Source organism: Hoeflea sp. YIM 152468 (assembly GCF_029210485.1).
Lineage (GTDB): Bacteria > Pseudomonadota > Alphaproteobacteria > Rhizobiales > Rhizobiaceae > Hoeflea.
On record NZ_JARGET010000012.1, the window covers coordinates 1 to 114,539 of the forward strand.

Sequence of the window (114,539 nt, forward strand, 5' to 3'; positions counted from 1 at the left end):
TCTGCTGGCATCGAAGGCGGGGGCCTATATGACCGGCAGTTCGATTACCGTTGATGGCGGCCATTCCATCGGCCGCTGAAACGGTCGCGGCAGGCGGCGGATGCGACAGAAAATTGCGCGTCAGGCTGATTGCCAACCAGCTGATTGCGCAATGGATGCCCGGCTATGAAATCCATTGACCGCCGCACCGACTGGCTCGAATACTGGTGCAGGGCATGGGTGGAGAAAGCCTGTGATTGGTTGCGGTTCCGGTCTGAGCGGAATTGGCATGGTTTGAGGAGACCACAATGACTGCGCATGATGTTTCGCTCGACGACAAGTTCGATCTTTCCAAAGACCGGATTTTTGTGACCGGATCGCAGGCGGTGGTTCGTCTCCTGATGATGCAGCATGAGCGCGACCGCCTCTCGGGGCTTAACACTGCCGGTTTCGTTTCCGGCTATCGCGGGTCGCCGCTGGGTGGCCTGGACCAGCAGATCATGCATGCGCAAAGGTCTCTGTCCCAGCGCAACATCGTGTTCCAGCCTGGCCTGAACGAGGAACTGGCTGCGACGGCTTGCTGGGGATCACAACAGACTGAATTGGACGGATTCGGCAAGTATGATGGTGTGTTTGCGCTCTGGTATGGCAAGGGCCCCGGCGTGGACCGTTCCGGAGATGTGTTCCGTCACGCGAACCTGGCCGGATCATCCCGGTATGGGGGCGTGCTGGCCCTGATGGGGGATGATCACACTGCGGAAAGCTCGACCAACGCCCATCAGACCGAATTCAATTTCGTTGACACGATGATCCCCATCCTCAATCCGGCCGGTGTGCAGGAAATGATCGACTACGGCCTGCACGGGTTTGCGATGTCACGTTTCGCCGGAACCTGGGCGGCACTGAAGTGCGTCAAGGACAACGTAGAATCGACCGCATCGGTGGATGCAGGGCTTGACCGGCTGAAAATCATTCTGCCGGAAACAGCGTTGCCGCCGGGCGGGCTCAACATTCGTGCGCATGATCTCGATTTCCTTGGCCAGGAAATGCGCCTGCATGAGTACAAGCGTGACGCCGCGAGCGCCTATATCCGCGCCAACGGACTGAACCGGATGATCTATTCGGGTGGTTCCGATGCGAAGATCGGCATCTTGACGGTCGGCAAGAATTACCTGGATGTGCGTCAGGCGCTCGAGGATCTCGGGATAGACGAAGCCCGCGCCAACCGGATCGGCGTCCGGTTGTTCAAGGTTGCCTGCCCGTGGCCGTTCGACCTTGCTGACATGCGAGACTTCGTCGACGGGCTCGACATGGTCATTGTGGTCGAAGAAAAGCGCTCGCTTCTGGAAAGCCAATTGCGCGAAGCCCTGTACGGGACCGCGCTTCAGCCCACGGTGGTGGGCAAGCGTGACGAGCGCGGCGATTGGCTGTTTCCGGTCAAGGGCGCGCTTGATCCCAATGATATCGCGGTTGCGGTGGGGGAGCGCGTGCTCAAGGTCATCGGCCACTCCGAAGACATCGACGCCAAGGTCAAGCGCATTCGCCAGTTTCAAAGCATGCTGGCAAGCGTCACCGAGGTGGCTTCGCGCACACCGTATTTCTGTTCAGGCTGTCCGCACAACAGCTCAACCAAAGTTCCCGAGGGGTCGGTTGCCGCAGCCGGGATCGGTTGTCACTTCATGGCATTGTGGATGGATCGCGACACCACCGGTTTCACCCAGATGGGTGGCGAGGGAGCGCAATGGGTCGGGCAGGCGCCTTTCACCTCGCGTGAGCACATCTTTCAGAATCTTGGAGATGGTACCTACAATCACTCCGGTGTACTGGCCTTGCGGTTCGCCATCGCTTCGGATGCAAACATCACCTATAAAATTCTCTATAATGATGCTGTGGCGATGACCGGCGGACAGCCTCACGAGGGAAGCCTTAGCGTCGATGCGATCGCCCGCCAGGTCTGGGCCGAAGGCGTGCAACGGATCGCGTTGGTCAGTGATGAGCCGGACCGCTATGCGCCGGGCACTGCCTGGCCGCCGATGATGAGTTTTCACCACCGTTCCGAGATGGATGCCGTGCAACGTGAGCTGCGTGGTGTGCCCGGGGTAACCGTTCTGATCTACGACCAGACCTGTGCCGCCGAGAAGCGCCGCCGCAGGAAGCGTGGCACCTACCCCGATCCGGACAAGAGGGTGATCATCAACGAACTTGTGTGCGAAGGCTGTGGCGATTGCGGCGTTCAGTCAAACTGCGTGTCGATCCAGCCTGTGGAGACCGAGTTCGGGCGCAAGCGCCGGATCGATCAGTCCAGCTGCAACAAGGATTTTTCCTGTGTGGATGGCTTTTGCCCGTCCTTTGTCACCGTGCATGGAGCGCGCATCCGCAAGGTTGATACCAATGTGCTCGCATCAGCCCCGGACCCGTTGGCCGGGGTGCCGGAGCCGGCTCTTGCTCCCCTTGAGCAGGGGTGGGCATCCATTATCGATGGTGTCGGCGGCACCGGTGTGGTCACCATCGGGGCAATACTGGGAATGGCGGCACACCTTGAAGGCAAGGGATGCGGGATGATTGACATGGCGGGTCTGGCGCAGAAGGGCGGCGCGGTCTACTCGCATGTCCGCATTGCCCGCAGGCCCGAGGATATCCATGCGATCCGGATATCGGCTGGCAAGGCCGATCTCATTCTGGGCTGTGATCTGGTGGTTTCCGGGTCACGGAAAGTTCTGACTTCAGTCCGCGAAGGTGAAACAGCCTTTCTGGTCAATACTAACGAAGTCATGCCGGGCGATTTCACTCGCAACGCCGATTTTTCACTGCCGACCGAGCGGCTCAAGCGGGCCATCGTGAAGGCAGCCGGCGCTGATCGCACCAGCTTTTTCGACGCCACCTTTGCCGCCACGCGGCTTTTCGGAAATGCAATCGCCGCCAACATGTTCATGCTCGGCATGGCGTCGCAAAAGGGCGCCTTGCCGCTGTCACCGAAGTCTGTCGAGCAGGCCATCACACTCAACGGCCAGGCAATTGCCATGAACATAGCCGCTTTCCGGTGGGGCCGAAAAGCCGGGCACGATCCCCAGTCGGTGGAAGCGCTGGTCTCTGACCGGGCAGCCGGGGCTGAAACGGCGAGCGTGGAAACCGTGGCGGATCTTATCGATCGCCGTGCCGACTTCCTCCAAGCCTATCAAAACAAGGCCTGGGCTGCAAAGTACCGCAACCTCCTCACCCCGCTTGTCGAGGCTGAAACGCTTGCTTCGGGCCAGCCTGGCGCTGCGTCGGAGGCGGCTGCAAGATCACTGTTCAAACTGATGGCGATCAAGGATGAATACGAAGTGGCGCGGCTCTACAGCGATGGCAGCTTCAAGCGCCAACTCAGCAAGCAGTTCGAGAGCTACGGCAAACTCGAGTATCATATGGCGCCGCCGGTGCTGGGCAGAAAGGATGCAGACGGTCATCCCGTAAAGTCCGCCTTCGGGGCCGGCGTGAGCGTGCTGTTTCCGGTGCTTTCCGCATTGAAATTTCTGCGCGGCACGCCTCTGGATGTGTTTGGCTACAGCCGTGAACGACGGATGGAACGGCATATGCTGTCAGAGTTCATTGGCGAGCTGACGCAAATGACCAGTGTCCTTGATCGTCGAAACATCACGGATATAGCATGTTTCCTGAGTTACCCCCAGAGTATTAGGGGGTATGGCCATGTTAAGGAGCGTAACAAGGCTGATGCGTATGTTAAAAAGAACGAAATGAAGGGATCTATTCTTTCTGGGTCTTCTAAACTTAGCGCGCTTGCCGCAGAGTAACTGGTTTTTCAGCTGGATGGGGCGTTGTTGTTCTTGATTTTGTGATCAAGGATTTCAAACCTAATTGCTTGAGACTGTTTCAGATTTCGGGTTTCGGATAAATGTGTTCTTAAGACAACCCTGATAGATTGCCAGTACAAATCCAAGGGTTAGTGTTCATGCAAGCGGCAGACAACACATCATTTGCGGCCGATGTCCGGCTTTCCTTCGTGGTCTCGCTCTATCAGCAGCGCGGCACGTTGTTTGCCGGCATGATAGCCCATGTGGTGACAACAATGGCAGTCTATCTCCGCATTGACGATCCGTTCTATCTCTATGCAGCCTTGGCTCTTTTCGTTGTCTGGACCGTTCGCAACATCGACATGATGGTGTTCGACCGGTTGCAGAAGGCCAATTTCAAGATGGCCAATACGCTGCACTGGGAAAAGCGTTATGTAACCGGATCGTTTATCACGTGCTCCATCCTGGGCACGATATGCGGACATGCTCTGGTCGTCGCTCAGGATCCCTTTGCCGAGCTTGTGACGATTTCCGTGACCATGGCGAGCATGATCTCCGTCGTCGGGCGGAATTTCGGATCACGATTGAATGTCGACATGATCGTTCTGGCTGCCTGTCTGCCGATGATGGCCGGCTTGTTGCTGGCCCGCGATCCCTACATGATCCTGATGGCGCTTCTGCTGCTGCCGCTTTTCCTGACCACGCGTTCGATGGCAAATGGCGTTCGTGATTTCCTGTTCAATTCGGTAACGGCCGAACGGGAAACGGCGGAAATTGCCGAGCGGTTCGACACGGCGCTCAACAACATGTCGCATGGATTGTTCATGCTGGACGGTGACGGCCGAATTGAAGTGGCCAACCGCAAGGCGCGCGAGTTCTTCAACATCGACGAGACCACCAAGCTGACAGGCCGTGCCTTGAAAGCAACCCTGAGGCTGGGGGTCCGGAATGGTATTGTTGCGACGGAAAACTTCGCCCAGATCAATCAGCACCTCACAAACCTGATCAATGGCCGTGACGACCGTGCGCTGGTCCGCGTCAATAAAAACTCCTGGCTCGAGTTCAGCGCCCGTTACCGGGGTGAAAAGGGCGTGGTGCTGATCTTTGAGGATGTGTCGGACCGTATTCAGTCGGAAAAACGCATTCTTCACATGGCTCGCTTTGACAATCTGACCGGATTGCCAAACCGGTCATGGTTCAAAGAGGTCGTGGAACTGAAAATCGCCAAGGCGGAGCCAGGTCAAAATCTGGCGCTGGCTGTCCTCGATATTGACGATTTCAAGTATGTCAACGATTCCATGGGGCATGTCAGCGGCGACAAGCTGTTGATCGCCATCGCCAACAGACTTCGGTCGCTTTCCAGACAGAAGTTTGTGAACTCGCGTTTTGGCGGCGATGAATTCGTCCTGTTTATTCCCGATGTCAAGGATGCCGAAGACCTGGTGTCGACCATGAATCATGTCATTGACACGCTGCGCGGCACCTACATTATCGACGGGCATAAACTGTTCATCAGCCTGTCAGGCGGTGTGGTCATGGCTCCGGTCGACGGTGTGCAGATCGAAGAATTGCACATTCAGGCCGATCTCGCCCTGTATGAAGCCAAACGTCGGGACAAGGACCGCTGGACCTTGTTCGAGAAATCCATGGATCTGCGGTACTCGGACCGGCAGCGGATGAAGGCAGCCCTTCGTGAAGCGATCCGGACCCAGACGATGAATCTGTTCTATCAGCCGATGTTCAATGCGGCCGGCACCCGGATTGTTGGTGCTGAAGCATTGTCCCGGTGGACGCACCCGGAACTCGGATCGGTGTCACCGGCTGTGTATATTCCGCTTGCCGAGGAGATGGGGATTGTTAGCGAGCTGACCCGATGTGTGGTTGAACGTGCGGTGCAGGATGCAGCCAATTGGCCCCGAAATCTGTTTGTATCAGTCAACCTGTCAGCCCACGATCTGAATGACCGCGGGATCGTTTCGGTGATTGCCGACGCGCTTGATCGCGCAAACCTGCCGGCGGAGCGGCTGCAACTGGAGATTACCGAAAGCGGGATCATGAATGATCTCGACAACGCACGCGAGATCCTCACCGAACTTAGAGCGATGGGAATGTCCATTGCCATTGATGATTTCGGCACTGGTTACTCTAGCCTGAGTTACCTCGACATGTTGCCGCTCAACAAGGTCAAGATCGACCGGTCCTTTGTTCGAGATCTGACCAAGGATGCAAAAAAGATGAAACTGTTGAGAGGCGTGGTTCACCTGGCCCGGGAGCTTGGGCTGGAGGTTGTGGTCGAAGGCGTCGAGACGGAAGATCAGCTGGAAATGATCCGCGAGAACAAGTGCGCGGATATCATTCAAGGCTACATTTTTGGTGTGCCAATGCCCGCAACCGCGTTTGTCGAGCTGGTAGGGAAAATGTCCGGGCACCCCAAAAGACCGACTTTGGAGAGCCATGTGACGCAGGCAGATGGATCCTGTAACAGCTGACCAGAGGATCCGGAGCCGCGCTCTGCGCCGCATGACGCCGGATACACAACCTGAATTCATACAGGCTCTTTTTTACAGGCGTATTGTTTTGACTAAGTAATCTGACCCTTCGTTAACCTTAACAGGTAGTTAATAAGTCTTAGAGACTGTCCTGAGATTGATTAATACAAATTTAACGATAAGCTTTCCTCGTGCGAAACGACGGGGACTTGTCATCAATGGCTCATGCCGCTCAGGCCAAAATTTCAGGGTTCAGCGCAAACGTGATGCGCTTTCTCGAGAGTATCGAATATCGTCGAATTGAAAGCGCGGACGACCTCGAAGACATCGCCCGACTTCGCTACAAGGCCTTCACCACGGTGGGCCTGGCACGGGAAAATCGGGATTCCTTGCTGATCGACGAGTTGGACTTCAAGCCCAATGCCCATGTGATGGGAATATTCTTTGATGAGCAGCTCGTTTCCACCATCCGCGTGCATCACGTCACCGCAGCCCATCGTGACGGCGTCGCCGTGGCGCAATTTCCGGATGTCATGCACCCGCTGCTGGATGCGGGCAAGACCTTCATTGATCCGGTTCGGTTTGCTGCTGATCCGGAAATCATGCGTGAGTATCCGGCGTTGCCGTACCTCACCTTACGCGTTGCAACCATGGCGACGGTCTATTTCGATGTGGATTTCTGCCTTTCGGTCACCAAGCCTAATCACCGGGCATTCTACAAGCGCGTGTTTCAATCCATCGAACTGGCGGGCCCGCGCTATGTCGAGCAATACCAAAATCATCTCGAGCTGCAGGGTGCAAATGCACATGAGCTGAAGAGAACCCTGTTTGAACGCTATCCATTTTTCCAGTCACAGCCGCATGAGCGCAAACTGATGTTCGCTCCGCGCGAGGAACTGGGTCTTCCGCCGCTGACAATTCGCCCCACCGCAAAATATGCAGTCGAGCGCGCCCGCGGTGCAATGCGCCTGCCCGAATTGCTGTAAATGGCCAGCTGAGCGAAGGTTTTCCGCGAGTTCCGGTTGTTTTGCAACGGGACTGTGACCGGATGTCCATTGCACAATGGTTGGGGTTTGTGTAATCCCTCGTTGAAATGCCAATTGGGGAGTTACAGCATGGCTGAACAAATGAACGGTCCTGTCGAAACCGGCGCTGCTATGGATTATTCCGAGCACGAAAAAACCTACACCAGATTTCTTGTCGGGGCGAAATACGCCGTCATCTTCAATGTCGCGCTGCTGATTGGTATGGCAGTGTATTTTTTCACCGGAGCAGGCGCCATCACGGCATTCTTGCTGTTCCTGGTGCTCATCATTGGCGCCAGTATCCTTTCCCGCTGAAATATTCGCCGCGGGTTTGGTTGCGGATCCCTGGTGATCCGTCATGGCTCGTCTCATCCTGTTTGCTAGAGGAGGGGCTCTCGTGGGCGCCATAGTTTTTGTAGCCAAAGAGTCAGATCAGCTCGAGTCGCGTGTCGCAGCTTCGCCGGAGACGGTGAAGAAAATGACCGCGCTTGGCCTGGATGTCGTCGTCCAAAAAGGCGCTGGCGAAAAATCCCGGATTGCCGATGCGGATTTTGTTGCAGCCGGAGCCAGAACCGGTACCGCTGCTGATGCCAAGAAGGCCGATGTGGTGCTGCGCGTGCGCCGGCCCTCCAGCAGCGACATGAAATCGCTGAAATCCGGTGCAATCGTGCTTGCGCAGATGGACCCTTACGGCAATGAAGAGGCGCTTGCGGCATTGGCGAAAGCCGGTGTGACAAGTTTTGCCATGGAACTGATGCCGCGCATCACCCGCGCACAATCGATGGACGTTCTGTCGTCGCAGGCAAACCTGGCCGGGTATCAGGCCGTTATTGAAGCAGCCCATACATTTGACCGGGCGATGCCGATGATGATGACGGCAGCGGGGACGGTGCCCGCAGCAAAGGTCTTCGTCATGGGCGCCGGGGTCGCGGGCTTGCAGGCGATCGCCACAGCCCGCCGTCTTGGCGCAGCGGTTTCGGCCACCGACGTGCGTCCGGCTGCCAAGGAACAGGTTGCCTCGCTCGGGGCGAAGTTCATCGCGGTCGAAGACGATGAATTCAAGGCGGCCGAAACATCCGGCGGCTATGCCAAGGAAATGTCGAAGGATTATCAGGCCAAACAAGCCGCCCTGGTGGCCGATCACATCTCCAAGCAGGACATCGTCATCACGACAGCCCTTATTCCCGGCCGCCCCGCTCCGAAGCTGATCTCCCGCGACATGCTCAAGAGCATGCGTCTGGGTTCGGTCGCTGTCGATCTGGCGGTCGAACGCGGTGGCAACATCGAGGGCTCCAAGCCAGGTGACACGGTCACTGTCGAAGGTGTCACCGTGATCGGTATTCTCAATATGGCGGGTCAGATCGCGGCAAGCGCATCGCTGCTTTATGCCAAAAACCTTCTGACCTTCCTCGATACAATGATCGACAAGGACACCAAGACCGTGTCGGTTGATCTTGAGGACGAACTGGTCAAGGCCACTGCGCTGACCCATGGCGGCGCAGTCATTCATCCCGCGTTTGGCGGCGAAACAAGCAAGGGAGCTGCATGATGGCAGGGTCAGCACTCGATACCGCTCTTGAAACCCTCGAGCAGGCTGTGGGCGCGGTGCGCGCAGCCGCGGAGAATGCCGGGCCAGCAGGCGATGGCATCGCAGCAGCCGTGCATGCGGCCAGTGGCGGGGCAATTGACCCGTTCGTTTTCCAGGTGGCGATTTTCGTCCTGGCGATTTTCGTCGGATACTATGTTGTCTGGTCGGTGACGCCGGCTCTGCACACCCCTTTGATGGCCGTGACCAACGCAATCTCCTCGGTGATTGTGGTCGGTGCCCTGCTTGCGGTCGGAACATCGCTGTCGGGCTGGGCAACCGGTTTCGGATTTGTGGCGCTGGTGCTTGCATCGGTCAATATATTCGGCGGCTTCCTCGTCACCCAGCGGATGCTGGCCATGTACAAGAAAAAAGAGAAGTGAGGGCAGGCTGATGTCAGAGAATTTTGCCGCATTCGCCTACCTCGTTTCGGGTGTCCTGTTCATCATGGCGCTCCGAGGCCTTTCGCATCCCACCACAAGCCGCAAGGGAAACCTCTATGGCATGAGTGGCATGGCGCTTGCCGTTGTCACAACTTTGTTGCTGGCCGAGCCTTCAATCGGTGGCCTGGTGATGATTGTTGCCGGTCTCGCCATTGGTGGCGGCGTCGGTGCCGTTATTGCACGCAAGATACCGATGACCTCGATGCCGCAGCTTGTCGCGGGATTTCACAGTCTGGTTGGCCTCGCGGCAGTGCTGGTGGCTGCGGCCGCGCTTTATTCCCCGCATGCCTTCGGCATTGGCGAAATTGGCGAGATCCACGCGCAGGCGCTCATTGAAATGTCGCTGGGTGTGGCCATCGGCGCCATCACCTTCACCGGCTCGATCATCGCGTTTCTCAAACTTGACGGACGCATGTCGGGCAAGCCGATCATGCTGCCGATGCGTCACATCATCAATGCCGCGCTGGCAATTGGTATCGTGGTTCTGGTGGCGGTTCTGGTGGCAACCGAAAGCTACACGGTGTTCTGGCTGGTGGTGCTTCTGTCTCTGGCGCTCGGTGTGTTGATCATTGTGCCCATCGGCGGCGCCGACATGCCGGTCGTGGTGTCGATGCTCAACTCCTATTCGGGCTGGGCAGCGGCCGGTATCGGTTTCACACTTGGCAATCTGGCCTTGATCATCACCGGCGCACTGGTCGGGTCGTCCGGTGCGATCTTGTCCTATATCATGTGCAAGGGTATGAACCGGTCGTTCATCTCGGTCATTCTGGGCGGCTTTGGCGGCGAGACGGCAGCTGCGGGCGATGACGACATCGACCGCACCGTCAAGCTGGGTTCTGCCGACGACGCCGCCTTCCTGATGGCCAATGCATCCAAGGTCATCATCGTTCCCGGCTATGGCATGGCTGTCGCCCAGGCACAGCACGCCACACGCGAACTTGCCGACAAGCTCAAGGAACAGGGTGTCGAGGTCAAATACGCCATCCATCCCGTGGCGGGCCGCATGCCCGGTCACATGAACGTTCTGCTGGCTGAAGCCAATGTTCCCTATGACGAAGTGTTCGAACTCGAGGACATCAACTCGGAGTTTGCGCAGGCAGACGTAGCCTATGTGATCGGCGCCAACGACGTCACCAATCCGGCGGCGCGCGACGACAAGGCATCGCCGATCTATGGCATGCCGATCCTTGATGTGGACAAGGCCCGTACCTGCCTGTTCGTCAAGCGCTCGCTGGGGTCCGGCTATGCCGGAATCGACAACACGCTGTTCTACAAGGATGGAACGATGATGTTGCTGGGCGACGCCAAGAAGATGACGGACGACATCGTCAAGGCCATCGAGCACGGATGATCGTGCACGGATGAGCCAAATCAGGCCGTGTGTACACAAGAGGCCCGGCATTGCTGCCGGGCCTCTTGCTGTTTTTGCGGTTGATGATCAATTGGCGGCTGAGCGCAACTGAATCTCGGCAATGCCAACGGCGACATTCACGCCTTCCTGGGCCTGAACACTGACCGGCTGCAGGGTGAAAGTCTGCTCGGAGCCGCCGACAAGGATGTTGACCCCGGCGCCTGCCGCAGCGGATGCTTCGGCGGAAACACCGCGATAATCGCCTGCAAGCGAGCCCGGCTGGTACTGGTAGTCCGTTGTCTGAGCAAGAACGACCCATTCTATCAAGGTCGCGCCGGTCACGCCGATGTCGATGCCGAACTTGTTGACGACGCCAAAATAGGCTTCCTTGGCCTCGCTGTCGTTTGCAGGGGTGTACTCGCACGCCAGGTCCTTGGAGGAGCCGAAGACGAAGCCGGTGCCGCCTTCGACGGCACACTCGAGCAGGCCGAGCTCGACGCTGTCAGCCCGGGCCGGGATCGAGGTCGCGCCGAGGGTGACGACTGCAGCGAGAGCCGCAGCGGCCGTGATCTTGGTTCTTGAAATCATTGTGAACTCACTTTCCCGATTGTTGGTTCGAGCCTACAACGGGTGTGCACAGCAATGGTTCCACGAAACGGCGCGCAGTTCAGTCCGCGGGAGTTTCAATTCACTGCAAGGGGGGGGTGGTTCTGCCGCGCACCTTGATCGGGTGATGGTGGCCTGATCAACGTACCCGCGACAGACCGTCGATGGCCGGACGGTATTTCGGGTCGAGTTGGGCTGCCCGGGCATAGGACCGGGAGGCACGCTTCTTGTCGCCGCGGCGCTCGTAGATCAGGGCCTGATTGGACCAGGATTCAGCAATTCTCTGATTGAGCTCGACCGCCCGGTTGAAGTCGGCGAAGGCATTGTCATCATCATTGAGAGCGACATAGGAAATGCCGCGGCCATTGTAGGGCTCGGGGGAATTGGGTGCCAACGAAATCGCAGTCGAAAAATCCTCGATTGCCTGAGGATGCTGATTGCGCTGCTGCTTGATCAGACCCCGGTTGTGATAGGCTCGCGGATCTGTTGTCTGAAGATTGATGGCGCGGTCGAAATCGTTCATCGCCTCGTTGGTGCGGCCGGCCTGGCGGTAGAGATTGCCACGCCCGATATAGGCAACATCATAGCGCGGGTTGATCTGCAGCGCGCGATTGTAGTCATTGGCGGCGTCGGTCAGGTTGCCCATGGATCGGTGGATGAGCGCGCGATTGGCATAGGCCTGATAGAATGATGGGTTGAGCTGGATGGCGCGATTGAAATCGTCGATCGCATTGCGGAACTGCCCGGACCGCCCATAGGCTGCGCCGCGAACGTTGTATCCCTCCGGATCGCGCGGGTTGCGCTGAATGACTTCGGTGAGCGAGGAAATGTTTTCATCCGTGCCCTGAGCCCGGTCAATCGAGATGGCGTCAACAGGCGAGGTGGTGCTGCAGCCGGACATGGCGAGCGTGACAGCGGACACCGTTGCAAGCAACAAGCAGCGAGCAAGGTTGGAAGGCCGCTGTTTTGTCTTCGCCGCTGCAAAAAAACCCATCATCCATGTCCCATTTGTTCAACCGGGCACAACCCGGTTCGCCACACTGAAAAAGGCGGAGACGAATTTTCGTCCCCGCCTCACATTCATGCAACCCCAAAAGGGCTAAAACAACCTGTATTAACGAGTCGGCGCCGGACGGCCACCCCCGATAAGGCCTTCACGCTGAGCGCGCTTGCGCGCAAGCTTGCGGACACGGCGGACGGCTTCTGCCTTTTCACGCGCGCGCTTCTGCGACGGCTTCTCATAAAAATCACGCATTTTCATTTCGCGGAAAATGCCTTCACGCTGCATTTTCTTCTTCAGAGCGCGGAGCGCCTGATCGACATTGTTATCGCGGACAAGTACCTGCACGTTGATCCCGTTCCTTCGAGGTTTTGGTTGGCTTCAGCAACCCTGACAAACAAACAATTACTGCTCGCTCGGCCATGGGCGGTACGATTAACGCGGCAAGTACCAGTTCCAAAGGCCGGAGTCCAGTCCTTGTGACCTTGACAATGGCCTCGCCAGCGTATTTTTCATCCGATCATGGGTCAAGATGAACGTCGGTTTTGATCTGATGCAATCTGCGACACGGTGCGGTGCGACATTCATGCCCGTCCAGAAGTCGCAAAGGAGCCGATGCGAGACAGACGAATTTGCTCTTGCTGGGCGGACATCTATGTAACCGTTTGGAGCCAGAAAGCCATGCGCAAATACTCCGTTTTTGCCGTTGCCCGTGAGGCAATGCGTGGGCACAAGGGCTGGCCCGAGCAATGGTCATCACCGGAGCCGCGAAAAGAGTACGACGTCATCATTGTCGGTGCCGGAGGGCACGGTCTGGGTACGGCCTATTATCTGGCCAAGGAGCACGGCATCACAAATATTGCCGTGATCGAAAAAGGCTGGCTCGGCGGTGGCAATACCGGGCGCAACACCACAATCATCCGCTCCAACTACCTCTACGATGAAAGTGCGGGTCTTTACGATCATGCGCTCAAGCTTTGGGACGGCCTGTCCCAGGATCTCAATTACAATGTGATGTACTCGGCGCGCGGCGTAATGATGCTGGCGCACAATGTGCATGACAAGCAAGGGTTCAAGCGCCACATTCATGCCAACCGGCTCAACGGCGTCGACAATGAATGGCTGACACCGGAGCAGGCCAAGGAATTTTGCCCGCCTCTCAATATCGAGCGGTCGGCGCGCTACCCGGTGGTCGGCGCGGCCCTGCAACGCCGGGGCGGCACGGCGCGGCACGATGCCGTTGCCTGGGGCTATGCGCGGGCTGCAGCCAGCATGGGCGTGCATATCATTCAGAATTGCGAGGTGACCGGGGTTCGCCGCGCCGATGACGGCTCGGTCTCGGGCGTTGATACCAGCCGAGGCTTTATCGGCGCCAAAAAGGTCGGAGTCGTAGCCGCAGGTCATACTTCGGTGATCATGGAAATGGCCGGCGTGCGCATGCCGCTCGAAAGCTACCCGTTGCAGGCTCTGGTGTCCGAACCGGTCAAGCCGGTCTTTCCCTGCGTGGTGATGTCCAACACGGTGCATGCCTATATTTCGCAATCGGACAAGGGCGAACTGGTGATCGGCGCGGGCACCGACCAGTACACGTCTTACTCGCAAACCGGCGGTTTGCACATTCTCAGCCATACGCTGGACGCCATTTGCGAAATGTTTCCGATGTTCACCCGGATGAAGATGCTCCGGTCCTGGGGCGGTATTGTCGACGTGACGCCGGACCGGTCGCCGATCCTGTCGAAAACGCCGGTCAAGGGGCTCTACGTCAATTGCGGCTGGGGCACCGGCGGCTTCAAGGCAACGCCGGGGTCGGCCAATGTGTTTGCCCACACCATCGCCCGTGATGAGCCGCACAGGATTAACGCCCCCTTCAACCTGGAGCGCTTCCAGACCGGGCGCCTGATTGACGAGGCGGCCGCTGCGGCCGTGGCGCATTGAGCAAGCTCATCTTGCAACAGTCGAGCTTGCCGGCACCCCGAACCGCGGCCACCCCGAAACTGCCGTGATCAAGACCAAAAACCGACCAAGGACCAAGCGATGCTTCTGATCCATTGTCCCTATTGCCAGGAAGAGCGGCCCGAGCTCGAGTTCCGCAATGCCGGCGAGGCGCATATCGAGCGGCCGAAAGACATTGCCGGGATAAGCGACGAGGAATTCAAGACATTCTTCTTTCTTCGTACCAACCCCAAAGGCGTAGCCTATGAGCGCTGGCGGCATATTCACGGCTGCGCCCGGTTTTTCAACGCCGTGCGCGATACGGTCAGCGACCAGTTCGTCACCACCTACAGGGCGGGCGAGCCCCGGGTCGAGGTCGAGCGTGGCGAAGATGGCAAGTTGAAGCTCAAGGGAGCGGCACAATGAGCGGCGCGAACCGGATCAAGGGCAAGGGCCGGCTGACGCCCGCCAAGACCCTGCGTTTTACGTTTGACCGCAAGGTTCTGACGGCAGTCGAAGGCGATACGCTTGCGTCCGCATTGCTTGCCAACGGCATTCACCTGACCGGTCGTTCGTTCAAGTATCATCGCCCGCGCGGCATGTTGTCAGCCGGATCGGAAGAGCCCAATGCGTTGCTGGATGTCGGCCGCGACGCGGCGCGGCGGACACCCAATATCAGAGCGACGGTGCAAGAAGTCTATGACGGGCTGCAGGCCAAGTCCCAGAACCGCTGGCCGTCGCTTGCCTTCGATGTTGGCGGGATCAACAATTTGGCCTCGCCATTTTTTGCCGCCGGGTTCTACTACAAGACCTTTATGTGGCCGAAAGCGGCATGGAAAAAGCTCTATGAGCCGATCATTCGCGCGGCTGCAGGTCTGGGAGTGGCGCCGAGCGAGCGGGACCCCGATCACTATGCCAATCATTTCATCCATTGCGATGTTCTGGTGATCGGCGGTGGCGCGGCCGGTTTGACCGCGGCACTTGCGGCGGCGCATGCCGGTGCAGAGGTCATCGTCTGCGACGAGCAAGCCGAAACAGGCGGGGCTTTCCATCACGACACCGATGCGACAGTCGATGGCGTCTCGGGCTGGGACTGGGCGCAGGCAGCGACCGCCGAATTGCGCGCCATGGACAATGTGAAGGTGCTCACCCGCACGACGGCGTTCGGCTATCAGGCGCAGAACCATGTCGTCCTTGTCGAGCGGGTGACCGAACACCTGGCCAACCCGGATGCGTCCCTGCCACGCGAGCGGCTCTGGCAGGTCAGGGCCAGGCAGGTGATCATCGCGACCGGCGCCATCGAGCGGCACATGGTGTTCGCCAACAATGATCGTCCCGGCATCATGCTGGCCTCGGCGGCGCGGACCTATCTCAATCATTACGGTGTCGCGGTCGGCAGCAAAGTCGGCGTCTATACGGCCTGCGATTCGGCGTGGTCGGCGGCCTTTGATCTCAAGCAGGCCGGCGTCTCGGTGCCGGCGATTGTCGATGTGCGGACCGATCCCGATCCGGCCCTGGTGGCGCGGGCCAGCGAACTCGGCATCGAGGTGCTGAGTGGTCAGGCGGTGCTTGACACCTCCGGCAAGCTTCGGATCAAGTCGATGAAGGTGGGCAAGGCTTCGGCCGGCTCGACGCGTGATATTGCTGTCGACGCGCTGATCATGTCCTCGGGCTGGACGCCTTCGGTGCATATGTATTCGCAGTCGCGCGGTAAGGTGGTCTGGGACGAGGAAGGCCAACGCTTTCTGCCTGGACACCACGTTCAGGCTTGCGCCAGTGTCGGCGCCTGCAGCGGCGTCGATGATCTGGCCGATGCGATGGATGGTGCTGCCAAAGCCGGCCATGAAGCGGCGAAGGCGGCCGGGGTCGAGACCGGGCCTGTGTGGACCGCACCGGATGCGGACACAGCCACATTATGGACCGGCAGCATGATGGGATCGGCTGCCGGCGCCGGGCCCGAGACGACGGTGAAGGCCTTTGTCGATTTTCAGAACGACGTCACCGCCAAGGATATCCGGCTTGCCGTGCGCGAAGGCATGCACTCGATCGAGCATGTCAAACGCTTCACCACCAACGGCATGGCCACCGACCAGGGCAAGACGTCAAATATCCATGGTCTGGCGATCGCTGCCGAAATGCTCGGCAAGCCGTTGCCGCAGGTGGGGCTGACCACGTTCCGCTCGCCCTTCACGCCGGTGACATTCGGCGCGATCGTCACTCATTCCCGGGGTGACTTGTTCGAGCCAATCCGCAGGACACCCATGCATGACTGGGAAGAAGCCCACGGCGCGGTGTTCGAGGATGTCGGTCAGTGGAAACGTGCCTGGTACTATCCGCGCCCGGGCGAAGACATGCATCAGGCTGTCAATCGCGAATGCCGCACGGTGCGCGAGAGCGCGGGGATGTTCGACGCCTCGACGCTGGGAAAGATCGAAGTTGTCGGCCCCGATGCCGCCAGGTTCCTCAATCTCATGTACACCAATGGCTGGGACAAGCTGGAGCCGGGCCGTTGCAAATACGGCATCATGCTGCGTGAAGACGGCTTCATCTATGATGATGGCGTCGTCGGTCGCTTGGCAGAGGACCGCTTCCACGTGACCACCACCACCGGCGGCGCGCCGCGGGTGATGCACCATATGGAAGATTATCTGCAGACCGAGTTCCCGGATCTCAAGGTGTGGCTGACATCGACGACGGAGCAATGGGCGGTGATCGCGGTGCAGGGGCCCAAGGCACGCGAGATCATCGCGCCGCTGGTCGAGGGCATCGATCTGTCCACCGAAGCCATGCCGCATATGAGCCTGCGCGAAGGCACAATCTGCGGCGTGCCGACACGGCTGTTCCGGATGTCGTTCACCGGCGAAGCCGGTTACGAGGTCAATGTGCCTGCTGATTATGGTGACGCGGTGTGGAAAGCGTTGTGGGCGCGGGCGGAACCGCTGGGGGCCTGCGCCTATGGAACCGAGACCATGCATGTGCTCCGGGCCGAAAAAGGCTATATCATTGTCGGCCAGGACACCGATGGTACGGTGACGCCGGACGATGCCGGATTGAACTGGGCGGTTGCCAAGAAAAAACCCGACTTCGTCGGCATTCGCGGTCTGCGGCGGCCTGACCTGATTGGCGGTGGCCGTAAACAACTCGTTGGCCTGACCACCAAGGATCCGAACATCGTTCTGGAGGAGGGCGCGCAGATCGTCGCCGATCCGAACCAGTCCGTGCCGATGACCATGATCGGGCATGTCACTTCGTCCTACTGGTCGGAGAATTGCGGCCGGTCGATTGCCATGGGTGTCGTGATTGACGGGAGGGCGCTCAAGGGCAGGACGCTTTATGTGCCGATGCCTGAGAGGACAATTGAAGTGGAAGTCACCGATACTGTTTTCATCGACAAGGAAGGAGTGCGGCTGAATGGCTGATATCGCTCACCCCACCCGTCTCGAATCGCTCGCAGGACGCGCGATTGGCGCAACCGGCGTTATGCTGACGCCTGCGCCTGCTGCACATCGTGTTGTGCTGCGGGCTGACCCGCGAGAGGCGGAGGCGCTGTCCAAGGCGCTCGGTCTTGAACTGCCGGCGGCCCCCAAGACATCAGCGCGCACCGACACGGGGCGGCTGATTGCCTGGCTTGGACCAGATGAATGGCTGATCATTGACGAGAACGGCGATCCGGCTGCAGATCTGGCAAAGGCCGCGGCGCTGCATTCCGCCGTTGACATTTCTCATCGCAACACAGCGATCCTGGTGACAGGCAAGGGCGCGCGCGCCACCGTCCAAGGCGGCTGCCCGCAGAACCTGAGTGAGAGAGCCTTTCCTGTCGGATCAGCCAGCCGGACCGTGTTGGGCAAGATTGAAGTGGTGATCCTGCGGACGGGAGCGGAAGAGTTCCGGGTCGAATGCTGGCGTTCGTTTGCGGACTATGCTTTCGGCGTGTTGTCAGAAGCCGCAAAGGATTGCCTGGCGTAAGCGCAGGAGGGGGCCTGCAGGTTTCATGTGTCCTGCTGTGGCCAGTCCTTCGGATCGAACTGGATGACGGTCAGCCAGGAGGCTGTCATCGCCGGCTTTTTGACACCTTCGATTTCAATCTTCACATCGAATGTGGTCATCATTCTGCCGGGACCACGAAGCCGTGCCTCCTTGAGGAAAAACCGGCCACGGATGCGGCCATCGACGGGCACCGGCGCCATGAAGCGGATCTTGTTGAAGCCGTAATTGATGCCGAAATTGTCTTCCCGCAGCCGCGGCACCGCATCGGTATGCATGGCCGAGAGCATCGAAAGCGTCAGAAAACCATGCGCAATCGTACCCCCGAACGGGGTTTCAGCCGCGCGCACAGGATCGACGTGAATGAACTGGCGATCATCAGTGGCGTCGGCGAAAGTGTCGATGCGTGATTGCGGCACGTCCATCCATTTGGACACGCCAAGCTCCGTTCCAACGAGATCCTTGATCTCAGCAATTGAAATCACGCGCTGCACATCAATCCCCCAAGTTATCCCGACCTGTTTTCTGCATCATGTTGATGTGGAAATGCAAGCAGATACCGGTTGCCAGGTGCTCTGAGCGTTCGGCATCACCTGGCTCAACCTTGGCTTCCGCCGGCGCCACGTTCCTGCCAGCAGGCTACGGCCCGGGCCGATACCGACGAGGTTTGAGGCTGTGCGCCGGGGTGAGCGGAACACCAGTCGCCTGCGGTATCAGGCAGCACGCACGGCGCATCCGTGCTGCCTCGGTTGAAGCCGAGGGCGAGGCGTTCGCCCGGTTGGCCCAGCACCATCATGAAGCTCGCCCTGTCAGCATCCTCCCAGTGTGCAGCGGTCATCTTGTGGCCCTCCATCGTCAACCATGAGACCTGATCAGGGGTGTTGGAACAATCCGTATCCTGAAGAAACTGTATGCGGCGCAGCAGCGGCAGTTTTGCTCTCAGTTCAGCCCAGGCTCGGGTAAACTCCAGCCGGCCTTGATTGAGATCGCCCCAGTTGCGCCAGGTGATGGCGTTGTCCTGAGCATAGGCATTGTTGTTGCCATGCTGGCTGTGGCCGAACTCATCGCCGGCGGTCAGCAGAATGGTGCCACGGCTGGCAAACAGGGTGGCGATCAGGGCCCTCGCATCACTTTCGCGCGCAGCCAGGAGTGCCGGGTCATCGCTTGGACCTTCCGCGCCGTTGTTCCAGGCGTAATTGGCATCATGGCCATCGCGGTTGTTCTCGCCATTGGCCTGGTTGTGCTTGTCTGCATAGGCAACCAGATCGCCCAGGGGAAAGCCGTCATGAGCCGCAACGAAGTTGAGGCTGCGGGTGCGGGTTGCGCCGTTTTTGTCAAAGATGTCGGAGGAACCCGATAGCCGGGTTGCAAGTGCGCCGGTCATGGCCGGGTCGCCACGCCAGTAGCGGCGTATGTCGTCTCTGGCGTGATCGTTCCATTCAAGCCAGGGCGGGCCGAACTTGCCGAGCTGATAGCCGCCCGGACCAATGTCCCAGGGTTCGGCCACCAGAACCCGGTCGTGCAGCACCGGGTCATCGACGATCATTTGCAGCAATCTCGCATCCGGCGAAAACCCGTTGGCGTCGCGTCCCAGAACAGGGGCCAGGTCGAACCGGAAACCATCAATGCCGGCCTGGGTCACGAAGTGACGCATGGCGCTCAGCACCAGGCCCTGGACCATGGGTTGATCGCAGGCCAGGGTGTTGCCACAGCCGGTGTCGTTGATCAGGTTGCCGTCGGCGTCGTGGCGGTAATAGGCGGCATTGCCAAGCCCGCGCAGAGACAGCGTTGGCCCCTCGGTGTCGCTCTCCCCGGTGTGGTTGAACACGACGTCGAGCAAGACAGCGATACCGGCTGCGTGCAGCGCTTCGACGGCATGGCGCAGATCGGCAATGCCGCCCGGTGCCAGGCGCGGATCGAGCGCCAGCATGGTGACCGGATTGTAGCCCCAGGCATTGGTCAGCCCCAGGGGCGGCAAATGGCGCTCGTCGATCCAGGCCGCGATTGGCATCAGTTCCACAGCGTCGACGTGAAGCTTGCACAGATGATCAAGGATAGAGGGATGCGCCAGTGCCCGGATTGTACCGCGATCGGCCTCCGGGACGTCTGGATGCAGCAGGGTGAAGGCGCGGACCGGCACTTCATAGATGAGGCCGCCCGGTTTGAATTGGGGACGGCCCGGGTTGAGTGGTGGCAGCGGTGGCTCGAGAATGGCTTTCGGAACGAGGCTTGCGGTGTCCTCCCCCTTTCGGGCCAGACCCGGATCAAAGGTGAAGGGACGATCGAGCCTCGTCGCATAGGGATCAACGAGCAGCTTTGATTTGTCAAACCGGTGGCCCTGGTCAGGCTGCCAAGGCCCATCGGCGCGCAGACCGTAGCGCGCCCCGGCCTCGACGCCGGCCACAAGGCCCGAAAACAGCCCGTTGCCGATGCCGTGAAGCTGATGGCGGCCGGTTTCCTGATCATCGTCGTCAAACAGGCAGAGTGTGAGCGACGCTGCGGCTGGCGCATGAACCGTGAACCGAACCCCTTCGGCGGTCAGTTCCACACCGGGATTTGGCGGAACATTCAGATTGTCGAATGCCCCCATCAGGTGATGACAGTCGGGGCATCGCGCCCGGTCCATTTGCCGATTTCGGCCAGATCCCTGGCCGCAAGGATCAGCGGGGCAAGGACGCTTTGGGTTTCCTCGTCGTGGCGCGTGGGATCAGGCTGGTACCGCTCCATGTAAATCCGCAGTGTCGCCCCGGATGTGCCGGTACCGGACAGTCTGAAGACCAGTCTCGATCCGCCTTCGAAGAAAATCCGGATGCCCTGATTGCGGCTCACCGACCCGTCGATCGGATCCTGATAGGCAAAATTGTCGGCCTTCTCGATGGTCAGCGAGCCCACCTTCCGGCCCGGCAAGAGGGACAGCTTGCCGTCAAGCGCCGCCATCAGCTGATTGGCGCTCTCGGTGTCGAGCGCCTCGTAGTCATGCCGCGAGTAGTAGGTGCGGCCATACTCGGCCCAATGGCCGTGAACAATCTCCCGCACACTCTGTCGCCGTACTGCAAGTATGTTGAGCCACAGCAGGATTGCCCAAAGCCCGTCCTTCTCGCGCACATGATCGGATCCTGCGCCGGCGCTCTCCTCGCCGCAGATGGTGCAGCGGCCGGCATCAAGCAGATTGCCGAAGAACTTCCATCCGGTCGGTGTTTCATGCATCTCGACACCGAGCTTTGCCGCGACCCGGTCGGCGGCGCCGCTGGTCGGCATCGAGCGGGCAATGCCCTTGAGGCCGGCCTTGTAACCCGGCGCAAGATGGGCGTTGGCGGCAAGAATCGCCAGCGAGTCCGATGGCGTGACGAATATGCCGCGGCCAATGACAAGGTTGCGGTCGCCGTCGCCATCCGACGCTGCGCCGAAATCAGGGGCATCCGGCCCCATCATCTGATCATAGAGTTGCTTGGCGTGAACAAGATTGGGATCGGGATGATGGCCGCCGAAATCCTCCAGCGGAAACGCGTTGATCACCAGGGCCGGGTCGACGCCGAGACGCCGAACCAGGATCTCCCGGGCGTAGGGCCCGGTTACCGCGTGCATGGCATCAAAGGCCACACGGAATCCGCCGGCGACATGGGCGCGAATGGCATCGAAATCGAACAGCGTTTCCATCAGTTCGGCATACTCGGCGACCGGGTCGACCACCTCGATGGCCATGCCGTCCGCTTCGAAATCACCGATCTTGTCGAGATCGACGTCATCGAACTCGGCGATCAGATAACGATCGATGGTCCGGGATCTGGCATAGATGGCATCGGTGATCTTTTCCGGTGCGGGGCCACCATTGGAGATGTTGTATTTGATGCCGAAATCTTCGGTCGGCCCGCCCGGATTGTGGCTGGCCGACAGGATCAACCCACCAAAGGCCTGGCGCTTGCGGATCAGATGCGAGGCTGCCGGCGTGGACAGAATGCCGCCCTTGCCGATCACGACCCGTCCAAAGCCGTTGGCGGCCGCCATGCGGATGGCAATCTGGATCACGTCGCGATTGTAGAACCGGCCATCGCCGCCAATCACCAGGGACTCGCCCTCCATCCCCTCAAGGCTGTCGAAAATCGACTGGATAAAGGCTTCGGTGTAGCCCGGCGTCTGGAAAAGCGGGACCTTCTTTCGCAGGCCGGATGTGCCGGGTTTCTGGTCCGGAAAAGGGCTGATGGCTACGGTTCTGGTCATTACGGTTCACTCTGTTCGGCAAGAAGCTCTTTATAGAGACAGGCATATCTGTGGGCGCTTCGATTCCACGAAACATCTGCTTTCATCCCCTGGTTCTGTAGCTGCGCCCAGACCTTGGGTTCGGAGAAAGCCCTGACAGCACGGCGCAGCGCCTGACGCAAGGCATCCGGCGTGACCGGTGAAAACTGGAACCCGGTAGCGGCTTGCGCAGCGCTTGCCGCTTCGTTGGCATCGATGATGGTGTCGGCCAGACCACCGGTGCGGGCGACGACAGGAACATTGCCATAGCGAAGACCGTAAAGCTGGGTCAAGCCGCAAGGCTCAAACCGTGACGGAACCAGGATGACGTCACCGCCGGCCTGCATCAGATGCGACAGCGGTTCATCGTAACCCAGCACCAGCCCGATTTTGCCGGGATGCCGCTCTGCTGCCGCGGTCAGCGCTGCTTCCAGCGCCTGATCGCCGGAGCCGAGCACAGCGAGCTTGCCGCCCATTGCGACAATATCATCGGCGACCTCAGTGAGGACATCGATGCCCTTTTGCCAGGTCAGCCGGCTGACCACGGTGAACACAGGGCCATCGGTATCGCGAAATCCGAAATATTCGGCCAAAGCCTTGCGGTTTGTCTGGCGCTTCTTGGGTTTGGAAAGGCTGTAATTGGCGGCAATCATCGTGTCGGTCGAGGGATCCCAGACGTCTGTGTCGATGCCGTTGACGATGCCGTGCAGAGTGTCGGCGTGCGCATTGATCAAACCGTCCAGCCCCATGCCGAAAGCGGGCGTGCGGATCTCCTGGGCATAGGTGGGGCTGACGGTGGTGATGGCGGTCGCCATCTGCAGTCCGCCCTTGAGAAAGCTGACATCGCCGTAATACTCGATCCCGTCCACCGCGAACACCGATTGCGGCAGGCCGAGCCTGGGGAAGATGTCCGGCCCGAACTGGCCCTGAAACGCGATGTTGTGAATGGTCATCACCACTGGCGTTGCGGCGGCCTTGCCCTGCTTCATGTAAACCGGTGTCAGGCCAGCCTGCCAGTCATGAGCATGGACAAGGTCGGGCTTCCAATCGTCGATCCCGTCCTCGGCAATGGTGGCGGCCGCGCGGCAGAGAGCGGCAAACCGCAGCCAGTTGTCGCGGTGATCGGCGCTTGCCGCATCGGTGTAGGGGCCACCGTCCCGGTCAAACAGGTCCGGTGCGTCGAGGACCAGAAAATTGACGCCATTCATCTTGCTGGCAAGAATGCTGGCGCTGACACCAAGCAGATCATGGAACGTGACGAGCTTGACGGGGTTGCGCAGCTTCGCCATCACCGGTTGGTAGCCCGGCAGCAGCACCCGCATATCAACACCCTGGGCTGTCAGGGCCGCAGGCAGGGCGCCAGCGACATCGGCCAGACCACCGGTCTTGATCAGCGGGTAGACTTCGGAGGCGACGGAGAGGACTTTCATTCGTAAATCAACCCTGCACGATCCAGCATGTCCTGGGTAATCAGACAGATGCCTGATTCCGTCCGGTGGAACCGGCTGGCGTCGAGTTCGGGATCCTTTCCGACGACAAGGCCGGCGGGAATTTTCACCTTGCTGTCGAGCACGACTCTCGACAGATCGGCGTGCCGTCCAATGACACATTCAGGCAGCACGACGGCCTGGTCGAGCTTGGAGTAGGACCGGCACAGAACACCGGTGAAGATCAGCGACTGATGCAATTCCGCACCGGAAATGATACAGTCCCCCGATACCAGCGACGACAAGGCCATGCCGCGCCGGCCCTCCTCGTTGTGAACGAACTTTGCCGGCGGCCGGATCTCGGCATAGGTCCAGATCGGCCAGGAGCGATCATACAGATCCAGTTCGGGCAAAATGTCGGTGAGGTCGATGTTGGCCTGCCAGTAAGCATCTATGGTGCCGACATCGCGCCAATAGGCCTCTTTCTCAGGTGTTTCGCGAACGCAGGAGTCGGCAAACCGGTGTGCCACAGCCTTGCCGTTGGCGACGATGTAGGGAATGATGTCCTTGCCGAAATCGCGGCTCGAGCCGGGCGTTCCGGCGTCACGCCGCAATTCGTCCATCAGAAAGTCAGTGCTGAAGACGTAGATACCCATGGAGGCCAGAGCCATATCCGGCTTGTCGGGCATGGCCGGCGGATCGGCGGGTTTTTCAACGAAATTGATAATTTCGTCCCTGTCGTTGACATGCATGACGCCAAAGCCGACCGCGTCCATGCGCGGGACTTCGAGGCAACCCACAGTCACATCAGCGCCGGAATTGACATGCTGCTGCAGCATCAATTCATAATCCATCTTGTAAATGTGATCACCGGCCAGGATGACCATGAATTTCGGATCGTAGCTTTCGATGATGTCGATATTCTGAAACACCGCATCAGCGGTGCCGTCATACCATTGTGTTTCCGACACGCGCTGGCTTGCGGGAAGAATGTCGAAGCTTTCATTGCGTTCGGGACGCAGGAAGTTCCAGCCACGCTGCATGTGGCGGATCAGGGAGTGGGCCTTGTACTGGGTGGCGACGCCTATCCGCCTGATGCCGGAGTTGAGCGCATTGGACAGGGCAAAATCGATGATTCGAGATTTTCCGCCGAAGAAAACCGCAGGCTTGGCGCGACGGTCGGTCAGTTCCATAAGCCGGCTTCCACGGCCACCTGCAAGAACATAGGCCATGGCGTCTCGCGCCAGTGGCTGAACCCTTTTGTGTTCCATGTTGTCCTCCCCTTCGTCGTTACGCTGAGCCAGGCCTGTCCGGCGTCAACATCAAAGTAGCCAATGGTGGCAACATCAGTTCCGCGATTGTGCGGCCATCCTCCTGCCGCGTTGTGACCTCGCCAAGATTGCCCTTGCCTGATCCGCCGTAGATGGTGGCGTCCGAGTTGAAGATCTCACGCCATGTCCCGTCGATCGGCAACGGCAAACGATAGCCGTTGAGGACATTGGGTGTGAAGTTCGACACGATCACCACCGGGTCTTCACCGGGCGCATGACGGGCCCAGGCAAACACCGAGTTGGCACTGTCATCGGCAATAAGCCACTCGAAACCTTCCGGCTCGCAGTCGCGCGCGTGCAGCGCCGGCCTTGTGGCGTAGAGCCGGTTGAGATCGCGCACCAGATCCTGCATGCCGTGGTGGCGCGGGTCATCAAGATGATCCCAGTCGAGAGACCGGGCTTCACTCCATTCGCCGCGCTGCGCAAACTCCTGGCCCATGAACAAAAGCTTCTTGCCGGGATAGCCCCACATGAAGCCGAAATAGGCGCGCAGATTGGCGAATTTCTGCCACTCGTCACCGGCCATTTTGGTCAGCAGCGAACCTTTGCCGTGAACCACCTCATCGTGGGAGATGGGCAGGACGAAATTTTCGGAGAACGCATAGAGCAGGCCGAAGGTCAGGTCCTGATGGTGGTGTTTGCGATGGACCGGGTCACGCTGCATGTAGGAGAGCGTGTCGTGCATGAAGCCCATGTTCCACTTGAAGCCGAAGCCGAGCCCGCCCTCATGCACCGGAGCGGACACTTTCGGCCAGGACGTCGATTCCTCGGCAATGGTGACGACGCCGGGATGGCTGCCATACACCGATGTGTTCATCTGCCGCAGGAACTCGACCGCGTCGAGGTTTTCGCGGCCGCCATCCTTGTTGGGGATCCACTCGCCTTCCTTGCGCGAGTAATCGAGGTAGAGCATCGAGGCGACCGCATCCACCCGCAGGCCATCGATGTGGTAGGTCTCGGCCCAGAACAGGGCATTGTTGACGAGGAATGATACGACCTCGCGGCGGCCGAAATTGTAGATCGCCGTGTTCCAGTCGGGATGAAACCCCTGACGTGGATCGGCGTGCTCGTAAAGTGCGGTGCCGTCAAAATTGGAGAGACCGTGGGCGTCGGTCGGAAAGTGCGCCGGCACCCAATCGAGAATGATGGAGACACCGACCTGGTGTGCGCCATCGACAAAGCGCGCAAACCCCGCCGGTTCGCCAAAGCGGGCGGATGGCGCGTAGAGCCCGGTGGTCTGATAGCCCCAGGAGGGATCGTAGGGGTGTTCGGAGACAGGCAGAAACTCGATATGGGTGAAGCCCATTTCCACGGCATAGGGGATCAATTCGTCAGCCAGCTGATCCCAGGACATGAAGGATCCGTCCGCTGTCCGGCGCCAGGAGCCCGGATGCACCTCATAGATCGACATCGGCTGGCGGCGGGCGTCAACCTTGCTCCAATGGGCGCGGTGAGCTCCGTCTCCCCACTCGTGGCTGAGGTCAGCAGCAACAATTGACGCTGTCGCAGGTCGGAATTCGGCGCGGCGGGCGAACGGATCGGCCTTCAGTGGCAGGCATTCGCCATCAGACCCGATGATTTCGTATTTGTAGACCGCGCCGGGTTTGACACCAGGGGCGAATATCTCCCATACGCCGATATCGGCACGAAGGCGCATGACATGGCGGCGGCCGTCCCAGTCGTTGAAATCGCCGACAACCGACACGCGTCGCGCATTTGGCGCCCAGACGGCGAAGTGCACCCCGTCCGTGCCCTGATGATGCATCGGATGGGCCCCGAGCTTGTCAAAGAGCCGCAAATGCGAGCCTTCGGCGATGAAGTAATCATCCATCGGGCCGAGTACAGGGCCATAAGCGTAGGGGTCGTTAATCACCCAGGACGCCGTGGCATTTGATGCCGCGTAACGAAGCGGCTGGCGCTCGGCGATAGCAACACGGCCTTCAAACAATCCCGCGACACAGCCGGTCTTAAGCGTGCCCGCCGGTTCGCCGTCCAGCGTCAGGGCAATGAGACTTTCGGCGCCGGGCACAAAAGCGCGGGCGAAAAATCCGCCGTGAAACTCCTGAACGCCAAGGACGGAAAAGGGGTTTCCATGCGCACCCGAAGCAATCGCTGTCGCTTGGTCGGCCGAAAGGTGAGGCACCTTGGTGTCGGCGTCAGGCACGGGTCCCTTTTGGGTCATGGGCCGGCTTTCCAAATTTCCTTTGCATACTGGCGGATGGTTCGGTCCGAAGAGAACCAGCCGACACGCGCGGTATTGAGGATAGTACGGCCATACCAGGCCGCTTCGTCAACCCACAAACTGTCGACCTTGCGCTGCGCCCTGGCGTATTCGTCGAAATCGGCAGTCACCATGAACCAGTCATGATCATACAGTCCGGCAGTCAGTCCGGAGAAGCGATCGCGGTCATCGGGGCTGAATACCCCGGAAGATATCGCCGTGAGAGCCTGCGACAGCTCGCGCGATGATTCGATGATGGCGCGCGGCTCGTGACCGGCGATCCGTCGATCGGCAACCTCTGCGGCGCTCAACCCGAAGATGACGATGTTGTCCTCGCCGACGCAGTCCTGAATCTCGACATTGGCGCCGTCGAGCGTGCCGATGGTCAGTGCGCCATTGAGGGCGAACTTCATATTGCCGGTCCCGGACGCTTCCATGCCCGCAGTCGAAATCTGCTCCGAGAGGTCGGCGGCCGGCACCATGATTTCGGCCAGCGACACATTGTAATTGGGAATAAAGACGATCTTCAAAAGACCGCGAACAGCCGGGTCAATGTTGATCACCCGGGCCACGTCGTTGGCAAGCTTGATGATCAGCTTGGCGTTGTGATAGCTCGGCGCCGCCTTGCCAGCAAAGAATTTCACGCGTGGCGTCCAGTCAAGCTCGGGGTGGGAGCGTATCTGATCGTAAAGCGCCACCGCCTCGACAATGTTGAGCAACTGCCGCTTGTATTCATGGATGCGCTTGATCTGGATGTCGAACAGGGCCGAGGGATCGAGCCTGATGCCCATGCGGCGGGCAACCAGATTGGCAAGGCGCACCTTGTTGTCGCGCTTGACGGCTGCAAACCGGGCACGGAACTCGGCATCACCGGTGAAGGCGTCGAGAGCGGTAAGCGCTTCCGCATCGTCCATGAAGTCATCACCGATGGCCTCGCGAATCAGCGAGAACAGGCCCGGATTGCACTGCATCAGCCAGCGGCGCGGGGTGATGCCGTTGGTCTTGTTGTTGATGCGGTCGGGATAGAGGTGATGGAGGTCCGAAAACACGGTCTGCTTCATCAGATCTGTGTGCAAGGCCGAGACGCCGTTGATGGAATGGGAGCCGATGAAAGCCAGATTGCCCATGCGCACGCGACGTTCGCCGCCTTCGTCGATCAGCGAGACGGAGCGGATCTGGTCTTCGTCATAGCCACGCTGCTTGCGGGCCTGGCGCAGCACCTTGGCGTTGATCGCGTAAACCAGTTGCATGTGACGCGGCAGCAGCCGCTCGAACAGCGGCACCGGCCAGCTTTCCAGCGCTTCGGGCAGCAGCGTGTGATTGGTGTAGCTGAAGGTCTTGCGGGTGATCTCCCAGGCCGGGTCGAATTCGATGCCGTGAACGTCGATCAGCAAACGCATCAGTTCGACAACCGAGACCGCCGGATGGGTGTCGTTGAGCTGAATGGCGGCCTTGTCCGGCAACGAGGCCAGATCTCCATATTGCTGCAGGTGCCGGCGCAGGATGTCCTGCAACGAGGCTGTCGAGAAGAAGTACTCCTGACGCAACCGCAACTCCTGTCCGGCGGGGGTCTCGTCGGCGGGGTAGAGTACGCGAGACAGAGCCTCGGCCTTGTTGCTCTCGCGCAGGGCCCCGATATGATCCCCGGCATTGAATGCGTCGAGCAGAATCGGATCGATCGGTTGAGCGGTCCAAAGTCTCAAGGTGTTGACCCGTTTGGCCCGCCAGCCGACGACGGGTGTATCGTAGGCCACAGCCATCATGCGCTCCTGGGGTTTCCAGGTGCCGCGGGTTTCGCCAGAGCCATCGTCGGTGGTCACCACTGATCCGCCAAACCCGATCTCATAGGCGCATTCGCGGCGCGGAAATTCCCACGCATTGCCATGCGCCAGCCAGGTTTCGGGCAGTTCGACCTGCCAGCCGTCGCTCATCTGCTGCCTAAACAGCCCGTGAACATAGCGGATGCCGTACCCGTAGGCCGGGATGTCGACCGTGGCCATCGATTCCATGAAGCAGGCGGCAAGCCGCCCGAGGCCGCCATTGCCGAGCGCTGCATCCGGTTCGAGCGCTGCAACCGCATCGAAATCAACGCCCAGAGATTGCAGGGCTTGCTGGACTTCCTGCAAAAGTCCGAGATTGGATACGGCGTCGCGAGTCAGCCGACCGATGAGGAATTCCAGCGACAGATAGTAAACCCGCTTGCCGCTTTCCTCATAGGTCTTGCGGGTGGACGCCATCCAGCGGTCAATGACCCGGTCGCGGATCACCAGAATGGTGGCGGTCATCCAGTCATGCGGCTTGGCGACCTTGGCATCCTTGCCGATGGAATAGGTCAGCCGTTCGATGATTTCGGCTGCGAGCGCGCCCGGATCGCTGCTGCGCGGGGCGGGCGAGGGGAGATCAGCCATGGCGGACTTGTCGATCATCATAGGTCCCATTCTTCTGGGGCCTGAACGCGACAGGTGCGCGCACGGGCAATGTTTTCGTGATGTGTCGGTTTTTGAGCAATGACTGATATTTCCATCAATATCCAGTGATTTAATCCATTAGATTGATGGAAATCGTCTTGGATAGGCGAAAGCAGCCGCAATGGTGCTGTTGTTTTTCCGGCTCCGCGCGCGTGATAGTGCGGGCTTGGCGGCCCGTTGCCAGCCAGCAGTTTGCTGGGCCCTAACTTTTGCTGTCGGTTACTGAACCGTCAGATATCCTGAGGCGATGCGCTTTTGCAGATGCTGGTCAACCGACCCTCTGTCGGCACAGAAATGCATTTTCCCCTCGCATCGGTCCCTGAGTGCGGCGAGATCGGCGAACATCGGAGATCGGCCCAGTCCCGCGGCCTCGATCAACGACACGCCAAGATAGGCAATGTCGAGGCTGGCGAAGTCAAACGGGGCCATGTTCAGTTCCAGGCCCATGCCGTGAACGGTGAAATAGCTCCGGTACGCCGATGATTTGAGGTCGTTGACTGCGAAGTCTGGATAGAGATGGTTCACCACTTCGCGGGTGGCAAAAGACTGATGATCGCCGAATTCCAGCACGATGGACGGGTGGTCCCTGCTTTCCGCTTCCGCCTGACCGAGGAACCAGGCAAAGTCTTTCTGCGACTGTGCAACCCGGCGCAGGTATTCGTCCAATTCAATATTGCCGCTTGTGCTCGTCAGTTCCAGATCCGGATCGGACAGATGCTCGACATAGGGCGAATGCGCAAACATTGTCTGCACTTCCAGGAATAACGGTCTGCCGTCCGTTCTGCGGTGCTGTTCGATAAAGGCCCGTGCGGCCTCGAAGTAAAACCGGTCGCGGTGGGCGTATTCGCTGGCGCCGATGCGGTTGTAATCGAGAACCTCGTCGAAACCGATCGATTCAAGAAACGGTCCCTCGTTGACGAAGCCGTGATCCATCGGCATCAAAACCGCGGTCCTGTAGCCGCAGCGTGACAGTTCGGTGGCCAGCGATTGATGGACCTTGCCCTCCATCGTGGTGGTCAAATAGGGCGCGCGCCAACCAAAATCGAGGCTGGACAGGCCGGTCATCAACGAGAAGTTGGAAACCCATGTGCCGCCGCCGAAGGTTTCCACCCGAAGTTCGCGTCGCTTTCCGTCGGCTGATTTGAACTGCTGCGCGAAAAGCTGGCTGATGCCGTATTGGTCAAGCCGGCTCAGATCAGTCTGGCTTTCGCTCAAGACCACAAAAAGATCCGGCTTCGGCCCCGTCGCTTCACAGGGGCCGGGCGAGGCAAAGGGCCGGGCCGCCGGCAACTCGGCAAAGCGATCGGAGATGCTTCTGCCAATCGCTGCGTCGCGGAGGTCAAGAAAGGAGACGAAGAATGCGGAGGCGTTAAAGCCGCCAAGATAGTGGAAATACCGTGGCTCGTCAGCCGCGAGCGGGTAGCTGAGCGGTATCAGTGCGAAGGTGACTGCCACCATTCCGCTGCGCCGCAGGGCGCTCATCCTGGCCTTGTGCTCGGCGATGAAAACGAGCGTGAGGCCGATGAGAGCGCCGATCATGAGCACGACAACCGGTAGGATGTAAGCTGCGAAGCCGTTCATGAGAAAGGCAAAGGCCTGCGGATCGGTGCCGGTAAAAACCAGATCATAGATGTGAAGATCAAAGCCCTTGGTGCGATATTTCAACACCGAGGCGATCGAAAGCAGCACGGTGATTGCCAATGCTGTGTAAAGCGAAAAATAGATCCGGCTGCTCAGCAGAAAAAGCACGGTGACAATGCCCAAAACCGAGAGCATGACAAAAGGCATGTGATGGGCAGCCCGTTCAAGCAGGTATAAAAATGCGGTGCAGGAGAGGACTGCTGCAATCGCAGCAACAGGGTTGAAGATCAATGCTGACAGATTGCCAATCAGCTTTTTGCTATTCACCCACATCAGGCCATTCTCCGGTGTCCAAGCCTGGAGAAATGCATGTATTAACAACTCATACAAATGCTATGAGAAATTGTCCTTAACGACGGGATTGGCATTTGGAAGCGCCAGCAGCGTGAACAGCGCTCAGCTTGCCCCGGTGCCATCGATGATGACAAGGCTCTGCGCGCGCAAGCAGTGCTCGATGCGCCCATCGGACCGATGTCACGCAGGGGGGCCGGTAATCACGGAGCCACCGGGCCGCGGGCGAGCATGGTGCAATCGGCGACGGCAGCCACCTTGTCGCAAGAGCGCAGGGCGACAAGGTGAGCGCCGAAGCAGGTTCGTCCAACAGCAAGTTTCGGGCTTCGCAGCAGTGCCTGGCGATCGAAGCCCGTTGGCGCTGGCCTGGTGAACGTTTCGACAGGGGCCGGAAGGCCACTTCGGTGATGCGCAACGCATCGCGGGTGTCGGCGAGTCGCTTCATGCGGGGCGTGAGGGCAGCGGATTGGCTTCGACCAGGGCTGCTTCCAAGTCCGGCGCATGCCTTCAGATTGCAATATCACCGAATGAACTGGTCCACGAAATCAGCGCCGGGACCATTGCCTCGTCGTGTTTGCGGCACAGGTCGATGATGCAATCGGGGACTTCCGCCTGGCTCACTCCTCGGCCAGGAAAGCTTCGACCGCTGCGGCCCGCGGGATTGGCGCAATGGCGCCGTAGCCCTGGGTCGACAGTGCCGCGGCTGCGTTGGCGTAGCGGGCGGCTTGGAAGGGATCGTCACCGGCCACCAGACGCGCAAGAAAGGCGCCGTCGAATGTGTCGCCGGCTCCGGTTGCATCGACGGCCTCCACCCGGCGGCCTTTGATCCGCCGCCGCTCCTCTGCCGTTGCGACCAGGGTTCCGTCCTCTCCGAGCGTCAAGGCCACCACGCCGGCACCCAGCCTGAGATAAAAATCCGCAATCGCCTCGGGGTCTTCAAGGCCAGTCAGCTGGCGTGCATCGTCAAGCCCGGGCAGAGCGATGTCGCACTGCGCCACGGCCGCGTGAATCACCGCGCGGGCGCGTTGCAACGGCCAGAGCTTGAGCCTGAGATTAGTGTCGTAAGAGACCTTGCCCCCGGCTGAGCGGACTGTGTCGATCGCCGCAAATACAGCATCGGCCGCCAGTGCAGAAATGCCCTGGCTGATACCCGACACATGCAGAATTTTAGCGGCTTTGAGCGCGTCCAGCGGCAGATCGTCGGGTCCCATCCGGCTGCTCGCCGATCCCGCCCGCATGTAGCTGAACTCATGCCCATTGGCGCCGTGAGTGACGAAATAGACACCGGTATGGGCGTCTGTGACCTGTTTGACCGTCGAGGTGTCGATTCCTTCTCCGGCCCACAGCTCCATGAAGGACTTGCCGAATGTGTCTGCGCCAATATGGGTAACATAGCCGACGCGGGCGCCCTGCCGCGCTGCGGAAATGGCGCAGTTCGAGGTATCCCCGCCGTGGCCAGGCAGATAGCTGCCTCCCGGCTGTTGATTGAATTCGAGCATGGGCTCGCCGAGGCACAGTATATCGGGGGACATGGGTTTCCTCTTCGGTTTGCCGCCCGCAAGTTGTCGCGACAGCTTGCGGGGGGGCGATTAGTTTCAGCTGCGGCCGCATTTGGCGAGGCCGTTCCTGCGTGAGCCGGACTCCATGATCAGCCGGGCCTGCTCGGCATCAATTTCCAGTGCGACGGCTCGAACTTCTTCGACCTGTTCGCGGAACACATACAACACCGTCGACATCGCCGACAATGATGTCGTGGCTGCTGAGGCCGCGTGAGCGCGAGGTCCTCTCGCCTCGGGTGCCGGGGAAAGGTCGAGGCCAGCTCCTCGGCCTTTAACGCCTCGGCGCGGTCCAGGCGGGCCCGCAGCTCCAGTTTGCCTTCGCCGAGGTCTCGGCTGACCACGTTGTGTGCATCAAAAAAAACATTGATGCACACACCAAAGAAGGAAGAGATTGTGAAGCGGCTCGACCGGCGGAAGGTTTCTGGACGCGTGAGATCGCAGGGCGTTACAACGTCTGGGAAACCCGTCAGGGTCGTGAATTCAAGAGCTTGCAGGAGATGTGTGAGTGAGACGTGAAATAATCGTCCGTGAACCTGGTGTCCACTGTGCAAGCCTGGTCCAAGTGCTTGAAAGGATGGTGGGCGTAACAGGGATTGAACCTGTGACCCCTACAATGTCAATGTAGTGCTCTCCCGCTGAGCTATACGCCCATCCGATGCGCCGCATACACCACACAATCCCCATTGCGTCAATACGAATCCGTTTTGTTTTTTCGGACCACCCGGCGTTGCGGTGCGGTGCAAGCCGCTGCAAGCGCGTAAACAGGCGCAAACTGCGCCTGTCTTTGCGGGATTGCGGCGTCTCGGGCCGCGTGGCGGGTAAAATGGGGGAGCAGCAGGCATTGCGGCGCCCGGGTGGTTCGACGGCAGAATCTCGCGAATTTGTCGGCGGCGGCTATCAGGCCGCGAGAATCATCTTGTTGACCTCGTCAACGAGGTCGCGCAGATGGAATGGCTTGGACAGAACCTTGGCATCCTTGGGCGCCTTGGAGTCCGGGTTGAGCGCCACGGCGGCAAAGCCGGTGATGAACATGACCTTGAGGTCTGGATCGAGCTCGGTGGCGCGGCGGGCCAGCTCGATGCCATCCATCTCTGGCATGACGATATCGGTCAGCAGCAGCGTGAAAGGTTCTTCGCGCAGGCGATCATAGGCGCTGGCGCCATTGTCGAAGGAACGGACCTCGTAGCCGGCTTTTTCCAGTGCCTTGACCAGGAACCGGCGCATATCATTGTCGTCTTCCGCGAGGAGAATTTTCGGAGTCATTCTATTTCCAAACCTGTCATCGGGCTCATCGAGCTCTGCCTTTGTCCTATATGGGGACGTTCCAGTAAACATCAGGTGAATGATGGCGTTTTTTCGATGCGTTTTACCCGTACTGGACAGTGGCAGAGGCAACTGGCAAGGTGAAAAACGCGGATGATGGGCAAAGGGACGGAAATGGGTGAAACCAACAGCCCCGGCACGGCAAGCGACCGGGATGCCGATTCGCGTGGAGTTGCTCCTTTCGAAATTCACCTGCCGATGCAGCAGACCGAGCCGTTTGTTTTCAATTCGCCGCATTCCGGCCGGATCTATCCCGCAGGCTTCTTGCAGATGTCGCGCCTCGACAGAATGGCGATCCGGCGCTCGGAGGATTTTTTCGTCGACGAGTTGTTTGCGAGAGTGGTGCATCTGGGCGCGCCGATGCAGGTGGCTCAATTCCCCCGCTCCTGGCTGGATGTCAATCGTGAACCCTATGAGCTTGATCCGCGCATGTTCGACGGGCCGTTGCCGGCGTTTGCCAATATCGGTTCGCTGCGCGTGGCAGGCGGGTTGGGAACGATCCCGCGGCTGGTGGCCGAGAACATGGAAATTTATCGTGGACGGCTCAGTGTCGAAGAGGGGCTGTCCAGGATCGAAGGCGTCTACCGGCCTTATCATGCCAGTCTGCGCCGGATCATCGCGCAAACCCATGTGCAATTCGGCAAGGCGATCCTGATCGACTGCCATTCGATGCCGGCCAGCGTTCGTGTTGCAGGCGGCAACCGGCGACCTGATATCATCATCGGCGACCGCTATGGCGCCAGCGCGGACCATGATCTCTCCTACGCCGCGGTCTCGATCCTGTCCGGTCTGGGGTATCATGTGGTTCGCAACAAGCCCTATGCGGGCGGTTTCATCACTGAACATTATGGACGTCCGGCCAGGGGTCTGCACGCGCTGCAGATCGAGATTAATCGCGGACTTTATGTTGATGAGGAGCGGCTGGAGAAAACCTCCGGGTTTGAACCGCTCAAGGCCGACCTGAGCGAATTCGCTGGCGATCTGATGGCCTATGTCCGCGAGACTTTGTCCAAAGACCGGCTCGCGGCCGAGTGATAATCAACGACGCGACTAGTCTGCTGCCCGGCTGGTTCTGTTCAACTGGCGCCATCGTCTGAACTACGTCGGGTCTGCGGACGAGGCAAAAAAACCGCGCTCGCGACGCGGCAAATCCGGGGAGGAAGCGCCCAAGGAGCATTCACAGTCTTAGGCTGCGATGAAACGCTGATCTTGCGGCAAGCAAGTGCCAATTGCTTCTGCTTTGATCGCGCTTCGGCAGGATCTGCTGCCGCAGGCCCCATTGCCGAGGCTTGCAATTTGGCGACGGGCGGGTCAGTTCATTGGTACCAAATATCGTTCCGTCCGCCCTCTGTGTTCTTTCATGGGAAACCAAATGCTTCCTGACATCACTTTCTTCGACGCCATTGCTGAAGCGGCCGCCACGGAAACGCTGCCGCGTTTTCGGATGCCGGTCACCATCGACAACAAGTACACGATCGGATTTGACCCGGTCACCGAAGCTGACAGGGCCGCCGAGATGGCAATCCGCCGGGTGATCACCGATCACTATCCGGACCACGGTATTCTGGGCGAAGAGCATGGTGATGTCGGCCTTGACCGCGACTTTGTCTGGGTTGTCGATCCGATCGACGGAACCAGGGCCTTCATTTCCGGGCTTCCGGTCTGGGGCACACTGGTGGGCCTGTATCACAAGGGCCGGGCGGTGATGGGGATGATGGATCAGCCCTTCACCGGCGAGCGCTTTATCGCCGGGCCGGACGGTGCGCTTGTCAAGCGGCACGGCGAAAATTCAGCGCTCGTCACGCGCAAGGGAGTCGGGCTCGAACAGGCGATCATGATGACAACCTCGCCGCTGATTTTTCCCGAAGACCTGGCATCATCCTACAAGCGTATTGAAAGCAGGGTGCAATTGACCCGCTACGGATGTGATTGCTACGCCTACGCGATGGTTGCCGCCGGGCATATCGACCTGGTCGTGGAATCGGATCTCCAGCCCTATGATGTCGGCGGGCTGATCGCGCTGATCGAACAGGCGGGAGGTGTGATCACGACCTGGACCGGAGATCGTCCGGAAAATGGCGGCAGCATCGTTGCCAGCGGGTCGCCAGACTTGCATGAGGCGGCGTTGGAGGTGCTCAACCAGTCTTGATTTCCGGGGCCGGTGTGGGTTCGGCGGCCTGGTCGGGCGGAATGAATGCGTCAATGGCAGCCAGGGTCGGAATTCGGTAGCGATCGGCTTCCTGAAGCAGTTCGTGGCGGGCGCCATCAACCATGATGGCGCGACCGGCGCGGAAGCGGTTGCCGAGGCTTTCAATGGCTTGGGGTGCGACGATCTTGTCATCGCCGGCGCCGATCAGCACGGTCGGCACCTTGATCTGGTCGAGATGCTCAAAACGGGTGACGCGATCCATCGCAGCCAGCATTTCATTGATCCACCTTGCGCTGGGCGGGGCGAGGCGCAACTCGGGATGGGCCATGTGCAGCGCCTGATTGCGGGTGAAACGATCGATGTCGGAGGTGAGGAGGTTGTCGGCAAACGGCACGGGAAAGCGATCCCTGCCCGAAGCCAGCCGACCGAAGCCGGTCATTCTAAGCAGCCTGGTAATCAGCCGGATACTCCATGTCGAAACCAGTTGATTGGACAGCTCAATAAAGGGCGCGAGCAAAACCATGCGCTCAATGCGGTTGGCCAGTCTTGGCGCCATCGAGAGTGCCACCAGCGCGCCCATGGAATGGGCCACAAGACAAAACGGCAACCGCGCATCGGGGAGCACGATGGTTTCGAGAAACACCGACAGATCGCTCTCGAAGTCGGCGAAACGGCGGACATCACCGCCCCTGGGATTTTTTGACAGCCGCTCCGACAGACCTTGCCCGCGCCAGTCAAAGGTCGCCACCCAAAGCCCGCGGTCTGTGAAATGGCGGATGGTCTCGAAATATTTCTCTATGCACTCGTTGCGGCCCTGCAGCAGCACCACGGTTCCGCGTGCAACCGGAATATCGGATCTGAAAATGGCATAGCGCAACCGTTTGCCGCCAACACTCTCAAACCAGCCGGCAACATGGTTTCCGGGCACCGGATTGCCGTCCATTTCGATCAGCAGGGGGAGATCATCGCTCATGGTGTTCCGGATTAGTGCTTCGCCTGCCTTTGGTCAAAAGGAAAAGCTTAGCGGCAAAATGAAAAGCCCGGAATCCAAGTGAAAAAGCCGGAGCCGCCTTGTCAGCGGCCCCGGCCAGATGCCCGGAACAGAAGGGACAGGATGCTCCCGGCGGCTCAGACTGTCTGGGTCTGATTGGGCTCATTATTGCCGGTCAAAGTTGAACCTCGGCCAAACGGGCCATTCATTTGCCATTCAGGGTTCCAGTCTCGAGGGTGGCTGCGCAAAGATCTTGAACCCGCGATCGACAGTTCCCACATTGGTTTTGCAGGCGCCGGTTACCGGGCCTGCTGGCAGGGATGCCGCCCGTTGTGGGGCAGACCAGAAGCCAGAACGCTAAACCCAAGTCGCTCTGAAGGAGGACACCCATGCGTCACGTTGACTTTTCACCCCTTTACCGATCCACAGTCGGTTTCGACAAGCTTTTGACCATGCTTGACGGACTCGCGCCGACGGATCAGACACAATCCTATCCGCCGTACAACATCGAACGGACCGGCGACACCACTTACCGCATAACCATGGCGGTGGCCGGTTTCGATGAGGCCGAGATCTCGATCGAGGCGCGCGAACATGTCTTGACTGTCACCGGCGAGAAGGCCGACGACAATGAGGTCAAAGGCACTGAATTCCTCTATCGGGGAATTGCCAAGCGTGCGTTCGAACGCCGCTTCCAGCTGGCCGAACATGTCGAGGTAACCGGCGCATCCTTGCGCAACGGACTTCTGCATATCGATCTGGTCCGCGAACTGCCCGAAGCGATGAAGCCTCGCCGCATTGCCATTTCAAATGATGCAAATGGCGAGACCAGGCAGATCGAAGCCCAAACGGCCTGATTTTTCCCCCAGTCAGGACGTGTATCATGGCGCTCAGGAAACTGGGCGCCATTTTTGCCCGCGGGAGCTCGGGGACTTAAGTGTTGTCTGTGCGAAACCGTTTCAGCAGGGCATCGGCGGAGAGAAGGCCCGGGCCCTTGAGGGCGATGACCAGTAACGGCACCAGCCAAAGCAGGCGCTGGTCGGCGATCAGGCCATCGGGAAATCTGTCGAACAGGGCGCCGATGCTTTCAGCGCCGATCTGATGCACGGTGATGTCGACCAGGGTCTGGACCGCAATGAAACCCATCATAGCTATGGCTGCAAGGCGGGCGAACAGGCCGATGACAATCAGCAGCGGCAGGATGAACTCGGCGTAGGTGCCCATGACAACAAGCAGGCCCCAGGGCAAGAACGCAACCGCATCAACGTCGCCGCCAGCAGCTTCCACCGCGGGCAGCGCGATCTGATAGTAAGCCCCTGGTGCAATGGAAAAGAAACCCGATACGCCCTCGCCGACCTTGGTCTTTGCCGAGTTGAGGTAATAGGCCCACAAGACCGATGCAAAGACAAACCGCGCAATGAGCCCCAGCAGCCAGCTGTCGCCGAGCTGTTCGAGATAGCCGAAGGCGCGGTGGTGAAGGCTGGTGAAGAAATCGATGATGGATGTCATTTGACTGGCTCCGAAACCGTTTGACCCGGCGTGCAGCTTGAAAACAATCCGGCCTCCAGCATGGCTGAAATGGCGGATGGCAGATCGAAGCCTGAATGCTGCTCAAGCGTGATGCTGGCAGCCTGGCTCAGTGTTGCACCGGCGATCAACCCCTCGAAGAATAGCGACGCGCCCGATGGCAGTGTGCGAACCTGAACCGCGTCGGATGGCCGGGTGATCAACCCATCCTCCGGCTCGAGCGGGCGAATGTTGCCGAGTGGCCGTTGCTCGCGGCTGGCGGAGAAGATCGACACCACGGCAAAGCGGCTTTGAACAATGCATGTGGCCGGATGGGGGGTGAAGATGGTTTCACCGAGGTTTTCCGGCGAGATCGCGCCAAGACTTTCCGGACGCAAGGGCTCGGCGTCGGAGGCGTGATAGGCGTCAAGCCACGCCCGCTCCATCCGCGCCACGTCTGGAAGATACGGCAGCTTGTCAACCGGCTTGAAGCGCTCGAGAAAGGCGGCAAAGCCTGCGCCATACTCGAACATCAGGGCCGATTGCGGCGGCTCCTCGGCGAGGTAGATCCGGGCCATATCCCGAAAGAAACCTTCACCGACCAGGCGTTGCACCGCCGGAAATATGTCCGCTAACGCATTGATCAGACTGACGGTCACGTTGTTGCGGTAGACTGCGAAACGCTTGGTGGCGGCCTTGCCGCCTGGCCCGATCACCCCATCGGGCAAAGGGAGATCGGGGTTGAGCAGCGCCGCGCCGAACCCGGCCTGGGGAGAGGGTGGTTCCACCTTACCCTGCGGCATGACGGGATCCGAGCAGTGAGGCAGGCCCGAGACGATCCAGAACAGCTTCGACAAGTTGCGCTTCCCGGCGCAATACTGGCCAGTCCGGCACATCATTGTCCCATTCGACAAGTGTCGGCAGAGCGCCTGTCTGGATGATGACTGTTTCGTAGAGCTTCCAGACAGCGTCGGCGACCGGGCGATCGTGGGCATCGATCAGCAGCAGGTCGCCTTCATCGTCAACATCCTCGGCATGGCCGGCGAGGTGAATTTCCTCAACCAGTTCAAGCGGGAACTTGCGCAAATATTCGAGCGGTTTCCAGCCGTGATTGGTGGCGGAGACGAAGACATTGTTGACATCAAGCAGCAGGCCGCAACCAGATTTGCAGGCGATTTCCCGGATGAAATCAGTTTCCTGCATGGTCGTCTGCTCGAAGGCGACATAGGTCGACGGGTTCTCGAGCAGGATCGGGCGTTTCAACCGATCCTGAATCTGGACGATGTGAGAGACGACCCGGTCAAGGGTCCGGGAGTTGTAAGGGACCGGCAACAGGTCGTTGAAATAGCCTGCATCATGGCTCGACCAAGCGAGATGTTCCGACACCATTGCAGGCTCATAGCGCTCGACGACTCTGGCCAGGCGCTCCAGATGTAATGGATTGATACCGCTTTCCGAGCCAATCGAGAGCCCGACGCCGTGCACGGAGAGAGGAAATTCCGCACGCACTGCGGCAAGTGCCTGGTGGACCGGGCCGCCGTCTCCCATGTAATTTTCAGCATGAACCTCAAGGAAGCCGATCCTGTAGTCGTCAGTCAGGACCGCATCGATGTGTTCGGCTTTCAATCCCGCCCCCGCACGAGGCGGGAGCGGGGTATTTGGGAAACGGGAAGTCCCGGCATGCTGCGAAGCAGGGGCGGAGTGCGGCATCTTCAGGACCTCCGTTCAGCTAGTGTTCCCGAGTCAGGCCGGAATGTCGCGGTCAAGCGGTTCGAGCGATCCCATGCGGCCTTCGCCAACATCCATGCCAACGCAGGTGCCAGCCTCAACATTTTTCCAGGCATTGCCCTGAAAATCCACTTTGGAGGTGCCGGCACAGGTGGTGCCAGGTCCGGCGGCGCAATCATTCTTGCCCGCCATAGCCACACCATAGCATTTTTCCGTGGCTGCTGATGCGCCATCGGTGGATGCCAGGAAGCTTGCACCTGAAATCGCCATTGCCACTGCGCCAGCCAGGGCCGAGGCACCGATGAGTGTTTTCTGCGACATGCTGTTCTCCTTGATTTATCAGAATTGATTTCCGGGTTGTCTGCCCCCGGTAGAAGAACCATGCCGAATTGATGCATCACTTGGAAATCAAGCGCGCGTTATCCGGCATCACTTGCGCGTGAGCCAGATGTGAACTGTTTGGATTTGCCGATAAACAGTCGTGACTGAAATTCTAGTTCAGCATGTCGACAAACTGATCCACATTGTTCTCGGTTGTTGCGAAGCTGGTGACAAGTCTGATCATGGTTTCCTCGGCGCCAATCAGATGGGCGGCCGAGCGGGGTGCGGACCATTCGTAGAACATTGCCCCTTTGGCCATCATCTCCTTGACGAGCGGCTTGGGGACAATCGGGAAGGTCTCATTGGCTTGGCTTTTCCAGGCCAGGCGGGCATTGTCCGAGCTCTCGATGCCGGCCTGCAGGCGGGCGCACATGCTGTTGGCGTGGCGAGCGGTCTCAAGCCAGAGGTTGTTTTCGAAATAGGCGTCAAACTGGGCCGCAATGAAGCGGCTCTTGGAAAAGAGCTGTGCGGCGCGCTTGCGGATGAAAGGGGTCTGACGCGCCATTTCAGGATCGAGAAAGACAAGTGCTTCAGCACACCAGCAACCATTCTTGGTGCCGCCAAACGAGACGATATCGACGCCGAGATCTGCCGTCATCTGAGCCGGCGTGAGATCCAGTGCGACAAGAGCGTTGGCGAATCTGGCGCCATCCATGTGCAGCGGCAGGCCGTGGGCCTTGGCTATTCTGGAAATTTCACGGATTTCATCCGGCTGATAAAGTGTGCCCGACTCGGTGGCCTGGGTGAGGGTGACAGCCATGGGCTGACCGGCGTGAACGAAGCCTTGGGGAAAGCGGGCGATCTCCGCTTCCAGCGCCGCTGGATCCATTTTTCCTTCCGCTCCATCCACCGGCGCCAGCCGCGATCCGTGACTGAAGAATTCCGGCGCACCACATTCATCGGCAAAAACATGAGCTTCACGATGGCAGAATGACACACCACCGGGCCGGTTGACGGAGGAAAGCGCGAGCGAATTGGCGGCGGTGCCGGTTCCGACAAAGAACACTGCAACATCCCGACCGAAAGTTTCGTTGAAGGTGTTCTCGACCTTCCGGTCCAGGTCTCCGGCGCCATAGGCTGCAGCAAACCCGTTGGAATGAGCCATCAGCGAGGCAGCAATGGCTGGGTGAACGCCAGCCCAGTTGTCGGATGTGAAAATCATCAGCGGGATCTCCGAAAGCTTGAGTGTGTTCGGCTATCGCATGAAACTGCATGCTTTCAAAGTGTCTGAAGCGGCCGGATCGGTATCAAGTGCCCGCCACGAGGGGCAGGTTCGTGCAGCGGGTCTTCACGCGCGGCTTTCAGCCCGTGTGCAGCAAAGCTTCGGATGATGGCCGGTTTGCGTAATTAAATTACGCCTTTCATCGCCCGATAAGCATTTACGGTCGTTCTGATGCGATTTTTTTGGGGCAGTATCTTGCGAAGTCGACTGCATTCTGTCATAGAACGATGCAAATAGGACAGTGTTGCTGTCCTATTTGTGCCTGCCCCGGGCAACTGGCTGAGGCCGAGGCAAGTGCAAATGGCAGGCGAAATCCGGAATCCCGCGATCCTTCGGTTGCAGATGACGGCTCCCACGCCTTCATGATAAAATCCACTCGGCGCGCTCCACCATCAGGTGAGACTTGCAAAGCGCGCGAGACCAGACGGTAGATGAATTCGGGTCGCACAGCGCCGCCGTACTCGGCGAGGGCGAACGAGGTGTCGACATCCCCGCCATGGCGGCAATCAAGGAGGAATGAAGATGGCAGACTTTTCACCATCTCGGACGGAGACTGGCGCTTGTGAGGCTGTGGCCAAGAACAAACCGGTCGCCGTGCAGACCTTCGGACTGCCCTCACGACAGGGTCTTTACGATCCGCGCAATGAACATGATGCCTGCGGGGTCGGGTTCGTCGCGCATATGAAGGGGCAAAAATCGCACCAGATCGTGCGGGACGGCCTATTCATGCTTGAAAACCTGACCCACCGCGGCGCAGTCGGTGCTGATCCGCTGATGGGCGATGGCGCGGGACTTCTGGTGCAGATTCCCGACAGGTTTTTTCGCGAGGAAATGGCGTTGCAAGGGGTGACGCTTCCCCGCGCGGGCGATTACGCCGTCGGATTCGTCTTCATGCCGCAGGACGAGGCCCAGTGCGACCACCTCAAGAAGATCATTGCCGAAGTTGTCGCCTCCGAAGGGCAGACGCTGCTGGGCTTCCGTGATGTGCCTGTTGACAATTCATCCCTGTCGGAGGCGCCCGAAATCGTTGCGACAGAACCCCGCCATGTTCAGGTTTTCATCGGCAATGGTGCAGGTGCTGAAGATCAAAACGTCTTCGAGCGGCAGCTGTTTGTGCTCCGCAAAGTCATTTCGAACCGGGTTTACCAGGAAACCGATGGCCGCGACAATGGCTTCTATATTGTCTCGCTGTCGACGCAGACCATTGTCTACAAGGGCATGTTTCTGGCCTACCAGCTGGGCGCCTATTACAAGGATCTGAGCGATCCACGGCTGGAATCCGCGGTCGCCCTTATCCATCAGAGGTTCTCGACCAACACGTTTCCGTCGTGGAAGCTTGCGCATCCCTTCCGGATGGTGGCGCATAATGGCGAAATCAACACGTTGCGCGGCAATGTCAACTGGATGGCGGCCCGGCAGGCGTCGGTGTCGTCGCCGTTGTTTGGCAGCGACATCTCCAAGCTCTGGCCGATTTCCTATGAAGGCCAGTCCGATACCGCCTGCTTTGACAACGCACTCGAGTTTTTGATCCGGGGCGGCTATTCGATGGCCCATGCGGTGATGATGCTGATCCCCGAAGCCTGGGCCGGCAACACGTTGATGAATGCGGACCGCAAGGCCTTCTATGAGTATCATGCGGCACTGATGGAGCCCTGGGACGGTCCGGCAGCGGTCGCCTTTACCGATGGCGTCCAGATTGGCGCCACGCTCGACCGGAACGGGCTGCGCCCCGCACGCTACATCGTCACCGATGATGACCGGGTGATCATGGCGTCTGAGGCCGGTGTTTTGCCGGTCGACGAAAGCGCGATCATCAAGAAGTGGCGGCTGCAACCCGGCAAGATGCTGCTGATCGACATGGAAGAAGGCCGGATCATTTCCGACGAGGAAGTGAAGTCGCGGCTGGCGGCAAAGCACCCTTACGGCGACTGGCTGGAGCGGACCCAGCTGATCCTCGAAGATCTCAAGCCGGTTGAACCGCGGGCCTTGCGCAGGGATGTGTCGCTGCTCGATCGTCAGCAGGCCTTCGGCTACACACAGGAAGACACCAGGACCCTGATGTCGCCGATGGCGACCACCGGTCAGGAAGCCATCGGCTCGATGGGAACCGACACGCCGATTTCGGTGATGTCGCAGAAATCAAAACTGCTCTACACCTATTTCAAGCAGAATTTCGCGCAGGTGACCAACCCGCCGATCGACCCTATTCGCGAAGAGCTTGTGATGAGTCTGGTGTCCTTCATCGGGCCGCGTCCAAACATTCTCGACCACAAGGGCGCAGCGAAAAAGAAGCGGCTTGAGGTCCGCCAGCCCATCCTTACCAATGGCGACCTTGAGAAAATCCGGTCAATCGGCCACACCGAGGATCGTTTTGACACCAAGACGCTGGACTTCACCTATGCGAGCGAAAGAGGTTCGGATGGGATGGAGGCTGCGCTTGAGCGGCTTTGCGACCGTGCGGAAGAAGCCGTAACCGGCGGCTACAACATCATCATCCTGTCTGACCGCCAGGTCGGGGCAGACCGGATCGCGATCCCTGCGCTGTTGGCCACTGCTGCGGTTCATCATCATCTGATCCGCAAGGGGTTGCGTACTTCGGTCGGCCTTGTGGTCGAATCCGGCGAGCCGCGCGAAGTCCACCACTTCTGCTGTCTGGCAGGCTACGGCGCCGAGGCAATCAACCCCTATCTGGCCTTCGACACGCTGCTCGACATGCACAAGCGCGGCGAATTCCCACCGGAAGTTGATCAGTACGAGGTCGTTTCCCGCTATATCAAGGCGATCGGCAAGGGTATTCTCAAGGTGATGTCAAAGATGGGCATCTCCACGTACCAGTCCTATTGCGGCGCGCAGATCTTCGATGCGATCGGCCTGTCGACGGATTTCATCGACACATATTTCACCGGCACCGCGACAAACATCGAAGGCGCAGGTCTCTCCGAGGTGGCGTCAGAGACCGCCGAGCGGCATCGGCTTGCGTTCTCCGGCGACCCTGTGCTGGCAACCTCGCTGGACGTGGGGGGCGAATATGCCTACCGGGTGCGTGGCGAAGAACACGCATGGACCCCCGACGCAGTCGCCACGCTTCAGCATGCTGTACGTGGCAATGCGAAGGACCGCTTTCGCGAATTCTCGGAAATCGTCAATCATTCGACCGTGCGCATGAACGCCATTCGCGGCCTGTTCGAGATTCGCACTGCCGAGATCACTGGCCGGCAGCCCGTGCCGCTGGAAGACGTCGAGTCGGCGGCGGCCATTGTCAGGCGGTTCTCCACCGGGGCGATGTCCTTCGGATCGATCAGCCGCGAGGCGCATACGACGCTGGCGGTTGCGATGAACAAGATCGGCGGCAAGTCCAACACCGGCGAGGGCGGGGAAGAGCCGGATCGCTACCTGCCGCTTTATGGCGGTGGCCGCAATCCGGAACGCTCGGCGATCAAGCAGGTTGCCTCGGGTCGCTTCGGTGTGACAGCGGAATATCTGGTCAATGCCGACATGATCCAAATCAAGGTTGCCCAGGGCGCCAAGCCGGGCGAAGGCGGGCAACTGCCTGGTCACAAGGTCGATGCGACGATTGCCAAGACCAGACACTCGACGCCGGGCGTCGGACTGATTTCACCGCCACCGCACCATGACATCTATTCGATCGAGGATCTTGCGCAGCTGATCTTTGATCTGAAAAACGTCAATCCGGAGGCGGATATCTCGGTCAAGCTGGTCTCCGAAGTGGGCGTGGGAACCGTTGCGGCAGGCGTTGCCAAGGCACGTGCCGACCACATCACCATTTCGGGGTATGATGGCGGCACCGGCGCATCGCCGCTGACCTCGCTCAAGCATGCCGGCAGTCCGTGGGAGATCGGCCTCGCCGAAACCCATCAGACGCTGGTGCTCAATGGCCTGCGGTCGCGCATTGCGCTGCAGGTCGATGGCGGACTGAAAACCGGACGCGATGTCATCGTCGGGGCTCTGCTTGGGGCTGATGAATTTGGCTTCTCCACCGCGCCCTTGATTGCGGCGGGCTGCATCATGATGCGCAAATGCCATCTCAACACCTGCCCGGTCGGCGTGGCGACACAGGACCCGGTTTTGCGCAAGCGTTTCAAGGGGACGCCGGAGCATGTCATCAACTTCTTCTTCTTTGTCGCCGAGGAAGTGCGCGAATGGCTGGCGACGATGGGCTACCGCAATCTCGATGAGATTATCGGCCAGTCGGAGTTGCTCGCCAAGGACGGCATGATCGAGCACTGGAAAGCCAAGGGGCTCGATTTCAGCCGTATTTTCCACAAGCCGGATGCGGCCAAGGAGAAGATCTACCAGACCGAACGCCAGACCCATCCGATTGCCGATGTCCTCGACCGGAAGCTGATCGAAACGGCGATGCCGGCGCTCGAGAACAGGGAAACCATCGAGTTCGACGTCGATATCAAGAATGTCGACCGGTCGACCGGTGCGATGTTGTCTGGCGAGGTTGCCAAGCGGTTCGGGCACAAGGGGCTGCCGGACGACACGATCACGGTCAATCTCAGCGGCACCGCAGGCCAGTCTTTCGGCGCCTTCCTGGCCCATGGCGTGACCTTCAACCTGTCGGGTGACGCAAATGATTATGTCGGCAAGGGGCTGTCTGGCGGATGCATCATTGTCCGGCCGCCGGCAGACTGCCCGATCGTGGCAGAGAATTCGATCATCGTCGGCAACACCGTGCTTTACGGTGCGATCGAAGGCGAGTGCTATTTCCGCGGGGTTGCGGGTGAACGCTTTGCTGTTCGCAACTCAGGCGCCATCGCCGTGGTCGAGGGCGTGGGGGATCACGGTTGTGAGTACATGACCGGCGGTCTGGTTGTGGTGATCGGTGAAACCGGCCGCAACTTCGCAGCCGGCATGTCGGGCGGGGTTGCCTATGTTCTCGATGAAGCGGGCGATTTCGCCAGCCGCTGCAATATGGCGATGGTCGAACTGGAACCGGTTCCCGAGGAAGACGATATCCTCGAGAAGCTGCACCATCACGGCGGCGACCTTGCCCACAAGGGCCGGGTCGATGTCAGTGGCGACATGACCCGGCATGACGAGGAACGGCTGTTCCAGCTGATCTCCAATCACATGCATTACACCGGGTCTGCGCGGGCCAAGGCCATACTCGACGATTGGGCCGGTTACCGTCCGAAATTCCGCAAGGTGATGCCGGTCGAGTATCGGCGTGCGCTTGAGGACATGGAGCGGATGCGCATGGGCGTGGCGGCGGAATGAATCGTGGAGCAGTCTTCCACCGGCTGCTTTCGACGGCCATCGCAAGCGCCGTGCCGGCGGTTGCCAGCGCTGCAAACGACAGGTTCGGCATTGAATTCATCGTCCTGGGGGCGGTCATTGGCCAGGCCTATTGATATCGGGGGCTTCCTGGCCGCCACTCTGATGTAAGGAATATAGAATGGGCAAGGTAACGGGTTTTCTCGAGATCGACCGGCAGACGGCAAAGTATCAGCCGGCATCTGATCGCATCCGCCATAACCGCGAGTTCACCATCCGGATGAGCGATCAGGAAGTGCAGAAGCAGGCGGCGCGCTGCATGGATTGCGGCATTCCCTATTGCCACGGACCGACCGGCTGCCCGGTGCACAACCAGATTCCGGACTGGAACGATCTGGTTTACAACGACAACTGGGAAGAGGCGATCCGCAACCTGCATTCGACCAACAACTTTCCGGAATTCACCGGTCGGATTTGCCCGGCGCCGTGCGAGGAAGCCTGCACTCTCAATCTTGAGGATGCACCTGTTGCCATCAAGACCGTGGAGCAGGCGCTGGCCGACAAGGCCTACGAGCTTGGTTTTATCGTGCCGCAGCCGGCTCTGCGCAAAACCGGCAAGACGGTTGCCCTCATCGGTTCGGGACCTGCCGGCATGGCGGCAGCTCAGCAGCTTGGCCGCGCCGGACACGATGTTCATGTCTATGAGCGCGAGAGCCAGCCGGGCGGCTTGCTGCGCTATGGCATTCCCGATTTCAAGATGGAGAAACACTTCATCGACCGTCGCATCGAACAGATGGAAGGCGAAGGCGTCACCTTCTTCTGCAACGTCAATGTGGGCGTCGACAAAAGCGTTGAAGAGTTGCTCGCAAGCTACGACGCGGTGCTCTACACCGGCGGCTCCGAGACGCCGCGTGACGTCGGTATTCCGGGTGCCGATCTGATTGGCGTGCATGATGCGATGCCGTATCTGGTGCAGCAGAACAAGCGCGTGGCGCGCGAAAGCATCGACAATGTCGGCTGGCCTTCAGATCCGGTGCTGGCGGGTGGCAGGCATGTGGTGGTGATCGGCGGCGGCGATACGGCCTCCGACTGCGTCGGCACCGCGTTCAGGCAGGGCGCTGTCAAAGTCACCCAGCTTGATATTCGGCCACAGCCGCCCGAGAAGGAAGACAAGCTCGCCGTCTGGCCTTACTGGGCCACGAAAATGCGGACATCATCATCCCAGGCCGAAGGTGCAATTCGCGAGTTCCAGGTCGGCACCCTCGAACTGATCGGCGAAAACGGCATTCTGACCGGGGTCAAATGCTGCGAGGTCGATGAAAAACGCAAGCCGGTGGCTGGAACAGAATTCGTCATAAAGGCGGATCTGGTGTTCGTCGCGATCGGCTTCCGCGGGGTGCTGGAAAAGGGCGTCGTCAGCGAGCTTGGCGACAAGCTTGTGGTGAACGTGGACCGGCGTGGATCGAGCAATGTCGTCGCCAATGAAAACGACTATCGCACGTCCGTTGACAAACTATGGGCCGCTGGCGATGTGCGCCGTGGGCAGAGCCTTGTCGTGTGGGCGATCCGCGAGGGTCGTCAGGCTGCGCGGGACATCGATCTGAGCCTGATGGGGGCCACAGATCTTCCCCGCTGATGCAATTGAGCGCAGGCGCGCCAGAGGGCGCGGCCGGTGTCGCGGCAAATCCGTGGCAGAGGAACCGGCCTGGTTCAGCGGCTGCCTGGTGGCCAGTCGAAATTGTCGACGCGGCCAGCCGGCGCCTCCGAAAGAATGCCATCGACCACAAGCTTGTCGCGCGGCGAGCGAACCAGGCTTGCGGTTGCCGGCATCTCAGCTAACAACGCAGCGCCCCCGTCAAGCTCCGGATCCGTCATGGCGACGGGCAGGGTCCGCACGACCGCGGTGTTTTCGCCGGGCGGCGGCGGCATGAAGATTTCCGGAAAATTCGCCGAATCGAGTGTTTCGATATCTTCCGAGGTGGCGTCGCCAAGCAATCTGCGGATCGACTTTTCAGCATAGAACGCCATCTTGCGCCGCCCCGCCGCGGTGACATTGATTCCATCGGATCCGCGCAGCCGCACCTGCTGCCCGTTGATGTCGGAACCGGTGAAAATGAACTTTCCCTCTTCGTTGACAAACCCGTCCCAAATGTCGATGAACTCGCCTCCAGCCTTGCCGATCTGCTTCCTGAAGACACCATTGAACGCCACCATGTCGGTGGTCATCGACGGTGATTTGAACGCAGGCAGGCCCATCCACAAGACCGGCGTATTGCGCGCCCGAAGCGAGTTGATGAGCTGTTGGGTGCGGTGTTCATACTCGGCAAGCCAGTTGGTCGACCGGACGTCTTCGCGCTCGCCGTTGATCAGGAGTTGCTGCCGGTCGTTCGAGCCAAGCTGAACCACGATGATCGATGGCTGCACCTCCTCGACAATCGCCTTGGCCTCCACCGGCCAATTGTAATAGTCGTCCCGCACCAGCCCTGATGAACCGCTGGTATGGTCGATCACAACGACCCCCGGAGCCTGCTCAAATGCAGCTCTGAGACCATCTGCTGTGCCATTGGCGAGAAAATCGCCAAGCACCAGGATCTTGCGGGCATTTTCAAGCTTCTCGACGGTCGGTTCCGGCGGTGGGGCCGGAGCCACATTACGGGTGGGTTTCTTCACCCGACTTGTCCGGGGTGCAGGCCGCTCGGCCTTCGGTTTCGGCGTGTTTCCGCCGCCAAACAGCAACTGCAGAAAGGACTTTCGTTCCACCCGCTCCTGCGCAGTTGCGGGTTCCACCAGGTTCACGATCGCCGACCCCGCCGTCGTCATGACAAGCACGACAGCGAGATAGCGCAGGATTGGAAACCGGTAGGTCACGCGGGTGTCAACTCCTGTTCCGCGGTGGGCAGATCGCGATCCGGCACCTATTGGCGATCAATAACGGCGGATTGCATCGAGTATTCTTTGCGATGGAATTGCCTCGCCGGTCAAGCCGGCGCGCGACTGGAAAGAGGCAATAGCCGCCCTCGATCCGGAGCCGAAATTACCGTCAATCTCGCCATCGTAATAGCCAAGCTTCTTGAGGCGGGTCTGCAATTCGAACTTCTCCTTGACGTCGAGCGTTCCTGCCGGGCGGGGCCAGCGCTGGTCGATGCCGCCATATCCGGCAATTTCGTCGGCCAGGGCACCAACACCCAGCGCGTAGGAGTCGGAATTGTTGTAGCGCTTGAGGACGAAGAAGTTCTTGGTCATCAGGAATGCCGGCCCGTTTGCTCCCCCCGGCAGCTTGAGTTCCGCACGACGGCTGCCGTCGGGAAAGCCCTTGCCACTGGGACGGGAAAAGCCGAGCGAGACCCATTGTGCCAAGGTCTTGGTCTGGCCGGCATACTTGTCGCCGCCTCGCGGCAGCACAGCCTCATATCCCCAGGTCTCGCCGGGCCTCCAGCCGTTTTTCTTCAGCAGATTGGCTGCCGTTGCAAGGGCGTCAGGAATCGAGTTCCAGATGTCGCGACTTCCGTTTCCATCCGCGTCCACCGCAAAGGCGAGATAGCTTGTCGGGATGAACTGGGTGTGCCCCATAGCGCCGGCCCAGGAGCCGGTCATCTGCCGTGTCGAAATGTCCCCCGCCTGCAGGATCTTCAGCGCAGCCACAAGCTGCTGGCGTGCAAACTTGGCGCGTTTTTGATCGGCATAAGCCAGCGTGGCAAGGGCCTGCGGAACATAGTGCAGACGGTCGGTCTTGGTGAGAATCTCGCCGTAGTTGGATTCCATGGACCAGATGGCCAGCAGAACAGTTGCATCGACGCCGAAATGGCGCTCGATTGCCTTCAGCGTCCGGGCGTGTTTCGCGCCCATCTCGCGGCCCTTGGCGATGGTGTAAGGATTGACACGGGAATCGAGATAGTCCCACACCTTGGTGGTGAATTCGGGCTGATACCGGGCTTTTTCAAGCACTGTTGGATCAGGCGTGGTGACGCCCCTAAATGCGCTCTCGTAGGTTGAACGAGAGATGCCGGCTTTTGCCGCAGTGCTGTAAAAGCCTGCGACCCACTTTTGAAAACCTGCATCTGCAAGGGCCGGCAGCGGGGCAAAAACACCAGCAAACAGGCAGAGGCTGGCGGTGCGAGCAAAATTCATGGGTGATCGGATCATGTTCCAAGCATCCTGTCGTTTGGGGCGGTAAGGGGTGACTGATTGACGATCGTAGCCTGCAGCTGTCAACAAATCGTTTACCATATTGATGGCCGGAGTGCCTGAATTTGGCAGAACCCGGCCAATGCCCCATATTGACCGATATCTGCCGGCATTGAGCCGGATGGTTTTCGAGAAATGAGGAGAACATATGACCACGGTGCGTAAAATCAGAAAGGCTGTTCTGCCGGTTGCAGGGCTCGGGACCCGATTCCTTCCCGCCACCAAGGCTGTGCCGAAGGAAATGCTGACCGTCGTCGACAAGCCCGTGGTCCAGTATGTCGTCGAAGAAGCGATGGCCGCAGGCATCGAGCATTTTGTTTTCGTCACCGGGCGCAACAAGGGCGTGATCGAAGATCATTTCGACATCCAGACCGAACTGGAGGCGACGTTGCGCGAGCGCGGCAGGACGGCCGAATTGGCGGTGTTGGAAGATATGCTGCCTCAAGCCGGCGCGACCAGCTTCACCCGCCAGCAAGCTCCGCTCGGTCTCGGACATGCTGTCTGGTGCGCCCGGGATATCGTTGGTGACGAGCCCTTCGCGCTGCTGCTTCCCGACATGGTGATGCGCGACACGGTGGGCTGTCTTTCCGGCATGGTTGATCTGTACGAGAAGGTTGGCGGCAACATTGTCGCCGTCGCCGAATGCGATCCCGAGCAGGCGCACAGGTATGGTATTGTCGGGAAAGGCGAGGCCCTTGACGGCGGATTCCGCATTACGGAAATGGTCGAGAAGCCGCCGAAGGGCACCGCCCCGTCCAATTATTACATTAACGGGCGCTATATTCTGCAGCCCGAGATCTTCAACATCCTGTCGAGCCAGGAACGCGGTGCGGGCAATGAGATTCAGGTGACCGATGCGATGCTCAAGCTTGCTGACCGGCAGGCGTTTTCTGCCTATCCCTTTGGCGGCGAGACCTATGATTGCGGCTCCAAGGAAGGCTTTATCCTGGCCAATGTCGCCTTCGCACTAAGCCGGGATGACATCAGGCCACTGGTCGCAGACGGATTGCGAAAGCTCATTGCCGACGGCTAGCCGGATGGCAGGATGTGCATGAGTCGTACACGCACAGGCCGCAACTGATCGCGCTGCGTGCAGTCGAGGCAGAGCCTATCTGCGCATCCTCAGGCCCAGACCTATCCGGGTGGTTTCTTCATCCGTTGCGCCGGGTTCTTCGGTTCGCTCATAGCTGGCGTCCGCTTCCAGATCGAGATAGCGATTTATGCTCCATGTCAGTCCGGTAGATGCGCCATAACTGCGCTGGTTGGCGCGGCTGCTGCCGGAATCATAATCTCTGTAGCTTGCCGTCGCCCCTAGCCTGGCAACCACCGCACTGTGGATCTGCTGTCTCAGGGTTGTATCGAACTCATAGACAATTGCGCCGGACTGGCCCGAGGCCGTGGCGGATTCAAGTGTCGTCGACAGACCCAGATTGACATCTGTGCCCCTGAGCGGTGACCAGTTCAGTTCGCCATCCAGAGTGAGGCCTGAAATGTCGGCCAGGTTGGCGTCATCAAGGGTCCGCAGAACATAGCCGGCCGCCAGCTCGCCACTGAGCTTTTCGCCTAGATTGACCTCTGCGCCGGCACGTCCGCCAATCGTCGTCGAGGACCGCTCAGCCCCGCTGGAATCTATGCGCTGATCATATTTTTCACGGCCAATTGACGCTTCCAGAAACGGGATCAATGCCGGTGATATGGCATAGCCGATCCTGGCGGTCAGTTCAGCGCCCAGCGTATCCCGGTCATCGACCAGCACACTGCTGCCATCGGCGAGGGTGGCGTCGCCATAGAGCCTGCGGGTCAGTTCCACTGTGGTGGTGCCGCGCAGCAGCCCGAGATTTTTCTGCAGCCCCGCACTGGCGCGCCATTCGTGAATTCCCGACTGGGTGGTGGCGCCGGAAATGGCGTTGGGATCGGTACGGCTTTCCTGTTCGTAACTGTAGCCGGCAGCCAATAGTGCCGTCAGGTCATCAACCAGATTCAGATTGAGCCGTGCATTGATGTCAGCGCTTGGCGATTCCGTGCCTGTGCCGGAGAGGTTTTTCTGCCAGGTGCCGGTTCCATCGACGCTGAGCTGGTGCCGGGACCAGTCGGATTGAAGCGTGCCGGACACTGTCGTTTGACTGTAGATCCGGCTGGTTTTGGCCGTGCCGTAACGGTTTGTTTCGTGCACAATTCGCTCATCAACAGACGGCCGCAGCGTCAGAGACCCAAACCTGAATCCTGTGACCGTGCTCTCCTGATCCAGCGGCTCGGGAGCCAGACCATCGACAGTTTCAGCGCGGACGTTCTGGCGGGCCAGGCCTGCGGCATAATCCTCGTCTGCCTGGCTGAGAACGGAGGGGGAGCCCATGGATCCTGTAACATCCTCCGCTTCCGCGCCGAGGGAGCTTTCGCTCGATCCGGTCGGCAGGCCAGAGGCTGAGGCAACAGCTTCAGTGTCATCCGGTCCAGATCCGGAACCGGGTGAGGCCGGACGTTGGACCGGCAGGGCGCCGTAGAGTGATGCAGCCGCGATGGATTGTCTCGGAGACGTTTGTTGAGTGGTTCCGCGCAGTTGATAAAGGTCGGTGGCGGCGTCATCGCGTGTAGCGGTTTGACCCCGGGCTGCGGCGATCGTTGCCAGAATGCAAAGAGCAGACACACTGAGGCGAAGCCGGTTGCGCCGCGCTAGTTTGTGTGTGCTAAGAGTGTTGGTGCAATCGCGCATGCGTCGTGGGGTCCGGACTCATCCAAATCTTGTCAAACCGTAAACACTTGTGGTTAACGCAAGGTTTCGATCCCGAGCTTTGACCAATCTCTGCGGTGCTTGATGGACACCGGGGCGGCAAAGCGATATTCCGGCGTGATGAAGAAGATCCTGCCAGACTATCCAAGCAATGAAATCCCGCGTTCGGCCGGGCGTACCATCCGCACCGAAATGAACGGACTTCATGCCCTTGCTACGGCGCTTGAGAATGGGCTTGCTGAGCCCTTCACCCGGGCGGTTCAAACGCTGGGTTCCATTACCGGACGGGTGATCGTCACCGGCGTTGGCAAAAGCGGACATATAGGCGCCAAGATTGCCGCGACGCTGTCTTCGACCGGAACGCCGTCGCACTTTGTCCATCCCGCGGAAGCCAATCATGGCGATCTGGGCATGATTGAGCGTGATGACGCGATCATCGTGCTGTCCTGGTCGGGAGAAAGCGCGGAATTGAAGGGGATTCTTGCCTATTCCCGCCGCTTTCAGATTCCGCTGGTGGCGTTCACCTCAGGCGCGGACTCAGCGTTGGCGCGCGAAGCCGATCTCGTCATGTTGCTGCCAAAGGAACAGGAAGCCTGCCCGCATGGGCTGGCGCCAACCACCTCGACGCTGATGCAGCTCGCCCTGGGCGATGCGCTTGCAGTGGCCTTGCTCGAGGCGAAGGGATTTACCGCGGGCGATTTTCATACCTTTCATCCCGGCGGGCGGCTCGGGGCCAATCTGGCGCATGTGTCGGATGTGATGCACACTGGGGAATCCGTGCCGTTGGTCCCCTCGGGCACGCCGGCGCCGGAAGCAATCATGACGCTGTCGGTGCGAAAATTCGGCTGCGTCGGTATCACCGGGCCGGATGGACGGCTGATCGGCATCGTCACCGATGGAGATGTGGCCCGCAATCTGGGCCGAAACCTGGTGGATCAGCCGATTGATGCGATCATGACAAGCCAGCCCAAGACGATTGCGCCCACCGCGCTCGCCAGCACGGCGATGGCCATCCTGAACCAGAACTCGATTGGCGCCCTGATCGTCACCGACAACACGCTGTCGCCGATCGGCATCGTGCACTTCCACGACCTGCTGCGGATCGGGGTTGCCTGACTTCATCTTGTCAGACGCCGGTGGTGGGCAGGGGGTCAGCGAGGCGGGCCTGTTGCTCCCGCACCCCGCCTCAAATGGTGATCAGGCCCGCTCGACCGACAGGCCTCCGGCTTGCGCCGCGATGATGCGGACCCGTGTTCCTGCCGGCATCTCGGTGCCCTGAACGATCCAGGTGGTGTCATCAAGCCGGATGCGTCCCTTGCCGTCGATGATCGGCTCTTCCAGCGTCGCTGTCCGGCCGACCAGGCCTTCGATCCGCCGGTTGAGCATTGGCTGGTCGCTTTCGGCGCTGGCGCTGGAAATCCGGCGTCCGGCAAGGGCGAAGCCGATGGCCAGCACTGCGAAAACCAGCAGCTGCAACTGCCAGCCCCAAAAATCGGCCCCCCACACGGCAAGCGAAATGGCACCAACGACGATGGCGGCCAAACCTATCCACAGCAGAAAGACACCCGGAACCAGAATTTCCACGCCAAGAAACAGCAGACCTATGATCCACCAGGTCCATGGCCCGAGTTCTGTTGCCAGGGCCACAATCATGTGTCTTGCTCCCCTTGCGGCTTGGCCTGGTAGCCGGGTGTGGTGGCAGACGACCGGCGAACTGCCTGGCCGGAGGAAGGCTGAGCGCCATTCACGTCGAAGACTTCCTTGGCAATCGCGCCGATGCCACCCAGTGACCCGATCAGCGAGGAGGCTTCCAGCGGCATCAGGATGACCTTCTGGTTTGGCGCCGAGGCAATCTGTCCAAGTGCCTCGGTGTATTTTTGCGCGACAAAATAGTTGATCGCTGTCACATCGCCTTCGGAGATGGCAACCGACATCATCGTGGTCGCCTTGGCTTCTGCTTCGGCAAGCCGCTCGCGGGCCTCGGCATCCCGGAATGCCGCGTCCCGACGGCCCTCGGCTTCGAGGATGGCGGACTGTTTGGCGCCCTCTGCGCGCAAGATCTGGGAATTGCGCGAGCCTTCGGCTTCCAGGATATCTGCGCGCTTCTCGCGCTCCGCCTTCATCTGCCGGCCCATGGCCTCGACCAGATCGACCGGGGGAGCGATGTCCTTGATTTCGACGCGGGTGATCTTGATGCCCCAGGGGGCGGCGGCCTGGTCCACAACGCGCAACAGCCGGTCATTGATGGCATCGCGGTTGGAGAGAAGTTCGTCGAGATCCATCGACCCCATCACCGAGCGGATGTTGGTCATGGTCAGATTAAGCAGGGCCTGTTCCAGATTCGATACCTGGTAGGCTGCTTCCGCAGCGTTGAGCACCTGATAGAATGAGACCGCATCGGCGGAAACGGAGGCATTGTCGCGGGTGATGACTTCCTGGGTGGGAATGTCGAGCACCTGCTCCATGATGTTTATCTTGCGGCCGATGCGGTCGACAAACGGGACAATGATGTTCAAGCCGGGGGTGAGGGTTCGGGTGTAGCGTCCGAACCGTTCAACCGTGAAGGCATAGCCTTGCGGCACCGTCTTGATCCCGGAAAACAGGACCAGGATTGCAATGACAACGACGACGATGACCGTGATATCCAGTCCCAACATGCCCAACGCTCCCGTATTTTATTGCGGCCAGCAGAATTGCCGCGCTAGCCCAAACAGGTAGTTGGTCTTGCAGGGGCTTGCAATCTTCCGGCGGGATTATCTTGCCGCAAGCCCAAGAATGGATGCTTCTGGCCGGCAGACCCGTTAGACCCAGCCTTGCAACTCGCGCCGGACAATGGTTTCGAGCACCTTCATGCCGCTTTCGGAATCATTGAGACACGGGACGTGGGTGAATTTCTCACCGCCGTGTTCGAGAAATATCTCGCCAGCCTCGCCGGCAATTTCCTCAAGGGTCTCCAGGCAATCGGAAACGAAACCGGGATTGATGACAGCCATGCGCTTCACCCCATCCCTGGCCAGCTTCTCCACGGTTTTGTCGGTATAGGGTTGCAGCCACTCTTCGGGTCCGAAACGCGACTGGAACGTGACCATCAGCTTTTCCTTCGGCCACCCCAGCCGTTCACAGACCAGCCGCGCCGTTTTGAGGCATTGGCAATGATAGGGGTCACCCTTGAGAAAGTAGGATTGTGGAATGCCGTGAAACGAGGTGAGAACGATTTCAGGCTCCCAATCAAGCCCGGCGATATGGGACTCGATCGACTGGGCGATCGCCTCGATATAGGCCGGATCGTCGTGATAGGGCGGAACCGTCCGCAAGGCCGGCTGCCAGCGCATGCCCATCAGGGCCTGGAACGCCTTGTCATTGACGGTGGCGGTGGTGGCCGCAGCGTATTGCGGATAAAGTGGAAACAGCACGATGCGATCGCATCCCGCATCCTTGAGCGCCTGCAGCTTGTCGGGAATTGACGGCTGGCCGTAACGCATCGCCCAGTCCACCTGCACGGAAGGATGGTCTGCCAGGATCTGACCCAGCTTGTCGGATTGATTGCGGGTGTATGTTCTCAGGTAGCTTTCATCGAGATCCCTGTTCCAGATCTCCTCATAGGCCTTGCCAACGCGCCCCGGGCGGGTGTTGAGCACGATGCCGAACAGGATCGGGTACCAGTACAGGCGCGACCATTCGATCACCCGCCTGTCGGTGAGGAACTCCTTGAGATAGCGGCGCATCGATTTGTAGTCCGTGCCGTCCGGGGTTCCCAGATTGACGATCAGAACGCCAACTTTCTGGATTTTTACCGGCGGATGTTCGGCGGGAAGCTCGCCCACCGCCCGGCTGGCTTCGTCAGACATACTTACATGCGTGTTCAAGGTCGCGTCCATTTCATGATTGTCTCAGCTGTGTTGGCTTCGTCTGGAACATAGTGGCACGGTTCGACAAATCAATCTTCCGCAAGCCGGCCAATGCGGGATAGCGCATGCAAAAGGGCCCGGAAAACCGGGCCCTGGCGCATATCGCAGGAAAACAGGCCTACCTGGCGGGGACCGACAGGGTGTCGCCGATCGTCAGACCCTTTGCTTCGGCAGATGGATTGGCTTCTGCGATCATAGGCCACAGTGTGGCGTCACCATAATACGTCTTGGCGAGATCCCACAGGGTGTCGCCCGAAGCCACGATGTGCTCCTTGCCCGCCGTGGCCGTTTCGGCAGCGGCGTCCTTGGCCATCGCCGCCTCTTCAGCTGCAGGCTCCACGGCAACGTCCGGAGCCTCGGCAGCCGCTTCCTCCTCAGCCGGAGCCGAATCGGTCATCGGCTTCGTTGCTGCGGCCATCACGCGACCGTCGGTATAGGGCTTGTAGGGGGTATTCTTGGCCAGGTAGTCGGCGACCACCTGTTCAAGGCCCGGACCGAAATCATAAGCGTTCATGCCAGCGGAACTGAAGACCGAATAGCCGTCGCCACCACCTCGCATGTAATTGTTGGTTGCGACAGAATAGACTGTCTCGGGTTCAATTGGCTCGAAGCCGTCCCCTTTCTTGACCTCGACAGAGACGATCCGGGAGCCGGCCTCGGCATCCTTGTCGAACGTGTAGCGCAGACCGGCGACCTGGGCGAAGCGGCCACCACCTTCTTCAATCTGGCTGGCGCCGTTCTCAAGCGCAGCGACGATGTCGGACCCCTTCAACTCGAATGTGGCCAGCGTGTTCTGGAACGGAAGTACCGAGAGGACTTCACCCATGGTGATCTCTCCGGCATCGATCGAGGCGCGCAATCCCCCGCCATTCTGGATCGCGATCGTCACACCCTGATCGCTGACCCGGTCAAGCATGGCATCGGCCACGAGATTGCCCATTTCGCACTCGCCGGCGCGGCAGGTGTCGCGGCTGCCGTCAATCGCCGCATCTGTATCTGACACCCTGCGGGTCTTGAGTTCCTCGATCGGCGCGCCAAGTTCCTTGATCCGCGCCAGAACGCCTTCATCGGGGATGATTGTGCTGTCGAGCAGAATTGGATCGCCCTTGGCTTCCCTGACCACACCATCATCGTCGAAGGTGACAGTGAATTCACCAAGATATTTCGAGTAGGAGGCGGCCTGTGCGACAGGCACCTTGTAGCCCCCAGGGTTGTCGATCATCGTCGGGTAAGGGCCCTCGGCGTTTTCATCGGTGTTTGACAGCAGGGAGTGCGAATGACCGCCGACGACAACGTCGACGCCGGGAATCCTTGCCACCAATTCCATATCGCGCGGGTAGCCGACATGGGTCAGCGCGATGATCTTGTTGACACCTTCGGCCGTGAGTTTCTCAACTTCGGCGGTGATTGACCTGATGTCGTCTGCAATCAGGATATTGGGTCCGGGGGAGGCAATCTCCGGCGTGTCGTTGGTGACGGCGCCGACGATGCCGATTTTTTCACCGCCAACTTCCATCACCATTGATGGCTTGATCCGGTCTCCGACCTTCGATGACACACTGGCAGCGACATTGGCGGAGAGGACCGGAAACGCGATGACATCAAGGAACGGTGCCAGCGCTTCTTCGCCATCATCGAACTCGTGGTTGCCGACGGTCATGGCATCAAATTTCATCTGGTTGAGGAATTCGGCTTCAACCGTGCCCTTGTAAGTGGTGTAGAACAGCGAGCCCTGGAAGTTGTCACCGCCGTTGAGTAGCAGGACGTTGCTGCCATCCAGCGCCTTGCGGCGGTCGGCGATGGCGGTGACCAGCCGTGCTGCACCGCCGAAACATTTCCCTTCCGTCTCGTCCTCTGCCGCACAGGTGGATTCATACTTGTTGTTGGATTCAATGCGGCTATGCCAGTCATTGATGTGCAGGATTGTCAGGCTGTAATCGGCCAAAGCCGCGCCCGAGCTCATGCCCAGGACCGATGCCGACAGCAATGCTCGCTTGATGATTTTGTTCATGTAACTGCTCCCTTTTCGCTGCTTACAGCGTGCCAGATGTCGAGTGTCGAGGCCGACCGGGCAGGCTTTAATGAATGGTTTCACTAACAGCGGGGAACTTCAAGTGCGACTTAGGCACGGGGTGATTTTTTGACGGTGTCAGGCCGTGTAGTCGCGCTCGTCAGCGATCACCTTGCCATCGTTGGGCAGGCTGGCCGGGGCAGCGATTTCCACCGAGCCGCGCAATTTGGCGATGGCCGACAGGGTTTTTTCGATGTCCTGCGCCACAGGTGCAGCGCCGGCTGCGGGTTCCACCATCAGGGTCATCACATCCGCATCGCCGGAGCGGCTGACGACAAGGCGTGCGCGGGCGATTTCGGGGTGCGCCTTGAGGACTTCGGCCACCTGTTTGGGATCCACGAACATGCCCTTGACCTTGGTGCGCTGATCGGCGCGGCCCATCCAGCCCTGAATGCGCGGTCCTGTACGCCCGCAGGGAGATGCGCCGGACAGCATCGCAGACAGATCGCCGGTCCCGAAACGGACAAGGGGATAGCCCGGGTTCAAGCTGGTGACCACCAATTCGCCGACTTCTTCGTCTGGCACCGGATCATTGGTGCCGGGGCGGACGATCTCGACGATGATTCCCTCATTGACAATCATGCCGGGGTGTGGCGCGCCGCTGGCATCAGTACTTTCATAGGCGATCACGCCGAGATCGGCCGTGGCATAGCACTGCAGCACAGAGACAGCCCGGTCGGTATAATATTGCCGCAGCGAGGGAAACAGCGCCCCGCCGGAGACCAGGGCGCGCTTGATCGATGAGAGGTTCTGACCGAGTTCATCGGCTTTTTCGAGAATGGTTTTGAGGTAGTCCGGTGTTCCGGTGAAACCACTGGGCTTCAGACGGGCGATTGCATCGACCTGCGCTTCCGTGTTGCCGGCGCCTGCGGGGAACACCAGGCAACCCAGTGCCCGTGCGCCCTCATCGAGAATGAAACCGCCCGGCGTCATGTGGTAGCTGAGCGCGTTGTGAATGACATCACCGGAGCGGAAGCCCGCGGCAAACAGCGCGCGGGCCGAAGACCAGGGGTCGATGCCAAGTCCCTGTGGCTCCCAGACCGGACCGGGGGACAGAAAGACCCGATTGCCCTTCAAGGCGTCCACATCGGCAAGCCCGCCAAACGGTGGATTGGCTGCCTGCATTTCCATCAGGTCCGGTTTGCGCAGCACCGGCAGGCTCGCCAGGGCCGTCCGGTCGCCAAGGGTTGCCGGGTCAGGATGGCCGAGCCAGGTATCAAGGGCCGGAAGCCGCTTGAGGCTGTGGCGCAGCAGGGCCCGGAACTCGTCGAAGGCTTGCAGTTCGCGGGCTTCGGGCGCGCGTGTTTCACGATCATCGAAATGACGGGTCATGATGTGGGCCCTGTGCTTGCCTGCCTAGATGCGACGCACCAAGGTGAACTGTGTATTACCGTCGTCCGTGCAATTCATTTGATTGGTTGAGGCTATGAGACAGCGAGCTTTTTTGTTTCTCTCACTCTTCATTGAAAAAAACGAAATATCGACTGTTTGTGCGTCAGTCATAATATAGTTTCCGCGGGTTAAAAGTTCGCCAGTTTGGCTGAAAACCGAGGAAAATGTACCGTTCGAAAAAGTTGAAATTGCAATGCCATCAGCACCAACCCACTGTCCCTCGATGCCCTGCGGCTGCACCGGCATGGGACGTGGCGAATAGGTGGCGGACTGGCAGGCCGCCAACAAAGCGGCGAGCGCGCCAATGGCGATAATACGATGTGGTTTCATGGCGCGGTATTTCCCTTGAGCCGGCATCAATAGGATTCTAACAATCAAAGAATGCAGCGCACAGGCGGCGAAAGCAAGGCGGCGACTTTCCGTTCAGCTTCCGGGCCGGTCCGGTTGTTGACCACTGTGGCAAACCTAACGCACCAATATGTTGCGGAACTGCCAGGGATCGGTCTCGTCGATATCTTCCGGAAACAGTCCGGGACGGCCTGTCAGGGGCGTCCAGTCGGTGTAGTGGCCCTCGACCGGCCCGAGATAGGGGGTCTGGATCTCAAGGCAGCGCTTGTAATCGACCTCATCAGCCTCGACGATGCCGGCTTTCGGGTTCTCCAGCGCCCAGACCATGCCTGCCAGAACGGCTGAAGTCACCTGCATGCCGGTGGCATTCTGATAGCGTGCGAGGCGGCGGGTTTGCTCAAGCGACAGGCGTGATCCATACCAGTAGGCGTTCTTGTCGTGGCCGTAGAGCAGCACGCCGAGCTCGTCGAGGCCCTCGACCAGCTCATGCTCGTCAAGCACGTGCAGGACCGGTTGCTGGTTGCCGCCATTGCCGAACATTTCATGCAGCGACAGCACCGCGTCATTGGCCGGATGATAGGCGTAATGGCAGGTCGGACGATAGGTGAGGTCGCCGTCCTTGTTCCTGACGGTGAAATAGTCGGCGATCGAGATCGACTCATTGTGGGTGACGAGAAAGCCGTATTGCGGACCGGGGGTCGGGCACCAGCTCCGTACCCGGGTATTGGCACCGGGCTGCTCAAGATAGATCGCCGCCTTGCAGCCTTTCTTGTGCTTTTTGGCGTTCTTCGGCATCCAGTTCTCATGGGTGCCCCAGCCAAGTTCAGCCGGCTGCAAGCCTTCAGAGATGAAGCCCTCCACCGACCAGGTGTTCCAGAAGACATTGAGCGGCTTGGGGGCCTTGGCCAACTGGGTGTCGCGCTCGGCGATATGGATGCCCTTGACGCCAACCTTCTTCATCAGCCTGGCCCAGCCCTGGCGATCGTTGTGTTCGGGTTCCTTGAACTTGACGTTGAGATCGTTTGCGAGGTTGACCAGCGCCTGCTTGACGAACCACGACACCATGCCCGGATTGGCGCCGCAGGTGGAAACAGCCGTCGTGCCGCCAGGGTTCTTCTTCTTTTCCTGGCGAAGTGTCTCGCGCAGCGCATAATTGGTGCGCTCGGAATTCTTCATGTCCTTGTTGAAGTAGAAACCGAGCCAGGGCTCGATGACGGTGTCGATGTAGAGAACATCCAGCTTGCGGCAGAACTTGATCAGATCCAGCGAGCCGGTATCGACCGAGAGGTTGACACAAAAACCCTGACCTTCACCTTCGGTCAAAAGCGGCCTTAACAGGTCCTTGTAGTTGTCTTTTGTGACATGGGCCTTGATATGCCTGATGCCATGCTGAGCAAGAATTTCCATGTCATGAGCATCGTCGCGCGGTTCGATGACAACCATCCGGCTCTTGTCAAACTTGAAATGGCGCTCGATCAACGGCAGCGTGCCGCGGCCGATCGATCCGAAACCGATCAGTACGATTGGGCCGGTGATGGTTCCATAGACCGGATAATCCTGCTGCGTCATGTCGTTCGCTCCCTGGCTGCCGCTGCAGCCTTAGCGACGGCTAAATCACACTTCTCTGTTACAATAAAGCGGATTCGGTTGATCAGGACTCCATCATCTCCAGCTCGTCGATCAATCCCTCGATCATCGACAGGCCCTGATTCCAGAAATCGGGATCGGATGCATCGAGGCCGAAGGGTGCCAGAAGCTCGGAATGGTGCTTGGTTCCGCCTGCCTTGAGCATGTCGAAATAGCGGTCGCGGAAGCCTTCGGGGGCTTCTTCGTAGACAGAGTAGAGCGAATTGACCAGGCAATCGCCAAAGGCGTAGGCGTAAACATAGAACGGAGAATGAATGAAATGCGGGATATAGGCCCAGAAGGTCTCGTATCCCTCGGAGAGGTTGACCGCCGGTCCAAGACTTTCGGCCTGCACGTCAAGCCAGATGTTGCCGAGTTGATCTGACGTCAATTCGCCTTCGCGACGGGCCGTGTGCACCCGCCTTTCGAATTCGTAAAACCCGATCTGGCGCACCACGGTGTTGATCATGTCCTCCACCTTCTGGGCCAGCATCGCCTTGCGTTCGCGCCTGTCAGGGGTGCGTTCGAGCAGGGCGCGGAAGGTCAGCATTTCACCAAACACCGAGGCGGTTTCAGCCAGGGTCAGCGGTGTTGACGCCATCAAGGCGCCTTGCGCGCCGGCAAGCACCTGATGCACCCCGTGTCCAAGTTCATGTGCCAGTGTCATGACATCCCGTGGCTTGCCGAGATAATTGACCATCACATAGGGATGCACCGAAGGCACGGTGGGGTGTGCGAATGCGCCGGACATCTTGCCCGGACGGCTTGGCGCATCGATCCAGCGGTGATCGAAGAAGCGGCGGGCGATGTCTGCCATTTCCGGCGCAAAGCCGTGGTAAGCTGACAAAACAGTGTTCTTGGCTTCATCCCAGGGAATGATTTGCTGGGGGGTCTCGGGCAAAGGCGCGTTGCGATCCCAGAACTCCAGCTTTTCGAGGCCGAGCCAGCGGGCTTTCATGGCGTAATAGCGATGCGACAGCCGTGGGCACGCCTCCCGTACCGCCTGGGCAAGGGCATCAACCACCGGCCGTTCCACCCGGTTGGCCAGGTGACGGCTGTCGGCGATGTCCTCGAAACCACGCCAGCGATCGGAAATTTCCTTGTCCTTGGCCAGCGTGTTGGTGATCAGGGTGAAGATGCGCAAATTGTCCTTGAAGGTGGCGGCAAGGGCTTGGCCGGCCTTCTTCCGCTTCGCCCGGTCGGAATCCTGCAGATGGGACAGCGTCACTTCCAGCGGCAGCTCTTCCTCATCAATGGTAAACTTGAGACTGCCCATGGTCTCGTCGAACAGCCGGTTCCAGGCCGAATGTCCGGTCATGGACTTTTCATGGAACAATTGCTCGATCCTGTCTTCGAGCTGATAGGGCCGATCAAGTCTGAGGTCGTAAATCCATGGCGAATAGCGGGCAGCTTGCGGGTCGCGCTTGATGCTGTCTTCAATCAACGCGTCATCGATCCGGTTGAGCTCAAGCGCGAAAAACAGAAGATGGGCACTGCTGTCGGTTATGGCACTCTGCACATCGCCGTAGAATTTTGCAGCCGCGGGATCAGATGTGTCGGTGAAATAGGCCAGCCCGGCATAGGAGATGATCCGGCCCATCAGTTCCTCGAGTTTTTCATAAGCCTCGATTGCCGCGCCAAGCCCCTCGTCACCTTCTGCGGCTGCCGCTTCGGCAATCCGGCCTTTCCAGCGCGATTCGAAGGCTTCGGCTTCGCTTTGGGCCGCGGTCAGGTCGGATTTGAAGTCGGCTGAATCGGTCCCGCTGTAAAGGTCGGTCAGGTTCCAGGCCGGCAAATCCCCCAGCGCGGCATTGGCTCCGTTGGCTGTTGAGGGAGCGAAGACCTTGGCGTGCTGCAATGTATTTTTCGGCATGGTGGCATTTACTTTCAAAAACTGGATAGGCAAGGCGGCAGACCGGTTTTACGGGCATAATCGGTTAAAATGCAATCATTTCTCGAAATTCGTTTTTCAGGCTTTGCTGCCAGAGTCATGGCATGGCGAAAGCCCCATGACCACTTCCCGGGATTGAGGAAAACGATCTGTGTCCAAGCTGATTTTGATTGTCGATGATGATCCGGTTCAACGCCGTCTGCTCAAGGCAGCGGCCGAGAGAGCCGGGTATGAGTCCGAATTGGTGGCGGACGGTCGCGCCGCGCTCGACCGGATCACCGGGTCCGGGCGTCCAGTTGACGCCGTGGTGCTCGACTTGATGATGCCCGAGATGGGCGGCCTCGAAGTTCTGGAGCGGCTTTGCGCGGTGGGCAACACTACTCCGGTAGTTGTTCAGACCGGGCAGGGCGGAATCGAAACCGTGGTCAAGGCGATGCGTGCCGGAGCCTTTGATTTCGTGGTCAAGCCGGTGTCGCCGGAACGTCTGTCAGTTGCGCTTGGGAACGCGCTGAAGGTGGCGCGGATCGAGACAGGATCGGCTCCGTCACGGCGACCGTGCGGTTTCAATGGTATCGTGGCGGCAAGTCCCGCCATGGAACGGGTGATTGCGCTCGGACGCCGTTCTGCTGCGTCGATGATACCGGTGGTTCTGGAAGGTGAATCCGGGGTCGGAAAGGAAATGATTGCCCAGGCAATCCAGGCAGAAAGTTCGCGCCGTGACAAACCTTTCGTAACGGTCAATTGCGGTGCAATTCCCGAAAATCTGGTGGAGAGCATTCTGTTCGGGCATGAGAAGGGGGCTTTCACAGGCGCCTCGGAACGCCATACCGGCAAATTCGTCGAAGCCGATGGCGGAACCCTGTTTCTCGACGAAATCGGTGATCTGCCCGCCGATGTCCAGGTCAAATTGTTGCGCGCGGTCCAATTCGGGGAAATCGAAACCGTTGGCTCCCGGATGACCAGAAAGGTGGATATCCGGCTGATTTCGGCGACCAACAAGGATCTGATCGAGGAGGTCAAGGCCGGGCGGTTCCGTGAGGATCTCTATTACCGGCTGAATGTGTTTCCGATTCACGTGCCGGCATTGCGCAAGCGCAAGGAAGACATTCCGCAATTGGTCCGCCATTTTGCGGAACGGTTTTCAATCGTGCGTGGAGGCCAGCGTATTCGGCATATCGCGCCGGACGCCATGGCGCTGCTCACCGCCCATGATTGGCCCGGCAACATCAGAGAGCTGGAAAATGCAATCCACAGGGCAATTGTGCTTTGCGACAGCCAGACGCTGACCAGCGATCTGTTTCCGCAGATCGCGGCGCAAATGCCGGGATACAGCTTTGAAGAGTCGGAATTTGCCTTTGAGCTTTCGGCCTCGGCGAGCACTGAGTCGGACAGGCTGTATCTGATGTCGCCGAGCATTGAGACTGAGCCGGACGCGGCGCTGGTTGCGGGTGCAGAGACAAATGTGCGGGAGGCCGGTGAAAACCGGCTGACGTTGGACGCCGTGACTCCGGAGGGAGAAGTGCGCCCACTCTCCGAAGTGGAGGAGGAGTTGATCCGATTCGCGCTCTCTTTTTATCGTGGCCAGATGAGTGAAGTGGCCCGGCGTCTCGGTATTGGCCGGTCAACGCTTTACCGCAAGCTCAAGGACTATGCGATCAATCCGGACCATCCGGAGCGCGAAGCCGCCTAGTGGGACGGTTCTGCCGAATCCGAACACTCCGCACGGGTTGAACTGCTTCATTCCTTGTTAAGGGATTATTCACTATAACTGTTCCCGCGGTGGCATATGGCAGACGTCGCCATTGTGTCACCGCATTTGAGCATCAAATGGTGTTCAATCATGTTTTTCCGGTGTTCGGGGACAGCATTGGCGATATTGAAGACAGGTTCAAATCCGATTCCGGCCTCAAGGGGCTCGCGGTTGCACGTGAGAGCGAGAGCCCGTGCCGCTATGGCGGGTACGGTTCGCATTGGCCTGCTGATGATGATTGCGGTGTGCGCTGGTTTGATGGCTACGCCAGAGGCGAAGGCGGAGACGCGCTCTCTCAAGCTCTACTACATTCACACCAAGGAAAAGGCGGAAATCGTTTTCAAGCGAAACGGGCGCTATGATCAGGCAGGGCTGGCCAAGCTCAACCGGTTCTTGCGCGACTGGCGGCGCAATGAGCCGACGAAGATGGACCCGCGGCTGTTTGACCTGGTCTGGGAAGTCTACCGCCAGGTCGGCGCGAAGGAATACATCAATGTTATTTCGGCTTACCGCTCGCCGGCCACGAACGATATGTTGCGCAGGACCCGCGGTGGCCAGGCCAAGAAAAGCCAGCACATGCTCGGCAGGGCACTGGATTTTTATATTCCCGGCGTCAGCCTGTCGAAGCTCAGGGCCGCGGCGATGAAGGTGCAGGGCGGCGGTGTGGGATATTATCCGAAATCCGGGTCGCCGTTTGTCCACCTTGATGTGGCAGGCGTTCGTGCCTGGCCGCGTATGAGCAGGCAGGAATTGAGCAAGATTTTCCCTGATGGAAAAACTCTTCACCTGCCGCCGGACGGCAAGCCGCTGCCCGGCTATCAGACAGCTCTGGCCGAGTACAAACGCCGTGGCGGTGCGATCGCATCGGCCCCCGGCGGCGATTCGGACAGCAGTGCGAAACGCTCGGGCGGGTTGTTGGCCGCCTTGTTCGGCGGTGGCGACGAGGATGAAGAGCCAGAGGCAATTGCCGCAGCTCCCAAGCCTGCGCCTGCTCCACCCCAGACCGAAATTGCCGCGCTGCCCGGTGTTCTGGATGCGCCGGCGCAGGTCGCGCCGCCAGCGGACGCCGTGACGTTGCCGGTCCGGGCGCCGATTCCAGTCGCGCGTCCCGTCATCGAGCAGCCGGTGGTCCTGGCCGCACTTGCTCCGCCAGAGCCGGTGCTGCCGGCGCAGGCCGAGATCAACGCTTTTGCTGCCGCTGCTGCGAATGCCGGCGTCGAGCAGGAGCAGCCCGCAGGCATCGAACTCGCAAGTATCCGGGCGCCAATTCCGCTGTTGCTGGCCGAACGGGCTGGAGGCGCATCGCCGGAGCCGGAGGCGGGACCAGTGGAAATGGCGGCCTTACCCGTGCCCAGTCTGATCAGGGCGCGCATGCAGACGGATGAAGTCGAGCAGCCTGCTGCAGATGTTCAGGTCGCTGAAGCGCTGATCGAACGGGCCGCCGAAACAGCTCCGGCCGGGCTTTCGCAGTCGGCGGCAGCGGCTCTTGCCGCCTTGCCGTCCGGAGATGATTTCGTTCCATTGCCGATTCGCAGGCCGGGCGACCGCGCCAGCGATCAGAAGCCGGCAGCCGCCCGGCGTGACATTGAGATGGCGTCTCTGATGCCGGTCCCGGCGCAACGCGGCGCACGCGTGGGCGCGTCGGCGAAGGCGATCTCAACCTCTCGCAGGGGGGACAGACCGACGGCAGCCGCTGTGGCGCAACAACCGCAGCGCACCTCCATTCGCACGGAGCCGAAACTGACTGAAACAATCATTTCGAAATGGGCGCTTGCGCAGGATAGCGTGCAATCCATGGCCACACCTCCGGGAAAGGCCCGCCATTTTGTCGTCTCCCAGTTGCGGGCTGCGCCAAAGATTGTCTATGCCAGCGGCTTTGCACCTGATGGTGGCGACCTTCCGCACAGCCAGTTCTCCGGGTCTGCAGTCAATTTCATCAATGTGGCGCGGTTCGGGAACTGATCCTGACGAGCTGTCATCTCGGCTCGGGTATCCCGGATCTCCGCAGGGACCTCCTTCAAACGACAATGCCCGCATGACATCATGCGGGCATTGTCGTTTGAAGGAGGTTTCGGTGCGATTTACGCACAGCGTTCGGCCTGGGAAGGCGAGCCATGCGGGGCTTTTCGCCCGATTACGCTGCGCGCAATCCCCCAGATTCAATGTCAGATCGCGTCTTCCGGCTCGGGCGCCATGCCAAGCGCGTGCATGTAGGTGTCGAGAATAGCCTCCTGCTCGAGCCGGTCATTCTGGTCCTGCTTGCGGATGGCAATGATCTTGCGAAGCACCTTGGTGTCATAGCCGTTCGCTTTGGCCTCGCCATAGACATCCTTGATGTCGTCGGCGATGGTCTTCTTTTCTTCTTCAAGCCGTTCAATGCGTTCGACAATTGAACGGAGCTGGTCGCGGGCGACGGCGCCGGCATCAGACATGATGACACTCCTACGTGGATGATGAAAGGTAAACTGTGTGAGGCTTCAAGTGCCCAAAGCCGGGCTTCGGGTCAAGGGTGATTGCGTGACTTGACGGGATTAATCGCACCCATACATCAGGTCACCCGCGATCCGTGAAGCTGGATCTCGTGCAAATCGGGCAAGTCCGCCAGAGACGCCAGAATCGGCGTTAGCCGCGAAACCCATGTTTCGACGTCTGCCGGATATGCGATCAGATCCTGGCGAATCTCAAGCAAGGCATGGGCCAGGCCGGTCATCGAGCAATGCCTGTGCATGGTGTCGCCTCTAAGTGCCCCGTCATAGGGCTCATTGTCACCGACGATCAACTCGGGATCGGCGCTCAGCGCGTTGATGAGCGGATGAACGGCGCGCGGATCGGTGTCCCACAGGACACCGGCATGCCAAGGCCTCGCGACGCCCTTCCAGCTTGGCGTGAAGGAATGCAGGGAAATGACCAGTGGCGGCTTGCCGGACTTGCGCCAGGTCTCGGCGATGACGGACCCGACCGCATCATGGTAGGGCCGATGGTAATGGTTCAGCCGCCGCTCGCGCTCGTCGGCCGACAAGGGGTGATTTGCGGGGATCACCATTCCGTCCGACAGTTTCATGATCAATGTAGGGTCGTCTTCGCCGCGATTCGGATCAATCAACAGCCGCGAGAAGCATCCCAGAACACCCGGCACACCGAGTCGGGCGCACAGACCACGGGTTACGTCTTCAACGCCGATGTCGTAGGCTATGTGGCGGGTGAAGGCTTCGGCGGAAAGCCCCAGGTCGCCATATTCGGCGGGAAGACGGTTCATGGCGTGGTCGGCCAGGATCACGAGGGAGCGGCGCGGGTCGCCGGGGATGATTTCAAATGGCTGAAAGCCGGACATGATCATGTTCTAAGCTGGGTTTAGGAGAGGGTTGCCAAGGCGGATCAATCGCACAGCCTGGCTCTTCGGGCAACCGGATGGGCCAGTTCTCTTCACCGACACCGGTTGAAGGAGTGTTCAACGGGAAGCCGTTCGACATTAGTCCGGTGTCTTTCGTTGACTTTCATGGCCCTCCGGCGCAAAAGCAAACCACACACCATGAGCGGAGACTGACCGAAATTGAAGTTTCGCAAGTTGCCACCAAACTTTTTTCCATTCGCCAGAATTACTTTACTCATTCCCCTGGTGACCGGGATGCTGGCGCTCGCCGGACTCGGTGAAGCCAAAGCCGATTTTCGTGTTTGCAACGGAACGCAGTCGCTGGTTGGCGGCTCGATCGGCTACCGCACCGCGGAGGGCTGGGTGACGGAAGGCTGGTGGCAGATTCCCGCCAACTCCTGCGCGACCCTGATCGAGGGACAGCTCGGCTCGCGCTATTATTATCTATACGCGGAGGATGCCGGAGGCGGCGGCCGGTGGGCCGGTGACATAAATATGTGCGTCGCCGACAATGAATTCCGGGTCGTCGGCGTCGAAGATTGCTTCGCTCGCGGCTTCCAGCGCGTTGGATTCAAGGAATACGACACCGGGCGGCAAGGTAGCTGGATGGTCCAGCTATCGGACGCCCCTGAAGTGCCAGAAAGCCAGAACTGATGAAACGCCAACGCAATGTTAAAATTCTTGCCACTCTCGGACCGGCCTCCTCTGACGAGGCGATGATCCGGAAACTGCATGAAGCGGGCGCGGATCTTTTCCGCATCAATATGAGCCATTCGACTCACGAGATGATGCGCACGCTTGTCACCCGTATCCGTGCAGTGGAAAAAGCCTGTGGCAGGCCGATCGGCATACTCGCCGATCTTCAGGGGCCGAAGTTGCGGGTGGGCAAGTTTGCCGAGGGAGCCGTGACGCTTGCGCCCGGCCAGACCTTCACCCTGGACAACCGTGACGAGCCCGGCGACGCAACGCGGGTATTTCTGCCGCATCCGGAAATCCTCGAAGCGGTTAAGCCCGGTCACCGGTTGTTGATCGATGACGGGAGATTGCAGCTGCTCGCCGTCAAATCCGACTCGTCGTCAATTACCTGCACGGTTGTCAGCGGGACAAAGATCTCGGATCGCAAGGGCGTCAGCCTGCCCGACACGACGCTCAGCGTCGGGGCGCTGACGGAAAAGGACCGGAGCGACCTTGATGCGGTGCTGGCGGTCAATGACGTCGATTGGGTGGCGCTGTCATTCATCCAGCGGCCTGAGGACCTGGCTGAAGTGCGCAAGATTGCGCGCGGCCGCGTCGGTCTGATGTCCAAAATCGAAAAGCCGCAGGCGCTCGAATGCATTGACGAAATCATCGAGCTGTCGGATGCGCTGATGGTGGCGCGTGGCGATCTCGGCGTGGAAATGCCGATCGAGTCAGTCCCCGGCATCCAGAAGCAGTTGACCCGTGCCTGCCGCAAGGCCGGCAAGCCCGTGGTGGTGGCGACACAGATGCTGGAATCGATGATTTCGGCGCCAGTTCCGACACGCGCAGAAGTCTCGGACGTGGCCACTGCAGTGTTTGAAGGCGCTGACGCCGTGATGCTGTCAGCGGAATCAGCCGCCGGTGATTATCCGGTCGAAGCGGTCGAGACCATGGCGTCCATTGCGCGCAAGGTGGAGCGTGATCCGAACTATCCCGGGATCATTTTCTCGCAGCGTCCGCAGCCGGAAGCGACCGGTGCAGATGCAATTTCGCTGGCAGCGCGTCAGATCGCCGAGACACTCAACCTGTCGGCGATCGTTTGCTATACCTCATCGGGCAATACCGGTGTCCGTGCCGCGCGCGAACGGCCCCAGGTGCCTGTGATCGCCTTGTCTCCGGTCATTCATACTGCCCGGCGGCTTTCGGTTGTATGGGGATTGCACTGCGTGGTTACCCAGGATGCGTCCGATCTGGATGATATGGTTGATCGCGCCTGCCGTATTGCCTTTCGCGAGGGATTCGGCAAGCCGGGGGACCGGATCATCATTTCGGCCGGCGTGCCGCTTGGCACACCGGGTTCGACCAACATGCTGCGCATCGCCTATATCGGATCCGACGGAATGAGCGGCATCTGATACGCCGCCGATTACGGTGCCTGACATCGGACAGGTTTTGACGCCGCCACTTGCCTCAACCGGGACAGGTGGCGGCGTCTTTTTCCAGGCCGGCTTCCGCCAGAGCGGCTGCAGCCTGCATATCGACATCAAGGCCAGCCACTTTCTCGACGGCCCGCACAGCCAGCTTCGTGGTTACATGATCAGGCTTGTGGCCGAGGTTGCGGATCCACACCAGCTCTGCTCCCTCGATGTCGCGGGCCAATCCCTCGGAATGGATATGCGCCAACACGACGGAATCACTGTCGCCAGTGATGATCACGGTCGGGGTCTTGATCTCGGTGTAGCGTGAGGCAACGCGTGTGAGGTAGGGCTTGAGATTGGCGACATCGATTGCGTTGGCGCGGAAGGTCCTGGGTCTCAGGACCAGCGCTGCCGCCGTCGCGCTCGCATAGTCGGCGGGCTTGGGATTGGGCGCGAAGACGCAGGCGGTGCCGCTTTCGATTCGCGTGAGACCGGCAGGCAGGGCGAGGGTGGCGGCAAACAAAGAGCCGAGAATGGGCCGCTGGGTCAGGTCGTAGTACCAGGCTATGCCGCCAGGCCAGGGATGGGTCGCGGGTGCGAGAAAAACCAGTCCTGCTGTCTTGTCCGGGTGAGCAAGGGCGAAACTGGCTGCGACTGCACCGCCAAAGGAGTGCCCGACAACAATGGCGCTGGATATGCCTTTTGATTGCATGACACGGGCAATGGCGTCTGCCTGGCCGTCCGGGGTGTCGTTGTCCGGTCCGCCGCGCTCGGACCAGCCATGCCCGGGCCGGTCTACAAACAGCATCTCGGCGCGGCCCTCGAATTCAGGCCGGAACGGAGTCATTTGATCGCGCAGATTGCCGCTGGCGCCGTGGATGAACAGAAGCGGCGGCAGGTCCGCTGTGTCAGGGCGCGGCAGATGGACGGCATGCAGGCGATAGCCGCCGACATCAATCATCTCGCCGACGGCTGGATAAAGCGCTTCAATCTTTCGGGTTTTGAAACCGGTCCAGATGGCGAGACCAGCCAGCAGAAAAATCAAGGCAAGAAGCAGAAGGATCATGATGGTTCGGATCGGTCTTTGAAAAGGCATGAGACATCTTTGCGGGAGAACTCTGAAACGGCGGCTGACCCTCTGACCTGTTGACGTTCACGGGAAGCGTAAAGTTTCAGGTTCTGTCGCCTGCAAGCTTGTCGGCCAGTTCGCCGACCCGCTTCTGCGCCTGGCGGTTGGCCGGGTAGACTTCGAGTATTTGCTCCCAGGCCCTGAGTTCCAGTTCGTCATTTCCTGAACTCGACAGGATTGTGGCCATGCCGGCGATGGCGCCGAAATGGCGCGGTTCCAGCGACAGGACCCGGTTGATGTCGGCCATGGATTTTGCGTGATCGCCCATCATGAAGTTGAGTGTGGCGCGTCGGTTCCAGCCTTCAGCATATTCCGGCATCAATACGACCACCTGATCGAGCAGGTCCAGCGCCAGGCTATGCTTGCGTTCGGTGATTGCCTTGTCGGCCCACTGCATCAGCAGGTTGGCAGTGGCGCTGCCCGAATCGCGCCATTTCGCCCAGATGCGCTCGCTCAGTCGCTTTGCCTTGTTTTCGTCGGGCTCGCGTTTGAGTTCTGAAAACAGACTGTCCAGCGTCGCAGGTGGCTTCACCGAAGCTATGACCGATTCGTCGGCGTTGGCTTGGGCGATCGCCGGAAACGCGGCAAACAGGCCGCCCAGAAGGACTGCCAGGGTCAGAATTCGGGACGTGGAAAACGAGAAATGGCGCATAACGGAAAACTAGTCCGTCTGCGCCAGATATCAAATGCAAATTTCAGTGATGGCCAAGCGGCCCTCAGCTTCAGCCCTGACGAGCCTTGAAGCGCGGGTTCTGCTTGTTGATGATGTAAACCCGGCCCTTGCGACGAACCAGCTGGTTGTCACGGTGACGAGCTTTGAGCGCCTTAAGCGAATTTCTGATCTTCATAGTTCTGATCCGCGTGCTATTCGGGCGACAAAGCCGCCAATTCAATCAAAAGCATGCCAGCTGGGGCGCGCTCAACGGTTGGCATGGCATGTAGACGGTTGGGAAAATCCTGTCAACTGCGGGCCGCTTTTTTCCTGTTCCGATCAGCTGGGGATTGGGTGTTTGGATGGGGTGATGCGGGTGACATGGCCCATCTTGCGGCCAGGCCGGGCTTCGGACTTGCCGTAGAGATGAATGACGGCATTGGGCTCGCCCGCCAACCCGGCCACAGCGTCCACATCTTCTCCGATAAGGTTTTCCATCACGCAGTCGGAGTGGCGTTCGGGGCTGCCAAGCGGCAGGCCGACAATGGCGCGGATATGTTGTTCAAACTGCGATATGGCGCAGGCGGCTTCCGTCCAGTGTCCGGAATTGTGAACCCGTGGCGCAATTTCGTTGACCAGCAGCCGGTGGCTGCCGCCCTCGCGAACGGCAAAGAACTCAACAGCGAAAACGCCGATATAGTCCAGATGCCCGGCGATTGCGGTGGCGATCTCCAGCGCTTCGGTCTGCGCGTTGGGCCCGAGCGTCGAGGGCACGGTTGATGTGTGAAGAATGTGGTTGCGATGCATGTTCTCGGCGATGTCAAAGGCGCGCACTTCGCCGGAAATGCCGCGCGCAGCAATCACTGAGACTTCACAGTCGAAATGGACGAAGGATTCAAGAATTGCCATCTGGCCGTTCATGGCGTCAAAGGCGATATCGGCGTCTTCGGGACGAACCAGTTTCGCCTGGCCCTTGCCGTCATAGCCCAGACGAGTGGTCTTCAGCACGGCAGGCAGCCCGGTGACGGCGATGGCGTCATCCAGGTCGGCCCGTTCAGCAACGGGCGCAAACAAGGCCGTGCCGGCACCGAGCTGACGCGCCATTGCCTTTTCAAGCAAGCGGTCCTGCGCGACTTCAAGGGCCTTTGATCCGGGTCGGACCGGCAATTGTTTTTCCAGCCAACGGACTGCATCGGCCGGCACATTTTCGAATTCGTAGGTGACGACATCGCACAGCTCGGCGAGTTGCTGCAGCGCAGCCGGGTCATCATAGCCGGCAACAATCTGCCTGGTCGCAACCTGGGCTGCCGGCGCCTGTGTGTCGGGTTCCAGAATGACGGTCTTGTAGCCAAGCTTTGCCGCAGCCATTGCCAGCATGCGGCCAAGCTGGCCGCCGCCAACAATGCCGATGACCGCGCCGGGTGCGAGAGGCTGGGCGCTCATGACTGGTCTTCCGGATAATCGGCGACCGCGTCAGTACGGGCCTGGCGCCAGGCGTCGAGCCTGTCAGCCAGTCCGGGATCGGCGAGTGCCAGCACGCTGGCGGCGAGCAAGGCCGCGTTGACCGCCCCTGCCTTTCCGATCGCGAGAGTTCCGACCGGAATGCCGGCCGGCATCTGAACGATCGACAGCAGGCTGTCCTGGCCGGACAGGGCCCGGGATTCAACCGGAACTCCAAAAACCGGCAATGGCGTGAACGCGGCAGCCATGCCGGGCAGGTGTGCCGCCCCTCCAGCGCCGGCGATGATCACCTTGAATCCCTCCGCGCGCGCCGTCTTTGCAAAGGCCACAAGGCGGTCAGGCGTGCGGTGGGCTGAAATGATGAGCGGCTGATGGCTTATCTCAAGCTCGGCCAATGTCTCGGCCGCGTGTTTCATGGTGGGCCAATCAGATTGGCTCCCCATGATCACAGCCACTTTCGGTTTTTCGGTAAAGGTCACGCTCAGGCTCCGACGGTCAGGCAATTATATCCGGAATAATCTGGTCTTCGATCTCGGTGATCCTGTCCTTGATCGCCAGCTTCTTCTTCTTCATTCGCTGAATACGCAATTGGTCGCATCCAGTCTGTATCATGGCATTGATTGCGACGTCGAAATCTTCGTGCTCATGCCGCAACCGCGCCACCAGCATACGTAGCTCCGCTTGTTCCTGATCTGCCATAGTTTCCCCGTTTCACGCATGCAGTCGGCGCCTGGCCAGACCTTTTTGTCATGGCGGCGCTCTACCACAGAAACAGGCGTAACGGGAAGTTATCCCTCATCAAGAAATCACCTTCGACAAACCAGTAAAGCCGTGGCACACTCTTAGGCGTCAACAAACGATTTGCACCGGTGTTCCGGCGCCGATGCATTCCAGCTAAAGGAGTCGCTTATGTCGATTGATGCTCACCTTGCCACACTTGAAAGAAAGCACGGCGAATTGGAGGCCCAGCTCCGCACGGTACAAGCACAACCGTCCGTCCATGACGATATGATCGTGGATATTAAGCGCCGCAAACTCCGACTGAAGGATGAGATCAACCGTCTGCGCGGTGATACGCAACATTAACCAGATTTGTATGACATGAGGATGACAGGGCGCGGGGTATACTCCGCGCCTTTTTGACATCCGGGACAGGTGTACCGCGCGCTACGCCTGAAACGACTTTTCCATTGCGGTCAACGGGTCAGGACCAGAACTGGTCGACCCACAGGTTGAGGTGCATAAATCCATCGGTCCGGACTGTGTAGATCCGGCGAGTTCCCTGACTGGTGACAGTCACCAAATTACAGTCGAGCAGCGCCTTGAGATGCTGTGAGACCGCTGGCCGGCTGATCGGCAGCCCTTTGGCAAGTTCATTGACCGTGCGCGGCTGGCGGCGCAACTCCTCCAGAAGATAGCGTCTGTTGGGGTCGGCGATGGCTTGGAAAGCATCCATGGTCATATATGCACGCTAGATAAAACAAGTGAGACCGGCAAGCCCTTTGTCTTGACCGTAACCGGCGCTGCAGAGCTGCCGAACCCGTCAGTTGAAAAGTTGAACTGAGAGAACCTCTTTCTATCGCGAATGTCTTTACATGCCGGTTCGGATGCGCAGGTTGGCTCTCATCTTACCCAGTCGGCTTGAGACTTGTTGGACCACCTTGTTTAGGCGCCCAGGGTCCTGGCCTGATCGCGCAGCAAGAACTTCTGGATCTTGCCAGTGGAGGTTTTGGGTATGTCGCAAAAGACAACGGTGCGCGGACATTTGAACCGGGCCAGCAATCCGCGGCAATGCTCGATGACATCTGCTTCACTCAAAGCATGGCCGCTGCGGAGCTCAACAAAAGCGCAAGGGGTTTCACCCCATTTGTCATCAGGCCGGGCCACGACGGCCGCAGCCAGGATCCCGGGATGCTTGTAGAGAGCATCCTCGACCTCGATTGAGGAAATGTTCTCGCCGCCCGATATGATGATGTCCTTGGAGCGGTCCTTGATCTGCAAATACCCGTCGGGGTGCATGACTCCCAGATCGCCGGAATGAAACCAGCCGCCGCGGAAGGCCTCCTTGCTGGCGGCCGGATTTTTCAGATAGCCCTTCATGACGATATTGCCCCGGAACATGACTTCGCCGATCGTCTCGCCATCGGCGGGCACATTTTGCATGGTTTCGGGATCCATCACCGCCAGATTTTCGAGTGCCGGGTAGCGCACCCCCTGGCGCGCCTTCCTGGTTGTCCGGGCAGCCCGTTCCAGCGCCGACCATTCGGCTTTCCATTCATTGACAACCGCAGGACCGTAGGTTTCGGTCAGTCCATAAAGGTGGACCACCTCAAAGCCGGCATCGGCCATGCCGGCCAGCACTGCTTCGGGCGGTGGCGCGGCAGCTGTATTGAAGCTGACCGTGTGGGTGAATTCGGGTCTTTCATCCTCGGGCACATTGAGAAGTGTCGCCATGACCACCGGCGCACCGCAGAGATGGGTGACACCGTGGTCGGCGATGGCATCGTACATGGCTTTGGCCCGGACCCAACGCAGACAGACATGAGTGCCGCCGACAACGCCAAGCGTCCAGGGGAAGCACCAGCCGTTGCAGTGAAACATCGGCAGGCTCCAGAGATAGACCGGATGTCGACCCATGCCGGAGGCAATGACATTGGCGTATCCCATCATGGCCGCCCCCCGATGATGATACACCACACCCTTTGGGTTGCCCGTGGTGCCGGAGGTGTAATTGAGAGACAGGGAATCCCATTCATCTTGAGGCAGGGTCCGGTCAAAATCCGGTTCCGCCGCCTGCACCCATTCGTCGTAATCCAGAGTTCCGATCCGCGCTCCTTTCGGGAAAGGCGCGTCATCGGGATAATTTGCGTCGTCATAGTCAATGACGATCGGATCGGCTTTGGCGAGCTTGAGTGCCTCGGCGACCACGCCGGAAAATTCACGGTCAACGATCAGCAGCTTGCTGTCGGAGTGATCAAGCTGGAACGCGATCGCCTCGGCATCAAGCCGTGTGTTGATCGAATGCAGCACAGCCCCGGTCATCGGCACACCATGGTGGGCTTCAAGCATCGCCGGAGTGTTCGACAGCATCACCGAAACCGTGTGACCCCGCGTCAGACCGAGCGCGGACAAGGCATTGGCGAGCTGTTTGGACCGCGTCAGAAAGTCCCTGTAGCTCATCCGCAAGGCGCCATGGATGATTGCGACGTGATCCGGATGGATCAGCGCTGCGCGCTCCAGATGCGCCAGTGGCGTCAACGGCTGATAGTTGGCGGGATTGGGATCGAGATCGATTTCGTAAGGGGTGATGCTCACGCGGCGGTTCCTGTTCAGTGGGACTTAATCAGTCCACCATCAAATCACCTCAACGCCCCGCTGTCATCAGCCCAGGAGGTGTGAGGTTCCGTCCCAGATCAGCTTCAACGCGGCGAGCAAGACCATCGCATACATGAAAGGGTAGAATATATCAGGCTTCATCCGCCGGACGATGAAGGCGCCTGCCAGCGTTGCCACCGGCGCCAGAGGCGCCAGAGCCAGCGAAGTCGAGAGGTTTGTGACATCAAACTGTCCCAATGCGAAATAGGGCGCCAGCTTGACCGCATTGATGATAGCGAAGAACCGGACGGAGGTGCCGGTGTAGGTCTTGGGATCTTGGCGGAGCGGCAAGGTATAGATCTGGTAGGGCGGTCCGCCTGCATGCGAGACGAAGCTGGTGAAGCCCGACAATGTTCCCCACAACAGGCCCTGGGTCGGCCGATGCGGGTGTGACGTCTGCGTGTTGCCGTTGCGGGCGGTCGCCAGGATCTGCGCCAGGTATCGCCAGACAAACCACAGTGCCACAACACCGACGATGAGCTTGATCATGGCTGCGGTGACCCATGCCGCTGTCGCCCAGCCAATGGCGATGCCGATCAGGGCACCGGGCACCATGATGACCAGCGTGCGGTTGTCCTTGTGGCTGCGCCAGATCCAGAGGCTGACCGCATCCATGACAACCAGAATTGGCAGCAGGATCGCCGCAGCCTGCACCGGAGAGATGGTCAGCGCCATCAACGGCACTCCCAGAAGCGCCATGGCACCGCCGAAGCCCCCTTTGGAGAGGCCGACCATGATCACGGCAGGAATTGCGGTGGCATAGAAGAAGGGGTCAGACATCATTGCAGTGGTTGATCCTTGTGCCGCGCCGGTCTATCCCGTTTGCAGCATATTGGCCATATTGGCTTTCAGCGCTGCTCCTGACAGGAATTCTCATGACCAATCCAATCGATCGTTGCCGCCTTGTTCTGGTAACACCCGATATTGCAGACGCGACCGCGCTGGCAGCTGTGACCCGGGACGCGCTGCGTGGCGGTGATGTCGCCTCTGTCATCATTCCGCAACACGATCTCGATGAGAAAAGCTTCCAGAAACGATGCGAGGCACTGATCTCTGTTGTTCAGGCGGCCGGTGCGGCAGCCCTTGTGGCTGGTGATTCCAGGGTTGCCGGGAGGGTGCGGCCGGACGGTCTGCACCTCGAAGTTGGCCCCACTGCGATGGCCGAAGCGGTGGCGCGTCACGCGCCTGGGTTGATTGTCGGCGGCGGCAATGCGCGCGAGCGCCATGCGGCGCTGTCGATCGGCGAGTCGCAACCAGATTATGTGATGTTCGGATCGATCAATGGCGACATCAAGCCGGAGCCGCACGCGAAGAACATTGCGCTGGCGGAATGGTGGGCCGACATGATCGAGATCCCCTGTCTGGTGATGGGCGGGACGAGCATCGCCTTTGTGGAAGAAATGGCGCAAACTCGGGCGGAATTCATCGCCTTTGGCAAGGCGGTGTTTTCCGTTCCTGCCGAGGCGCCGCGGATCGTTGCTGAAATCAACGCAATGCTTGACGAAAAAGCGCCACGGTTTGATCGATAATGAGCCGCATGCGTGACCTGAGCCCATGGAACTGCCCGCAATCCGCCGCAACCCCGCGCCGAGCACGCGGGGCTGTGTTGATGGCATTGGTCGTGATGCTGGGCAGTGGCTCCTCCCGTGCGCAAGACACAACGGATAAGAGCCTGGCACCTGTCGTTGCCAGCGAAGACGCGTCGAAAGATGCTGCATCACCGGTTGATGCCACCGTCCGGGCCTTTGGTGCGTTTCAACGCGGCTACTATCTCACGGCCATGGAACTGGCGTTGCCGCGCGCGCAACTGGGAGATTCGGCGGCGCAGACCTTGCTGGCGGAGCTGTTTGCCGCAGGGCTTGGGGTGCCGCGCAACATGGATGATGCGGCTTTCTGGTATGGTCAGGCGGCGGAACGCGGAGACCCATCCGCCCAGTTCAAGTTTGGTGTGATGTTGCTGGAAGGCAAGCATGTGCCCGCAGACCGGGCCAGGGCCGAAGAACTGATGAAAAAGGCAGCGGATGCAGGCAATGCATTTGCCCAGTTCAACCATGCACAGATCCTGGTTTCAAAAAAACCGGGTGATACCGGTATCTTTGAAGCCTTGCCCTATTTCGAGAGATCTGCCGAACAGGGGATTGCTGACGCCCAGTACGCACTGGCCCAGATCTACAGCAACACCACCGGCATTCCGGATGAAAAGCGCGCGCGGGCCCGTGACCTGATGCAAAAGGCTGCACAAGCCGGATATGATACCGCACAGCTGGATTATGCCATCTGGCTGATCGATGGCATCGGTGGTCCCAAGGACTATGAAAACGGTTTCCGCTGGATGCAGGTCGCGGCTATCGGCGGCAATGTGGTGGCGCAAAACCGGATGGCGGTGCTGCATATCAACGCGATCGGCACCAGCGGTGATCCGGTGGAGGCTGGAAAATGGTATATCCTGTCCCGCCGCGCCGGGTACAATGACCGGTCACTTGATGATTTCTATCAGGGACTGACCGAGGACGAGCAAAAGCAGGCCATCGAGGCTGCCAACAAGTTCGGCAAGCGCTAATTCTGCACAATGAAGCCGTTGACACGGGGCGTAGACTTGAAAAGCTGCGCTGTTTGTGGTCTTGAGGCCGCCAAGCGGCGCCGAAAACCGGCCCGGATAAAGCTCACGCGGATTGCTCTTATGAAAATCAACGGAAACGAAATTCGCCCCGGCAATGTGCTCGAGCACAATGGTGGCTTGTGGGCCGTGGTGAAAACCAATGCGGTCAAGCCCGGCAAGGGCGGCGCCTTCAACCAGGTCGAGATGAAAAATCTCATCGACGGCACCAAGCTCAATGAACGGTTTCGGGCGTCCGAGACGGTCGAACGTATCCGGCTCGACCAGAAGGAATTCCAGTTTCTCTACGAGCAGGGTGAAGCCCTGGTTTTCATGGACCTGGAAAGTTACGAGCAACTGGAACTGCAGAAGGATTTTGTTGGCGATCGCCGCGCCTTCCTGCAGGACGGCATGATGGTGACTGTCGAACTTCATGACGAGCGCCCGATCGGCATTTCCCTGCCCGATCACGTGACCTTGGCAATCGCGGAGGCCGATCCTGTGGTCAAGGGCCAGACCGCGACGTCGTCATACAAGCCTGCGATGCTCGAAAACGGCGTGCGCATTCTGGTGCCGCCCTTTATCTCTGCCGGCGAGCGGGTGGTTGTGGACACCAATGAGCTGACCTATTTGCGCCGCGCGGAGTAAACCGGTCGCAAGACCGTATTTCCGCTTCGAGCCCAAGACACCGGCGTATGGCAGCTTTGTCCATCACGCCGCCGACACCAAGGAATAAGACAGATGGCGCGTTCAGCCCTTCTCAACGTGATGGTTCAGTCGGCGCTCAAGGCCGGGCGCTCTCTGGCGCGCGATTTTGGCGAGGTGCAAAATCTCCAGGTCTCGCTCAAGGGACCGGCCGATTATGTCAGCCAGGCGGACCGCAAGGCGGAAACCATCATCAAGACGGAGCTGATGCGGGCGCGGCCGACCTATGGTTTCATCGGCGAGGAAAGTGAAGCGCACACCGGCACCGATGGCGCGCATCGCTGGATCGTCGATCCGCTCGATGGAACAACCAACTTTCTTCACGGCATGCCGCATTTTGCCGTTTCGATTGCGCTCGAGCGCAATGGCGAGATCGTGGCCGGGGTGGTCTACAATCCCTCGACGGACGAACTCTACACTGCCGAACGGGGTGGCGGGGCGTTCCTCAATGACCGCCGTTTGCGGGTTGCCGGCCGCAAGGCCTTGTCAGATGCGGTGATCGGTACCGGAGTGCCGCATCTTGGGCGCGGCCATCACGGCAAGTTCCTGGTGGAATTGCGTCATGTCATGGGCGAGTGTGCAGGCATCCGGCGCATGGGTGCTGCGGCACTGGATCTGGCTTATGTCGCCGCGGGCCGGCTTGACGGCTTCTGGGAGAAGCCACTCGAGCCTTGGGACATGGCGGCGGGACTCATTCTTATCCGCGAAGCCGGTGGCTTTGTCTCTGATACTGCTGGCGGAACCGACATGTTCGGGACAGGCTCGGTTGCCGCGGGAAATGAATATATCCTCAAAGGGCTTCTGGAGCTTGTCCAACGTCCTGCACCTCAGGTGTAGAGCCTCGTCATAGCCTTGTTTTGAAAGGGTGCTTTCAATTCCGCCATATTTTCGGTTAGTCTCCGCCTGACTTGATGATTTGCGACAACGGCCGGGACGGACAACGCATGGCGAAACTTACATTGTCTGGATGGGGTATCTCCGAAGACGGCAGCGGTGCGGATCCGCACAAGCTTTCCAGTCCGCTGGTGTTTTTCTGGAGCATGATGATCTTTCTCATCCTCTCCGGTTTTGTCGCGGCCATCCTTTACCGGCAAATACATACCGCATTTCTTGCCAATCCTGGCCTGAATGGGTTGATTGTCGGGGTACTCGCCGTCGGTGTGCTTCTGGTTTTCACCCATGTGCTGAGGCTGCGCCCGGAAGTTCGCTGGGTCAATTCGCTGCGTGCAACCGGCGACGCGGAGAAGGTCGGACGCGATCCTGTGCTGCTGGCGCCGATGCGGGCGCTGATCGGCCGCCGCCAGGAAATGGCGCTTTCGACCTCGTCGTTGCGCTCGATTCTCGATTCGATCGCCACACGGCTTGATGAATCGCGTGATACGTCGCGGTATCTGATCGGCCTTCTGGTGTTTCTGGGCCTGCTCGGCACGTTCTGGGGGTTGTTGGGCACCATCGGGTCGATCAATCAGGTGATCCAGTCGCTCGATCCCGGAACCGGTGGAACTGACGATGTTCTCTCGACACTGAAAAGCGGCCTGTCGGCGCCGCTGGATGGCATGGGAACGGCTTTCTCCTCATCGCTGTTTGGCCTTGCCGGATCGCTGGTGCTCGGATTTCTCGATCTGCAGGCCGGGCGGGCGCAGAACCGGTTCTACACCGAGCTTGAAAACTGGCTGTCGACCATGACCGATCTGGATTCGGGCATGGTGATGCCGACCGAGACAACCGGCGCAACCGAAGAAATCCGGTTGCTGACCGAGCGGATGCAGAAAATGTCCCAGGAGTCAGGGCCTACTCCGCGCACCACAGCTGCCATGGCAAGCCTTGCAGAAGGCATTCAGGGGCTGGTCAAGAACATGCGCAACGAACAGCAGATGCTGAGGGACTGGATCGAAGCCCAGCAGGCCGAATCGCGGCGTATGCGTGAGACGCTCGACAAGCTCTCCGACAAGATCGGGAAACAATAGGCCATGGCGCTGGCACGCAACAGGCGGCGCGAGCGGGCGGTCGATTACTGGCCGGGTTTTGTCGATGCCCTGTCGACCCTGCTGCTGGCGATCATGTTTCTGCTCACTGTGTTCGTTCTGGCGCAGTTTTTTCTCTCGCGCGAAATTTCCGGCCGGGACGAGGTGCTCAACCGGCTTAACAGCCAGATCAATGAGCTGACCCAGCTGCTGGCGCTTGAACAATCGGGCAAGCAGGATCTTGAGGATACACTTGCCAATTTGCAGGCCTCTTTGTCGGAATCCGAATCGGACAGGTCCCGCTTGCAGGAATTGCTGGCCAGCGGCTCGGGTGCAAGCGCTGCCGCGGAGGAGAAAATCGGCACGTTGTCGCAAACGCTGGATGCGGAGAAGAAGATATCGCAGCGGGCTCTCAACCAGGTCGATTTGCTGAACCAGCAGATTTCAGCGCTGAGAACCCAGCTTGCGGCACTTGAGGATGCGCTCGACGTTTCCGAGAGCAAGGACCGGGAAACCCAGGCCAAGATTGCCGATCTCGGACGCCGCCTGAATGTGGCTCTGGCGCAGCGGGTGCAGGAACTCAACCGCTACCGCTCGGACTTCTTCGGCCGCTTGCGGGAAATCCTGGCAAGCCGCGAGGATGTGCGGGTGGTCGGCGACCGTTTCGTGTTCCAGTCAGAAGTGCTGTTTCCCTCCGGCGGCAATGTGCTTAACCCGGCGGGCCAAGAGCAGATGAGCAAGCTCGCAGAAGCGATCATCGAGCTCGCCCGGGAGATTCCCGACGAGATCAACTGGGTCCTGCGCGTCGATGGCCATACCGACAATGTGCCGTTGTCGGGTAACGGCCGTTATGCCGACAACTGGGAACTCTCCAGCGCACGGGCGACATCGGTGGTCAAATATCTGATCGCGGAAGGCGTGCCGGCCAACCGCCTGGTGGCGGCCGGATTTGGCGAATTCCAGCCGATTGCCGAAGGTGACAGCGATCTGGACAGAGCCACAAACCGCCGTATCGAACTCAAGCTGACCGAACGCTGAGCGGTTTCAGCCGGTCATGCGCGGGAGAGCCTTTCCGATCGGCACAGGGACCGCAAACGGTGCATAGTCCGCTGGTTTGAAACGCTTTGATCCGGTGACAAGAACTGCCTTGCGGACCTCTTCGTCCAACCCCTGGATAGCGGCATCGACGGCATCAGCAATGATGTCTGATTGCCCGGCGTGGTTGCTGCCTGTTATCAGCGGCAACGCGGGTGTCTCGGGCGTTCTGGCAATGACCGCAAGGTCACCTGCCGCCGGCTCATGCCGCAAGGCCAACTGCCACGTCACCGCATCAATGGCGGCCCAGTCGGCCTCCGATCGGGCGACGGCCTGAATCGAGGCGCGATGGGATCCGGTTTGCAGGGGTGGAGGGCTGGAAACATGGCCGGTGGCGGCCAGAAGCCGGACCGGCGCTGCGAAGCCCGACTGCGAGTGCGCCATGTTGTAGGCAAAGCGCTTGTGCTCGAGCTCGGCCAAATTCTTCGGCTGGCGGTTTCTTCGTGCGACGAGAACGCTGTAGTAGTGGCCGGGCGCAGCACCGGTCAATTCGTGCGCCGGCGTTGCGACAAGCGTCGCGGTGTTCGCCAGCCGGTGCGCGTAGGGGTAGCCGCAGGTCTGGGACAGGATCAGATCAGGATCGGTCCAGAGTGCTTCCAGATCCATCCGCCGGTCAAGACTTGCCGGCGCCGCTATTCCGCGCTCTGTCAGTTGCCGATGAATGGCCTGCCAGAGCCTGTCAGTTTCCTTGCGGATTTCCGGCCAGTCATACATCGGGAGGGAGACCGCGCCGGTCATGGCGCCGTCTCCCGGTCGGCAGAACCGGTCACGCCCTGTTGCCCCTGCGCTTGCGTGTGGCTTCGATGGGCCAGGCAACGGGCTCCTTGGGGCGGAATCCAAAGTGGCGGAATACCTCCCAATAGCTTTCATAGCGGTAGTTGCCGTTCATCCGCAGGAACCGTGCCCTGTTCTCCCGGAAAAAGCCGGGAATACGGTACCAGGCGAGCGACGGATAGGCATGATGCACCGAGTGGAAGTTGTTGTTCAGAAACAGCAGGCTCAGCGGCCCTCTGGTCTCGATGATCACCGAACGCTGGTTGGCTTTTTCAACGGCCTGATGCTCGATGAAGGAGCGCACCATCAGCAGCCCCATGCCGAAATAGGCGGCGATGAAATAGGCTAGCGGAGAGAGAGCGCCATAGCGGCTGATCAACCAGAAGAGCACGGCGACAGCCATTGCGTGAACCACCCACACAGCGAGTATGTCGGCGTCACCGGCCCGAGCCCGCCTGTACTCGCTGCGGACAAACCCGATGCTGGCAAGCCCTGGTCCGATCGTGATCCGTCCGGCGAGCGTGTTGTTGGCCACCAGCAAGGCCTTGAACCCCGCGGGAACCGAGGCCCAGACTTCGCGGTCGAGGTAATAGCTCTCCGGGTCGTCATAGGGGTCGGTGATGTTTTCGTTGATGTGGTGATTAAGGTGACAGGATTTGAAGCGCAGGTAAGGCACCAGCACTCCGATTGGCGGGGCGATCAGGAGATCGTTGATTTTCTGGTTTCTGAAAGGATGACCGTGTAAGAATTCATGTTGGAGCGAGGAATGTAGCGTGATCGTCGGGATCAGGACCAGGACACGTATGATGTCCGGCAAGTCAGCCCACCCAAACGTCAGCAACAACCACACAGCATAGCAAACGGCTGCCAACAGCAGGGTCCGCCACTCCGCGTCATTCCGCATTGTGGATACACCTTCTAAATGTTCCCGTTATAGCCCGCGGACAGAGGTCCCATCCCCCGCGTGGCTTCCAGTCGAACAGCTCACAATTACCCTGATTTGAGGGGGATCACAAGAATGTTACCGATTGTCTCAAAAAATTATTCGCCGGCTTTCACTTTCACCGACTGCGCATCATCGAGAGTGAGCGCCTCTGCGCCGAACTCGAACTGCAAACGCGCAAGCCGGGCGTAGAGCCCGCCGCGGGCCACCAGTTGCGCATGGCTGCCCTGTTCGACGATCTGTCCCTTGTCCATGACCAGAATGCGATCAGCGCTGAGCACGGTGGCAAGGCGGTGCGCAATAACAATTGTGGTGCGGTTGTGCATCAATCCATCAAGGGCGGTCTGGACCAGTGTCTCGTTCTCGGAATCGAGCGCCGAGGTGGCCTCATCGAGCAGAAGAATCGGCGCGTCACGCAGGATGGCGCGGGCAATCGCCACCCGCTGGCGCTGGCCGCCTGACAGGGTGATGCCGCGCTCGCCCACCGGCGTCTCATACCCCTTGTCCAGTGCCATGATGAACTCATGCGCCTGCGCTGCCTTGGCGGCGGCCTCGATCTCGGCCTGGCTCGCATCCGAGCGGCCGAAGGCGATATTGTCGCCAACGCTGCCGGCGAAGATCGTCACATCCTGAGGCACCAGCGCGATACGGGCGCGCACCTCGGCCGGATCGGCGTCGCGGACATCGACATGGTCAACGAAGACTGCGCCTTCGGTCGCATCATAAAACCGCAGGATCAGTGAAAACAGCGTGGATTTTCCAGCGCCTGACGCACCGACGACGGCAACGGTTTCGCCGGGGCGGACATGGAAACTGGTTCCGGTCAGCGCCGAGGTGTCGGGCCGGGCCGGATAGGCAAAACGCACTGCGTCGAACCGGATATCGCCGATTGCGGGCGACGGCAGGGGGGTTGGCGTCGCCGGCGCGCGGATCTCGGGCACCTCGTCCAGCAGTTCGCTCAGCCGTTCGGCGGCGCCGGCGGCCTGGGAGAGTTCGCCCCAGACTTCCGACAGGGCGCCAAGGCTGCCCGCCGCAAACACCGAATACATCAGAAACTGTCCCAGGGTTCCGGGCGAGAGTTCTCCGACCAGCACCGACTGGGCACCGTACCACAAGACAGCCACCACGGATCCGAACGCCATGGAGATGGCAAAACCGGTCAGAACCGAGCGCGCCAGAATCGACTTCCGCGCCGCAGTGAAGGCGGTCTCGACCGCCTCGCTGAAGCGGGTCTGGGCGCGGGCTTCGGTGTTGAACGCCTGGACCGTGCGGGTCGCGCCGATCGCCTCACCGGCGAATGTCATGGCTTCGGCCAGGCTGTCCTGGGCAATGCGCGACCGCGCTCGCACCTTGCGGCCAAAGCCTACCAGCGGAAACACGATCAGCGGGATGGCAATAAGGACCAGGCCGGAAAGCTTGGGCGAGGTGATGAACATCATCGCACCGGCGCCGATGCACAAAATGGTATTGCGCAAGGCGAGCGAAGCGGTGGCGCCGACAGTCGATTTGATCTGGGTTGTGTCTGCGGTCAGCCGCGAAACAATTTCGCCCGAGCGGTTGGCATCGTAAAAGGCGGCGGACAGTTTCGTGACGTGGTCGAAGACGTCGCGACGGATGTCGGAGACCACCCTCTCTCCCAGGGTGATGACGAAGTAGTAGCGGCACGCCGAGGCCAGGGCCAGGATAATGGCAATCCCTGCCAGCATGGAGAAATAGGTGTTGATGAAGCCGGCATCCTGTCCAGAAAACCCATGATCGATCATCCGCCGGACAGCCAGCGGCAATGTCAGCGTGGTGACTGCTGCCAGCGACAGGAAGGCGAGAGCGCCGATGACCAGATGGGGATAGCGTCTGACATAGGGGTAAAGCCGGGTCAGCGGGCGTACCGACCGGCGCGCCGTCTTGTTTGTGTCGGATTGATCAGCCACGTCTTCTCCAGGTCTGCGCATTCAGCATCGATGCGGACCTGCAAAAACTGACGCGGCCCTTGTTATCAACTGAGCCTTCATGTATAGGCTCGCCATTGAATTGGGAAGTCGTTGTTCGGTCGGACATCGGCTTCATTTATGTGTTTGGCCAAAATGCCGCAAGCAAAGCTGCGCAGGGGCCTCCCAAAGGCAGGACAAAGAAGATGAAGGCAAACATCCACCCCGAGTACCACATGATCAAAGTGGTCATGACGGACGGCACAGAATACATGACCAAGTCGACCTGGGGCGCCGAAGGCGACACCATGAACCTCGAGATCGACCCCAAGTCGCATCCGGCATGGACCGGCGGCAATCAGCAGATGCTGGACCGTGGCGGCCGTCTCTCAAAGTTCAAGAAGCGTTTCGAAGGCCTCAGCCTCTAAGACGCTGGCCCAGCGCCGAGCATCAAGACCCGCCGGTTTTCGGCGGGTTTTTTGTTGTCAAAGTGTCGAATGCGCCTGCCCGTGACCGCGAATGCAAAAAAACCCGCGGGGAGTGCCGCGGGCTTTTTGCAATTGTGCTGGGGTGAAATGTTGCCGCGTCAGCGCTTGGCAAAGACTGTCTGCAGCAGATGCTGCTGCGCCTGGACCGAGTTTTCATTGTCGGGCTTCAGGGCTGCTGCTTCCGCGGGGCGGTAGATTTCGCGATCAAGCAACGCCACCCGGTTCTGGATGCGCAAGGAGCGCTCAACCAGATCTCTGAAGCTGTCGGGCAGATCATTCCAGCCCTGTGCCGCGCGATCGCAATTGAAGCTGTCGAGGCGGACCTTGTTTTTCTCGGCCAGAACCTGATCCCGGTTCATTTCGCCGTTGTTGACGGCGCGCTGCAGCAGCAGCCAGGACGCCATCTGCATCAGTCGCGTGGTCAGGCGCATGGATTCTGCGGCGTAGAGAACGCCAGCCAGCCGTGGCAAACCTTTCGATGCAGCCCGGCCCGGGCCATCAAGATAGTTTGCGGTCTCCTCAACAAGCCCCATACCCTCGGCGTAGAGCGCCTTGAACTGGGATGAATTTGCCATGCGATCTGCAAGGTTGACGGTGTTGAGGCTGGTTTCAGACATTGGCCGAAAATTCCTGATTGCAAAATACTGGGTAAGCGGCATTTGCTTGGCGTTTTTATCGCCGCCGAGCCTCTGTAGTCTGGCCCGAGAGCCCTGTTGCGGCAAGTTCATTCTTAAGAAAGGGTTAACGCGGTCGGTGCGCCGCAACAGCTGACAATTCTACCGGTTTTCCTGCTGTCCGGCTCCGGTTTCTGGCTTGGTCGAGGGAATCGAATACAACGGCGCACAGCCCTGCGCTGCGCTGAAAGCCACCCTAACAGGCTCTCTCGGACAGCATCAAGACAAAAAAAGAGCCGCACCAGCGGCTCTCAAGAGTTTAACAGGGAGGCGTCAGACAGTGAGACACTGGGTCAGACTGTCAAATCCAGGAAACCCGGATGCCCTAGTAAAGACTTGTAAAGCTTAACCGAAGCTTAACAAAGGAAATCTTGTTGATAACATATTGCATTGGTTGATTTATTTTATCTTGAAAAATCCTTCGGCAGCACTTCGACTTGTTGTCTTGGTGGTCTTGTCTGCTTCAAGACGCTCTATTTCGGCACGTAATACGGCGATTCGCTCCTCGAGCTCTCCGGCTGACAGGAATGTCAGGTCGGATCCGATCTCGTGGAGCTTTTCTGGTTTCGGGCGCTCATCATCTGCGAACATGTGGTCAACTCCCTCTTTGGCACACTGCGCAAACATGGACCTGCCAGGATCCACATCTTGGCTCATATGGCAGCTGCTGCTCTCGTCCGTCGGCATTGCCGTTAACCTAACCGGTGCCTAAGCTGTGGAAAAGCGACAGCAGGAGAGTGATTTGATGCGTGCAATTGAAATTCGTCAACCCGGTGGACCCGAGGTTCTCACCTTGACGACGCGGGAAAAGCCGGTCCCGGGCAAGGCCGAACTGCTGGTCAAGGTGGCCGCGGCCGGTGTGAACCGTCCCGATTGTCTGCAACGGCAGGGCGCCTATCCGCCGCCAGCGGGTGCCTCCGATATCCCGGGTCTGGAGATCGCCGGCGAAGTCGTGGAGATCGGATCTGAGGTGACGGCGTTCAAGCCGGGCGATGTTGTTTGCGGGCTGGTGCCCGGCGGTGGCTACGCAGAATATTGCAGCGTCGACGAAACCAACGCGCTGCCGGCTCCCAATGCACTGACCATGACAGAAGCAGCGGCCATCCCCGAAACCTTCTTTACGGTCTGGCACAATGTCTTCCAGCGCGGTGGGCTCAAGTCGGGCGAAACATTTCTGGTGCATGGCGGCACCTCGGGCATCGGCACGACCGCAATTCAGCTGGCCAAAGCTTTTGGTGCCCGTGTATTGGCCACCGCCGGCACTGAGGCAAAATGCTCAGCCATGCGTGAATTGGGCGCCGATCTGGCGATAAACTATCGCGACAGTGATTTTGTCGCGGCGGTCAAGGATGCGACCGATGGCAAGGGTGCGGATCTCATCCTGGATATGGTGGGTGGTGACTACATTACCCGCAATTATCAGGCGGCCGCGATCGAAGGCCGTATCGTACAGATTGCGTTCTTGCGCGGACGCAAGGCTGAAGCCGATTTTTCTCTGTTGATGATGAAGCGGCTCACTCACACAGGTTCCACACTCAGAGCCCGGGAAATCCCTTTCAAGGCGTTGATCGCCACCGAACTGCACCGCCATGTCTGGCCGCTGCTGACGGCGCGAACCGTGCTTCCGGTGCTGGACTCGATCTTTCCGCTGGAGCAGGCATCGGCCGCCCATCAGCGGATGGAGGATGGTGAGCACATCGGCAAGATCGTTCTCGACATGAGCTGAAATCCCGACACCGTCAGAGCTCGTGCGGGGCGCGGGGGTCGAGGTTGATCGATTCCGGAGTGGCCGCCCGGGCGGAGGGAATCGAGGCGAAATTCTCTCGTTCGTCGGCCGGTATGGCAGCCCGCATGCGGGTTCTAAACAGCGCATAGCCGGCAACACCGACATGGGACGCGGCAGTGACAGCGAACAGCAGATAGGGGTTGTAGGCCATGACTATGCCGCCGACGAGCGGACCAATAATCGTGCCCACCCCGTAAAGCAGCAGCAGGCCACCGGAGACGGTGACGAACTGATCGTTGTCAGCGTAATCGTTGGCGTGGGCAACGATGATCGAATACAGCGTGTAGGACATCGCGCCGTAAAGCGAAATCAGCCCAAACAGAACCGATATGCCGGATGGTTTGATGATGGTGATGGCGAGGCCCGAGATGCCGGCGGTGGCAGCGAGAGCGGCCAGTACATAGCGCCGGTCCATGCGGTCAGACATGCGCCCTGCGGGAAGTTGCATGACAGCTCCGGAAAAAATGGTGATCGACATCATGGTGGCGATGGTGAGCGCGGTCAGTTCGACATTGGCGCCGAAAACCGGCGCCAATGTGCCAAAAGCACCATTGGCGATCCCGATCAGCAGCATTGCCACGAACGAGACGGGCGAATTGCGATAGATCATCTTGAGGTCAAGCTTGACCTCTTTCAACGGCGCCGGGCTGGAGGCGTTGGATACCGCCGTGGGCAACAGCGCCAGACAATACAGAATGCCGGCAACCATGAAGAAGGTCGATTGCGAGATATCTCCGAGCGCGATGCTCATCTGGCCTGCGACAATGGCGATATAGGTAACCGTCATGTACAGCGAGAAGATCAGGCCGCGGGTCTCGTTTGTGGCGCGCTCGTTGAGCCAGCTCTCGATGATCATGAAAGCTGCCGCCAGCGAGAAGCCGGTCACGACGCGAAGCAGGATCCAGCTGATTGGGTCGACCAGCAAACCGGTCAGCAGGGCGATAATGGCAATCAATGCCGAAAACGCAGAGAAGGCGCGGACATGGCCGATGCGGCGTACCAGTCTTTGCGAGAAGATGCACCCGAGCACGAAACCGGTCGCCCAACTGGTGCCCAGCAGGCCGAGCGAGGTCGGGGAAAACCCTTCGGCGGTACCGCGCATGGGCAGCAACAGACCATGCAGACCATTGCCTGCGAGCAGGAATGCTGTGCCCAGCAGCAAGGATACGACGGGAAGAAGATTGCTGCGCATGAGGGACCGTTGTGTGGAAAGGGTTTCAGGGACTGAAGTTTGACCGGAATCACTACTGGGACCGGGATAAGCCTAGCTGATTGATCAAGATCATGACAGGTATAAGGCCAAAGCGAAAAAGGCGCGGCGCATGGCGATAAAAATACTGCTCATTCTGGTTCTGGTGGCCATGGTCCTGCACCTGATCAAGCCTTTCGGGTTGCCAGGGCTCACGCGGCGCGCCGATGTCTGGAAAATCGCTCTTATTCTGATCTTTGCAATGATGATGGCGCTGGTGCTTCGGCCAGCATGAACCGTGTCAGGTGCTGGGCCCAATGCCGGTAACCCAGGGCATTGGCATGAAATCCGTCAATGGCGAAGCCTTCGGGCCCTTCGACCGGGAGCGGCTCCACCGCGGTCGCATACCGTTCGCGGCACAACTGGGCGCCCGTCGCATTGATGATGCCGACACGCAGTCCAAGGATGAATTTCAGGGTAGGTGGCAGCGCGGGGAAATCGGACATGGACACGACCGGCGACCAGAAAACCTTGGCGTCGGGCCAGCGGGCATGGGCCGCATAAAGAAGTCCGCCAAAGCCCTTCTTGAAGGCAGACCGGCTGACGAAATTCTTGGCGTCATTGGTGCCGACCGTGACAACCACATGGGTAAAGTCGCGTTCCTCGATGTTGGGGATGACATGGTCGCGAATCTGCGCGGCAATGGCCGAATTGGCCCCGGCAATACGCCAGGACACCGCTTTGCCGCTGGCCTGGTGGAGACTCGTTGCGAGTTGTGGTCCGAGCGTGTCTTCGATCCGGCTGGCACCGACACCGGCGGCCGAAGAATCGCCTATCACCAGCAGACGGATTTCAGCCGCTCCGGTTCCAGCCTGGCCTCTCAGGCGCCCAACGGGCGGTGGAAGGCGAGGCGCAATCTTGCGGACGCCAAGACCTTTGGCGAGGGCGAGCGGCGCCAGCACCCAACTGATTGGGCCGGCAAGGAAATGGTTCATGGCGTTTATCGTCTCTCCGGGTTTGCGGCATCACCTGCTAAAAACCGGATTACCATAAAAGGCAACCCGCCATGTTGCCACGGCGGGTTGAAACAAATCCGTCTGGATGATGGCCGTCAGCCCGCGCGAGAAGCTTCAAAAATGCTGTCGATCGTGGTGGCAAGCATGGCATCAAAATCGGCATCTGTCTGGTTGTGTGACAGCCCTTCGGTCAAAGCGCGCGAGAAGGAGGCGATGACTCCGCTGTTGGCGTCGAGCAGACGGTTGGCCTCGGCGCGGGAATGGCCACCCGAGAGCGCAACAACGCGCATGACGCGCGGATCGTCAACCAGCGGCTTGTAAAGATTGGTCACTGTCGGCAACGAGAGTTTCAGCATGATCTGCTGCCCGGCCGGTATGGTGTCGAGGTGCCGTCTGATCGCCTCCAAAAGCAATTGTTCCGCTTCGGCCTTGTCGGCAATCTTGATGTTGACTTCCGGTTCGAGGATCGGCATCAGGCCGTGGTCGAGAATCTGCTTGCCGATCTCGAATTGCTGGGCGACGATTGCCTCGATCCCATCCTTGTTTGCGGCATTGATGACAGACCGCATCTTGGTGCCGAAGATGTTCTTGGCACCCGCGCGCTGCAACAGCGCATCAAGACCGCTGATTGGCTTCATCAACTGGACGCCGTTGGCGTCGTCCATCAAGCCCTTGTCGACTTTCAGGAACGGCACGATGGAGCGCGTGTCCCAGAGATAATCGGCGGTGGGAACACCATCAATCTCGCCGTCCATGGTGCGCTCAAACAGGATGGCCCCGATGACCTTTTCGCCAGTGAAGGCAGGCGACTTGATGATGCGAGCCCGCATGGCGTGGATCAGGGCAAACATCTCCTCGTCATTGGAGTAGGCGTCTTCCGCCACGCCGTAGAGCTTGAGTGCCTTGGGTGTGGAGCCGCCCGACTGGTCGAGCGCGGCTATGAAGCCGTCCTTTTCCGCCATCTGTTGCGCCATGGTTGTGTTCATCATGCCTAACCCCTGTATGACAGTATCTTGCGGATGCTTTAACAGATGCGGCGATGTGGAGAGAATAGGCTGGCGGCGGCTTGAATCGATTGAAAAAAATTCAATCGTTTGAAAGGCTTGGAGAAGTGCCTCTAGGGTTAATGGGCGGGGGGCGCGCGCTGTTTTTCCTAGCCTTCCAGAACCTCGACGCCGGGCAGGGGCTTGCCTTCCATCCATTCAAGGAACGCGCCGCCGGCGGTGGAGACATAGCTGAAATCGTCTGTCACGCCGGCAGCGTTCAGCGCAGAGACAGTGTCGCCGCCGCCGGCAACCGAGACCAGCAACCCCTCTTCGGTGCGGCTGGCGGCATGGCGGGCGGCGGCGAGCGTGGCTGTGTCAAACGGCGGTATTTCAAACGCGCCGAGCGGGCCATTCCAGACCAGGGTGTCGGCCTTGGTGATCCAGGCCTTGACGGCTTCAACCGACTTCGGTCCCACGTCAAGCATCATTGCGTCTGCGGGAATGGCCTCGACGTCAACGGTTTCGGCGTCGGCGCCGGCCTTGAATTCGCGGGCGACGACGGCGTCCACCGGCAGCACCAAAGTGCAGCCTGAGGCTTGGGCTTGCTGTTCGATGTCCCGGGCGGTGGCTGCCAGATCGTGCTCGCAGAGCGATTGCCCGACATCGACGCCGCGGGCGGCCAGGAATGTGTTGGCCATGCCGCCGCCGATCACCAGTGCATCGACCTGCTTGACCAGGTTCTTGAGCAAATCGATCTTGGTGGAGACCTTGGCGCCGCCGACGATGGCGACAACCGGGCGGGCGGGATTGCCGAGGCCCTTTTCAAGGGCGATCAACTCGGCCTGCATGGTGCGTCCGGCATAGGCGGGCAGAAAATGGGCCAGTCCTTCGGTCGACGCATGGGCGCGATGGGCAGCCGAGAACGCATCATTGACATAGATGTCTCCGTTTGCGGACAGCGCCTTGGCGAAATCGGGGTCGTTTCCTTCTTCGCCCGCATGAAACCGGGTGTTTTCCAAGAGCAGAATATCACCATCGACCATCGCCTCGACGGCCTCCCGCGCCGGCTCTCCGATACAGTCGGCGGCAAAATGGACACGGTGATCGAGTACGCTTTCGACAATGCCGGCAATGGAAGCGAGCGACATGGACGGAACCGCTTTGCCCTTGGGGCGGCCGAAATGGGCCAGCAGAATGACGCGGGCGCCCTTGCCCGACAGTTCCATGATGGTGGGCGCGACCCGTTTAATGCGGGTGGTGTCGGTAACCTTGCCATCCTTGACCGGAACATTGAGATCGACGCGCACCAGGACCCGCCTGCCGGAAAGGTCGTTCAGGTCGTCGAGTGTCTTGAAAGCGGTCATGGCGGGTTCCGTTCATCGGGTTGCTGTCCTGCGGGATTTCGGCGCGGAGATTACACCGGTTCCGATCCGACGCAAGGCGAGGAGAAGAAAAACCTGGCTCTGGCGGCGAGCTTCAGGTTTGGCGTTTGCGGGCGTAGTCCCTGACCATCTGAATGATCTCCCGCAAGTTCAGGAACAGCGGCAGACGGCTGACCGCTGCGACGGGTTCAAGCGAAATCCCGATCGTCTTCGCAGCGCCCTGTTCGTCGGTCTGGCGAACAATGAGGATAATACGACCGATCCTGACCCGGTCGGCATAGTCGGGCTTTCCGCCCAGGCGTTGCTCCATCAATTCGGCAATCGTCATGGATTTATCCGCATCGCTGAGCAGTCCCGGCCCGTAGGCGCGGTCGAGTTCTTCGCCGCTCCGGGAAGGGTCGATGGTGAATGTGCCGAAGAATTCGGTGTCGTTTGCGCTGACTGCGACCTTGGAGGCGAAAAGGCGGTCGAGGAGGCGGGAATACCCCGGAGCAATGAACAGATAGACCTGATCATTTTCGCGCAGCCGTCCGGCATATTGATAGCGCATGGACTTGCCGTCGCGAATCACCAGCGAAGGCCGCGCCCAGCGGGGGATTCGTTCGCCGCGCAGGACCGGACTGTCGGCGACAACACGGTAGGCGAGAAGTTCGTGGTTGGCGGTTCCAGGCAGGTCGAGTTCAAGCTTGTCGATGGCGCCGATCTGTGGTGGCACGATCAAGCCAAGGCGGCGGGCGATCGGCTTGATTGTCCAGCCCTGGATAGCGAGCGAGACCATCACCACGATGAAGGTGGTGTTGAAGTAGAGTTGCCCGTTCTCCAGATTGCCGAGGATCGGCAGAATCGCCAGCAGGATGGAGACGGCGCCACGCAAGCCGACCCAGGCAACGAAGCCGGTCTCGCGCTGGTTCAGGTCAAATGGCAAGAGACACAGCCAGACAGCCAGGGGCCGGGCAATGAAAACCAGAAAGATCGCCAGTCCGATTGCCGGGAGCGCGATCTGCGGAAACTGCGAGGGTGTTGCAAGCAGACCAAGCACGAGAAACATGACGATCTGCGCCAGCCAGGTCATGCCTTCCTGGAAGCGCCTGATCGAGGCTTTGGACTGCATCTTCTTGTTGCCGGCATAGATGCCTGCAACATATACGGCGAGAAAGCCGCTGCCGCCAATCGCCGAGGTGTAGGCAAAGACCAGCAGGGCAAGGCTCAGCACGAAGATCGGGGCGAGGCCGCGTTCCACCGGTACACGGCGAATGATCTGCACAATCAGGACACCGCCGCCCAGACCAAGCACCAGGCCAAGGCCGATTTGCTCGACAAACAGGATCAGCAGATCCGGGCCGGCGCTCTCCAGTCCCTCGCCGCTGGCGATGATGCCGACAAGGGCAGCAGTCAGAAAGATTGCCATCGGGTCGTTGGTTCCGGATTCGACTTCCAAAGTCGAGCGGACCTTGTCCTGGATGTTGATGCCGCCGGCACGCAGCAGAAAGAAAACCGCGGCAGCGTCTGTGGAGCCGACGATAGAGCCCAAAAGCAGGCCTTCCAGCCAGGAGAAGCCGAGCAGAAAGCGTGCCGCGAGACCGAACAGAATGGCCGTGAACAGGACACCGACTGTGGCCAGCGTCAGTGCGGGCATGGCCGCCTGCCTGAACGACTGCAACGAGGTTCCGTAACCGGAATCAAACAGAATGATCGCAAGTGCGATCGATCCGAGCATGTAGGCTGCGGAATTGTTGGAAAAGTCGATGCCGAGTCCGTCGACGCCGGCAACCAGCCCGATGAGCAGAAACAGCAGCAGCAGCGGCGCCCCGAAACGTTCCGCCAGGAGGCTTGAAAAGGCGGCAATGAGGATGAGTGACATCGATGCCAATGTCACAATGTAGAATGTGTCCAACCGGGGTCCCTTGTCCTGATTGTCTGCAAGTCGCGCGTGTTTCGCCGAGTATGGAAGCTGGCGGCAACCTGAGCAATGTTGCGTTGTCGTAAAACGACACTGTTTTAGAAACAAGGTGGGATTTGGGCCTGTTTCCGCTTCCCCGGACAATCATTTTCTGGCGCGGTTGCCGATCTCTGGAATCAACACCGCCACCATTTTTTCAAATGGTGGCGGTGCAACGACGAGATATTGGTCTGAGCCGTTTACCGGCAGAATGGCAGCGGACCTAAATCAGCTTGGCCATGGCGACAGCGGTGTCGCCCATGCGGTTGGAGAAGCCCCATTCATTGTCATACCAGGTCAGGATCGAGCACAAGGTGCCCTCCATCACCTTGGTCTGGTCCATGTGGAATACGGACGAATGCGGGTTGTGGTTGAAGTCGATGGAAACATTGGGCTCGTCGGTATAGCCGAGAATGCCCTTCAACGGGCCATCAGCGGCTTCGCGGATCGCCTTGTTGATTTCCTCGACGGAGGTGGCGCGGTTGGCGATGAACTTCAGGTCAACAACCGAGACATTGGGGGTGGGGACGCGAATGGACATGCCATCGAGCTTGCCATTGAGGTCGGGCAGGACCAGACCCACGGCCTTGGCGGCCCCGGTCGATGTCGGGATCATCGACACTGCCGCAGCGCGGCCGCGGTAGAGATCCTGGTGCATGGTGTCGAGAGTCGGCTGGTCACCAGTGTAGGAATGGATCGTGGTCATCATGCCCTTTTCAATGCCGATGGCATTGTGCAGCACATGGGCGACGGGGGCCAGGCAGTTGGTCGTGCACGACGCGTTGGAGACAATAATGTCATCCTTGGTCAGCAAAGTGTGGTTGACGCCATAGACGATGGTCTTGTCCGCACCCGCCGAAGGAGCCGACACCAGAACCCGCTTGGCGCCGGCTTCGAGGTGAAAGGCTGCCTTGTCCTTGGCGGTGAAGATGCCTGTGCATTCCATCACGATGTCGATGCCGAGATCGGCCCAGGGCAGGTTCTTCGGGTCGCGTTCGGCAAACACCTTGAACGAGTCGCCGCCTTCGATGCGGATGATGTCGCCGTCCACTTCAACGGACTTGGGGAATTTGCCGTGGACTGAGTCCCAGCGCAACAGGTGGGCATTGGTTTCAACCGGACCGAGATCGTTGATCGCTACGATGTCGATATCGGTGCGACCTGATTCATAAATGGCGCGCACAACATTGCGGCCGATACGGCCAAATCCGTTGATGGCAATCTTGGTCTTCATGCTAGTCCTCCGTCCTGGGTCTGAGGGTGCCTGTACCGATCCACGATCAGGCTTCATCATGTAAACGGGCTTCGACCGCGGCAACCGCTGCCTCGGCGGTGATGCCGAAATGCTCGTAGAGTTCCTTGTAGGGCGCAGATGCTCCGAACCCGGTCATGCCGACAAACAGGCCGCCCGAACCGATAAAACGATCCCATCCCTGGCGGATGCCGGCTTCGATGGCGATCTTGACCCGGGACTCTCCGATAACGGCTCTCTTGTACTCCGTCGACTGCTCTTCGAACAACTCAAAACAAGGCACAGAGACCACGCGGGTGGTGTGGCCATTCGCCTCAAGCATCTTCCGGGCTTCAAGGGCAATTTCGATTTCCGAACCGGAGGCGAAGATGGTGACTTCGGCTTCACTGACCGAAACCAGATCATAGGCGCCGAAGGCAGAAAGATTTTCCTCGGTGAAACCGGTGCGCACAGTGGGCAGATTCTGACGTGTCAGCGCGATGCCGCTGGGACGGTTTTCCTGCTCCAGCGCAATCTGCCAGCATTCCGCGGTTTCGGCCGCGTCGGCGGGGCGGAACATCAACAGATTTGGTATGGCGCGCAGAGCCGCCATGTGTTCGACTGGCTGGTGGGTCGGTCCGTCCTCTCCCAGGCCGATGGAGTCGTGCGTCAGCACATGAATGACCCGGATGCCCATCAACGCTGCCAGACGGATCGAAGGCCGGCAGTAATCGGAGAAAATCAGAAATCCGCCGGAATAGGGAATCAGTCCGCCATGCAGCGCGATGCCGTTCATCATGGCAGCCATGCCATGTTCGCGTATGCCGTAATGGATGTAGCGTCCCGAAAAGTCATCCGGTGTTATCGCTTTGGTCTGACTGGTGCGGGTGTTGTTGGAGCCGGTCAGATCTGCTGATCCGCCAAGGGTTTCAGGCACCACGCCATTGATGACTTCCAGGGCCATTTCCGAGGCCTTGCGGGTGGCAACATTGGGCAGATCCTCAGCGAGTTGCTTTTTATAGGCAATGATGGCGGGATCAAATCCACCGGGCAATTCGCCGCTCATCCGGCGCTCGAAGGCCATGCGGGTGCTGTTTTCTGCAGCCGCCAGCCGTGTTTCCCAGGCTTTCCGGTCCTTCACCGAGCGGAGGCCGGCCAGACGCCAGGTATCAAGAATGTCGGACGGGATGTCGAAAGGCTCTTCATTCCAGCCGAGCGCTGCGCGCGTGCCGGCGATTTCCTTGTCACCCAATGGCGAGCCGTGGGCGCCGGCGGTGCCGGACTTGTTGGGCGCGCCAAAGCCGATCACTGTCTTGGCGGCAATCAGTGTGGGCCGGTCGGATTTCTGAGCGGCTTCGATGGCCTGTGCAATGGCATCGGGATCATGGCCGTCAATGTCGAGAGTGTTCCAGCCCGATGCACCGAAGCGGGCCAGCTGATCGGTTGAATCGGTCAGCGAGACCGGGCCATCGATCGAGATCGAGTTGTTGTCCCAGAACAGAATGAGCTTGTTGAGCTTGAGGTGCCCTGCCAGAGTGATGGCTTCCTGGCTGATGCCCTCCATCAGGCAGCCGTCGCCGGCGAGCACATAGGTGTAGTGTTCGACCAGGTCGGAGCCGAACTCGGCGGCGAGCTTGCGTTCGGCAATCGCCATGCCGACCGCGTTGCCGATGCCCTGACCGAGCGGGCCGGTGGTGGTCTCGATGCCGGCTGCGTGGCCATATTCCGGATGGCCGGCAGTGGGAGAGCCCAGTTGACGGAAATTCTTGATATCCTCCAGCGAGATGTCGTCATATCCGAGCAGATAGAGCAGCGAATAGATCAGCATCGAGCCATGCCCGGCGGAGAGTACAAACCGATCACGATCCGGCCAGTCGGGCATTTTCGGGTCAAAGCTGAGATAGCGAGAAAAAAGCACCGTGGCGATGTCGGCAGCACCCATCGGCAAGCCGGGGTGTCCGGATTTGGCTTTCTCTACAGCATCCATTGACAGAAACCGGATTGCATTTGCCATCCGGTCGTGTTTTTCGCGTGAAATCATGGTGGGTCCGCCTGGTAGCGTTCAAGTCAGGTCCGGACCATGTGTGGACCGGATCGAAGGCCGCGCACACATAGCATTTGCCCCACGGGAGTCAATAATGGCCGAGGCTGCATACGGCTGGGGATGCGCGGTGTCGTTTTGTTGACGACGTGTTCGGCTGATGCGTAAAGTAGCGCTCACAAGTATCGGGAATTCAAGCGATTCGGCTTGTAATCCAGATTCGGGGAAGCTGATGATGCCGGCTGAAACAACAGCGAAATCTGCACTTGAAGCTCTAAACAAAGCCTTGGATCAGCTGGACAATGAAGTTGACCGGCGAGTCGAGGCGAGCCGTAATTCGACCGAAGCGGCGGCGGAACTGGACCGGATGATCGAGGATCGCTCTCGCATCGCGCTCGAACTTGACCAATCGCAGGACCGGGCCAACCGTCTGGAAGAAGCCAACCGCGAGGTGTCGCGCAGGCTGGTAACAGCCATGGAAACCATCAGGGCGGTTCTCGACCGCTGAGAGATATGGTCCTTGGACGGCATTATGCCCCGGCTGCGAAATTTCCGGGTTGCGAATGGTGCGGGAAACGGGTCTGGTTTGGCCGAAATGCGTCAGGGCAATTAGAACAGGATGTGTTGAATGGCTCAGGTCACGGTTATCATTGACAGCAAGACCTATCGGATGGCCTGCGAGGAGGGGCAGGAAGAGCACCTGAGTGAGCTTGCTGGCCGTTTTGACCGCTATGTCGGACATCTCAAGGGACAATTTGGAGAAATCGGCGATTTGCGCATTACCGTCATGGCCGGGATCATGGTGATGGATGAGCTGCATGAGTTGCAGCGGCGGATGCGTGGAATCGAAGCCGAAGTCGAGACCCTGAAGAAAACCCGCGATACGGCGCTGACCAAGGTCGACAAGGCCGACCAGGATCTGGCCCAGGCGTTGAGCGAGGTCACGGGCAGGATCGAGATGATCGCCGGCAAACTCGCCGGGCGCTGATCGCCGCGAGGGCGCGGTTCATTCCGATCCGCGAAATCATTATTGCATCAGATCGGCTCAAGGGACGGCTGCCTCACCTGGCGGAGATAAATCGGCGCCTAGCGATTTGCTCATTGGAGTTGGGCACGCGATGACCTATATAGCAGAAGCGATCTGCGCCTCTCGACAGGATACACTTTCCCTGGGGCCTTAATTGATCCAAAGGGTGCTGTCCCTGACCGGACTCGTGGGTCCGGACATATGGTGCCCACCTACGTTGTAGGTTCCCAGGATCAATACATCCATCGGCTGTTGTGGATCGCGCTTTTTCCGTTCACGGATATATGCAAGACCAGAGCCTTAGTCGATCAAGCCCTGTTTCATGGCCCGCGCAATTGCCTCGACCATTGTCGTGGCCATCAGCTTCGTCCGGGCGGACTGCAATTGCTGCTCGACGGATTTAGGGCAGATGCTGAAATTTTTTGCAATCATGGCAAGGGGCTTGCCTCTTGCCGCCGATTGCAGGCACACTCTTTCCGTATGGGTCAAGCGATCAGGTGGTTGAGTCATGAATATCCGCAATTGATTTCATAGAAATTTTTTTGATTATGCCTGTTTTTTTAGGCCCAGCCGCCGGCTTGCGGCAAATGAAAATACCCAGTGTCGTATACAAACCATTTTGGACGTCCCGAATTGGGACAGGCATGGTCCTTGTTGACGTTGCACGGGGGTCGCCTTTACTTCGGTTGCTGAAGAAACCGGGTGGAGCTGGACATGACAAGCAAATCGAGCATCCGTGCGGAGATGCTGGCGCGGCGCAATGCACTGGCGCCGGATATTCGCATCGAGATGAGCCTGGCAATGGCGGACGCGGCCGACGAGATGGCTTTCGATCCCGGAACGATCATCGCCGGGTATCTGCCCATCAGATCCGAACCCGACCTCAGACCACTGCTGGCGCGGCTGCGTCACCGCGGTGCCCGGATCTGCCTGCCCGTGGTGCTTGATCGCGAGACCATTGTTTTTCGCGAGCTCGTTCCTGGGGCGGAGCTGATCAGTACCGGATTTGGAACGTTGGGTCCGGGATCCGAGGCACAAGAGCTTGATCCGGACGTGCTGATGATGCCGCTGTCGGCATTCGACGCAAAGGGCAATCGGCTCGGCTACGGGGCGGGGCACTATGATCGCGCCATCGCGCGGCTTCGCGGCAAAGGCCTGTCACCCCGGCTTGTTGGTACCGCCTTCGGCTTTCAGCAAGCCGATGCAGTGCCGGCGGAACCTCATGATGTGCCGCTCCAGATGATCCTGACCGAGCAGGGCTTGCGCTCGCTTTCTCAAGGCGTATAGAGAGCCGATGCGCTTGTTGTTTCTTGGAGATCTGGTCGGACGATCCGGCCGCACCGCGGTCTGGAACCGCCTTCCCGGCCTGATCCGCGATTTCAAGCTGGATTTTGTCATCGTCAATGGCGAGAACGCCGCTGGCGGCTTTGGCATCACCGAAGACATCTTTCTCGAGACGCTGAATGCCGGCGCCGATGTGGTGACCACCGGCAATCACGTCTGGGACCAGCGCGAGGCGCTGATCTATGCTGACCGGCAGGAGCGGTTCCTGCGCCCGGCCAATTATCCCGCAGGCACGCCCGGACGGGGCTCCAATCTCTACATTGCCCGCAACGGCGCCCGGGTGCTGGTGGCCAATGTCATGGGGCGGGTGTTCATGCATCCCGATCTCGATGACCCCTTCAGCGCCGGTGAAGCAATCCTGACTGCGTGCCCGCTTGGAGAGCAGGCTGATGCGGTGGTGTTCGATTTCCATGCCGAAGCAACCAGCGAAAAACTCTGTTTTGCGCATTTTGTCGATGGCCGCGCGAGCTTCGTTGTCGGGACCCACACCCACGTGCCGACGGCGGACGCACAGATTCTCAACGGCGGCACTGCCTATATTTCCGATGCGGGCATGTGCGGCGACTATGATTCGTCAATCGGCATGGACAAGGAAGAACCGATCAACCGGTTCGTGGCCAAGATACCGAAGGGCCGCTTCGAGGCCGCTTCCGGGCCCGCCACCATCTGCGGCGTGGCTGTCGAGATTTCAGACCGCACAGGGCTCGCGGAGAAAATCGCGCCGCTCAGGATCGGGCCAAGGCTGGCCGAGACCATGCCCGATTTCTGGAGTTGAGAGCTTACAGGTTTTGCTGCTTGCCCTTGATCGGCGGCCGCCTGGCATCGGGATCGGGCGGCAACATGCCGCGTTCCTTTAACCACGGATGAATCGTCACCGCGCGTGACAGTGCCGCAACAGCCACTTCCGGGCGGCCCATCCGTATCAGCACATGATACATTCCCGACCAGGCGCCGAAGTGATCGGGATCGAGTTCGACCGCCCTTTCCAGGTCCGAGAGCGCGCCTTCGATGTTGTCGCGCAGAAACCGGGCAAAGGCGCGCTGGTTCCAGCCTTCGGCGTAGGACGGTGCATCGCGCACGGCGATGTCGAAGGCTTTCTCCGCGGCTTCGAAATCATAGCTTTCGCGGCGCTTCATGCCGTGGTCGATGGCATCGCGGACTTCAGGCGTGGGCGCCTGATCGAGCCACCAGCGCCAGATGGCGTTTTCGGCGGCCCGGCCTTCGGCTTCTGTTTTTGCCGTTCTGAGCGCCTCAAACAGTGTCTCGCGGTGGTCTGCCGTGTCGGCGCGCGCCGGTGAGGCGAGAGCAGCAAGGGCGGCAACAGCGAACACGTCGACCAGGAAATCCCTGCGCTGCATTGTCAGACCCCCTTCAAGATCAGGATTGTCGGTCGGCGCGGCAGAGTCCGGGCAGAGATGGTGAAGCGGTCCGCATTGACAAAATCGGTGACGAACTTGTCGCCCATCATCTCGATGAAGCGGGAGAGGGGCGCGCCGCGGCGATGCATCGGCAGAAGAATTGACGATTGCAGGCGCTGGGCAAGTCCGGTCATGGCTGTGTGGCTTAAGGTCAGGCCACCATCAACCGGCAGCATGACGATGTCGAGCCGACCGATCTGGGCAAAATGCCGGTCTTCCAGCGGATGATGCAGGTGGCCGAGGTGGCCAATGCACAGATCGGCAACCTCGAAGATGAAGATCGAATTGCCATCAGGTTCCATGCCGTCAAAATTGCGAATGTCGGTGGTGACGTTGCGGATATAGACATCGTCAACCACCAGATCATGATCAGCCGGCGTCTGGTCAAAACTCCAGCCCCGCAACACATGCCCAATCCGCTGATCAGGTGCCAGGGTGAAGTGGGAGGAATGCGCCTTGTTCATGGTGACGACGTCGGGAACGGCCACAGTTCCGGCCCATCCGTTGAAGTCTGTGGCAATGGTCACGCCGCCGGGTGTGGTGATGACATAGCTGGAATGGCCGGCGAACATGATCTCGACCCCGGCCGCAGCGGTCGCCACCGGCTCGGCCCGCAGCGCAAGATCCGCCGGCGTCATGTTGGCGTAAGTGGCGCCGGGGAGCGCCCGGGCCACGGCCAGGCACTGGCTGAACGGGCGCTGGCCTTGCTGCGCCTGGCCAGGTGCTGCGGCGACCAGCAGGGCAGCGGCAAGAAAAAGGCAGTGTTTGATACGGGGCATGAGGCAGGCTCCGTGAAACTGTTTTCCACCTTTCAAGTTTAGGGCAGTATCGCCTCAGGTAAAGGTCCGTCTTCAATCCGGCTCAGCTTTGGTCTGCCCCATGTCTTGTGTCATCTCCAGCCATCGCTGCTTCAGCGCGGCATAGTCGTCGGTCGGCTGGGTCTGATACTGTAACTCATCGTCCGCAATCTGGATAAATGGCTGTTTCGAGCGGGCCCAGATGTGCCCGGCAGGGATGAGCCATGAGGTGTCATCCAGCGTGCCTGCCTTGATGTTGATCTCCGGCGATCCGGCGGTTCCGTGCCAGATCCTCACGCCGCATTGGGGACAGAACCATCCCTGTCGTTGCTTGCCTGTCTCGCTCGTCCGGCTGATACGGTGCAGACCGGGCTCGACCTCGAGATCCGCGCTTCTGAAGCGGAGGCTTTCACCAAATGCCGAGGAAGTATGGCGCTGGCATTCGCTGCAATGGCACAGGTAAAACACCAGCGGCCGGCCCCGCAACCGGTAGCGGATCAGGCCGCATTGGCAGCCTCCGGTCAGCGGCAGCGGCGGGACGATGGTTTTCTGCATGGCCTGAACCTTCTGGACGAAACGCGGGAAGAACCTTATAACCCGGCAATCCAGATTCCAGAGCAAAGATCAGGGGTGTTATGGCCGGCCATTCACAATTTAAAAACATCATGCATCGCAAGGGACGGCAAGATGCTGTCCGGTCGAAAATGTTTTCCAAGCTCGGACGCGAAATCACCGTCGCGGCGAAAATGGGCGCGCCTGACCCGGCCATGAATCCGAGACTGCGACTGGCGATCCAGAATGCCAAGGCACAGTCCATGCCCAAGGACAACATCCAGCGCGCCGTCAACAAGGCGTCTGGCGGCGACAGCGAGAACTACGAGGAAGTCCGTTACGAGGGCTATGGGCCCGGTGGCGTGGCCGTCATCGTCGAGGCGTTGACCGACAATCGCAACCGCACCGCATCGAGCGTGCGTGCGGCGTTCACCAAATCCGGCGGCGCATTGGGTGAAACCGGATCGGTCGGCTTCATGTTCACACGGGTTGGCGAGATCATCTACCCGGCCGATGCCGGCGACGCCGACGCGATCATGGAAGCAGCAATCATGGCCGGGGCCGAGGATGTGACCAGCGGCGAAGAGGAGCACACCATTCTTTGCGCTTTCGAGGACATCGGCGATGTCTCCACCGCGCTTGAAGAGGCGCTTGGCGAGGCCCAATCGATCAAGGCGGTGTGGAAGCCGCAGATCACGGCGCCGGTCGACGAGGACAAGGCCCTGTCCGTGCTCAAGCTGATCGCAACTCTCGACGACGATGATGACGTGCAGAACGTCTACGCCAATTTCGAGGTGTCTGACGAAATCATGGCGAAACTGTCGGCCTTGTCGACCTGATCACGACACCGCCGGTGGTTCAACCGGCGGCTTCCGCTGTCAGACTGCGGCGCGCATGGCGCCAAACAAGGCGACGGATTTCAGGCGCGCTTCAATGGAATGGATCGGCATGGAGATCATGATCTCATCGGCCTCGGTCGCTGCGATGAATTCCTGCATTCTCCGCGTCGCGGTTTCCGGTCCGCCGACCACCGCATAGCGCAGGGTGTGGTCGACCGCGGTCTTTTCCATCTCGTTCCAGAAGCCATCCATGCTGTCGATCGGCCGTGGCATCTTGCCACGGGCATTGCGGCGCATGTTGACGAAGGTCTGCTGCAAGGTGGTGAAAAGATAGTCGGCCTCTGTGTCCGTATCCGCCATCACGCCCATCGTGGCGGCGATGACGTAGGGTGCGTCCAGTTGGGCCGACGGTGTGAAATGGGTCCGGTAGATGTCGAGCGCCTGAAACAGCATGTCGGGGGCGAAATGCGAGGCGAAGGCGTAAGGAAGCCCGAGTGCTGCGGCCAGATGGGCACTGTAGACGCTTGAGCCGAGTATCCAGATGGGAACATGCGATCCGGCGCCGGGGATGGCGATCAGCTTGGCGGGGTCGGGCTCCCCCAGCCAGTGCTGCAGTTCGCGGATGTCGTCGGGAAAGCTCTGTGCACCGGCCTCAAGATTGCGCCGCAAGGCACGGGCCGTGTTCATGTCGGTGCCCGGCGCGCGGCCGAGGCCGAGATCGACGCGCCCGGGAAACAGCGCTTCGAGCGTTCCGAACTGCTCGGCAATGACCAGCGGCGAATGGTTTGGCAGCATGATGCCGCCCGAGCCGATGCGGATGGTGCTTGTCGCATGGCCTGCCTCGGCAATCACCAGCGCGGTGGCGGCGCTGGCAATGCCTTGCATGCCGTGATGCTCGGCCAGCCAGAAGCGGGTGAAACCGGCATCTTCGGCCTGCCTGGCCATCCGGCGCGTCGCGGCGAGTGCATCGCTTGTGGTGCCGCCCTCGACGATGGGGCAGAGATCGAGAATGGAAAAGGCGGTCATGCGGATATCTCTCAGAGCTGATCTTGATTGGCTCACATGTAGGAAGCCATCGGCTGAACGCCAAAGACTGTTTGCTGGTGCCTGTGTTTGTTTTTGTTTTGTTCACATTTTGATGGAATGGTCCACGGCATCGGGATAGGGTCTTTTCATGGCGGAAGCGATTCGGATAATCGGGATAGATCCCGGGCTCAGACACACCGGGTGGGGCGTGGTGGAGAGCCTTGGCAATTCCTTGCGGTTTGTTGCCTCCGGCACGATCAAATCCGACAGCAAGCTTGATCTCGCCTCACGGCTGAAGCAGCTTTACGACGGGCTGGAAATGGTCTTGCACGATTATCAGCCATTCGAGGCGGCGGTCGAGAATACCTTCGTCAACAAGGACGCTAGCGCAACCTTGAAGCTCGGACAGGCGCGCGGTATCGCCATGCTGGCGCCGGCACGGGCCGGGTTGCGTGTTGGAGAATATGCCCCGAATGCAGTCAAGAAAACGGTTATTGGCGTGGGGCACGGCGACAAGAAGCAGATCCTGATGATGGTCAAGGTGCTGATGCCGAAAGCGACCTTTGACAGTGACCATGCCGCCGATGCGCTGGCAATCGCAATCTGTCACGCGCATCACCGGACATCGCCCCAATGGCGGCTGGCCGCAGAATAAGGAGGGGTCGATGATCGGAAAACTCAAAGGCAGTATTGAAGACATTGCCGACGACCATGTGCTCATTGATGTGCACGGGGTCTGTTATGTGGTTTCCTGCTCGACGCGCACATTGTCGCGGCTGGGCTCCGCCGGAGAGGCGGTCGTGCTGTTCATCGAAACCTATGTGCGCGAAGACCAGCTGAGGCTTTTCGGATTCGAGAGTGCGCTGGAGCGGGAGTGGTTCCGCCTGTTGCAGAGTGTTCAGGGGGTAGGCGCCAAGGTGGCGCTGGCGGTGCTGTCGACGTTGTCGCCCTCGGATCTGGCCAATGCAATCGCGTTGCAGGACAAGGCAATGGTGGCGCGGTCTCCGGGCGTTGGACCGAAGGTTGCGCAGCGCATCGTCACCGAGTTGAAAAACAAGGCGCCGGCGCTGTCGGGCGACGCCGGCGGCGCCATGGGGCTCAAGCAGGAACTGGGCGAGGGGGTGGCCTCGGCACCCATTGCGGATGCGGTCTCGGCGCTGTCCAATCTTGGCTATTCGCGCGACCAGGCCGCCACTGCGGTGGCGGCGGCGATGAAGCAGGCGGGCGAGGAGGCCGATTCGGCCAAATTGATCCGGTTGGGGCTGAAAGAACTGGCGCGGTAAGGAAATCCTTGTTGCGGAAGAGGTAAGGAATGGGCGTCGAATCGAAGATCACCATCAAGGGCCAGACGACAACCCCGATTGAGGTGTGTAACGATCTCAAGTTCGGCGCCGAAATACCGGTCTGCGCTCGATTTCGCCGGCGTGCTTTTCCAGCCAAGCCGCGTGCCGGTTTTGGTGGAGGCGATGAATGAGGCAATCGGGAAGGTCACTTCCAATCGGTACAAGCACGCGCATGATCGGGATTGACAGCAACATCATCGTCCGGCTTCTGATGCGCGATGACAAGAAGCAATTCGATGCGGCGGGTGAGCTGGTGAAATCCAGCGACGCCGAGAGGCCGCTGTTCGTCAATCCGATGGTGATGGGCGAGACCATCTGGACGGGTTTGCTCGACACAGTGGAAATCAGGGTGCCGGAGATGTTGCAGATGAAAAACTGGGCCGAATGGCTGCATTCGCCTTATCCGGACTTGTCCGGTGCCGTCATCGCCGGGCTCAATCGGGAGAATGGCTGCGAAAAGCCCCGGACCTCTGACAGAAAGACCGCGGCATCCGTGCCCGGCATGGAGCTGCTGGCATGAGTGACGCCGAACGTCTGGTTTCCGCCGACAAACGCGGTGAAGACGTGGATATGACGCTGCGGCCGCAATCGCTCGACGAGTTCACCGGCCAGGCCGAGGCGCGGTCCAATCTGAAAGTCTTCATCGAAGCGGCCAAGAACCGGGGTGAGGCGCTTGATCACGTGCTGTTCGTCGGCCCTCCGGGGCTCGGCAAGACCACGCTGGCGCAGATCATGGCCAAGGAACTGGGCGTCAATTTCCGCTCCACCTCCGGTCCGGTGATCGCCAAGGCCGGCGATCTGGCCGCACTTCTGACCAATCTCGAAGACCGCGATGTGCTGTTCATCGACGAGATCCACCGACTCAGCCCGGCGGTGGAGGAGATCCTCTATCCGGCGATGGAGGATTTTCAGCTTGACCTGATCATCGGGGAGGGGCCTGCGGCGCGGTCGGTGAAGATCGATCTGTCGCGGTTCACGCTGGTGGCGGCGACGACGCGGCTCGGGCTTCTGACCAATCCGCTGCGCGACCGGTTCGGAATTCCGGTGCGGCTGCAGTTCTACACGGTCGAGGAACTCGAGCTGATCGTGCGCCGCGGCGCCCGGATCATGGGGCTTGGCATGACCGACGAGGGCGCGCTGGAAATTGCCCGCAGGTCACGGGGCACGCCGCGCATTGCCGGGCGGCTGCTCCGCCGGGTGCGGGATTTTGCCGAAGTGGCGAAGGCCGAGGCGGTGACCCGGATCATTGCCGATGAAGCGCTGACCCGGCTGTCGGTGGACAGCATCGGGCTGGATCAGCTCGACCGGCGCTATCTCGACATGATCGTGCGTAATTTCGGCGGCGGGCCGGTGGGGATCGAAACCATCGCAGCGGGTCTGTCAGAACCGCGTGATGCGATCGAGGACATCATCGAGCCCTTTCTCATCCAGCAGGGCTTCCTGCAGCGGACACCGCGTGGCCGGGTGCTGACGGCGCGGGCCTGGGCGCATATGGGCCTCAATCCGCCCAAGGATCTCGCCGCAACACAAGCCAGCCTGTTTGAAGAAGAGTAGGTGCGGGGCACCGGATTGCCCTCAGGTCTGAGCTTTGACCGCGAGATGCTCGAGGGTTTCTCGTAATAATGCCATGCCGCCGGGTTTCCAGCCGAGAGATCTGATCCTGTCGGTTGCCATTGCGGCCACGGCAGATTTGTCCGCAGGCAGCGGCAGCGGATGGCGGCAGCTTGTGGCGGCCTTGTAAAGCGACAGGATGTCGTGGGTGTCGGCAATCACGTCCGAGACATTGAAGGCCTTGCCTCCGACACGGGCCGGATCGGTGGCAAGCATCAGTTGCACAGCCTGGCCGACATCACGGCCATGCACTTCCGAGCCGGCACGAACCGGTATCTCGTGCCCTGCGAGATAATCGGCAAACAGGCCGTCCCATTTGTTGGGCCTGAGATCCCCGTAAACGCCGGTCAGGCGGAGGCTTGATGTGGTGAAGCCGGGCGCATTCAACGCAGCAAGCGCCTGTTCGCCCAGAAGCTTGATCTCGCCGTAGAGCGACGTGGGCCGGACTTCGAGGGGTTCAGTCAAACGGGTGCCGGATGCCACGCCGTCATAGACTGCGCGGCTTGACAGAAAAATCGCACGCTGGACGCCCATCCGCTTTGCAGCATCAAAAAAATTGATTGTTCCAAGAAGGTTGGAACGCCGGAAGCCATCCGGATCATCGCCTTCGCCGCCACGGTATTGTCCGGGCAGGTGTTCGAATGCGGCGTGAATGAAGACGTCGACCGCGTCAAACAAGGCGTCCGGTTTCCAGTGTGGATCGAGCCGCGCGGCGCGAAAGTCGACAGGCTTGGAGAACAGGCCGCTTGCCGGTGGAGTCCGGCCGGCCACCAGCACCTCACAGCCTGCTTTTGACAAAGTCTCGACGATATAGCGCCCGACCAGGCCGGTGCCGCCGGAGACGAGCACTTTCATGGGCTGGCAATCCCGGCTGGATTGGCAAGAGATGGGATATCGGGAATGCCGGTGCCCTCGTGGAACGCGTGCCAAAGGTCGATCAGCGGCTTGAGTTCGGCCGACCTCGGATGCCCGGTTTCCCAGGGTTTTTCATACTGGTAGTGCAGCACGCCGATCTGCTTCCAGTCCCACAGATCGGGCAGATTGAACCAGACATATTGCAGCATGTTCATGGTCACCGGCAGGCCGTGCCAGTCGGGGAAGAATGTCTGCAGGAATGTCTGGTCGGTGCGCCGCCAGAACGTGTCGGGCTGATCCAGCATCGTCATCATGGCGGCAAAGGTTTCCCCAGAGGGACGGGCGACGAACACACCGGAATTGAGCCGGTGGAAATCTTGCAAGGTCTCGTAGACATTGGGAGCGGCCGAAAACTCGGGATAGTCAAACAGCTTGTCGATGTTGCGCAACACCAGCGCATCGGCGTCGATGAAGACGCACACCTGATACTCGGTCAGTTGCCACAGCCGGAGCTTGCAGAAATTGTCGAGCGGTGAGTGAAACGCAGGTTTGCGCCCCTTGGTGAACGGGGCGGCGGCGTGAAGTCTGCCGCGCGCATGGCGCAGGTTGAAGGCGTCGGACGTGTCGAGCAGCTCGGTCCGGATCAGCCGGCAACCGAGATCGGACAGCGGCGTCAGCGCGGAAGCGTCGACACCGCCGGTGTGAAGCACGACGATATCGGCCTCTGCACCGGCGAGTCTTATCGACCGGGCAAGTGCCAAGGCACCCATGGCATAGTCGGCATTGGTGACCAGCGTGACATAGGCGCGATGACTTGCCGCGGGCCTGTTTGCCGTCAGGCCCGCCGGAACGGCGCGGGAGCTGCTCATGAAACCGATTTGAGCTTCTTGCCCTCCGGATCACGGTTGATTTTCGTGGCGATGTCCTTGGTCCAGGCCGAAACCGCCGGAACACGGGTCCGGTCAACGCGGTAGGCGTATTTCCGGGCGACGTCGACGACTTCTTCGAGCAACCCTTCCTTCAGCGTGGTCGGCTCAAGCCCCAGTCCGAGGAACTTTTCATTGCGAACGACGAGATCGTTTTCTGCAGCTTCCTTGCGCGGGTTCGGCAA

At 59.7% G+C, this 114,539-nt stretch carries 103 protein-coding genes, 1 tRNA gene and 1 other RNA gene (1 of these 105 running past the window's edge); 43 read left to right on the plus strand and 62 right to left on the minus strand.

Going from position 1 to position 114,539, the window contains the following annotated elements:
- Positions 1-287 precede the first annotated feature (287 nt).
- The 7 genes from PZ897_RS06655 to PZ897_RS06685 all read left to right on the plus strand — a co-directional run bounded on the left by PZ897_RS06655 (position 288) and on the right by PZ897_RS06685 (position 10,663).
- Entirely contained in the window at positions 288-3,770 is a 3,483-nt protein-coding gene (locus PZ897_RS06655; RefSeq protein WP_275751038.1) for an indolepyruvate ferredoxin oxidoreductase family protein, read from the plus strand.
- Between the two features lie 158 nt (positions 3,771-3,928).
- Positions 3,929-6,259: an EAL domain-containing protein gene (locus PZ897_RS06660; protein ID WP_275751040.1), complete on the plus strand. Its 2,331-nt coding sequence runs from the start codon at positions 3,929-3,931 to the stop codon at positions 6,257-6,259.
- Positions 6,260-6,477: 218 nt separating this feature from the next.
- Positions 6,478-7,245 carry an acetyltransferase gene (locus tag PZ897_RS06665; RefSeq protein WP_275751042.1) on the plus strand — a complete coding sequence of 256 codons (768 nt, stop codon included), beginning with the start codon at positions 6,478-6,480 and terminating at the stop codon, positions 7,243-7,245.
- 129 nt (positions 7,246-7,374) lie between these two features.
- A complete protein-coding gene (locus PZ897_RS06670) occupies positions 7,375-7,599 on the plus strand; it encodes an aa3-type cytochrome c oxidase subunit IV (protein WP_275751044.1) in 225 nt (74 codons plus the stop codon).
- Positions 7,600-7,681: 82 nt separating this feature from the next.
- Positions 7,682-8,833, plus strand: coding sequence for a Re/Si-specific NAD(P)(+) transhydrogenase subunit alpha (locus tag PZ897_RS06675; RefSeq protein WP_275751046.1), 1,152 nt, complete (start codon positions 7,682-7,684; stop codon positions 8,831-8,833).
- Positions 8,833-9,252, plus strand: a complete 420-nt coding sequence (locus tag PZ897_RS06680; protein ID WP_275751048.1) for an NAD(P) transhydrogenase subunit alpha — start codon at positions 8,833-8,835, stop codon at positions 9,250-9,252. Before PZ897_RS06675 ends, PZ897_RS06680 begins: the two co-directional genes overlap by 1 nt.
- A gap of 10 nt (positions 9,253-9,262) precedes the next feature.
- Positions 9,263-10,663 (plus strand): NAD(P)(+) transhydrogenase (Re/Si-specific) subunit beta, encoded by a 1,401-nt coding sequence (locus PZ897_RS06685; protein WP_275751050.1) that lies wholly within the window; start codon positions 9,263-9,265, stop codon positions 10,661-10,663.
- An 87-nt stretch (positions 10,664-10,750) separates the two neighbouring features.
- Here PZ897_RS06685 and PZ897_RS06690 read toward each other — a convergent pair whose 3' ends face one another.
- From PZ897_RS06690 to rpsU, 3 genes are all read right to left on the minus strand, one after another.
- Positions 10,751-11,251 (minus strand): DUF992 domain-containing protein, encoded by a 501-nt coding sequence (locus tag PZ897_RS06690; protein WP_275751052.1) that lies wholly within the window; start codon positions 11,249-11,251, stop codon positions 10,751-10,753.
- 157 nt (positions 11,252-11,408) lie between these two features.
- Positions 11,409-12,263 carry a tetratricopeptide repeat protein gene (locus PZ897_RS06695; RefSeq protein WP_275751305.1) on the minus strand — a complete coding sequence of 285 codons (855 nt, stop codon included), beginning with the start codon at positions 12,261-12,263 and terminating at the stop codon, positions 11,409-11,411.
- A 120-nt stretch (positions 12,264-12,383) separates the two neighbouring features.
- A complete protein-coding gene (gene rpsU, locus PZ897_RS06700) occupies positions 12,384-12,617 on the minus strand; it encodes a 30S ribosomal protein S21 (RefSeq protein ID WP_343217446.1) in 234 nt (77 codons plus the stop codon).
- A gap of 333 nt (positions 12,618-12,950) precedes the next feature.
- Here rpsU and PZ897_RS06705 point away from each other — a divergent pair, with 333 nt between their 5' ends.
- The 4 genes from PZ897_RS06705 (at position 12,951) to PZ897_RS06720 (ending at position 18,167) form a co-directional block, all read left to right on the plus strand.
- Complete coding sequence (locus PZ897_RS06705; RefSeq protein WP_275751054.1) at positions 12,951-14,204, plus strand: sarcosine oxidase subunit beta; 1,254 nt, start codon at positions 12,951-12,953, stop codon at positions 14,202-14,204.
- A 99-nt stretch (positions 14,205-14,303) separates the two neighbouring features.
- The gene (locus tag PZ897_RS06710; protein WP_275751056.1) at positions 14,304-14,627 is read left to right on the plus strand and encodes a sarcosine oxidase subunit delta; all 324 of its coding nucleotides are present in this window, start codon (positions 14,304-14,306) and stop codon (positions 14,625-14,627) included.
- Positions 14,624-17,620, plus strand: coding sequence for a sarcosine oxidase subunit alpha (locus PZ897_RS06715; RefSeq protein ID WP_275751057.1), 2,997 nt, complete (start codon positions 14,624-14,626; stop codon positions 17,618-17,620). Before PZ897_RS06710 ends, PZ897_RS06715 begins: the two co-directional genes overlap by 4 nt.
- Positions 17,613-18,167 carry a sarcosine oxidase subunit gamma gene (locus PZ897_RS06720; RefSeq protein WP_275751059.1) on the plus strand — a complete coding sequence of 185 codons (555 nt, stop codon included), beginning with the start codon at positions 17,613-17,615 and terminating at the stop codon, positions 18,165-18,167. The genes PZ897_RS06715 and PZ897_RS06720 overlap by 8 nt, the downstream gene beginning before the upstream one ends.
- Positions 18,168-18,190: 23 nt before the next feature.
- Here the strand turns inward: PZ897_RS06720 and PZ897_RS06725 are convergent, their stop codons facing one another.
- The 12 genes from PZ897_RS06725 to PZ897_RS06780 form a co-directional block, all read right to left on the minus strand.
- Positions 18,191-18,679, minus strand: a complete 489-nt coding sequence (locus PZ897_RS06725; protein WP_275751061.1) for a MaoC family dehydratase — start codon at positions 18,677-18,679, stop codon at positions 18,191-18,193.
- Positions 18,680-18,783: 104 nt separating this feature from the next.
- Entirely contained in the window at positions 18,784-20,775 is a 1,992-nt protein-coding gene (glgX, locus tag PZ897_RS06730) for a glycogen debranching protein GlgX (RefSeq protein WP_275751307.1), read from the minus strand.
- Positions 20,775-22,403, minus strand: a complete 1,629-nt coding sequence (locus PZ897_RS06735; protein WP_275751063.1) for an alpha-D-glucose phosphate-specific phosphoglucomutase — start codon at positions 22,401-22,403, stop codon at positions 20,775-20,777. Before PZ897_RS06735 ends, glgX begins: the two co-directional genes overlap by 1 nt.
- Positions 22,403-23,851, minus strand: a complete 1,449-nt coding sequence (glgA, locus tag PZ897_RS06740; protein WP_275751065.1) for a glycogen synthase GlgA — start codon at positions 23,849-23,851, stop codon at positions 22,403-22,405. The genes PZ897_RS06735 and glgA overlap by 1 nt, the downstream gene beginning before the upstream one ends.
- Positions 23,848-25,119, minus strand: coding sequence for a glucose-1-phosphate adenylyltransferase (gene glgC, locus PZ897_RS06745; RefSeq protein ID WP_275751067.1), 1,272 nt, complete (start codon positions 25,117-25,119; stop codon positions 23,848-23,850). The genes glgA and glgC overlap by 4 nt, the downstream gene beginning before the upstream one ends.
- A 19-nt stretch (positions 25,120-25,138) precedes the next feature.
- Positions 25,139-27,361 carry a 1,4-alpha-glucan branching protein GlgB gene (gene glgB / locus PZ897_RS06750; RefSeq protein WP_275751069.1) on the minus strand — a complete coding sequence of 741 codons (2,223 nt, stop codon included), beginning with the start codon at positions 27,359-27,361 and terminating at the stop codon, positions 25,139-25,141.
- Entirely contained in the window at positions 27,358-29,838 is a 2,481-nt protein-coding gene (locus PZ897_RS06755) for a glycogen/starch/alpha-glucan phosphorylase (RefSeq protein ID WP_275751071.1), read from the minus strand. The genes glgB and PZ897_RS06755 overlap by 4 nt, the downstream gene beginning before the upstream one ends.
- Before the next feature lie 249 nt (positions 29,839-30,087).
- Positions 30,088-31,782, minus strand: a complete 1,695-nt coding sequence (locus PZ897_RS06760) for a sulfatase-like hydrolase/transferase (RefSeq protein WP_275751073.1) — start codon at positions 31,780-31,782, stop codon at positions 30,088-30,090.
- Between the two features lie 635 nt (positions 31,783-32,417).
- Positions 32,418-33,332, minus strand: coding sequence for a sugar kinase (locus PZ897_RS06765; protein WP_275751075.1), 915 nt, complete (start codon positions 33,330-33,332; stop codon positions 32,418-32,420).
- Between the two features lie 63 nt (positions 33,333-33,395).
- Entirely contained in the window at positions 33,396-33,536 is a 141-nt protein-coding gene (locus tag PZ897_RS06770; protein ID WP_275751077.1) for a hypothetical protein, read from the minus strand.
- Between the two features lie 398 nt (positions 33,537-33,934).
- A tRNA-Val gene (locus tag PZ897_RS06775) sits at positions 33,935-34,009 on the minus strand.
- A 247-nt stretch (positions 34,010-34,256) separates the two neighbouring features.
- Positions 34,257-34,622 carry a response regulator gene (locus tag PZ897_RS06780; protein ID WP_269389435.1) on the minus strand — a complete coding sequence of 122 codons (366 nt, stop codon included), beginning with the start codon at positions 34,620-34,622 and terminating at the stop codon, positions 34,257-34,259.
- A gap of 258 nt (positions 34,623-34,880) precedes the next feature.
- Between PZ897_RS06780 and PZ897_RS06785 the strand changes: the two genes are divergently transcribed.
- Both PZ897_RS06785 and hisN read left to right on the plus strand, forming a co-directional pair.
- Positions 34,881-35,717: an N-formylglutamate amidohydrolase gene (locus PZ897_RS06785; RefSeq protein ID WP_275751309.1), complete on the plus strand. Its 837-nt coding sequence runs from the start codon at positions 34,881-34,883 to the stop codon at positions 35,715-35,717.
- Between the two features lie 337 nt (positions 35,718-36,054).
- Complete coding sequence (hisN, locus tag PZ897_RS06790; RefSeq protein WP_275751081.1) at positions 36,055-36,831, plus strand: histidinol-phosphatase; 777 nt, start codon at positions 36,055-36,057, stop codon at positions 36,829-36,831.
- On the opposite strand, the gene PZ897_RS06795 is transcribed toward hisN, so the two are convergent.
- Positions 36,818-37,804: an alpha/beta hydrolase gene (locus PZ897_RS06795; protein ID WP_275751083.1), complete on the minus strand. Its 987-nt coding sequence runs from the start codon at positions 37,802-37,804 to the stop codon at positions 36,818-36,820. The two genes, hisN and PZ897_RS06795, sit on opposite strands and share 14 nt — an antisense overlap.
- Before the next feature lie 407 nt (positions 37,805-38,211).
- Between PZ897_RS06795 and PZ897_RS06800 the strand changes: the two genes are divergently transcribed.
- Positions 38,212-38,679 (plus strand): Hsp20 family protein, encoded by a 468-nt coding sequence (locus tag PZ897_RS06800; RefSeq protein ID WP_275751085.1) that lies wholly within the window; start codon positions 38,212-38,214, stop codon positions 38,677-38,679.
- 76 nt (positions 38,680-38,755) lie between these two features.
- Here PZ897_RS06800 and PZ897_RS06805 read toward each other — a convergent pair whose 3' ends face one another.
- From PZ897_RS06805 to PZ897_RS06825, 5 genes are all read right to left on the minus strand, one after another.
- Positions 38,756-39,331 carry a DoxX family membrane protein gene (locus PZ897_RS06805; protein ID WP_275751088.1) on the minus strand — a complete coding sequence of 192 codons (576 nt, stop codon included), beginning with the start codon at positions 39,329-39,331 and terminating at the stop codon, positions 38,756-38,758.
- Positions 39,328-40,131, minus strand: a complete 804-nt coding sequence (locus PZ897_RS06810) for a DNA-binding domain-containing protein (protein ID WP_275751089.1) — start codon at positions 40,129-40,131, stop codon at positions 39,328-39,330. The genes PZ897_RS06805 and PZ897_RS06810 overlap by 4 nt, the downstream gene beginning before the upstream one ends.
- Entirely contained in the window at positions 40,118-41,038 is a 921-nt protein-coding gene (locus PZ897_RS06815; RefSeq protein WP_275751092.1) for a DUF692 domain-containing protein, read from the minus strand. Before PZ897_RS06815 ends, PZ897_RS06810 begins: the two co-directional genes overlap by 14 nt.
- Positions 41,039-41,071: 33 nt before the next feature.
- Complete coding sequence (locus PZ897_RS06820; RefSeq protein WP_275751094.1) at positions 41,072-41,377, minus strand: DUF2282 domain-containing protein; 306 nt, start codon at positions 41,375-41,377, stop codon at positions 41,072-41,074.
- A gap of 172 nt (positions 41,378-41,549) precedes the next feature.
- On the minus strand, positions 41,550-42,599 hold the full coding sequence (locus tag PZ897_RS06825; protein WP_275751096.1) for a low specificity L-threonine aldolase: 1,050 nt from the start codon (positions 42,597-42,599) through the stop codon (positions 41,550-41,552).
- 576 nt (positions 42,600-43,175) lie between these two features.
- Here PZ897_RS06825 and gltB point away from each other — a divergent pair.
- The 3 genes from gltB to PZ897_RS06840 are packed head-to-tail and all read left to right on the plus strand — an operon-like array spanning position 43,176 to position 49,536.
- A complete protein-coding gene (gene gltB / locus PZ897_RS06830) occupies positions 43,176-47,903 on the plus strand; it encodes a glutamate synthase large subunit (RefSeq protein WP_275751098.1) in 4,728 nt (1,575 codons plus the stop codon).
- Positions 47,900-48,037: a hypothetical protein gene (locus PZ897_RS06835; protein WP_275751100.1), complete on the plus strand. Its 138-nt coding sequence runs from the start codon at positions 47,900-47,902 to the stop codon at positions 48,035-48,037. Before gltB ends, PZ897_RS06835 begins: the two co-directional genes overlap by 4 nt.
- 44 nt (positions 48,038-48,081) lie before the next feature.
- The gene (locus tag PZ897_RS06840; protein WP_275751102.1) at positions 48,082-49,536 is read left to right on the plus strand and encodes a glutamate synthase subunit beta; all 1,455 of its coding nucleotides are present in this window, start codon (positions 48,082-48,084) and stop codon (positions 49,534-49,536) included.
- Positions 49,537-49,610: 74 nt separating this feature from the next.
- Here PZ897_RS06840 and PZ897_RS06845 read toward each other — a convergent pair whose 3' ends face one another.
- Both PZ897_RS06845 and PZ897_RS06850 read right to left on the minus strand, forming a co-directional pair.
- Entirely contained in the window at positions 49,611-50,768 is a 1,158-nt protein-coding gene (locus PZ897_RS06845; protein ID WP_275751104.1) for a DUF459 domain-containing protein, read from the minus strand.
- 57 nt (positions 50,769-50,825) lie between these two features.
- Positions 50,826-52,043, minus strand: coding sequence for a lytic murein transglycosylase (locus PZ897_RS06850; RefSeq protein ID WP_275751106.1), 1,218 nt, complete (start codon positions 52,041-52,043; stop codon positions 50,826-50,828).
- A gap of 190 nt (positions 52,044-52,233) precedes the next feature.
- Between PZ897_RS06850 and galU the strand changes: the two genes are divergently transcribed.
- The gene (gene galU, locus PZ897_RS06855; RefSeq protein ID WP_275751108.1) at positions 52,234-53,118 is read left to right on the plus strand and encodes a UTP--glucose-1-phosphate uridylyltransferase GalU; all 885 of its coding nucleotides are present in this window, start codon (positions 52,234-52,236) and stop codon (positions 53,116-53,118) included.
- Between the two features lie 75 nt (positions 53,119-53,193).
- Here galU and PZ897_RS06860 read toward each other — a convergent pair whose 3' ends face one another.
- The gene (locus PZ897_RS06860; protein ID WP_275751110.1) at positions 53,194-54,438 is read right to left on the minus strand and encodes an outer membrane beta-barrel protein; all 1,245 of its coding nucleotides are present in this window, start codon (positions 54,436-54,438) and stop codon (positions 53,194-53,196) included.
- Positions 54,439-54,933: 495 nt separating this feature from the next.
- Here PZ897_RS06860 and PZ897_RS06865 point away from each other — a divergent pair, with 495 nt between their 5' ends.
- Positions 54,934-55,929 carry a KpsF/GutQ family sugar-phosphate isomerase gene (locus tag PZ897_RS06865; protein ID WP_275751311.1) on the plus strand — a complete coding sequence of 332 codons (996 nt, stop codon included), beginning with the start codon at positions 54,934-54,936 and terminating at the stop codon, positions 55,927-55,929.
- An 81-nt stretch (positions 55,930-56,010) separates the two neighbouring features.
- Here PZ897_RS06865 and PZ897_RS06870 read toward each other — a convergent pair whose 3' ends face one another.
- From PZ897_RS06870 to PZ897_RS06905, 8 genes are all read right to left on the minus strand, one after another.
- Positions 56,011-56,466: an NfeD family protein gene (locus PZ897_RS06870; protein ID WP_275751112.1), complete on the minus strand. Its 456-nt coding sequence runs from the start codon at positions 56,464-56,466 to the stop codon at positions 56,011-56,013.
- Positions 56,463-57,470 (minus strand): SPFH domain-containing protein, encoded by a 1,008-nt coding sequence (locus tag PZ897_RS06875; protein WP_343217447.1) that lies wholly within the window; start codon positions 57,468-57,470, stop codon positions 56,463-56,465. The genes PZ897_RS06870 and PZ897_RS06875 overlap by 4 nt, the downstream gene beginning before the upstream one ends.
- A 144-nt stretch (positions 57,471-57,614) precedes the next feature.
- On the minus strand, positions 57,615-58,661 hold the full coding sequence (gene hemH, locus PZ897_RS06880) for a ferrochelatase (protein ID WP_275751114.1): 1,047 nt from the start codon (positions 58,659-58,661) through the stop codon (positions 57,615-57,617).
- Positions 58,662-58,839: 178 nt separating this feature from the next.
- Positions 58,840-60,732 carry a 5'-nucleotidase C-terminal domain-containing protein gene (locus PZ897_RS06885; protein WP_275751115.1) on the minus strand — a complete coding sequence of 631 codons (1,893 nt, stop codon included), beginning with the start codon at positions 60,730-60,732 and terminating at the stop codon, positions 58,840-58,842.
- 138 nt (positions 60,733-60,870) lie between these two features.
- On the minus strand, positions 60,871-62,124 hold the full coding sequence (locus PZ897_RS06890) for an AMP-binding protein (RefSeq protein WP_275751117.1): 1,254 nt from the start codon (positions 62,122-62,124) through the stop codon (positions 60,871-60,873).
- Between the two features lie 24 nt (positions 62,125-62,148).
- On the minus strand, positions 62,149-62,514 hold the full coding sequence (locus PZ897_RS06895) for a hypothetical protein (RefSeq protein ID WP_275751119.1): 366 nt from the start codon (positions 62,512-62,514) through the stop codon (positions 62,149-62,151).
- 135 nt (positions 62,515-62,649) lie between these two features.
- Positions 62,650-64,101 carry a homospermidine synthase gene (locus PZ897_RS06900; protein ID WP_275751120.1) on the minus strand — a complete coding sequence of 484 codons (1,452 nt, stop codon included), beginning with the start codon at positions 64,099-64,101 and terminating at the stop codon, positions 62,650-62,652.
- An 82-nt stretch (positions 64,102-64,183) separates the two neighbouring features.
- Positions 64,184-66,031 carry a M3 family oligoendopeptidase gene (locus PZ897_RS06905; protein WP_275751123.1) on the minus strand — a complete coding sequence of 616 codons (1,848 nt, stop codon included), beginning with the start codon at positions 66,029-66,031 and terminating at the stop codon, positions 64,184-64,186.
- A gap of 169 nt (positions 66,032-66,200) precedes the next feature.
- Between PZ897_RS06905 and PZ897_RS06910 the strand changes: the two genes are divergently transcribed.
- Both PZ897_RS06910 and PZ897_RS06915 read left to right on the plus strand, forming a co-directional pair.
- Positions 66,201-67,739, plus strand: a complete 1,539-nt coding sequence (locus tag PZ897_RS06910; protein ID WP_275751125.1) for a sigma-54 dependent transcriptional regulator — start codon at positions 66,201-66,203, stop codon at positions 67,737-67,739.
- Between the two features lie 261 nt (positions 67,740-68,000).
- Positions 68,001-69,761, plus strand: coding sequence for a DUF882 domain-containing protein (locus tag PZ897_RS06915; RefSeq protein ID WP_275751127.1), 1,761 nt, complete (start codon positions 68,001-68,003; stop codon positions 69,759-69,761).
- A 203-nt stretch (positions 69,762-69,964) separates the two neighbouring features.
- Here the strand turns inward: PZ897_RS06915 and PZ897_RS06920 are convergent, their stop codons facing one another.
- Positions 69,965-70,231, minus strand: a complete 267-nt coding sequence (locus PZ897_RS06920; RefSeq protein ID WP_275751129.1) for a DUF2312 domain-containing protein — start codon at positions 70,229-70,231, stop codon at positions 69,965-69,967.
- Between the two features lie 116 nt (positions 70,232-70,347).
- The gene (locus PZ897_RS06925) at positions 70,348-71,130 is read right to left on the minus strand and encodes an N-formylglutamate amidohydrolase (protein ID WP_275751131.1); all 783 of its coding nucleotides are present in this window, start codon (positions 71,128-71,130) and stop codon (positions 70,348-70,350) included.
- A gap of 294 nt (positions 71,131-71,424) precedes the next feature.
- Here PZ897_RS06925 and PZ897_RS06930 point away from each other — a divergent pair, with 294 nt between their 5' ends.
- Both PZ897_RS06930 and pyk read left to right on the plus strand, forming a co-directional pair.
- Positions 71,425-71,823 carry a DUF1036 domain-containing protein gene (locus tag PZ897_RS06930; RefSeq protein ID WP_275751313.1) on the plus strand — a complete coding sequence of 133 codons (399 nt, stop codon included), beginning with the start codon at positions 71,425-71,427 and terminating at the stop codon, positions 71,821-71,823.
- Positions 71,823-73,262, plus strand: a complete 1,440-nt coding sequence (pyk, locus tag PZ897_RS06935; RefSeq protein ID WP_275751133.1) for a pyruvate kinase — start codon at positions 71,823-71,825, stop codon at positions 73,260-73,262. Before PZ897_RS06930 ends, pyk begins: the two co-directional genes overlap by 1 nt.
- 55 nt (positions 73,263-73,317) lie before the next feature.
- Here pyk and PZ897_RS06940 read toward each other — a convergent pair whose 3' ends face one another.
- The 6 genes from PZ897_RS06940 to PZ897_RS06965 form a co-directional block, all read right to left on the minus strand.
- Positions 73,318-74,361 (minus strand): alpha/beta hydrolase, encoded by a 1,044-nt coding sequence (locus tag PZ897_RS06940; protein ID WP_275751135.1) that lies wholly within the window; start codon positions 74,359-74,361, stop codon positions 73,318-73,320.
- A 76-nt stretch (positions 74,362-74,437) separates the two neighbouring features.
- Positions 74,438-75,046 carry a hypothetical protein gene (locus tag PZ897_RS06945; RefSeq protein WP_275751137.1) on the minus strand — a complete coding sequence of 203 codons (609 nt, stop codon included), beginning with the start codon at positions 75,044-75,046 and terminating at the stop codon, positions 74,438-74,440.
- Between the two features lie 70 nt (positions 75,047-75,116).
- Positions 75,117-75,242: a type B 50S ribosomal protein L36 gene (ykgO, locus tag PZ897_RS06950; RefSeq protein WP_275751140.1), complete on the minus strand. Its 126-nt coding sequence runs from the start codon at positions 75,240-75,242 to the stop codon at positions 75,117-75,119.
- A gap of 143 nt (positions 75,243-75,385) precedes the next feature.
- Entirely contained in the window at positions 75,386-76,489 is a 1,104-nt protein-coding gene (locus tag PZ897_RS06955; protein ID WP_275751142.1) for a 5-(carboxyamino)imidazole ribonucleotide synthase, read from the minus strand.
- Positions 76,486-76,950, minus strand: a complete 465-nt coding sequence (gene purE, locus PZ897_RS06960) for a 5-(carboxyamino)imidazole ribonucleotide mutase (protein WP_275751315.1) — start codon at positions 76,948-76,950, stop codon at positions 76,486-76,488. The genes PZ897_RS06955 and purE overlap by 4 nt, the downstream gene beginning before the upstream one ends.
- A 52-nt stretch (positions 76,951-77,002) precedes the next feature.
- On the minus strand, positions 77,003-77,206 hold the full coding sequence (locus tag PZ897_RS06965; RefSeq protein WP_275751144.1) for a YdcH family protein: 204 nt from the start codon (positions 77,204-77,206) through the stop codon (positions 77,003-77,005).
- 210 nt (positions 77,207-77,416) lie between these two features.
- On the opposite strand from PZ897_RS06965, the gene PZ897_RS06970 reads away from it, so the two are divergent.
- Positions 77,417-77,593, plus strand: coding sequence for a DUF465 domain-containing protein (locus PZ897_RS06970; RefSeq protein WP_275751146.1), 177 nt, complete (start codon positions 77,417-77,419; stop codon positions 77,591-77,593).
- Positions 77,594-77,711: 118 nt separating this feature from the next.
- On the opposite strand, the gene PZ897_RS06975 is transcribed toward PZ897_RS06970, so the two are convergent.
- The 3 genes from PZ897_RS06975 to PZ897_RS06985 all read right to left on the minus strand — a co-directional run bounded on the left by PZ897_RS06975 (position 77,712) and on the right by PZ897_RS06985 (position 80,665).
- On the minus strand, positions 77,712-77,969 hold the full coding sequence (locus PZ897_RS06975) for a metalloregulator ArsR/SmtB family transcription factor (protein ID WP_275751148.1): 258 nt from the start codon (positions 77,967-77,969) through the stop codon (positions 77,712-77,714).
- 203 nt (positions 77,970-78,172) lie between these two features.
- Entirely contained in the window at positions 78,173-79,822 is a 1,650-nt protein-coding gene (locus PZ897_RS06980) for an acyl-CoA synthetase (protein ID WP_275751150.1), read from the minus strand.
- Between the two features lie 66 nt (positions 79,823-79,888).
- Positions 79,889-80,665: a sulfite exporter TauE/SafE family protein gene (locus PZ897_RS06985; RefSeq protein WP_275751152.1), complete on the minus strand. Its 777-nt coding sequence runs from the start codon at positions 80,663-80,665 to the stop codon at positions 79,889-79,891.
- A gap of 92 nt (positions 80,666-80,757) precedes the next feature.
- Between PZ897_RS06985 and PZ897_RS06990 the strand changes: the two genes are divergently transcribed.
- The 6 genes from PZ897_RS06990 to PZ897_RS07015 all read left to right on the plus strand — a co-directional run bounded on the left by PZ897_RS06990 (position 80,758) and on the right by PZ897_RS07015 (position 86,185).
- Positions 80,758-81,411 (plus strand): thiamine phosphate synthase, encoded by a 654-nt coding sequence (locus PZ897_RS06990; protein ID WP_275751153.1) that lies wholly within the window; start codon positions 80,758-80,760, stop codon positions 81,409-81,411.
- An 80-nt stretch (positions 81,412-81,491) separates the two neighbouring features.
- Complete coding sequence (locus PZ897_RS06995) at positions 81,492-82,442, plus strand: tetratricopeptide repeat protein (RefSeq protein WP_275751155.1); 951 nt, start codon at positions 81,492-81,494, stop codon at positions 82,440-82,442.
- Between the two features lie 120 nt (positions 82,443-82,562).
- Positions 82,563-83,126 carry an elongation factor P gene (gene efp, locus PZ897_RS07000; protein ID WP_275751157.1) on the plus strand — a complete coding sequence of 188 codons (564 nt, stop codon included), beginning with the start codon at positions 82,563-82,565 and terminating at the stop codon, positions 83,124-83,126.
- 93 nt (positions 83,127-83,219) lie between these two features.
- Entirely contained in the window at positions 83,220-84,020 is an 801-nt protein-coding gene (locus tag PZ897_RS07005; protein ID WP_275751158.1) for an inositol monophosphatase family protein, read from the plus strand.
- Positions 84,021-84,127: 107 nt separating this feature from the next.
- Positions 84,128-85,150 carry a MotA/TolQ/ExbB proton channel family protein gene (locus PZ897_RS07010; RefSeq protein ID WP_275751160.1) on the plus strand — a complete coding sequence of 341 codons (1,023 nt, stop codon included), beginning with the start codon at positions 84,128-84,130 and terminating at the stop codon, positions 85,148-85,150.
- 3 nt (positions 85,151-85,153) lie between these two features.
- Positions 85,154-86,185 (plus strand): peptidoglycan -binding protein, encoded by a 1,032-nt coding sequence (locus PZ897_RS07015; RefSeq protein ID WP_275751161.1) that lies wholly within the window; start codon positions 85,154-85,156, stop codon positions 86,183-86,185.
- Between the two features lie 6 nt (positions 86,186-86,191).
- On the opposite strand, the gene PZ897_RS07020 is transcribed toward PZ897_RS07015, so the two are convergent.
- The 3 genes from PZ897_RS07020 to PZ897_RS07030 form a co-directional block, all read right to left on the minus strand.
- Positions 86,192-86,980: a PhnD/SsuA/transferrin family substrate-binding protein gene (locus tag PZ897_RS07020; RefSeq protein ID WP_275751163.1), complete on the minus strand. Its 789-nt coding sequence runs from the start codon at positions 86,978-86,980 to the stop codon at positions 86,192-86,194.
- A 28-nt stretch (positions 86,981-87,008) separates the two neighbouring features.
- Positions 87,009-87,920, minus strand: a complete 912-nt coding sequence (locus PZ897_RS07025) for a fatty acid desaturase (protein WP_275751166.1) — start codon at positions 87,918-87,920, stop codon at positions 87,009-87,011.
- A gap of 137 nt (positions 87,921-88,057) precedes the next feature.
- Positions 88,058-89,887, minus strand: coding sequence for an ABC transporter transmembrane domain-containing protein (locus tag PZ897_RS07030; RefSeq protein WP_275751167.1), 1,830 nt, complete (start codon positions 89,885-89,887; stop codon positions 88,058-88,060).
- 203 nt (positions 89,888-90,090) lie between these two features.
- Between PZ897_RS07030 and rpmE the strand changes: the two genes are divergently transcribed.
- A complete protein-coding gene (gene rpmE / locus PZ897_RS07035) occupies positions 90,091-90,312 on the plus strand; it encodes a 50S ribosomal protein L31 (RefSeq protein ID WP_275751169.1) in 222 nt (73 codons plus the stop codon).
- 158 nt (positions 90,313-90,470) lie between these two features.
- Here the strand turns inward: rpmE and PZ897_RS07040 are convergent, their stop codons facing one another.
- Both PZ897_RS07040 and PZ897_RS07045 read right to left on the minus strand, forming a co-directional pair.
- Entirely contained in the window at positions 90,471-90,989 is a 519-nt protein-coding gene (locus tag PZ897_RS07040) for a DUF1465 family protein (protein ID WP_275751171.1), read from the minus strand.
- Positions 90,990-91,445: 456 nt separating this feature from the next.
- The gene (locus PZ897_RS07045; RefSeq protein ID WP_275751173.1) at positions 91,446-91,637 is read right to left on the minus strand and encodes a DUF1192 domain-containing protein; all 192 of its coding nucleotides are present in this window, start codon (positions 91,635-91,637) and stop codon (positions 91,446-91,448) included.
- Between the two features lie 154 nt (positions 91,638-91,791).
- Between PZ897_RS07045 and PZ897_RS07050 the strand changes: the two genes are divergently transcribed.
- Entirely contained in the window at positions 91,792-92,772 is a 981-nt protein-coding gene (locus tag PZ897_RS07050; RefSeq protein ID WP_275751174.1) for an NAD(P)H-quinone oxidoreductase, read from the plus strand.
- A 13-nt stretch (positions 92,773-92,785) separates the two neighbouring features.
- Here PZ897_RS07050 and PZ897_RS07055 read toward each other — a convergent pair whose 3' ends face one another.
- From PZ897_RS07055 to tkt, 7 genes are all read right to left on the minus strand, one after another.
- The gene (locus PZ897_RS07055; protein WP_275751176.1) at positions 92,786-94,024 is read right to left on the minus strand and encodes an MFS transporter; all 1,239 of its coding nucleotides are present in this window, start codon (positions 94,022-94,024) and stop codon (positions 92,786-92,788) included.
- A gap of 242 nt (positions 94,025-94,266) precedes the next feature.
- Positions 94,267-95,016, minus strand: a complete 750-nt coding sequence (locus tag PZ897_RS07060; RefSeq protein WP_275751178.1) for an SGNH/GDSL hydrolase family protein — start codon at positions 95,014-95,016, stop codon at positions 94,267-94,269.
- Between the two features lie 116 nt (positions 95,017-95,132).
- On the minus strand, positions 95,133-96,026 hold the full coding sequence (locus tag PZ897_RS07065; RefSeq protein WP_275751180.1) for a fructose bisphosphate aldolase: 894 nt from the start codon (positions 96,024-96,026) through the stop codon (positions 95,133-95,135).
- A 164-nt stretch (positions 96,027-96,190) separates the two neighbouring features.
- On the minus strand, positions 96,191-97,387 hold the full coding sequence (locus PZ897_RS07070; protein ID WP_275751181.1) for a phosphoglycerate kinase: 1,197 nt from the start codon (positions 97,385-97,387) through the stop codon (positions 96,191-96,193).
- Positions 97,388-97,499: 112 nt separating this feature from the next.
- Complete coding sequence (locus PZ897_RS07075) at positions 97,500-99,299, minus strand: potassium/proton antiporter (protein WP_275751183.1); 1,800 nt, start codon at positions 99,297-99,299, stop codon at positions 97,500-97,502.
- Positions 99,300-99,567: 268 nt separating this feature from the next.
- Complete coding sequence (gene gap / locus PZ897_RS07080; protein ID WP_275751185.1) at positions 99,568-100,578, minus strand: type I glyceraldehyde-3-phosphate dehydrogenase; 1,011 nt, start codon at positions 100,576-100,578, stop codon at positions 99,568-99,570.
- A gap of 46 nt (positions 100,579-100,624) precedes the next feature.
- Positions 100,625-102,616 (minus strand): transketolase, encoded by a 1,992-nt coding sequence (gene tkt / locus PZ897_RS07085; protein WP_275751187.1) that lies wholly within the window; start codon positions 102,614-102,616, stop codon positions 100,625-100,627.
- A gap of 235 nt (positions 102,617-102,851) precedes the next feature.
- Here tkt and PZ897_RS07090 point away from each other — a divergent pair, with 235 nt between their 5' ends.
- The 5 genes from PZ897_RS07090 to PZ897_RS07110 all read left to right on the plus strand — a co-directional run bounded on the left by PZ897_RS07090 (position 102,852) and on the right by PZ897_RS07110 (position 105,762).
- Positions 102,852-103,124 (plus strand): DUF4164 domain-containing protein, encoded by a 273-nt coding sequence (locus PZ897_RS07090; RefSeq protein ID WP_275751317.1) that lies wholly within the window; start codon positions 102,852-102,854, stop codon positions 103,122-103,124.
- Between the two features lie 120 nt (positions 103,125-103,244).
- Entirely contained in the window at positions 103,245-103,604 is a 360-nt protein-coding gene (locus tag PZ897_RS07095) for a cell division protein ZapA (RefSeq protein WP_275751189.1), read from the plus strand.
- Between the two features lie 147 nt (positions 103,605-103,751).
- Positions 103,752-103,908, plus strand: a non-coding RNA gene (gene ssrS, locus PZ897_RS07100) — 6S RNA.
- A 449-nt stretch (positions 103,909-104,357) separates the two neighbouring features.
- Positions 104,358-104,930, plus strand: coding sequence for a 5-formyltetrahydrofolate cyclo-ligase (locus PZ897_RS07105; protein WP_275751190.1), 573 nt, complete (start codon positions 104,358-104,360; stop codon positions 104,928-104,930).
- A gap of 7 nt (positions 104,931-104,937) precedes the next feature.
- The gene (locus tag PZ897_RS07110; protein WP_275751192.1) at positions 104,938-105,762 is read left to right on the plus strand and encodes a TIGR00282 family metallophosphoesterase; all 825 of its coding nucleotides are present in this window, start codon (positions 104,938-104,940) and stop codon (positions 105,760-105,762) included.
- Positions 105,763-105,766: 4 nt separating this feature from the next.
- Here the strand turns inward: PZ897_RS07110 and PZ897_RS07115 are convergent, their stop codons facing one another.
- The 3 genes from PZ897_RS07115 to PZ897_RS07125 all read right to left on the minus strand — a co-directional run bounded on the left by PZ897_RS07115 (position 105,767) and on the right by PZ897_RS07125 (position 107,757).
- Complete coding sequence (locus PZ897_RS07115; RefSeq protein WP_275751193.1) at positions 105,767-106,345, minus strand: tetratricopeptide repeat protein; 579 nt, start codon at positions 106,343-106,345, stop codon at positions 105,767-105,769.
- A 2-nt stretch (positions 106,346-106,347) separates the two neighbouring features.
- Entirely contained in the window at positions 106,348-107,184 is an 837-nt protein-coding gene (locus tag PZ897_RS07120; protein WP_275751195.1) for an MBL fold metallo-hydrolase, read from the minus strand.
- A 72-nt stretch (positions 107,185-107,256) separates the two neighbouring features.
- Positions 107,257-107,757 carry a GFA family protein gene (locus tag PZ897_RS07125; protein ID WP_275751196.1) on the minus strand — a complete coding sequence of 167 codons (501 nt, stop codon included), beginning with the start codon at positions 107,755-107,757 and terminating at the stop codon, positions 107,257-107,259.
- 80 nt (positions 107,758-107,837) lie between these two features.
- Between PZ897_RS07125 and PZ897_RS07130 the strand changes: the two genes are divergently transcribed.
- Positions 107,838-108,593: a YebC/PmpR family DNA-binding transcriptional regulator gene (locus PZ897_RS07130; RefSeq protein WP_275751198.1), complete on the plus strand. Its 756-nt coding sequence runs from the start codon at positions 107,838-107,840 to the stop codon at positions 108,591-108,593.
- Positions 108,594-108,632: 39 nt separating this feature from the next.
- Here the strand turns inward: PZ897_RS07130 and PZ897_RS07135 are convergent, their stop codons facing one another.
- Positions 108,633-109,619, minus strand: a complete 987-nt coding sequence (locus PZ897_RS07135; protein ID WP_275751200.1) for an LLM class flavin-dependent oxidoreductase — start codon at positions 109,617-109,619, stop codon at positions 108,633-108,635.
- Positions 109,620-109,767: 148 nt separating this feature from the next.
- On the opposite strand from PZ897_RS07135, the gene ruvC reads away from it, so the two are divergent.
- The 5 genes from ruvC to ruvB are packed head-to-tail and all read left to right on the plus strand — an operon-like array spanning position 109,768 to position 112,516.
- Positions 109,768-110,274 (plus strand): crossover junction endodeoxyribonuclease RuvC, encoded by a 507-nt coding sequence (gene ruvC / locus PZ897_RS07140; protein WP_275751202.1) that lies wholly within the window; start codon positions 109,768-109,770, stop codon positions 110,272-110,274.
- 10 nt (positions 110,275-110,284) lie between these two features.
- On the plus strand, positions 110,285-110,902 hold the full coding sequence (ruvA, locus tag PZ897_RS07145) for a Holliday junction branch migration protein RuvA (protein ID WP_275751203.1): 618 nt from the start codon (positions 110,285-110,287) through the stop codon (positions 110,900-110,902).
- A gap of 29 nt (positions 110,903-110,931) precedes the next feature.
- Complete coding sequence (locus PZ897_RS07150; RefSeq protein ID WP_275751205.1) at positions 110,932-111,093, plus strand: hypothetical protein; 162 nt, start codon at positions 110,932-110,934, stop codon at positions 111,091-111,093.
- A gap of 41 nt (positions 111,094-111,134) precedes the next feature.
- Positions 111,135-111,482 carry a hypothetical protein gene (locus PZ897_RS07155; protein ID WP_275751207.1) on the plus strand — a complete coding sequence of 116 codons (348 nt, stop codon included), beginning with the start codon at positions 111,135-111,137 and terminating at the stop codon, positions 111,480-111,482.
- On the plus strand, positions 111,479-112,516 hold the full coding sequence (gene ruvB, locus PZ897_RS07160; protein ID WP_275751209.1) for a Holliday junction branch migration DNA helicase RuvB: 1,038 nt from the start codon (positions 111,479-111,481) through the stop codon (positions 112,514-112,516). The genes PZ897_RS07155 and ruvB overlap by 4 nt, the downstream gene beginning before the upstream one ends.
- Before the next feature lie 21 nt (positions 112,517-112,537).
- Here ruvB and PZ897_RS07165 read toward each other — a convergent pair whose 3' ends face one another.
- The 3 genes in view from PZ897_RS07165 to PZ897_RS07175 are tightly spaced (each overlapping or abutting the next) and all read right to left on the minus strand, a layout consistent with a single transcriptional unit that may run on beyond the window.
- On the minus strand, positions 112,538-113,428 hold the full coding sequence (locus tag PZ897_RS07165) for an NAD(P)-dependent oxidoreductase (RefSeq protein WP_275751210.1): 891 nt from the start codon (positions 113,426-113,428) through the stop codon (positions 112,538-112,540).
- Positions 113,425-114,297, minus strand: coding sequence for a glycosyltransferase (locus tag PZ897_RS07170; protein WP_275751212.1), 873 nt, complete (start codon positions 114,295-114,297; stop codon positions 113,425-113,427). The genes PZ897_RS07165 and PZ897_RS07170 overlap by 4 nt, the downstream gene beginning before the upstream one ends.
- Positions 114,294-114,539 carry the final stretch of an NAD-dependent epimerase/dehydratase family protein gene (locus PZ897_RS07175; RefSeq protein WP_275751214.1) on the minus strand. It continues 975 nt past the right edge of the window, so 246 of the gene's 1,221 nt are visible here — the last part of the coding sequence; its start codon lies beyond the right edge, outside the window; it ends in the stop codon at positions 114,294-114,296. The genes PZ897_RS07170 and PZ897_RS07175 overlap by 4 nt, the downstream gene beginning before the upstream one ends.

Excerpts from the sequence above, each read along its gene's own strand:
- PZ897_RS06695 (WP_275751305.1), bottom strand. The coding sequence starts at position 12,263 with ATGGGTTTTTTTGCAGCGGCGAAGACAAAACAGCGGCCTTCCAACCTT.
- PZ897_RS06925 (WP_275751131.1), bottom strand. The coding sequence starts at position 71,130 with ATGTCCGGCTTTCAGCCATTTGAAATCATCCCCGGCGACCCGCGCCGC.
- PZ897_RS06720 (WP_275751059.1), top strand. The coding sequence starts at position 17,613 with ATGGCTGATATCGCTCACCCCACCCGTCTCGAATCGCTCGCAGGACGC.
- PZ897_RS06770 (WP_275751077.1), bottom strand. The coding sequence starts at position 33,536 with ATGTCGACGGTGTTGTATGTGTTCCGCGAACAGGTCGAAGAAGTTCGA.
- PZ897_RS06895 (WP_275751119.1), bottom strand. The coding sequence starts at position 62,514 with ATGAAACCACATCGTATTATCGCCATTGGCGCGCTCGCCGCTTTGTTG.
- PZ897_RS06940 (WP_275751135.1), bottom strand. The coding sequence starts at position 74,361 with ATGCCTTTTCAAAGACCGATCCGAACCATCATGATCCTTCTGCTTCTT.
- hemH (WP_275751114.1), bottom strand. The coding sequence starts at position 58,661 with ATGTCTGACGAAGCCAGCCGGGCGGTGGGCGAGCTTCCCGCCGAACAT.
- PZ897_RS06875 (WP_343217447.1), bottom strand. The coding sequence starts at position 57,470 with ATGTTGGGACTGGATATCACGGTCATCGTCGTCGTTGTCATTGCAATC.
- efp (WP_275751157.1), top strand. The coding sequence starts at position 82,563 with ATGAAAATCAACGGAAACGAAATTCGCCCCGGCAATGTGCTCGAGCAC.
- PZ897_RS07005 (WP_275751158.1), top strand. The coding sequence starts at position 83,220 with ATGGCGCGTTCAGCCCTTCTCAACGTGATGGTTCAGTCGGCGCTCAAG.
- PZ897_RS06860 (WP_275751110.1), bottom strand. The coding sequence starts at position 54,438 with ATGGGCTCCCCCTCCGTTCTCAGCCAGGCAGACGAGGATTATGCCGCA.
- PZ897_RS07055 (WP_275751176.1), bottom strand. The coding sequence starts at position 94,024 with ATGCGCAGCAATCTTCTTCCCGTCGTATCCTTGCTGCTGGGCACAGCA.
- PZ897_RS07045 (WP_275751173.1), bottom strand. The coding sequence starts at position 91,637 with ATGTTCGCAGATGATGAGCGCCCGAAACCAGAAAAGCTCCACGAGATC.
- PZ897_RS06680 (WP_275751048.1), top strand. The coding sequence starts at position 8,833 with ATGGCAGGGTCAGCACTCGATACCGCTCTTGAAACCCTCGAGCAGGCT.
- PZ897_RS07050 (WP_275751174.1), top strand. The coding sequence starts at position 91,792 with ATGCGTGCAATTGAAATTCGTCAACCCGGTGGACCCGAGGTTCTCACC.
- PZ897_RS07070 (WP_275751181.1), bottom strand. The coding sequence starts at position 97,387 with ATGACCGCTTTCAAGACACTCGACGACCTGAACGACCTTTCCGGCAGG.
- PZ897_RS06920 (WP_275751129.1), bottom strand. The coding sequence starts at position 70,231 with ATGTCTGATGCCGGCGCCGTCGCCCGCGACCAGCTCCGTTCAATTGTC.
- pyk (WP_275751133.1), top strand. The coding sequence starts at position 71,823 with ATGAAACGCCAACGCAATGTTAAAATTCTTGCCACTCTCGGACCGGCC.
- PZ897_RS06800 (WP_275751085.1), top strand. The coding sequence starts at position 38,212 with ATGCGTCACGTTGACTTTTCACCCCTTTACCGATCCACAGTCGGTTTC.
- PZ897_RS06755 (WP_275751071.1), bottom strand. The coding sequence starts at position 29,838 with ATGGGACCTATGATGATCGACAAGTCCGCCATGGCTGATCTCCCCTCG.
- PZ897_RS06865 (WP_275751311.1), top strand. The coding sequence starts at position 54,934 with ATGAAGAAGATCCTGCCAGACTATCCAAGCAATGAAATCCCGCGTTCG.
- PZ897_RS07105 (WP_275751190.1), top strand. The coding sequence starts at position 104,358 with ATGACAAGCAAATCGAGCATCCGTGCGGAGATGCTGGCGCGGCGCAAT.
- PZ897_RS06655 (WP_275751038.1), top strand. The coding sequence starts at position 288 with ATGACTGCGCATGATGTTTCGCTCGACGACAAGTTCGATCTTTCCAAA.
- PZ897_RS07065 (WP_275751180.1), bottom strand. The coding sequence starts at position 96,026 with ATGATGAACACAACCATGGCGCAACAGATGGCGGAAAAGGACGGCTTC.
- ruvC (WP_275751202.1), top strand. The coding sequence starts at position 109,768 with ATGGCGGAAGCGATTCGGATAATCGGGATAGATCCCGGGCTCAGACAC.
- PZ897_RS07010 (WP_275751160.1), top strand. The coding sequence starts at position 84,128 with ATGGCGAAACTTACATTGTCTGGATGGGGTATCTCCGAAGACGGCAGC.
- purE (WP_275751315.1), bottom strand. The coding sequence starts at position 76,950 with ATGGGGAGCCAATCTGATTGGCCCACCATGAAACACGCGGCCGAGACA.
- PZ897_RS06810 (WP_275751089.1), bottom strand. The coding sequence starts at position 40,131 with ATGCCGCAGGGTAAGGTGGAACCACCCTCTCCCCAGGCCGGGTTCGGC.
- PZ897_RS06670 (WP_275751044.1), top strand. The coding sequence starts at position 7,375 with ATGGCTGAACAAATGAACGGTCCTGTCGAAACCGGCGCTGCTATGGAT.
- PZ897_RS07090 (WP_275751317.1), top strand. The coding sequence starts at position 102,852 with ATGCCGGCTGAAACAACAGCGAAATCTGCACTTGAAGCTCTAAACAAA.
- PZ897_RS06970 (WP_275751146.1), top strand. The coding sequence starts at position 77,417 with ATGTCGATTGATGCTCACCTTGCCACACTTGAAAGAAAGCACGGCGAA.
- PZ897_RS06665 (WP_275751042.1), top strand. The coding sequence starts at position 6,478 with ATGGCTCATGCCGCTCAGGCCAAAATTTCAGGGTTCAGCGCAAACGTG.
- PZ897_RS06900 (WP_275751120.1), bottom strand. The coding sequence starts at position 64,101 with ATGACGCAGCAGGATTATCCGGTCTATGGAACCATCACCGGCCCAATC.
- PZ897_RS07110 (WP_275751192.1), top strand. The coding sequence starts at position 104,938 with ATGCGCTTGTTGTTTCTTGGAGATCTGGTCGGACGATCCGGCCGCACC.
- ruvB (WP_275751209.1), top strand. The coding sequence starts at position 111,479 with ATGAGTGACGCCGAACGTCTGGTTTCCGCCGACAAACGCGGTGAAGAC.
- PZ897_RS06915 (WP_275751127.1), top strand. The coding sequence starts at position 68,001 with ATGGCGGGTACGGTTCGCATTGGCCTGCTGATGATGATTGCGGTGTGC.
- glgA (WP_275751065.1), bottom strand. The coding sequence starts at position 23,851 with ATGAAAGTCCTCTCCGTCGCCTCCGAAGTCTACCCGCTGATCAAGACC.
- PZ897_RS07170 (WP_275751212.1), bottom strand. The coding sequence starts at position 114,297 with ATGAGCAGCTCCCGCGCCGTTCCGGCGGGCCTGACGGCAAACAGGCCC.
- PZ897_RS06705 (WP_275751054.1), top strand. The coding sequence starts at position 12,951 with ATGCGCAAATACTCCGTTTTTGCCGTTGCCCGTGAGGCAATGCGTGGG.
- PZ897_RS07155 (WP_275751207.1), top strand. The coding sequence starts at position 111,135 with ATGATCGGGATTGACAGCAACATCATCGTCCGGCTTCTGATGCGCGAT.
- PZ897_RS06805 (WP_275751088.1), bottom strand. The coding sequence starts at position 39,331 with ATGACATCCATCATCGATTTCTTCACCAGCCTTCACCACCGCGCCTTC.
- galU (WP_275751108.1), top strand. The coding sequence starts at position 52,234 with ATGACCACGGTGCGTAAAATCAGAAAGGCTGTTCTGCCGGTTGCAGGG.
- PZ897_RS06820 (WP_275751094.1), bottom strand. The coding sequence starts at position 41,377 with ATGTCGCAGAAAACACTCATCGGTGCCTCGGCCCTGGCTGGCGCAGTG.
- gltB (WP_275751098.1), top strand. The coding sequence starts at position 43,176 with ATGAAGATGGCAGACTTTTCACCATCTCGGACGGAGACTGGCGCTTGT.
- PZ897_RS06710 (WP_275751056.1), top strand. The coding sequence starts at position 14,304 with ATGCTTCTGATCCATTGTCCCTATTGCCAGGAAGAGCGGCCCGAGCTC.
- PZ897_RS07040 (WP_275751171.1), bottom strand. The coding sequence starts at position 90,989 with ATGTCTGAAACCAGCCTCAACACCGTCAACCTTGCAGATCGCATGGCA.
- PZ897_RS07020 (WP_275751163.1), bottom strand. The coding sequence starts at position 86,980 with ATGACCGGCGCGGTCTCCCTCCCGATGTATGACTGGCCGGAAATCCGC.
- PZ897_RS06870 (WP_275751112.1), bottom strand. The coding sequence starts at position 56,466 with ATGATTGTGGCCCTGGCAACAGAACTCGGGCCATGGACCTGGTGGATC.
- PZ897_RS06825 (WP_275751096.1), bottom strand. The coding sequence starts at position 42,599 with ATGATTTTCACATCCGACAACTGGGCTGGCGTTCACCCAGCCATTGCT.
- PZ897_RS06930 (WP_275751313.1), top strand. The coding sequence starts at position 71,425 with ATGCTGGCGCTCGCCGGACTCGGTGAAGCCAAAGCCGATTTTCGTGTT.
- PZ897_RS07115 (WP_275751193.1), bottom strand. The coding sequence starts at position 106,345 with ATGCAGCGCAGGGATTTCCTGGTCGACGTGTTCGCTGTTGCCGCCCTT.
- PZ897_RS06945 (WP_275751137.1), bottom strand. The coding sequence starts at position 75,046 with ATGCGCCATTTCTCGTTTTCCACGTCCCGAATTCTGACCCTGGCAGTC.
- PZ897_RS07095 (WP_275751189.1), top strand. The coding sequence starts at position 103,245 with ATGGCTCAGGTCACGGTTATCATTGACAGCAAGACCTATCGGATGGCC.
- PZ897_RS07165 (WP_275751210.1), bottom strand. The coding sequence starts at position 113,428 with ATGAAAGTGCTCGTCTCCGGCGGCACCGGCCTGGTCGGGCGCTATATC.
- PZ897_RS07130 (WP_275751198.1), top strand. The coding sequence starts at position 107,838 with ATGGCCGGCCATTCACAATTTAAAAACATCATGCATCGCAAGGGACGG.
- PZ897_RS06885 (WP_275751115.1), bottom strand. The coding sequence starts at position 60,732 with ATGAACAAAATCATCAAGCGAGCATTGCTGTCGGCATCGGTCCTGGGC.
- PZ897_RS06850 (WP_275751106.1), bottom strand. The coding sequence starts at position 52,043 with ATGATCCGATCACCCATGAATTTTGCTCGCACCGCCAGCCTCTGCCTG.
- ykgO (WP_275751140.1), bottom strand. The coding sequence starts at position 75,242 with ATGAAGATCAGAAATTCGCTTAAGGCGCTCAAAGCTCGTCACCGTGAC.
- PZ897_RS06660 (WP_275751040.1), top strand. The coding sequence starts at position 3,929 with ATGCAAGCGGCAGACAACACATCATTTGCGGCCGATGTCCGGCTTTCC.
- PZ897_RS07025 (WP_275751166.1), bottom strand. The coding sequence starts at position 87,920 with ATGCGGAATGACGCGGAGTGGCGGACCCTGCTGTTGGCAGCCGTTTGC.
- PZ897_RS06690 (WP_275751052.1), bottom strand. The coding sequence starts at position 11,251 with ATGATTTCAAGAACCAAGATCACGGCCGCTGCGGCTCTCGCTGCAGTC.
- PZ897_RS07060 (WP_275751178.1), bottom strand. The coding sequence starts at position 95,016 with ATGAACCATTTCCTTGCCGGCCCAATCAGTTGGGTGCTGGCGCCGCTC.
- PZ897_RS06965 (WP_275751144.1), bottom strand. The coding sequence starts at position 77,206 with ATGGCAGATCAGGAACAAGCGGAGCTACGTATGCTGGTGGCGCGGTTG.
- PZ897_RS06840 (WP_275751102.1), top strand. The coding sequence starts at position 48,082 with ATGGGCAAGGTAACGGGTTTTCTCGAGATCGACCGGCAGACGGCAAAG.
- PZ897_RS06905 (WP_275751123.1), bottom strand. The coding sequence starts at position 66,031 with ATGCCGAAAAATACATTGCAGCACGCCAAGGTCTTCGCTCCCTCAACA.
- rpmE (WP_275751169.1), top strand. The coding sequence starts at position 90,091 with ATGAAGGCAAACATCCACCCCGAGTACCACATGATCAAAGTGGTCATG.
- PZ897_RS06890 (WP_275751117.1), bottom strand. The coding sequence starts at position 62,124 with ATGACCCGTCATTTCGATGATCGTGAAACACGCGCGCCCGAAGCCCGC.
- PZ897_RS06735 (WP_275751063.1), bottom strand. The coding sequence starts at position 22,403 with ATGACCAGAACCGTAGCCATCAGCCCTTTTCCGGACCAGAAACCCGGC.
- PZ897_RS07135 (WP_275751200.1), bottom strand. The coding sequence starts at position 109,619 with ATGACCGCCTTTTCCATTCTCGATCTCTGCCCCATCGTCGAGGGCGGC.
- hisN (WP_275751081.1), top strand. The coding sequence starts at position 36,055 with ATGCTTCCTGACATCACTTTCTTCGACGCCATTGCTGAAGCGGCCGCC.
- PZ897_RS07015 (WP_275751161.1), top strand. The coding sequence starts at position 85,154 with ATGGCGCTGGCACGCAACAGGCGGCGCGAGCGGGCGGTCGATTACTGG.
- PZ897_RS06975 (WP_275751148.1), bottom strand. The coding sequence starts at position 77,969 with ATGACCATGGATGCTTTCCAAGCCATCGCCGACCCCAACAGACGCTAT.
- PZ897_RS06815 (WP_275751092.1), bottom strand. The coding sequence starts at position 41,038 with ATGCCGCACTCCGCCCCTGCTTCGCAGCATGCCGGGACTTCCCGTTTC.
- ruvA (WP_275751203.1), top strand. The coding sequence starts at position 110,285 with ATGATCGGAAAACTCAAAGGCAGTATTGAAGACATTGCCGACGACCAT.
- glgB (WP_275751069.1), bottom strand. The coding sequence starts at position 27,361 with ATGACCCAAAAGGGACCCGTGCCTGACGCCGACACCAAGGTGCCTCAC.
- PZ897_RS07150 (WP_275751205.1), top strand. The coding sequence starts at position 110,932 with ATGGGCGTCGAATCGAAGATCACCATCAAGGGCCAGACGACAACCCCG.
- PZ897_RS06715 (WP_275751057.1), top strand. The coding sequence starts at position 14,624 with ATGAGCGGCGCGAACCGGATCAAGGGCAAGGGCCGGCTGACGCCCGCC.
- PZ897_RS06995 (WP_275751155.1), top strand. The coding sequence starts at position 81,492 with ATGGCATTGGTCGTGATGCTGGGCAGTGGCTCCTCCCGTGCGCAAGAC.
- PZ897_RS06795 (WP_275751083.1), bottom strand. The coding sequence starts at position 37,804 with ATGAGCGATGATCTCCCCCTGCTGATCGAAATGGACGGCAATCCGGTG.
- glgC (WP_275751067.1), bottom strand. The coding sequence starts at position 25,119 with ATGGAACACAAAAGGGTTCAGCCACTGGCGCGAGACGCCATGGCCTAT.
- PZ897_RS06955 (WP_275751142.1), bottom strand. The coding sequence starts at position 76,489 with ATGAGCGCCCAGCCTCTCGCACCCGGCGCGGTCATCGGCATTGTTGGC.
- PZ897_RS07120 (WP_275751195.1), bottom strand. The coding sequence starts at position 107,184 with ATGCCCCGTATCAAACACTGCCTTTTTCTTGCCGCTGCCCTGCTGGTC.
- PZ897_RS06685 (WP_275751050.1), top strand. The coding sequence starts at position 9,263 with ATGTCAGAGAATTTTGCCGCATTCGCCTACCTCGTTTCGGGTGTCCTG.
- PZ897_RS06765 (WP_275751075.1), bottom strand. The coding sequence starts at position 33,332 with ATGTCCCCCGATATACTGTGCCTCGGCGAGCCCATGCTCGAATTCAAT.
- gap (WP_275751185.1), bottom strand. The coding sequence starts at position 100,578 with ATGAAGACCAAGATTGCCATCAACGGATTTGGCCGTATCGGCCGCAAT.
- PZ897_RS06985 (WP_275751152.1), bottom strand. The coding sequence starts at position 80,665 with ATGATGTCTGACCCCTTCTTCTATGCCACCGCAATTCCTGCCGTGATC.
- PZ897_RS06760 (WP_275751073.1), bottom strand. The coding sequence starts at position 31,782 with ATGTGGGTGAATAGCAAAAAGCTGATTGGCAATCTGTCAGCATTGATC.
- PZ897_RS06785 (WP_275751309.1), top strand. The coding sequence starts at position 34,881 with ATGCAGCAGACCGAGCCGTTTGTTTTCAATTCGCCGCATTCCGGCCGG.
- PZ897_RS06835 (WP_275751100.1), top strand. The coding sequence starts at position 47,900 with ATGAATCGTGGAGCAGTCTTCCACCGGCTGCTTTCGACGGCCATCGCA.
- glgX (WP_275751307.1), bottom strand. The coding sequence starts at position 20,775 with ATGGGGGCATTCGACAATCTGAATGTTCCGCCAAATCCCGGTGTGGAA.
- PZ897_RS06780 (WP_269389435.1), bottom strand. The coding sequence starts at position 34,622 with ATGACTCCGAAAATTCTCCTCGCGGAAGACGACAATGATATGCGCCGG.
- PZ897_RS07125 (WP_275751196.1), bottom strand. The coding sequence starts at position 107,757 with ATGCAGAAAACCATCGTCCCGCCGCTGCCGCTGACCGGAGGCTGCCAA.
- tkt (WP_275751187.1), bottom strand. The coding sequence starts at position 102,616 with ATGATTTCACGCGAAAAACACGACCGGATGGCAAATGCAATCCGGTTT.
- PZ897_RS06990 (WP_275751153.1), top strand. The coding sequence starts at position 80,758 with ATGACCAATCCAATCGATCGTTGCCGCCTTGTTCTGGTAACACCCGAT.